This window comes from uncultured Limosilactobacillus sp. (assembly GCF_934202705.1).
GTDB lineage: Bacteria > Bacillota > Bacilli > Lactobacillales > Lactobacillaceae > Limosilactobacillus.
In genome coordinates this window covers 1-115,343 of record NZ_CAKPYE010000006.1, presented here as the reverse complement: position 1 = coordinate 115,343, position 115,343 = coordinate 1, and the positions used below count along the sequence as shown (strand labels likewise).

General features: G+C 41.5%; 126 protein-coding genes, 6 pseudogenes and 1 other annotated feature (1 of these 133 running past the window's edge). Of the genes and pseudogenes, 57 read left to right on the top strand and 75 right to left on the bottom strand.

Features of this window, described 5'->3' with window-relative positions:
- The 26 genes and pseudogenes from Q0C76_RS05510 to Q0C76_RS05385 form a co-directional block, all read left to right on the top strand.
- Positions 1-570, top strand: the 3' portion of a protein-coding gene (locus tag Q0C76_RS05510) for a DUF4355 domain-containing protein (RefSeq protein ID WP_295730722.1). Its footprint begins 108 nt before the window's first position; only the last 570 of its 678 coding nucleotides appear in the window; the start codon falls outside the window, past its left edge; it ends in the stop codon at positions 568-570.
- 19 nt (positions 571-589) lie between these two features.
- Positions 590-1,690 carry a phage capsid protein gene (locus tag Q0C76_RS05505; RefSeq protein ID WP_295730719.1) on the top strand — a complete coding sequence of 367 codons (1,101 nt, stop codon included), beginning with the start codon at positions 590-592 and terminating at the stop codon, positions 1,688-1,690.
- 12 nt (positions 1,691-1,702) lie between these two features.
- Positions 1,703-2,071: a phage head-tail connector protein gene (locus Q0C76_RS05500; protein WP_295730716.1), complete on the top strand. Its 369-nt coding sequence runs from the start codon at positions 1,703-1,705 to the stop codon at positions 2,069-2,071.
- A 4-nt stretch (positions 2,072-2,075) separates the two neighbouring features.
- Positions 2,076-2,390, top strand: coding sequence for a hypothetical protein (locus Q0C76_RS05495; protein WP_295730713.1), 315 nt, complete (start codon positions 2,076-2,078; stop codon positions 2,388-2,390).
- On the top strand, positions 2,383-2,940 hold the full coding sequence (locus tag Q0C76_RS05490) for a hypothetical protein (RefSeq protein WP_295730710.1): 558 nt from the start codon (positions 2,383-2,385) through the stop codon (positions 2,938-2,940). The genes Q0C76_RS05495 and Q0C76_RS05490 overlap by 8 nt, the downstream gene beginning before the upstream one ends.
- Positions 2,941-2,949: 9 nt before the next feature.
- Positions 2,950-3,357, top strand: coding sequence for a hypothetical protein (locus tag Q0C76_RS05485; protein WP_295730707.1), 408 nt, complete (start codon positions 2,950-2,952; stop codon positions 3,355-3,357).
- Positions 3,357-3,989, top strand: coding sequence for a phage tail protein (locus Q0C76_RS05480; RefSeq protein ID WP_295730704.1), 633 nt, complete (start codon positions 3,357-3,359; stop codon positions 3,987-3,989). Before Q0C76_RS05485 ends, Q0C76_RS05480 begins: the two co-directional genes overlap by 1 nt.
- An 82-nt stretch (positions 3,990-4,071) precedes the next feature.
- Positions 4,072-4,578, top strand: a complete 507-nt coding sequence (locus tag Q0C76_RS05475) for a tail assembly chaperone (RefSeq protein ID WP_295730701.1) — start codon at positions 4,072-4,074, stop codon at positions 4,576-4,578.
- 2 nt (positions 4,579-4,580) lie between these two features.
- Positions 4,581-4,880 carry a hypothetical protein gene (locus Q0C76_RS05470; protein WP_295730698.1) on the top strand — a complete coding sequence of 100 codons (300 nt, stop codon included), beginning with the start codon at positions 4,581-4,583 and terminating at the stop codon, positions 4,878-4,880.
- Between the two features lie 5 nt (positions 4,881-4,885).
- Positions 4,886-8,557 carry a tape measure protein gene (locus tag Q0C76_RS05465; protein ID WP_295730695.1) on the top strand — a complete coding sequence of 1,224 codons (3,672 nt, stop codon included), beginning with the start codon at positions 4,886-4,888 and terminating at the stop codon, positions 8,555-8,557.
- Between the two features lie 8 nt (positions 8,558-8,565).
- Positions 8,566-9,498, top strand: coding sequence for a phage tail domain-containing protein (locus tag Q0C76_RS05460; RefSeq protein WP_295730692.1), 933 nt, complete (start codon positions 8,566-8,568; stop codon positions 9,496-9,498).
- A complete protein-coding gene (locus Q0C76_RS05455) occupies positions 9,495-11,792 on the top strand; it encodes a phage tail protein (protein WP_295730689.1) in 2,298 nt (765 codons plus the stop codon). Before Q0C76_RS05460 ends, Q0C76_RS05455 begins: the two co-directional genes overlap by 4 nt.
- Entirely contained in the window at positions 11,776-13,137 is a 1,362-nt protein-coding gene (locus Q0C76_RS05450) for a GH25 family lysozyme (RefSeq protein ID WP_295730686.1), read from the top strand. Before Q0C76_RS05455 ends, Q0C76_RS05450 begins: the two co-directional genes overlap by 17 nt.
- Complete coding sequence (locus tag Q0C76_RS05445) at positions 13,134-14,174, top strand: SGNH/GDSL hydrolase family protein (RefSeq protein ID WP_295730683.1); 1,041 nt, start codon at positions 13,134-13,136, stop codon at positions 14,172-14,174. Before Q0C76_RS05450 ends, Q0C76_RS05445 begins: the two co-directional genes overlap by 4 nt.
- 11 nt (positions 14,175-14,185) lie before the next feature.
- Positions 14,186-15,259, top strand: a complete 1,074-nt coding sequence (locus Q0C76_RS05440; protein WP_295730680.1) for a BppU family phage baseplate upper protein — start codon at positions 14,186-14,188, stop codon at positions 15,257-15,259.
- Between the two features lie 11 nt (positions 15,260-15,270).
- Entirely contained in the window at positions 15,271-15,678 is a 408-nt protein-coding gene (locus Q0C76_RS05435; protein ID WP_295730678.1) for a hypothetical protein, read from the top strand.
- A 2-nt stretch (positions 15,679-15,680) separates the two neighbouring features.
- The gene (locus tag Q0C76_RS05430; RefSeq protein WP_295730675.1) at positions 15,681-15,815 is read left to right on the top strand and encodes an XkdX family protein; all 135 of its coding nucleotides are present in this window, start codon (positions 15,681-15,683) and stop codon (positions 15,813-15,815) included.
- A 124-nt stretch (positions 15,816-15,939) separates the two neighbouring features.
- Entirely contained in the window at positions 15,940-16,782 is an 843-nt protein-coding gene (locus Q0C76_RS05425) for a pyocin knob domain-containing protein (protein WP_295730672.1), read from the top strand.
- Positions 16,783-16,791: 9 nt separating this feature from the next.
- Positions 16,792-17,175, top strand: coding sequence for a hypothetical protein (locus Q0C76_RS05420; RefSeq protein ID WP_295730670.1), 384 nt, complete (start codon positions 16,792-16,794; stop codon positions 17,173-17,175).
- Positions 17,172-17,504: a hypothetical protein gene (locus Q0C76_RS05415; protein ID WP_295730668.1), complete on the top strand. Its 333-nt coding sequence runs from the start codon at positions 17,172-17,174 to the stop codon at positions 17,502-17,504. The genes Q0C76_RS05420 and Q0C76_RS05415 overlap by 4 nt, the downstream gene beginning before the upstream one ends.
- A complete protein-coding gene (locus Q0C76_RS05410) occupies positions 17,501-17,902 on the top strand; it encodes a phage holin, LLH family (protein WP_295730666.1) in 402 nt (133 codons plus the stop codon). Before Q0C76_RS05415 ends, Q0C76_RS05410 begins: the two co-directional genes overlap by 4 nt.
- 2 nt (positions 17,903-17,904) lie before the next feature.
- On the top strand, positions 17,905-19,011 hold the full coding sequence (locus Q0C76_RS05405) for a LysM peptidoglycan-binding domain-containing protein (RefSeq protein WP_295730663.1): 1,107 nt from the start codon (positions 17,905-17,907) through the stop codon (positions 19,009-19,011).
- A 267-nt stretch (positions 19,012-19,278) separates the two neighbouring features.
- Positions 19,279-19,530: pseudogene (locus tag Q0C76_RS05400) on the top strand (DNA-processing protein DprA); the annotation flags it as partial.
- A gap of 106 nt (positions 19,531-19,636) precedes the next feature.
- A complete protein-coding gene (gene topA, locus Q0C76_RS05395) occupies positions 19,637-21,766 on the top strand; it encodes a type I DNA topoisomerase (RefSeq protein WP_295730660.1) in 2,130 nt (709 codons plus the stop codon).
- Between the two features lie 246 nt (positions 21,767-22,012).
- A complete protein-coding gene (gene xerC, locus Q0C76_RS05390) occupies positions 22,013-22,993 on the top strand; it encodes a tyrosine recombinase XerC (protein WP_295730756.1) in 981 nt (326 codons plus the stop codon).
- The gene (locus Q0C76_RS05385; RefSeq protein WP_295730658.1) at positions 22,990-23,868 is read left to right on the top strand and encodes an aldose 1-epimerase family protein; all 879 of its coding nucleotides are present in this window, start codon (positions 22,990-22,992) and stop codon (positions 23,866-23,868) included. Before xerC ends, Q0C76_RS05385 begins: the two co-directional genes overlap by 4 nt.
- A gap of 34 nt (positions 23,869-23,902) precedes the next feature.
- On the opposite strand, the gene plsY is transcribed toward Q0C76_RS05385, so the two are convergent.
- Positions 23,903-24,520 carry a glycerol-3-phosphate 1-O-acyltransferase PlsY gene (gene plsY / locus Q0C76_RS05380; protein WP_295730656.1) on the bottom strand — a complete coding sequence of 206 codons (618 nt, stop codon included), beginning with the start codon at positions 24,518-24,520 and terminating at the stop codon, positions 23,903-23,905.
- 142 nt (positions 24,521-24,662) lie between these two features.
- Between plsY and parE the strand changes: the two genes are divergently transcribed.
- The 10 genes from parE to Q0C76_RS05330 all read left to right on the top strand — a co-directional run bounded on the left by parE (position 24,663) and on the right by Q0C76_RS05330 (position 34,696).
- Complete coding sequence (parE, locus tag Q0C76_RS05375) at positions 24,663-26,669, top strand: DNA topoisomerase IV subunit B (RefSeq protein ID WP_295730654.1); 2,007 nt, start codon at positions 24,663-24,665, stop codon at positions 26,667-26,669.
- Positions 26,670-26,689: 20 nt separating this feature from the next.
- A complete protein-coding gene (parC, locus tag Q0C76_RS05370; protein ID WP_295730652.1) occupies positions 26,690-29,203 on the top strand; it encodes a DNA topoisomerase IV subunit A in 2,514 nt (837 codons plus the stop codon).
- Positions 29,204-29,316: 113 nt separating this feature from the next.
- The gene (locus tag Q0C76_RS05365) at positions 29,317-30,249 is read left to right on the top strand and encodes a manganese-dependent inorganic pyrophosphatase (protein WP_295730650.1); all 933 of its coding nucleotides are present in this window, start codon (positions 29,317-29,319) and stop codon (positions 30,247-30,249) included.
- 113 nt (positions 30,250-30,362) lie between these two features.
- A complete protein-coding gene (locus Q0C76_RS05360) occupies positions 30,363-30,755 on the top strand; it encodes an iron-sulfur cluster biosynthesis family protein (RefSeq protein WP_295730648.1) in 393 nt (130 codons plus the stop codon).
- Positions 30,756-30,772: 17 nt separating this feature from the next.
- Positions 30,773-31,198 (top strand): peptide-methionine (R)-S-oxide reductase MsrB, encoded by a 426-nt coding sequence (gene msrB, locus Q0C76_RS05355; RefSeq protein ID WP_295730645.1) that lies wholly within the window; start codon positions 30,773-30,775, stop codon positions 31,196-31,198.
- A gap of 76 nt (positions 31,199-31,274) precedes the next feature.
- On the top strand, positions 31,275-32,123 hold the full coding sequence (locus Q0C76_RS05350) for a sulfite exporter TauE/SafE family protein (protein WP_295730643.1): 849 nt from the start codon (positions 31,275-31,277) through the stop codon (positions 32,121-32,123).
- Positions 32,123-32,506: a DUF1634 domain-containing protein gene (locus tag Q0C76_RS05345; RefSeq protein WP_295730641.1), complete on the top strand. Its 384-nt coding sequence runs from the start codon at positions 32,123-32,125 to the stop codon at positions 32,504-32,506. Before Q0C76_RS05350 ends, Q0C76_RS05345 begins: the two co-directional genes overlap by 1 nt.
- Before the next feature lie 121 nt (positions 32,507-32,627).
- Positions 32,628-33,491 (top strand): PfkB family carbohydrate kinase, encoded by an 864-nt coding sequence (locus Q0C76_RS05340; protein ID WP_295730639.1) that lies wholly within the window; start codon positions 32,628-32,630, stop codon positions 33,489-33,491.
- Positions 33,488-33,982, top strand: a complete 495-nt coding sequence (locus Q0C76_RS05335; RefSeq protein WP_295730637.1) for an ECF transporter S component — start codon at positions 33,488-33,490, stop codon at positions 33,980-33,982. Before Q0C76_RS05340 ends, Q0C76_RS05335 begins: the two co-directional genes overlap by 4 nt.
- Before the next feature lie 171 nt (positions 33,983-34,153).
- Positions 34,154-34,696, top strand: coding sequence for an N-acetyltransferase (locus Q0C76_RS05330; protein ID WP_295730634.1), 543 nt, complete (start codon positions 34,154-34,156; stop codon positions 34,694-34,696).
- A 60-nt stretch (positions 34,697-34,756) separates the two neighbouring features.
- Here Q0C76_RS05330 and pepI read toward each other — a convergent pair whose 3' ends face one another.
- The 5 genes and pseudogenes from pepI to pnuC all read right to left on the bottom strand — a co-directional run bounded on the left by pepI (position 34,757) and on the right by pnuC (position 38,843).
- Positions 34,757-35,644, bottom strand: coding sequence for a proline iminopeptidase (gene pepI, locus Q0C76_RS05325; protein ID WP_295730632.1), 888 nt, complete (start codon positions 35,642-35,644; stop codon positions 34,757-34,759).
- A gap of 97 nt (positions 35,645-35,741) precedes the next feature.
- Positions 35,742-37,149, bottom strand: a pseudogene (locus Q0C76_RS05320) (C69 family dipeptidase).
- A gap of 149 nt (positions 37,150-37,298) precedes the next feature.
- Positions 37,299-37,493: pseudogene (locus Q0C76_RS08930) on the bottom strand (phosphoribosyltransferase family protein); the annotation flags it as partial.
- A 267-nt stretch (positions 37,494-37,760) separates the two neighbouring features.
- Positions 37,761-37,886, bottom strand: a pseudogene (locus tag Q0C76_RS05310) (NCS2 family permease); the annotation flags it as partial.
- Between the two features lie 219 nt (positions 37,887-38,105).
- Entirely contained in the window at positions 38,106-38,843 is a 738-nt protein-coding gene (gene pnuC, locus Q0C76_RS05305) for a nicotinamide riboside transporter PnuC (protein ID WP_295730629.1), read from the bottom strand.
- Between the two features lie 359 nt (positions 38,844-39,202).
- Here pnuC and Q0C76_RS05300 point away from each other — a divergent pair, with 359 nt between their 5' ends.
- Both Q0C76_RS05300 and Q0C76_RS05295 read left to right on the top strand, forming a co-directional pair.
- A complete protein-coding gene (locus tag Q0C76_RS05300; RefSeq protein WP_295730626.1) occupies positions 39,203-40,060 on the top strand; it encodes a patatin family protein in 858 nt (285 codons plus the stop codon).
- A 10-nt stretch (positions 40,061-40,070) separates the two neighbouring features.
- Positions 40,071-41,246: an acetyl-CoA C-acetyltransferase gene (locus Q0C76_RS05295; protein ID WP_295730623.1), complete on the top strand. Its 1,176-nt coding sequence runs from the start codon at positions 40,071-40,073 to the stop codon at positions 41,244-41,246.
- Between the two features lie 64 nt (positions 41,247-41,310).
- Here Q0C76_RS05295 and Q0C76_RS05290 read toward each other — a convergent pair whose 3' ends face one another.
- From Q0C76_RS05290 to Q0C76_RS05235, 12 genes are all read right to left on the bottom strand, one after another.
- Positions 41,311-42,648, bottom strand: a complete 1,338-nt coding sequence (locus Q0C76_RS05290; RefSeq protein ID WP_295730620.1) for a M20/M25/M40 family metallo-hydrolase — start codon at positions 42,646-42,648, stop codon at positions 41,311-41,313.
- A gap of 11 nt (positions 42,649-42,659) precedes the next feature.
- Complete coding sequence (locus Q0C76_RS05285; protein ID WP_295730617.1) at positions 42,660-43,865, bottom strand: amidohydrolase family protein; 1,206 nt, start codon at positions 43,863-43,865, stop codon at positions 42,660-42,662.
- Between the two features lies 1 nt (position 43,866).
- Positions 43,867-45,783 carry a S9 family peptidase gene (locus Q0C76_RS05280; RefSeq protein ID WP_295730614.1) on the bottom strand — a complete coding sequence of 639 codons (1,917 nt, stop codon included), beginning with the start codon at positions 45,781-45,783 and terminating at the stop codon, positions 43,867-43,869.
- Positions 45,764-46,978 carry an amidohydrolase family protein gene (locus Q0C76_RS05275; RefSeq protein WP_295730611.1) on the bottom strand — a complete coding sequence of 405 codons (1,215 nt, stop codon included), beginning with the start codon at positions 46,976-46,978 and terminating at the stop codon, positions 45,764-45,766. The genes Q0C76_RS05280 and Q0C76_RS05275 overlap by 20 nt, the downstream gene beginning before the upstream one ends.
- 16 nt (positions 46,979-46,994) lie before the next feature.
- Positions 46,995-47,876 (bottom strand): ABC transporter ATP-binding protein, encoded by an 882-nt coding sequence (locus Q0C76_RS05270; protein WP_295730608.1) that lies wholly within the window; start codon positions 47,874-47,876, stop codon positions 46,995-46,997.
- A complete protein-coding gene (locus Q0C76_RS05265; RefSeq protein ID WP_295730605.1) occupies positions 47,866-48,927 on the bottom strand; it encodes an ABC transporter ATP-binding protein in 1,062 nt (353 codons plus the stop codon). The genes Q0C76_RS05270 and Q0C76_RS05265 overlap by 11 nt, the downstream gene beginning before the upstream one ends.
- Before the next feature lie 6 nt (positions 48,928-48,933).
- Positions 48,934-49,866 carry an ABC transporter permease gene (locus Q0C76_RS05260; RefSeq protein WP_295730603.1) on the bottom strand — a complete coding sequence of 311 codons (933 nt, stop codon included), beginning with the start codon at positions 49,864-49,866 and terminating at the stop codon, positions 48,934-48,936.
- A gap of 1 nt (position 49,867) precedes the next feature.
- Positions 49,868-50,800, bottom strand: a complete 933-nt coding sequence (locus tag Q0C76_RS05255; RefSeq protein ID WP_295730600.1) for an ABC transporter permease — start codon at positions 50,798-50,800, stop codon at positions 49,868-49,870.
- Positions 50,801-50,874: 74 nt separating this feature from the next.
- Positions 50,875-52,503, bottom strand: a complete 1,629-nt coding sequence (locus tag Q0C76_RS05250) for a peptide ABC transporter substrate-binding protein (protein WP_295730597.1) — start codon at positions 52,501-52,503, stop codon at positions 50,875-50,877.
- Between the two features lie 139 nt (positions 52,504-52,642).
- Positions 52,643-52,885: a binding site (T-box leader), on the bottom strand.
- Between the two features lie 170 nt (positions 52,886-53,055).
- Positions 53,056-53,553, bottom strand: coding sequence for a phosphatidylglycerophosphatase A (locus Q0C76_RS05245; protein WP_295730594.1), 498 nt, complete (start codon positions 53,551-53,553; stop codon positions 53,056-53,058).
- Between the two features lie 12 nt (positions 53,554-53,565).
- On the bottom strand, positions 53,566-54,411 hold the full coding sequence (locus Q0C76_RS05240; protein WP_295730592.1) for an alpha/beta hydrolase: 846 nt from the start codon (positions 54,409-54,411) through the stop codon (positions 53,566-53,568).
- A gap of 11 nt (positions 54,412-54,422) precedes the next feature.
- Entirely contained in the window at positions 54,423-56,738 is a 2,316-nt protein-coding gene (locus tag Q0C76_RS05235) for an ATP-binding protein (protein WP_295730589.1), read from the bottom strand.
- A gap of 207 nt (positions 56,739-56,945) precedes the next feature.
- Between Q0C76_RS05235 and Q0C76_RS05230 the strand changes: the two genes are divergently transcribed.
- From Q0C76_RS05230 to Q0C76_RS05210, 5 genes are read left to right on the top strand one after another with little or no spacing between them, the layout of a single operon-like run.
- Positions 56,946-57,857 (top strand): metal ABC transporter solute-binding protein, Zn/Mn family, encoded by a 912-nt coding sequence (locus Q0C76_RS05230; RefSeq protein ID WP_295730587.1) that lies wholly within the window; start codon positions 56,946-56,948, stop codon positions 57,855-57,857.
- An 11-nt stretch (positions 57,858-57,868) separates the two neighbouring features.
- Positions 57,869-58,537: a metal ABC transporter ATP-binding protein gene (locus Q0C76_RS05225; RefSeq protein ID WP_295730584.1), complete on the top strand. Its 669-nt coding sequence runs from the start codon at positions 57,869-57,871 to the stop codon at positions 58,535-58,537.
- Positions 58,537-59,349, top strand: a complete 813-nt coding sequence (locus tag Q0C76_RS05220; RefSeq protein WP_295730755.1) for a metal ABC transporter permease — start codon at positions 58,537-58,539, stop codon at positions 59,347-59,349. The genes Q0C76_RS05225 and Q0C76_RS05220 overlap by 1 nt, the downstream gene beginning before the upstream one ends.
- A 17-nt stretch (positions 59,350-59,366) precedes the next feature.
- A complete protein-coding gene (locus Q0C76_RS05215; RefSeq protein ID WP_295730582.1) occupies positions 59,367-60,485 on the top strand; it encodes a YibE/F family protein in 1,119 nt (372 codons plus the stop codon).
- Entirely contained in the window at positions 60,485-61,261 is a 777-nt protein-coding gene (locus Q0C76_RS05210; protein ID WP_295730580.1) for a YibE/F family protein, read from the top strand. Before Q0C76_RS05215 ends, Q0C76_RS05210 begins: the two co-directional genes overlap by 1 nt.
- Positions 61,262-61,390: 129 nt before the next feature.
- On the opposite strand, the gene Q0C76_RS05205 is transcribed toward Q0C76_RS05210, so the two are convergent.
- From Q0C76_RS05205 to Q0C76_RS05180, 6 genes are all read right to left on the bottom strand, one after another.
- Positions 61,391-62,368, bottom strand: coding sequence for an alpha/beta hydrolase (locus tag Q0C76_RS05205; protein ID WP_295730577.1), 978 nt, complete (start codon positions 62,366-62,368; stop codon positions 61,391-61,393).
- Between the two features lies 1 nt (position 62,369).
- Positions 62,370-62,900, bottom strand: a complete 531-nt coding sequence (locus Q0C76_RS05200) for a DapH/DapD/GlmU-related protein (RefSeq protein ID WP_295730574.1) — start codon at positions 62,898-62,900, stop codon at positions 62,370-62,372.
- A 151-nt stretch (positions 62,901-63,051) separates the two neighbouring features.
- Complete coding sequence (locus Q0C76_RS05195) at positions 63,052-63,537, bottom strand: flavodoxin (RefSeq protein WP_295730571.1); 486 nt, start codon at positions 63,535-63,537, stop codon at positions 63,052-63,054.
- Positions 63,538-63,647: 110 nt separating this feature from the next.
- Positions 63,648-64,076 carry a MerR family transcriptional regulator gene (locus Q0C76_RS05190; RefSeq protein ID WP_295730568.1) on the bottom strand — a complete coding sequence of 143 codons (429 nt, stop codon included), beginning with the start codon at positions 64,074-64,076 and terminating at the stop codon, positions 63,648-63,650.
- A 61-nt stretch (positions 64,077-64,137) separates the two neighbouring features.
- Entirely contained in the window at positions 64,138-65,001 is an 864-nt protein-coding gene (locus Q0C76_RS05185) for an aldo/keto reductase (protein ID WP_295730565.1), read from the bottom strand.
- A 17-nt stretch (positions 65,002-65,018) separates the two neighbouring features.
- Positions 65,019-65,897: an aldo/keto reductase gene (locus tag Q0C76_RS05180; protein WP_295730752.1), complete on the bottom strand. Its 879-nt coding sequence runs from the start codon at positions 65,895-65,897 to the stop codon at positions 65,019-65,021.
- A gap of 181 nt (positions 65,898-66,078) precedes the next feature.
- Between Q0C76_RS05180 and Q0C76_RS05175 the strand changes: the two genes are divergently transcribed.
- Complete coding sequence (locus Q0C76_RS05175; protein WP_295730750.1) at positions 66,079-66,939, top strand: LysR family transcriptional regulator; 861 nt, start codon at positions 66,079-66,081, stop codon at positions 66,937-66,939.
- Between the two features lie 68 nt (positions 66,940-67,007).
- Here Q0C76_RS05175 and Q0C76_RS05170 read toward each other — a convergent pair whose 3' ends face one another.
- Entirely contained in the window at positions 67,008-67,982 is a 975-nt protein-coding gene (locus tag Q0C76_RS05170; protein WP_295730562.1) for an NAD-dependent protein deacetylase, read from the bottom strand.
- The gene (locus tag Q0C76_RS05165) at positions 67,975-68,664 is read right to left on the bottom strand and encodes a hypothetical protein (RefSeq protein ID WP_295730559.1); all 690 of its coding nucleotides are present in this window, start codon (positions 68,662-68,664) and stop codon (positions 67,975-67,977) included. Before Q0C76_RS05165 ends, Q0C76_RS05170 begins: the two co-directional genes overlap by 8 nt.
- Positions 68,665-68,814: 150 nt before the next feature.
- Here Q0C76_RS05165 and Q0C76_RS05160 point away from each other — a divergent pair, with 150 nt between their 5' ends.
- Positions 68,815-69,402 carry a TetR/AcrR family transcriptional regulator gene (locus Q0C76_RS05160; protein WP_295730556.1) on the top strand — a complete coding sequence of 196 codons (588 nt, stop codon included), beginning with the start codon at positions 68,815-68,817 and terminating at the stop codon, positions 69,400-69,402.
- Positions 69,403-69,477: 75 nt separating this feature from the next.
- On the opposite strand, the gene Q0C76_RS05155 is transcribed toward Q0C76_RS05160, so the two are convergent.
- Positions 69,478-69,657: a hypothetical protein gene (locus Q0C76_RS05155; RefSeq protein ID WP_295730553.1), complete on the bottom strand. Its 180-nt coding sequence runs from the start codon at positions 69,655-69,657 to the stop codon at positions 69,478-69,480.
- Between the two features lie 239 nt (positions 69,658-69,896).
- Between Q0C76_RS05155 and Q0C76_RS05150 the strand changes: the two genes are divergently transcribed.
- Both Q0C76_RS05150 and Q0C76_RS05145 read left to right on the top strand, forming a co-directional pair.
- Entirely contained in the window at positions 69,897-71,303 is a 1,407-nt protein-coding gene (locus Q0C76_RS05150) for a DHA2 family efflux MFS transporter permease subunit (protein WP_295730551.1), read from the top strand.
- A gap of 237 nt (positions 71,304-71,540) precedes the next feature.
- Positions 71,541-72,293, top strand: a complete 753-nt coding sequence (locus Q0C76_RS05145; protein WP_295730548.1) for a sulfite exporter TauE/SafE family protein — start codon at positions 71,541-71,543, stop codon at positions 72,291-72,293.
- 111 nt (positions 72,294-72,404) lie between these two features.
- Here the strand turns inward: Q0C76_RS05145 and Q0C76_RS05140 are convergent, their stop codons facing one another.
- The 3 genes from Q0C76_RS05140 to Q0C76_RS05130 form a co-directional block, all read right to left on the bottom strand.
- Positions 72,405-72,740 carry an MFS transporter gene (locus Q0C76_RS05140; protein WP_295730545.1) on the bottom strand — a complete coding sequence of 112 codons (336 nt, stop codon included), beginning with the start codon at positions 72,738-72,740 and terminating at the stop codon, positions 72,405-72,407.
- 24 nt (positions 72,741-72,764) lie between these two features.
- Entirely contained in the window at positions 72,765-73,328 is a 564-nt protein-coding gene (locus tag Q0C76_RS05135) for an MFS transporter (RefSeq protein WP_295730542.1), read from the bottom strand.
- A gap of 164 nt (positions 73,329-73,492) precedes the next feature.
- The gene (locus tag Q0C76_RS05130) at positions 73,493-74,023 is read right to left on the bottom strand and encodes a methylated-DNA--[protein]-cysteine S-methyltransferase (protein WP_295730539.1); all 531 of its coding nucleotides are present in this window, start codon (positions 74,021-74,023) and stop codon (positions 73,493-73,495) included.
- Positions 74,024-74,129: 106 nt separating this feature from the next.
- Between Q0C76_RS05130 and Q0C76_RS05125 the strand changes: the two genes are divergently transcribed.
- Positions 74,130-74,996: an AraC family transcriptional regulator gene (locus tag Q0C76_RS05125; protein WP_295730537.1), complete on the top strand. Its 867-nt coding sequence runs from the start codon at positions 74,130-74,132 to the stop codon at positions 74,994-74,996.
- A gap of 29 nt (positions 74,997-75,025) precedes the next feature.
- Here the strand turns inward: Q0C76_RS05125 and Q0C76_RS05120 are convergent, their stop codons facing one another.
- The 5 genes from Q0C76_RS05120 to Q0C76_RS05100 all read right to left on the bottom strand — a co-directional run bounded on the left by Q0C76_RS05120 (position 75,026) and on the right by Q0C76_RS05100 (position 78,437).
- Complete coding sequence (locus Q0C76_RS05120; protein WP_295730534.1) at positions 75,026-75,601, bottom strand: TMEM175 family protein; 576 nt, start codon at positions 75,599-75,601, stop codon at positions 75,026-75,028.
- 120 nt (positions 75,602-75,721) lie between these two features.
- Positions 75,722-76,201 (bottom strand): flavodoxin, encoded by a 480-nt coding sequence (locus Q0C76_RS05115; protein ID WP_295730532.1) that lies wholly within the window; start codon positions 76,199-76,201, stop codon positions 75,722-75,724.
- 121 nt (positions 76,202-76,322) lie between these two features.
- On the bottom strand, positions 76,323-76,691 hold the full coding sequence (locus Q0C76_RS05110; protein WP_295730530.1) for a GTP-binding protein: 369 nt from the start codon (positions 76,689-76,691) through the stop codon (positions 76,323-76,325).
- A 124-nt stretch (positions 76,692-76,815) separates the two neighbouring features.
- A complete protein-coding gene (locus Q0C76_RS05105; RefSeq protein ID WP_295730527.1) occupies positions 76,816-77,556 on the bottom strand; it encodes an SDR family oxidoreductase in 741 nt (246 codons plus the stop codon).
- A 158-nt stretch (positions 77,557-77,714) separates the two neighbouring features.
- The gene (locus Q0C76_RS05100; RefSeq protein ID WP_295730524.1) at positions 77,715-78,437 is read right to left on the bottom strand and encodes an SDR family NAD(P)-dependent oxidoreductase; all 723 of its coding nucleotides are present in this window, start codon (positions 78,435-78,437) and stop codon (positions 77,715-77,717) included.
- A gap of 92 nt (positions 78,438-78,529) precedes the next feature.
- On the opposite strand from Q0C76_RS05100, the gene Q0C76_RS05095 reads away from it, so the two are divergent.
- From Q0C76_RS05095 to hpt, 3 genes are all read left to right on the top strand, one after another.
- Entirely contained in the window at positions 78,530-79,399 is an 870-nt protein-coding gene (locus tag Q0C76_RS05095) for a LysR family transcriptional regulator (protein WP_295730522.1), read from the top strand.
- Between the two features lie 112 nt (positions 79,400-79,511).
- On the top strand, positions 79,512-79,832 hold the full coding sequence (locus tag Q0C76_RS05090) for a carboxymuconolactone decarboxylase family protein (protein WP_295730519.1): 321 nt from the start codon (positions 79,512-79,514) through the stop codon (positions 79,830-79,832).
- 160 nt (positions 79,833-79,992) lie between these two features.
- Positions 79,993-80,532 (top strand): hypoxanthine phosphoribosyltransferase, encoded by a 540-nt coding sequence (hpt, locus tag Q0C76_RS05085; RefSeq protein WP_295730516.1) that lies wholly within the window; start codon positions 79,993-79,995, stop codon positions 80,530-80,532.
- A gap of 60 nt (positions 80,533-80,592) precedes the next feature.
- On the opposite strand, the gene Q0C76_RS05080 is transcribed toward hpt, so the two are convergent.
- The 6 genes from Q0C76_RS05080 to Q0C76_RS05055 all read right to left on the bottom strand — a co-directional run bounded on the left by Q0C76_RS05080 (position 80,593) and on the right by Q0C76_RS05055 (position 84,393).
- Positions 80,593-80,844 (bottom strand): NAD(P)H-binding protein, encoded by a 252-nt coding sequence (locus Q0C76_RS05080; RefSeq protein WP_295730514.1) that lies wholly within the window; start codon positions 80,842-80,844, stop codon positions 80,593-80,595.
- A complete protein-coding gene (locus Q0C76_RS05075) occupies positions 80,775-81,254 on the bottom strand; it encodes an alcohol dehydrogenase catalytic domain-containing protein (RefSeq protein WP_295730511.1) in 480 nt (159 codons plus the stop codon). Before Q0C76_RS05075 ends, Q0C76_RS05080 begins: the two co-directional genes overlap by 70 nt.
- 22 nt (positions 81,255-81,276) lie before the next feature.
- Entirely contained in the window at positions 81,277-82,176 is a 900-nt protein-coding gene (locus Q0C76_RS05070; protein WP_295730509.1) for an alpha/beta hydrolase, read from the bottom strand.
- Between the two features lie 72 nt (positions 82,177-82,248).
- Positions 82,249-83,274 carry an alpha/beta hydrolase gene (locus tag Q0C76_RS05065; RefSeq protein WP_295730507.1) on the bottom strand — a complete coding sequence of 342 codons (1,026 nt, stop codon included), beginning with the start codon at positions 83,272-83,274 and terminating at the stop codon, positions 82,249-82,251.
- Between the two features lie 16 nt (positions 83,275-83,290).
- Positions 83,291-84,022 (bottom strand): SDR family oxidoreductase, encoded by a 732-nt coding sequence (locus tag Q0C76_RS05060; RefSeq protein WP_295730505.1) that lies wholly within the window; start codon positions 84,020-84,022, stop codon positions 83,291-83,293.
- Positions 84,019-84,393 (bottom strand): DapH/DapD/GlmU-related protein, encoded by a 375-nt coding sequence (locus Q0C76_RS05055; RefSeq protein ID WP_295730503.1) that lies wholly within the window; start codon positions 84,391-84,393, stop codon positions 84,019-84,021. Before Q0C76_RS05055 ends, Q0C76_RS05060 begins: the two co-directional genes overlap by 4 nt.
- A gap of 217 nt (positions 84,394-84,610) precedes the next feature.
- Between Q0C76_RS05055 and Q0C76_RS05050 the strand changes: the two genes are divergently transcribed.
- Positions 84,611-85,486, top strand: a complete 876-nt coding sequence (locus tag Q0C76_RS05050) for a LysR family transcriptional regulator (RefSeq protein WP_295730500.1) — start codon at positions 84,611-84,613, stop codon at positions 85,484-85,486.
- A gap of 193 nt (positions 85,487-85,679) precedes the next feature.
- On the opposite strand, the gene Q0C76_RS05045 is transcribed toward Q0C76_RS05050, so the two are convergent.
- The 9 genes from Q0C76_RS05045 to Q0C76_RS05005 all read right to left on the bottom strand — a co-directional run bounded on the left by Q0C76_RS05045 (position 85,680) and on the right by Q0C76_RS05005 (position 91,797).
- Entirely contained in the window at positions 85,680-85,832 is a 153-nt protein-coding gene (locus Q0C76_RS05045; RefSeq protein ID WP_295730498.1) for a zinc ribbon domain-containing protein, read from the bottom strand.
- A 9-nt stretch (positions 85,833-85,841) separates the two neighbouring features.
- Positions 85,842-86,708: a DUF1749 domain-containing protein gene (locus Q0C76_RS05040; protein ID WP_295730495.1), complete on the bottom strand. Its 867-nt coding sequence runs from the start codon at positions 86,706-86,708 to the stop codon at positions 85,842-85,844.
- Positions 86,709-86,726: 18 nt separating this feature from the next.
- Positions 86,727-87,851 carry an NADH-dependent flavin oxidoreductase gene (locus tag Q0C76_RS05035; protein ID WP_295730492.1) on the bottom strand — a complete coding sequence of 375 codons (1,125 nt, stop codon included), beginning with the start codon at positions 87,849-87,851 and terminating at the stop codon, positions 86,727-86,729.
- Positions 87,841-88,437: a TMEM175 family protein gene (locus Q0C76_RS05030; RefSeq protein ID WP_295730489.1), complete on the bottom strand. Its 597-nt coding sequence runs from the start codon at positions 88,435-88,437 to the stop codon at positions 87,841-87,843. The genes Q0C76_RS05035 and Q0C76_RS05030 overlap by 11 nt, the downstream gene beginning before the upstream one ends.
- 22 nt (positions 88,438-88,459) lie before the next feature.
- Positions 88,460-89,320, bottom strand: a complete 861-nt coding sequence (locus Q0C76_RS05025; RefSeq protein ID WP_295730486.1) for an alpha/beta fold hydrolase — start codon at positions 89,318-89,320, stop codon at positions 88,460-88,462.
- Complete coding sequence (locus tag Q0C76_RS05020) at positions 89,317-89,862, bottom strand: DsbA family protein (protein ID WP_295730484.1); 546 nt, start codon at positions 89,860-89,862, stop codon at positions 89,317-89,319. The genes Q0C76_RS05025 and Q0C76_RS05020 overlap by 4 nt, the downstream gene beginning before the upstream one ends.
- 18 nt (positions 89,863-89,880) lie before the next feature.
- Entirely contained in the window at positions 89,881-90,192 is a 312-nt protein-coding gene (locus Q0C76_RS05015; RefSeq protein ID WP_295730481.1) for a hypothetical protein, read from the bottom strand.
- 16 nt (positions 90,193-90,208) lie between these two features.
- Positions 90,209-91,324, bottom strand: a complete 1,116-nt coding sequence (locus Q0C76_RS05010) for an NADH-dependent flavin oxidoreductase (protein WP_295730478.1) — start codon at positions 91,322-91,324, stop codon at positions 90,209-90,211.
- Positions 91,325-91,434: 110 nt separating this feature from the next.
- The gene (locus Q0C76_RS05005; RefSeq protein ID WP_295730476.1) at positions 91,435-91,797 is read right to left on the bottom strand and encodes a phenylpyruvate tautomerase MIF-related protein; all 363 of its coding nucleotides are present in this window, start codon (positions 91,795-91,797) and stop codon (positions 91,435-91,437) included.
- 111 nt (positions 91,798-91,908) lie between these two features.
- Here Q0C76_RS05005 and Q0C76_RS05000 point away from each other — a divergent pair, with 111 nt between their 5' ends.
- The gene (locus Q0C76_RS05000) at positions 91,909-92,301 is read left to right on the top strand and encodes a helix-turn-helix domain-containing protein (protein ID WP_295730475.1); all 393 of its coding nucleotides are present in this window, start codon (positions 91,909-91,911) and stop codon (positions 92,299-92,301) included.
- A gap of 746 nt (positions 92,302-93,047) precedes the next feature.
- Here the strand turns inward: Q0C76_RS05000 and Q0C76_RS04995 are convergent.
- The 4 genes and pseudogenes from Q0C76_RS04995 to Q0C76_RS04980 all read right to left on the bottom strand — a co-directional run bounded on the left by Q0C76_RS04995 (position 93,048) and on the right by Q0C76_RS04980 (position 95,781).
- Complete coding sequence (locus Q0C76_RS04995) at positions 93,048-93,935, bottom strand: LysR family transcriptional regulator (protein WP_295730472.1); 888 nt, start codon at positions 93,933-93,935, stop codon at positions 93,048-93,050.
- Positions 93,936-94,126: 191 nt separating this feature from the next.
- Positions 94,127-94,354 (bottom strand): annotated as a pseudogene (locus Q0C76_RS04990) (putative quinol monooxygenase); the annotation flags it as partial.
- Positions 94,318-94,685, bottom strand: a pseudogene (locus tag Q0C76_RS04985) (aldo/keto reductase). The pseudogenes Q0C76_RS04990 and Q0C76_RS04985, both read right to left, overlap by 37 nt.
- Positions 94,686-94,776: 91 nt before the next feature.
- Positions 94,777-95,781: an aldo/keto reductase gene (locus Q0C76_RS04980; RefSeq protein WP_295730469.1), complete on the bottom strand. Its 1,005-nt coding sequence runs from the start codon at positions 95,779-95,781 to the stop codon at positions 94,777-94,779.
- A 587-nt stretch (positions 95,782-96,368) separates the two neighbouring features.
- Between Q0C76_RS04980 and Q0C76_RS04975 the strand changes: the two genes are divergently transcribed.
- The gene (locus tag Q0C76_RS04975) at positions 96,369-96,656 is read left to right on the top strand and encodes a hypothetical protein (protein ID WP_295730466.1); all 288 of its coding nucleotides are present in this window, start codon (positions 96,369-96,371) and stop codon (positions 96,654-96,656) included.
- 260 nt (positions 96,657-96,916) lie between these two features.
- Positions 96,917-97,255 (top strand): hypothetical protein, encoded by a 339-nt coding sequence (locus Q0C76_RS04970; protein ID WP_295730464.1) that lies wholly within the window; start codon positions 96,917-96,919, stop codon positions 97,253-97,255.
- A 413-nt stretch (positions 97,256-97,668) separates the two neighbouring features.
- On the opposite strand, the gene Q0C76_RS04965 is transcribed toward Q0C76_RS04970, so the two are convergent.
- The 13 genes from Q0C76_RS04965 to Q0C76_RS04905 all read right to left on the bottom strand — a co-directional run bounded on the left by Q0C76_RS04965 (position 97,669) and on the right by Q0C76_RS04905 (position 107,351).
- Positions 97,669-98,073, bottom strand: coding sequence for a hypothetical protein (locus Q0C76_RS04965; protein WP_295730461.1), 405 nt, complete (start codon positions 98,071-98,073; stop codon positions 97,669-97,671).
- Positions 98,074-98,478: 405 nt separating this feature from the next.
- The gene (locus tag Q0C76_RS04960; protein ID WP_295730459.1) at positions 98,479-98,763 is read right to left on the bottom strand and encodes a hypothetical protein; all 285 of its coding nucleotides are present in this window, start codon (positions 98,761-98,763) and stop codon (positions 98,479-98,481) included.
- Positions 98,764-98,774: 11 nt separating this feature from the next.
- Positions 98,775-99,056, bottom strand: coding sequence for a hypothetical protein (locus Q0C76_RS04955; protein WP_295730457.1), 282 nt, complete (start codon positions 99,054-99,056; stop codon positions 98,775-98,777).
- Complete coding sequence (locus Q0C76_RS04950) at positions 99,056-99,742, bottom strand: hypothetical protein (RefSeq protein ID WP_295730455.1); 687 nt, start codon at positions 99,740-99,742, stop codon at positions 99,056-99,058. The genes Q0C76_RS04955 and Q0C76_RS04950 overlap by 1 nt, the downstream gene beginning before the upstream one ends.
- Entirely contained in the window at positions 99,690-100,898 is a 1,209-nt protein-coding gene (locus Q0C76_RS04945; protein WP_295730452.1) for a relaxase/mobilization nuclease domain-containing protein, read from the bottom strand. Before Q0C76_RS04945 ends, Q0C76_RS04950 begins: the two co-directional genes overlap by 53 nt.
- Entirely contained in the window at positions 100,870-101,424 is a 555-nt protein-coding gene (locus tag Q0C76_RS04940) for a hypothetical protein (protein WP_295730449.1), read from the bottom strand. Before Q0C76_RS04940 ends, Q0C76_RS04945 begins: the two co-directional genes overlap by 29 nt.
- 1,099 nt (positions 101,425-102,523) lie before the next feature.
- Complete coding sequence (locus Q0C76_RS04935; RefSeq protein ID WP_295730447.1) at positions 102,524-103,162, bottom strand: NAD(P)H-binding protein; 639 nt, start codon at positions 103,160-103,162, stop codon at positions 102,524-102,526.
- Positions 103,163-103,176: 14 nt separating this feature from the next.
- On the bottom strand, positions 103,177-103,875 hold the full coding sequence (locus Q0C76_RS04930) for a dihydrofolate reductase family protein (protein ID WP_295730443.1): 699 nt from the start codon (positions 103,873-103,875) through the stop codon (positions 103,177-103,179).
- Between the two features lie 97 nt (positions 103,876-103,972).
- A complete protein-coding gene (locus Q0C76_RS04925; RefSeq protein WP_295730441.1) occupies positions 103,973-104,098 on the bottom strand; it encodes a hypothetical protein in 126 nt (41 codons plus the stop codon).
- Positions 104,099-104,174: 76 nt separating this feature from the next.
- Complete coding sequence (locus Q0C76_RS04920) at positions 104,175-105,074, bottom strand: alpha/beta hydrolase (RefSeq protein WP_295730439.1); 900 nt, start codon at positions 105,072-105,074, stop codon at positions 104,175-104,177.
- A 56-nt stretch (positions 105,075-105,130) separates the two neighbouring features.
- Positions 105,131-106,162 (bottom strand): alpha/beta hydrolase, encoded by a 1,032-nt coding sequence (locus Q0C76_RS04915; protein ID WP_295730437.1) that lies wholly within the window; start codon positions 106,160-106,162, stop codon positions 105,131-105,133.
- A gap of 14 nt (positions 106,163-106,176) precedes the next feature.
- Complete coding sequence (locus Q0C76_RS04910; protein WP_295730435.1) at positions 106,177-106,908, bottom strand: SDR family oxidoreductase; 732 nt, start codon at positions 106,906-106,908, stop codon at positions 106,177-106,179.
- On the bottom strand, positions 106,905-107,351 hold the full coding sequence (locus Q0C76_RS04905) for a DapH/DapD/GlmU-related protein (protein WP_295730433.1): 447 nt from the start codon (positions 107,349-107,351) through the stop codon (positions 106,905-106,907). The genes Q0C76_RS04910 and Q0C76_RS04905 overlap by 4 nt, the downstream gene beginning before the upstream one ends.
- A 132-nt stretch (positions 107,352-107,483) precedes the next feature.
- On the opposite strand from Q0C76_RS04905, the gene Q0C76_RS04900 reads away from it, so the two are divergent.
- Positions 107,484-108,362: a LysR family transcriptional regulator gene (locus Q0C76_RS04900; protein ID WP_295730431.1), complete on the top strand. Its 879-nt coding sequence runs from the start codon at positions 107,484-107,486 to the stop codon at positions 108,360-108,362.
- Between the two features lie 333 nt (positions 108,363-108,695).
- On the opposite strand, the gene Q0C76_RS04895 is transcribed toward Q0C76_RS04900, so the two are convergent.
- The 8 genes from Q0C76_RS04895 to Q0C76_RS04860 form a co-directional block, all read right to left on the bottom strand.
- Positions 108,696-109,562, bottom strand: a complete 867-nt coding sequence (locus tag Q0C76_RS04895) for an alpha/beta hydrolase (RefSeq protein ID WP_295730429.1) — start codon at positions 109,560-109,562, stop codon at positions 108,696-108,698.
- A 15-nt stretch (positions 109,563-109,577) separates the two neighbouring features.
- Entirely contained in the window at positions 109,578-110,702 is a 1,125-nt protein-coding gene (locus Q0C76_RS04890) for an NADH-dependent flavin oxidoreductase (protein WP_295730427.1), read from the bottom strand.
- A gap of 36 nt (positions 110,703-110,738) precedes the next feature.
- The gene (locus tag Q0C76_RS04885) at positions 110,739-110,936 is read right to left on the bottom strand and encodes a hypothetical protein (protein WP_295730424.1); all 198 of its coding nucleotides are present in this window, start codon (positions 110,934-110,936) and stop codon (positions 110,739-110,741) included.
- Positions 110,937-110,947: 11 nt separating this feature from the next.
- A complete protein-coding gene (locus Q0C76_RS04880) occupies positions 110,948-111,295 on the bottom strand; it encodes a TMEM175 family protein (protein WP_295730422.1) in 348 nt (115 codons plus the stop codon).
- Positions 111,296-111,333: 38 nt separating this feature from the next.
- On the bottom strand, positions 111,334-112,191 hold the full coding sequence (locus Q0C76_RS04875; protein WP_295730420.1) for an alpha/beta fold hydrolase: 858 nt from the start codon (positions 112,189-112,191) through the stop codon (positions 111,334-111,336).
- Positions 112,191-113,060 (bottom strand): DsbA family protein, encoded by an 870-nt coding sequence (locus Q0C76_RS04870; protein ID WP_295730417.1) that lies wholly within the window; start codon positions 113,058-113,060, stop codon positions 112,191-112,193. The genes Q0C76_RS04875 and Q0C76_RS04870 overlap by 1 nt, the downstream gene beginning before the upstream one ends.
- A gap of 26 nt (positions 113,061-113,086) precedes the next feature.
- Positions 113,087-114,202: an NADH-dependent flavin oxidoreductase gene (locus Q0C76_RS04865; protein ID WP_295730414.1), complete on the bottom strand. Its 1,116-nt coding sequence runs from the start codon at positions 114,200-114,202 to the stop codon at positions 113,087-113,089.
- 91 nt (positions 114,203-114,293) lie between these two features.
- Positions 114,294-114,659 carry a phenylpyruvate tautomerase MIF-related protein gene (locus Q0C76_RS04860; protein ID WP_295730411.1) on the bottom strand — a complete coding sequence of 122 codons (366 nt, stop codon included), beginning with the start codon at positions 114,657-114,659 and terminating at the stop codon, positions 114,294-114,296.
- 127 nt (positions 114,660-114,786) lie between these two features.
- Between Q0C76_RS04860 and Q0C76_RS04855 the strand changes: the two genes are divergently transcribed.
- Positions 114,787-115,155: a helix-turn-helix domain-containing protein gene (locus tag Q0C76_RS04855; protein WP_295730408.1), complete on the top strand. Its 369-nt coding sequence runs from the start codon at positions 114,787-114,789 to the stop codon at positions 115,153-115,155.
- Positions 115,156-115,343: the final 188 nt, after the last annotated feature.

Sequence of the window (115,343 nt, the reverse complement as noted above, 5' to 3'; positions counted from 1 at the left end):
GATGATCAACAACGCTTATTTGATCAAAAGCTATCAGAAACGATTGCAAAAGAGCGTGATCGTGCTGATCGGCTATTGAAAGATGCTCAAAAGCAAGCGGAACAGGATAAGCAAGACGCTATCCAAAAGGCGCAAGAGCGTGCCAAAATGACCGCTGAAGAACGGGCAAAGGCTGAACAGCAAGACCGTGAAAAAGCATATCAAGACAAGCAAAGCCGACTCAATCAGCAATTACGGGAAGTCGAAACTAAGAACATGCTGATTGATAAAGGCATTTCACTTGATATGTTGCCTTTACTGATGGGTGCTGACGATGATGCGACCCAATCAAATATTGACCGATTAAACAAATATGTTGATCAGAAAGTTCAAGCTGCAACTGAAAAATTGTTACAAGGCAAGTCGAACCCAACAAATGGTAACGGCAGTGTAACAACGTCCATTGGTAATAATCCATGGAGCAAGGACGGCTGGAACCTGACTAAGCAACAACAAATTGTAAATAGTAATCCTGAACAAGCCCGGCAATTGATTGCTCAAGCACAACCAACGGGCTACTTCATTCAATAATCAAGGAGAGTGAATAATAATGGCAGAAATTCAAACAGCAACTAAACTTGAAAATATGCAAATCCCGGAATCGTGGGCAGCATATACCGCTCAACGTTCCGTCGAACAAGATCAATTCTTCCAATCTGGCGTCATTTCAGCGGTGCCTAACTTAGCTAATCAATTAGCTGGCGGTGGTTTCTTGGTAAACATGCCTTACTTCAAACCACTAGCTGACGTTGACCCACAAATTCCAAACGATAACAACGATATTCAACTGAACACTATCGAAACAGGAATTTCACAAGCTCGTGAATATGGGATGGACCAAGGTTGGTCAGCAACCGACTTAGCAGCCGAATTAGCGGGGGCAGACCCACTAACGGCGATGAGTAATTCAATCTCTGATTACTGGCGTCACATTAACGAAAAGATTTTGCTTGGTACTTTGGACGGGGTATACAGTTCTAACTCCATGAAGAATAAGAACCAATTTGAAGCCACCGCTGACGGTCAAACTGATAACACGTTCTCGCTGGCTAACTTTAATAACGCTCGGTTCCAATTAGGTGATCGTTATCGTGACTTGGCTATTGTGGCTGTTCATTCAGATATTTTGAAGCAACTGCAAAACGCCAACATTGTTGACCCTAAGACTGGTAATGTAATCATGGTCAACGGTAATCAGTTGCCTACTCAAATTTCAGCACCTAATCCCGGTGACTCGATCAAGGGCGTTAAGATTGTTGTTGATGATACGTTACCAGTGAAGAATGGTGTCTACACTAGTTACTTATTCTCTACTGGTGCTTTTGGCTGGTCAGAATTACCAGCAGAGCATGCCGTTGAAACTGGTCGTGACGGCTTGCGTTTCCACGGTACTGATTACCTGATTAATCGTCGGCGCTTTATCTTGGCTCCGGCTGGTATGTCATGGAATGAATCCACATTCCAAGCTGACGCTATGAAGAACAACAATAACAAGCCGGTTGCATTCCCAAGCCTGGCTGATATGGCTAATGGTAAGTATTGGACTCGTGTTGCTGACGAAAAGTTGATTCCGTTCGTTAAGTTCACAACTACTGACGAACCAATTAAGAAGACAACTACTACTGATACTCCTGCAGCACCAAAAGCCTAATGAGGTGGTCTCATGACTGAGAACATGGATGCCGGCAAAGACTTGCAACGTATTCAAACGTTAATTGGACTTGACTTAGACGCTACAGATCAAGAACGGGTTAAGTATTACATAGAGCAGGCTAAGCAGGCGATTATGGTTTATATTCGCCCTTACCTGGATGATGATACATTCCCGTTAGGTTTGAATTACTTAGTTGACCAGCTCACGCTAGCAAAGTACAACAAATTCCATAACGAAGGAATGAACAGTATTTCCGAAGAAGGCTTATCGATGACCTTTAATTCCAATGACTTAAAGGACTATTTACCAGATATTCAAGCGTGGATTGATAACTCTGGTAAAGATAACGGCTTACAAGGGAAAGCCATAAGCTGGTGATGATATGCGATATGATCAAACAGTTTATCTAATTAAGGAAACCGCCCCGGACGATGACAGTATGAATTACCGTCCAAAAGTTGAAACAATGGCAGTTAAAGCTAACGTTAAACGGACCAACTTAATGTTTGGTAATGGCAACATGTACGATGTGACGATCGTTCGAGTGTTTGGTGAAGCGGAAGCTGACAAAATTGGGCTTAGTGACTACGATCCCAAAGATCGGTCAACCATTCATCAAATCCAAAAAGTCGGTCGTCACTTTCAGCGTACCGATTTCTATATTGTCAACAGTGAGGTGGTATTCAATCATGGCTAATAACTACGACAAGTTGCCTCGTGTTGAATTCAGTGTTGATATGGGAAACTTTGAACAGGCAAAAATGGCGGCGCAAGCCTTAGAAGAAGCTGGAATGACAGGCGCTATGGCTGAGTTTGAACGTGAATATCAACGAGCACTAGCTGGCAGTAAAGCATTTATTCGTAAAGCGGCGGCTGACGAGATCAAAAAGGCGGCGGAAAAAGAACGTCAACAAGTTGGTCAAAGTAAGAGCGGTTACGTTCCTACTGGGACACTTGAAGGCAGTATTACTGCTCAATTCAGTAATCAAGACTTGAAAGCGAGTGTTGTTCCGCTAGCAACCACGGCAGACGCCGAAAAGAATCGTCAGCGAATTAAGCAGGGCAAAAAGATTAGGAATGTTCACAAGCCTAAAAAGGGTGATGAGGACGTTCATTATTATGGCGCTGACGTTGAATTTGGCTATGGTAACAATCCAAAAGAACCGTTTATGCAGCCAAGCGGTGAAGAAATGATCCGTGAACTAGATGGGCGCTTTGAAAAGTTAATGCGCCATGCTATTCGTTAGGGGGATTAGATGGGACCAGAAAACGACTTGTTGAATCAAGTTAAACAGGCGCTAAAGGGATTATCCATCCCCGTATTTTATGACGGCCACCCCCACGAAGCAGTATATCCGCAAGTGATTATTGATTTTCAAAACAATCAAGAGCGACCGGAAATATTGCGAGGCGTGGAAGTAATTAAGTCAACAATTAGCGTCGATGTATATACGTACCCGGAAGATTTAGCCGATTTATTAGATTTTGGGCGACAAGCCACGAGCTTGGTCAAGCAGGTTCAATGCCAATACTGGGAATCTAATTTTGATAGCTATTCCGGAAGAATTTTAGATGATGAATCAAACGAAGGACGTCCGTTAAAACGTGACGCCCTTTTATTTAACTTCTTTGTTTACTCAATCAGAAAGGAAAGTGATAAATAATGGCTCAAACACCAGTTATCAATGAGACAGATATGCGTAAAGCTGATCTGATTATGTATGGGATTAAATTTCCTTGGGACAAGCCGGATGCACTGATCGCAATGTTAGGTCAGCAAGCGGCAACGTCCACAACCAACACGCCATCAAACACAAAGATCAATTTAAAGAAGGGTACGATTTCTTCACCCGGAGCAACAGCCGAAACGTTTGTTGTGGACTCTTACTGGCAAAAGAACGATAAGAAGATTTACTACGGCCTTAAACGTGCAGTAAAGGAACAAGTCAAAATTCATATTTGGCGTTTGGACTTTAACGAAAAGATGGACGATCCGGCTAATCCTGGTCAATTCATTGTTCCATCGACTTACGCTCAAGCATACCCGAATGGTGTACCTGACACCGAAGCCGTAAACAACTTGTTGCACTCAAATATCACGTACAACATCGAAGGGGACTCAAAAGAAGGGGTTACTCTTCAAAAAGAACTCGATCCTGATATTTACAAGATTGGGCTTCAAATGTACGACTTTGCTCATAATACTGATGTCGGTGGTGTTGAAGATGATCAACCATTACCAATGGATGAATATTTAAAGCAACACAGCACTTCAACAATTACACCAAGTAAGTAATCATTAAAATTTCCCGCCTCCCACAAATACACAATACGTTAGTTAATGAGAGCTAACGGGCGGGCGTTATGGAGGAAATAATATGCAAGTATTAAACATTAATAATTTAGCTATGGAACCCAAGTTAAACTTTGCTTTTTATCGTCAAACACGAGACGACAAAGAACTGCAAGACGAAAACACCGACGGCTTTACTAATTTAATTCAAGGCTTAGTTGACGGCAATGTTGATATGATTGTCGCTACTTACTACCACTCATTAGCTCATTACAAGCGAACGCAACCGGCAGAAGCTGACGTTGAAAAAGCTCTCGAAGACACAATTTTTAAGTCTGACGAAGCAACGGACGCCGCCTTTGAAGATATTATCAAGTGCTTAAACGCTAATGATTTTTTAGCCCGGAAGTTATCAGAATTTATCAAGAACGCCAACAAGAACGCCGATGTGGTTCAAGATCAGATCGAACAGACGGACGACAAGGAACGCCGGCAGACATTGACTATCGGTCTGAAGTCCCTGCAAGCCAACATCGACAAACTCAAAGAGTGGATGACGTCGACCGAATCCTCGTCCAAGCCCGCAGAATAGGCTTGTCGTTATCGGAGTTAGAAGAGCTAACCCCGAAGGACTTTAAGGCTTTTAATAAGGGCTACCAGTTGAATCTTGCTGATCAGCGTCAGCAAATTTTATATGGTCATGCAGTACCACAACTCACAGTATCAAGTATAGAAGCTAATCAAGATGCGTTATCAGAGGCTTTTCAAAAGTTATCTGATCGTGACAAAGAGCAAATGGAACGGATGCTTAATGATGGTAATGCTGATCAGTCAAAACTAACGGCTGGTAATCGTTTATTTATTGAGGCAATGAAGCGAATAGGGAAGGGGTGAATTAATTGAGTGATGCAGTTGCTGAAAAAACGTTCGTGTGGCGTTTCATTGATAAGGTAACGGCTGGTGTCCGTGAAGCTAAATCAGCAATGGTACAAGCAGAGAACGAAGTTAAATCTGCTGGTGGTGGGATTACGGAAGCTAGCGACAAGTGGAAGTCATACGGTACTCACGCCAAAGAAGCAACCGAAAAGATAACAAATGCCGTTAAAAAAAATCAGGAAGATTTTTCAAATTTTAGGCGTAAAGCTATTGAAGATATGCAGGGAGTCACTAATCACCTCGACCTTTATGAAAACAAACTTAAAGGCATACCAAAACAGCAATTTACACATTTCAAAGTTGAAATTGAAGACGCTAAATTAAAGAAATTAAATCGCCAAATACACGACGTCCCTCCCGAGAAAGATAGTGTTGTAAAGGTCACTGTAAAAGATAATTTTTCTAGTCCGCTACAAAAAGCTCAACAACAGGCGAATAAAGTTAAAGAATCATTCTCCATTTTAAAAGGAACTATGGCCGGTACGTTTGTCGGTGGTGCTGTTCTAAATGGTGTCTATGCAATTGGTAACGGTTTGAGAAATGCCGCTGCCGCTGGTATGGAATTCGATACCGAACAGCAAAAAATGCAGGCTACTTGGAAAACCTTAACAGGCAGTGCTAAAGCCGGTGATGCGATGGTTGACACCATCAATAATCTTTCTGTTAAGACTGGGCAAGCAACCCAAGTTGTCGATGAATTGGAACAAGGTTTTTACCACTTGCATTCAAGTAAGTCAGAAGCCGACGACATGACAAAAGCCATGCTTAACATGGGCGATGCCGTTGGTCTTACAGGGGAACAAATGACTCAAGTTTCCCAAGATATGGTTCACGGACTGGCAACTGGTAAGGTTACCCAAGGCGAACTAAATCAGATTGGTATGTATTTTCCAATGATTGACGAGCGAATGGCTGAGCATTATCACACAACCGTTCGTGGTATGCGTCAAATGGCTAAGCAAGGGAAGATCAGCGGGAAAGCCCTCGAAGAAGTTTTTGAAAAAATGGGCAACGGTAACGGGAAACATGATTATAAAAAAGCCGTTGAAAATATGATGGAAACCGGTTGGGGTTCCATGCGGACCATTCAATCAATGGCACCCCGTCTAGTTGGTCAATTGGAAAATGGTTTGTTTAAAGCCCGTAACCCGTTACTTGGTGCAGTTGCTAAGTGGGTTCAAGATCCAGCAACCGCAAAAAGCTTCAATAACTTTGGAAAGAGTATTACCAAAGGAATAAATAACTCGATTTCCTTTGTAGCTAATTTAGTAAAGCCCTTTGAAGCGCTTAACAAAGTAATTGGACTAGTTTTGAAATCATTAGGTAGCGGAATTTTCAAAGGATTTGCTATTACCATTGGTTTAATTTCAACAACCGTTGGTACATTGTGGAAGGCGTTTGAAAAACTAGTAGAGCCGATTAATAAAGCATCTCGTGGTATGAAAGGATATTCGAGTGCCACTAACTTAATCAAAGGATTAGGTGTAGTAATTGGGGGCGCTACTGCTATTCTCACAACCTATAAGTCTGCTCAATTAGCTGTACTTGCCGTCACTAAAACATGGGGTGTTGCTACAAAAGCTATGACTGCTGCACAAACAGCGTTAAATTTTGTTTTAGATGCTAACCCGATTGGATTAATTGTGATTGCTATTGCAGCACTAGTTGGTGGATTTATTCTAGCTTACAAGAACATTAAGCCCTTCCGTGATGCTGTTAATAAGCTAGGTAAAGCGCTTAAAGATACCTTTACTGGTAACGCTAAGTGGGAAAAGGACTTAGGAAAAACTTTTAACAACATCAGCAAAGATTTTGCGAAGTTTTCTAAAAGTGTTGGTAAAGAAGCTCATAAGATTGGTAAATCCATTGGTGATACCTTTACTGGCAAAGCCGGCTGGGAGAAGGAATTATCAAAGAACTTCAAGAATATTCAGAAGGAATATCAAAAGAACGCTAAGAATTACCAAAAGGAACAGGAGCGTCAGCAAAAGGAACAAAAGAAGGCTTGGGATAATTATTGGAAAGATGTTACTAAGAAGTCACAAGACGCTTGGAACTCGATTAAAAAACACGCTTCTAATGGTATGAATAATGCTAAAAAGACCATTGCTGACCGTTTCAAGACGATTTCTAAGAGTTGGCGGAATGGCTGGAAAGTCATGCAAGACTATACTCGTAATGCGTGGTCTGCAATTAAACGCCATTCTTCAAACGGAATTAACAATGTTCACAATGGTATTTCTTCCGGACTGAATACGATCAATCGGATTTGGCAAGCCGGTTGGAACGCGTTTGCTAATTTCTTTAAAGGTATCTGGGACGGTATCAAGCAGGCGGCTGCTGACGGAATTAATGCCGTTATTAGCATTATTAATGCTGGTATTAGTGGTATTGATAAGGTCTGGAGCTTCTTTACTGGTCACGGTACTGGAATTAGCAAGCTGGGTAAAGTTCACTTTGCCCAAGGTGGTATTGTTCATCGACACTTATCAGTCATCAATGATGGTGATGGTCCAGACTGGAAAGAACTTGTTCAAATGCCGGACGGTGGCTTATTTATGAGTCAAGAACGGAACTGGACGGGTTACTTACCCGAAGGCGCTCGTGTTTACAGTGGTCCTGAAACCAAGGCTATTATGGGAATGGCTGGTATTGATCATTATGCAACCGGTGGTTTAGTTGGTGTTCAACATTTCGCCGATGGTGGAATTGTTGGTGATGCGATCGACTGGGCTAAAGGTTCATTAGAAAACATCGGCAGTTGGATTGGTGACAAGATTGACGCTTTAATGAAGTTTCTGGAACACCCTGTTGAAGAGGTCAAAAAAGTTGTCAATAAGGCCGTCAGCGGAATGTACAGCGGTGCTGGGCATTTCGGCGACTTAGCTAAAGGCAACTGGGATAAATTGACCGACAAGATGGGTGACTGGATTACTAAGCACCTTGAACCAGTCCTTGATAAATTGCTTGAAAGTAACCCGGGTGGTGCTGGTGTCGCTCGCTGGCGCCCTTACATTCTTCGTGCTGCTAAACAGTTAGGCGTTCAATTGTCGGCTGGGCAAATGAAGAAGATGTTGACACAGATCAACACTGAATCACACGGTAATCCAAACGCAATTGGTGGAACCGATGGTTTGGCTGACGGTCATGCTACGGGTCTTCTACAATTTAAGCCACGGACTTTCGCTCACTGGGCTGTTGGTGGTCACACTAACATCATGAGTGGTTATGATCAGATTTTAGCGGCGATTAATTGTTTGAACCATGGTGGCGAAGGCGGCTGGGGGTCCTTTGGTATTCCTGGTCGAGGCTGGGCTACTGGCGGCGAAATCTTGTCGCAACAGTTCGGCTGGGTTGGCGACAATCCACAACACCATGAGTTCGTGTTAAATCCTTATGCTGTTTCAGCAGAGCCATTACTAGATAAAGCCTTTGAAGCTACTGCACAAGCACAACCAGCAAACACTGGCAATGCGCAAGGTGGAACTTCAAAGTTAGATCGAATGATTACTTTACTTGAAAAGCTACTTGATGTTGTTGGTGATATTGACCCGAACGTCTATGTTGACAACGACAAGCTGACCGACAAGATCAGCAAGGAGCAAGCTAAGCGAATTTCATTACTGAAAGGATAGTGTAAACATTGCAAGTATTTTCGTTGAGAAAGGATAAGCCTCGAGCTTATCCTTTTTTACATGCTAGAGATGTGGGGATTGGGGCTAAAACCTACCTTGCATTTGATCCTGTGGAATTTTCAATTGCTGCTGATGGAAAAGGCGAAAACTGGCACAGCATTTTTGATGTACCAGACCTCGACGGTGTTTATTGCTACCGTGCTCCGGACGTACAACCGGCAACGATTACTAATAACACCAAGAAAGTTGGCTTAGCTGACGGGTCAATGCTGGTCTCGACAACGTACGATAGCCGTGATTTTACTGTTGAATTTCTGTTTGAAGGCTTGAATGAAGATGACGCTATGTTAGCTTGGGACGCTTTACAACGTTTTATCGTCGCTCGTGATCCTTATTGGATTTGTTTTGCTAACTGGCCCCAAAGAATGTATTTTGTTAAAGCTAAGTTGGCTAAACCGGCCTTCAGTAATGACCGGGCATGGACGTGTGAAGTGACTTTTACTGACTTGATTGGTTTAAGCCGAAGCGTGGGTACAACCGCTGACTGGGACAATGCAGTGATTGGCTTTGGCAATAACGAACCAACGACTAAACCACAATACAGTTTTACTGGAAGTTCGTTTACTGTTGTGAATTCGTCGGACATTCTAGTTGATCCAGAAAGGCGACACCACCCGTTCAAAATGACAATGAAGGGTTCGTCTAACGGTGAAATGAAGATTACTAATCAGACTACTGGAGAAGTATTCCATAAAAAGTCAGCTTTTAACGGTATTGAGGAGCTGAACCTTGTTAATGTGACTTTTAATGGTAAAAATGACTTTTTGGATATCTACGATGATCAAAACGCTATTTCACTGCAAAAAGGCGAAAACAAGTTCACCGTTGAAAACTTTAGTGGAACGATTAGCTTCGACTTTGCGATGTGGTGGTTATCATGAGCAAGAATTATGTTTATATCAACATTAATGAAGAAGATGCTAAAAAGAACGGTGGTCAAGGCTGGCGAGTTGATTTTTCGGACTTGCATGATTCTTTTAAGTTCAACTGGCAAGTCAACAGTAATTATGAAATATCATTTACTTTGACTTACTCCGAAGACTACAAAGAAGTTTTTAATTGTGCCAAAGAGAAAGTTGGAGTCTGGTATGACGGAATAAGATACCGAGTTCAACAGCGAGAGGCAAAAACTGATGAACAAGGTATGCAAACTGCACAAATCACCGCCACAGTTGAAGTTATTGACTACATGAAAAATATTCGTCTTGATAAGCAGGAACCAACGGAACAAGACCCTGACACTGGCGATAGTTCTTCAAGTTCCGCCGATGATTCAAGCTCGGATGATCAAAAACAGCCTGGCGTTGTTACAAAACAAACAGCGGTACAGCAAACATACAGTTTGAAAGATTGTATGGATAAGTTTGTTAATAATAATGATCAAGGCTTTGAGTATGAGTTGCATGGCAACTTTATTCAAGCGGCGGTTGACTGCACAGGTTCATTATATGAATGGCTGAATTCAAATTTGAAACTTTTTGGTGGTTACTGGCTTCCAAGACAGGGTCATAAAACTATTGACATTTACGACTTGGCAAGTTTGCAAAAGAAGACTGGCAAACAGTTCCGTTATATGTACAACATGACGAATGCTGACGTACAAATTGACGTTACGGACTTAGTTAATGATTGCGAAGTCTACGGCGGAAAGATGGAGAAAGACATCACTTCCGGAGGCGGTGGCGGTGGCAATCTTGATAGCGTTGAAGGCTTTTGTAAGTCTGGGATTAACGCCGATTTTGGTGTTAATAAAGGTGCTATGTTAAACGATTTTGCTAATCGTTCGCAACGGGTTCGAGCATGGGGTGTTGACGTTAATCGACTCTTCGATACAGTCAAAGGCGCCGGAGTTAGTCCTGAGTGGTTCTTTGCTTATGAGTTACAAGAGCAGGGCACCTATTACGGATGGCTTAATCACACCTACCGGAACGGCGACCCTTACCAAGACGCTACGTCCGTATGTAATTGGATTAAGGAATGTGCTAACAGTGATAGCATTAATCCAGCGTGGAGCGCTCCAGAAGGATCGATGGCACCTAATCCCGGCTTACAAGCTAAGTGGAATCAAGAGTTTGGCAAAGGCTCGATTGGTCGTTGCTATCTGCAAGGGACAGCAGCGGCAGTCTGGGATCTGGCAGGGGTAACACCTAATCCAGCAATTGGAAAGCCGATTACAGGATGTGTCAATACGATCAAAGGCTGGGGCGGTCACACCGTCGCTGGCGGTGGCTCACAGATTAGGGCATTTCTCGAACCGTTTGTTGGGCACACCCCTTACGTCTGGGGTGGAACCAGCACTAGTGGTTGGGACTGTTCCGGCATGATTGACGTATTATTACAGCACTTAGGCATTCCTTGGCCAAATTCACGGCCGAATACAGTAGCACTGGAAGGTATGGGCCAAGTTGTTGGCCCGCCTTATCAAGCCGGCGATTTACTGTTTTGGGGTGCTCGGGGCAACAGTTTTCACGTTTCAATTGCGATTGATGCAAATACACGAATTGGAGCTGATAACTCACAAGATGGTACGGTGGAACGCCCAATCAGTAATTGGCCGCCATCGTTTGGGGTACGAGTACCAGCATTACAAAAGATTGCTGGTGGCGGTTCTAGTGACGGGTCAAATGATTTAAACACGACTTCCGAAACTTATTACGCCCTGCATTTCCACTATACTGATCAAGATAGTGTTAAGAAGTACGGCTTACACCGTGGGGCGCCTGTTGTCGTTGATAGCATTTATGATATGGACGCTTTGAAGAAGTATGTTGATCAGAATGTTCAGCATACGCCACAAACTTCATTAACCGTTGGTAACGTTAGTGAAGTCCCTAATATCGGTGATGTTTGGCGGCTGATTATTCCGGAATTCGATAACATGAATGTTGATGTAACCGTAATGGGAATATCTGGTAACACGCCTGAATTTAATGGTGATCCGCAGATTACGGTTACATTGAATAACACAGCGTTGGCAATGAAAGATATTAATGCGGCAATGTTAGGAATTATCCGAAGCATTAACAAGCCGTCAAATATCATTCAACAACATAATCTATCTTCAACATCGAGTCGAACCGAAGATCACTTTGCCAATATGGTAATCAATAGTAAGGCTGATATGGCTAATACCAAGGCTTTCACGGAAGGAGGTTCTCATGACAGCAGTAATTAATACCGTTGATATATCTGAGTTTCAATCCCTAAGTGAAGACGATTGGCAAGCGATGAAAAAAGCTGGTATTGAAACCGTCATTATTCGTGCCACCTCTAGTTTACGATTAGATAAACTAGTTAAAATTCATATTGCTAATGCTAAAAAGTATGGTTTTAATTGGCACTTGTATCATGACTGGGAAGGTCAATCTGGCGAAGCGGAGTTCGCTATTCAGTCAGCACAAGCACTCGGTTTATCAAATAAACAAGTGCTGTTCTTTGATATGGAGGGCAATCACACTGGCGATTGGTCAGCAATCTTTGAGGACTTTCGACAGAAAGCAAGTAGTCATTTTAAAGTCGGATTATATATTTCAGACAGCCCTTATCAAAGTCGATTTAATGACAGTCAATTGCGATCAGAGCACGTCATTCGGTGGATTGCTAATTACAGCAAAGAGCCAAAGAACTATGACGTCTGGCAAAAGTCCGGGCACGGTTCCGGAGGCTTTGGCAACTATACCAAGGATATTGATAGAGACGTTGACCCTAGCGGTATCTTAAAAGTTGTTGCTGACGATCCGGTCAAGGAATATCAACCAACGGCCGAAGATATTATGATTCGTCAGATTATTCTTCAAGCGGGGTTTGATTCCGAAACGGGTATTTATGGTCTCGGTTGTTCATACGACAACGGAAAAACCTTTAAGGTATATTGGACAATTTATGGTCAGAAATACTATCAAGAAGACGCTGATCGCTTGTGGCCATTCCTTAAAAATAAGATTACGAATGCCATGTCGATTGACTGGGATAGCATTCAAAATAAGCCTAAATTTGTCACGTCTGATGAGTTGGAAGCACGGCTTAATAAATTGTCCGTACCTACAATTAAATGGGCTGACATCGAAGATAAACCAGTAATTCCAAGCACTAATGGATTAGCAAAAGAATCGGAATTAGCTGATTATGCTAAAAAATCTGAGGTTCTACGCCCACAAATTTCTGGATGGTCGACTATTGGAGTTTCACTATTAAATGGAACCACGCAGGACAACAATAATCCGGTGAAATACCGGGTAATAACCTTAGGAAAGTTGCACCGAGTGGAGGTCACGGGCTGGATTACAACGACAATATTAGCAGGACGATTTAACTTGAACGTTAAGCTGCCGCAGTTTGGCTTTGAAGACATTGAAAGAATGTCGTTCTCAGGAAATTCGACATTAACTAGTGGTGGTGACGTAGTGGCTTTACTAGCTGGTAAACCGGGGGAAATCAATTTGTTTTCCGGCGGAAAAACTTTAAATAACGCGAACTTCAATTTAAGTTGTTCCTGGGTCTATGAGGAAGTGAAGAAATGAAAAAGATGGCAATTATTGGCGATTCCATTACCGCTGGGTACGATGGCCATAAAAATGGGCCACCCGTGATTGCGCAGACGTTGGCGAGGTTAGCTAATCTGGAATATACCAATCTTTCAGTTGGCGGCGTGAGTTTTGGTGATAGTAACGGCATTAGCGGACAAGTTAAGCAGGTCAATTTCAAAGACTATGCTTATGTATTGATTAGCATGGGCATTAACGATTATCGGTTTCCGCATGAAACCATTGGTAATATGCAAATGGTTTTACAATCAGGAATTAATAAGGTCAAAGGCGATAACCCCAATATCCAAATCTTTTTGGCGACGCCGCTGCAAAGTTGGGAAAATGGTAACGGATCCCTGAATCAGAAAAATTCCATGGGCGTTAGTCAGAATGATATTGATGACATGATCGGCCGCGTTGCCCGACTGAATGGCCTTAAATATTTAGATTGGCGTGATGATCCCATTGTGACGGCACAAAATCATACACAAACCCTTGGTGATGGTACTGTCCACCCGACAGCGGAAACGCAGAAAAAAATGGGTGAACGCTTTTTCCAAGTGTTTTTTGATGGGCAGATAGTCAGTGATCAGCCATCAAACCAGCCTAATAACCCGCTTCAACCAGTTCAACCGGTTAAGCCAACTCTTGATATTAAATTAGAGTTGATTGACACCGATAGTCAGATTTTGCCAACGTCAAACCGTAATTTTACGAGGATCTTTCGAGCCTTACAACAGATTACGGAAGCTGGATCAGAGAACAGTTGGTCGAACGACTGGCAAGCTCAAGATTTTGCCTACTATAATCGGGCTTGTTATGACTACCTAGTTAATACGGTCAGATTGCTAAAACGGCAGCTTGACAATTATCTGAGTGATAATGAAGTGGTTGATGATGATTTCAACCAACTTGAGAATGCTGGTTTAGTAGTACCAGTGACTTTGGACTTAGCAAGTTTCAAATCGATTATGAATGAAGATTTTAAAAAACTAGAACAAGTCCTAGCAAACATTGAACAAAGTATTTAAGGAGGGAAAACATGGCAGAAACAGATACCGTGGAAACGCAAACGAAGTCCTATCGGAACGAGAAATACGTCATTATTGACACCGTCATTCCGTCTGATAGTTCTTATTGGGTACCGCAAATTAACGGTCGCCAAGGTGATAATATGCGCCCGGTGAACATTTGCTTACAACATGATGGGGTTGATTGGAATTTAGGCAATTATACCGTCGACCTCGTTGGTCGTGACAGTAAGGGCGTGCTGAAAGAAACTAATACGGTGCAAACCATCGTGGCCGAAAAGGGTTTAATTTGTGTCGCCGTACCACAACAGTTTTATCAAGCCGTGGGGCCATATCAAGAAAGTTTCTTAGAAATCAAAGACGATGCCGGAACCGTGGTAAGTTCCGTACGGGTGGCATTCACAGTCTGGGCGAATAATACGTTGGTTAGTCGGATTGAAAGTGAAACCTATTTACAAACCATTGACCAGTTCATGAAGAATTGCGAAGCCATGATTAACACCATTCAAGATAACGCTCAGTCAGCTAAACAGCAGATTGACGCTTTGAATGATTTACTCAAGACATATCAAGATTTAGTGAAGGCCAACGCCGTGGCCTTACTCAATAAAGAACAAACTTTTGGGGCTAAACAAACCTTTACGGATATGGATGTGACGGGAACCTTAACTGCTCATCATATTACCGGACAAGCGATGGACGATATTTTGGGTGCGATTAATGCCGTTCCAAAGGTCACAACGACGAAGGGCACTACCGGTCTCGTGTTTGGCAACGGAATTGCCAAGTCAAATGATGGTAATAGTCTCATTGTTTCCAAAACGGATTTTGGTAATGGACAATGGTTAATTGTCGGTACGGGTACAGTTAAATTAGACCTCGCCGCTGCTGTAGCGGGAACCATTCAATTGCCGTGGAATATTGGGAAGGGGAATGCGATTGTGGCGGATTCCTTTGACTACTCTAATAATATCAAGTGGCAGTTAGCTGGACCCGGAAACGGGACAATTGAAATGAAAGCCCCACAAGCCGTTAAGCAAGATAGCTATTGGCTTAATTTTATGATCGGCTCTATTGCCTACTAGGAGGTGATAATATGCGTGCAGTTTACGTTTATGATCCAACAACGAAGCAATATCTGTATCCTCGGGTGTTTGAGGATGATGATAATACTGTAATTCCAAATTCGACGTCCGTTCCCGTTCCTGATGATATTTGGGGTAATAAAACATGGGACGGTCAGCAATGGCGTGGGATGACGAAAGCAGAATACCTGAAAACTAATCCGCCGAAGCCGACCCCAACGCCAACTCAAGAAATGTTAAATGCCTTGGGTAGCCAAGTAGCAAGGGGCAATCAAAACCTAACGGCTTCACAACAAATGATCAACGTATTAGGCCAACAGGTCGCAGCGGTGACTCAAGAGAACTCGAGAATGAAGAGCATGATTAATACCTTGGGTCAGCAGGTAGCCGAATTAACGAATAAGAAAGGAAGTGATTAATCATGGGAATTGGATATGATTTTGTTAAACAAATTTTTGATTGGGGCATGGATATTTCCAACTACGTTAAGTATGGTTCCATTACCGCTGATCAGTATAAACAAATTACTGGCAAGGACTACGTCCCTGCTGCTTAATTAAGAAAGGGGGAAACCCCCGAGAAGTTAACATCCTCGCCAACGAAAGATAACAATACACAAAAAGAAGCTCGCCAAATGCGGGCTTTTTCTTATGGGCGGGTTTGTAGGAGGAGATGAAACTATGAAAACGATGGATCTAGTCCCTAAAGACGATAATCAATTCAAAATTGACGATACTAACACTTTGCTTCATTTCCAACCATTGCTAGATAACAAGGACGTAGCGCTTAATAATGGTCTTTGGTACTTTGTAATTAAGCAAAAGGATGCTGGTTTCATTCAAACTGCTAAGGCAGTAATTGACGGCAATATGGCAATACTGAATTCAAACGAATTAAATGGCTTGCCCGTTGGTACGTATGAACTGGAACTCTGGCACCAGAACGAAGACAAATCAACTGATATTTACCCAAATCATGATTGGCTTGATTTCAAAGTGAACGAAAATGCTTATGGTGATGTACACCAAGCGATTAATCAGCCAACAGTGCAACAATTGTATGAAGATGTTACGAATAAGGTTCAAGCCTTTATTGATAACGCCAAGCAGCAGATTGCTAATCTAAAACCTAAAGATGGTGAACCAGGCAGCGATGGAGTTAATGCAACCATTAAACTGATGCCGGTAGTTCAAGAAGACCCTAACACAGCACCTAGTGTTAAGAACCTTGGTACTGATACCAACGCTATGTTGGAGTTTCACATTCCAAAGGCTAGTTCGGTTCGTTCGTTTATTACTGAAGATAATGCTGACCTTGACAACTACAAGACCGAAGCTCACTTATTTGGCAACGCAATGCGAATCCAAAACTGTGCTAGTTCTGGTTTCTTCACACTAGATGTTAAAGAGGGGCAAAATGCTACCGTTCAAGATTACTTTGACGTTGCTAATAATCATGAGTACACCCGAACGTTCATTAATGGTAAATGGTCTGAATGGCAATGGGTAACCGCTTGGAACTGAGGTGATAATATGCGACGACACATTTTTTTAGCATATTGTGGCTTTGAAACGGCAATAATCGGCTTGTTTCTATTCTTAGAACGTCAATGGTTTATGGACGATCAGCATGATAAGTTTATCCACATGGCTCATCACTTGGGCGATATTGATTGGGCTTTAATGCTAGTCTGTATTGGTTTAGTTGCAATGGTCATTGGTGTATTTGATGTAGTGAAATTTCATTCGCAATCAGTCATTTTGATTATCTTAGGCGCCCTTTGGTTTGCTTATTTCGTGGTGTTTTTACTACAAGATATTCACTTCCACCAGCCGATTAGGCTCGCAACCATCATGACGGGGATTAACTTTATGTTTATCCTAGTTGAAGCACGTTATGGGGGTGGCTGGAATTGAAAGATATCGTTATCTCATTAATCAGCGCCCTAATTGGCGGATTTGGGACAGCTTGGTTGAATCTGAAAGGAAAACAGATTGACGATACGGCCCACACCATTGCTGAAACCGAAGGAATATACGGCAAGCACATTAAGGAAACTCTAGAGCGGATGGATAACATCACTAAAGAGCGTGATGGATTGAGGGAACAGAACATCGAATTAATGGCGCAAGTTCGAGAATTAAAAAGACAAACTACCTTGTTAAAAGAACAAGTACACAATTTAACGGGACAAGTTCAAAAACTAACCCGAGTTATTGAACAACGAGAGGAGAAACGGCAATGAATACAATTATTAATGCAATTCCGGAATATATTATTACGGCGGTCGTATCAACTGCTATTTATTATGCAATTAAGATGACCCACAACTTTATTCACGTTAAGGCGTTACATGCTAAAGCAGCGCAAGCTAAGGAATTATGGAACTTCTTAGATCAAGTATCTTTAACGGCGGTTAATTCGTTGATTAGCTCAAACTTAACTGGAAATGAAAAGTTTAACCAAGCTACGGAATTAGTTCAAAGTGCCTTGTCTAAGCAAGGATTTAACAATGTAGACGTTAAGGCAATCGAAGCGGCCGTTCAAAATGCGTATGAACAATCACCGTTTACTGTGAAGGCAAACTATGATTTTTCAGCAAAAGGCGACACTAAAGCGATTGACCCAACGAAGGAGGCTTAATTATGGCTTTACGAAATTTATTTATTGATGTTTCTTCATATAATCCTGATAGCTTAGCTTTCTTCCAAGCTGCCAAAGCTAAGGGTGCGATGGGGGCTGTCGTTAAACTAACCGAAGGATCAGAAGATGGGTCAGCTTATATTAATCCACGGGCACAAAATCAAATTAACAACGCCCGTGCTGCTGGATTGAAAGTGTCAGCTTATCACTTTGCCCGATACGTTAATGATGCAGACGCTCAAAATGAAGCTCGGTTCTTCGTTAAAGTTGCCAAGCAAATGGGGTTACCGTCCGACACCTTAATGATTGATGATGCGGAAGTACATTCTGCTGCTAACTATCAAAGTGCCTCACTATCATTCCTAAAGGAAGTTGAAGCCTTAGGATATGGTAAGACTGGTATTTACTCCATGAAGTCATTCTTTATGGGTGGTATTCTCGATAGTCACGGCTTCGGTAATCGTAAAGTTTGGGAAGCCGGTTATGGAATTACGTCCCTCGGCATTGATAATGCGGCCGCATGGCAATTTACTGATAATGGTATTTTGGGGGTTGATAATAGTTACGACTTTGACGGCGCCTTTACGGTTGGGCCAGTTAATGGCAACGTGCCATCAGCGCCAACACCAGCACCGAACAACGTACCGTTACCAGTTCACAAGGCAAGTGGAATCTATACTGTACAATCTGGCGATACCTTGTCGGGGATTGCAAGTAAGTTTGGTACGACTTACCAGAATTTAGCGGCTATCAATGGTATTGGTGACCCGAACCGAATTTATCCGGGACAAGTACTCAAGGTACAAGGTAATGCTTCACCAGAAAATACTTACTATGTACAGGCTGGTGATACCTTGTCAGGAATTGCCGCTAAATTCGGGACGACCGTTTCAGCACTGGTTTCTCGTAATAACATTGCTAATCCTAACATCATTATCGTAGGTCAAAAGATTTACGTTGGTGGCAATTCTAATGCTTACACCGTCAAGAGCGGCGACACACTTTCCGGGATTGCATCGGCTCATGGCACTACTTGGCAAGCACTAGCAGCCAAGAACCATATTGCCGATCCTAACGTCATTTATGTTGGTCAAACTATTCAAATTTAGATAAACCAAATACCCTAGTGGTCGTTGCAAATTATGCAATAGCCACTAGGGCTTTTTTTGTTGTATAATACTAATTGAAATAAGCGTAACAATCATTTCACGGCACTCTACTAAGGGTGTCGATTTTGATTTTAAGGGGTAAAAAAGGGGAATATTATTAACAGTTTTTAATTGTAGTTTACTTTAAAAACGAATCTAAATATTATTCTACCTATTATATACAACGGTTTTAGTATCAAATGATATTAAAACAATATCACGGTGGACTTTGTCGAGCGAAACCGCATTATTGCTGGATTGGCGGATGCTTGTTTAATTGTTGAAGCTCGCAAAAGAAGCGGTAGTTTAATCACGGCTAATTTAGCTTTAAAAGAAAATCGCAATGTACTAGCAGTACCAGGACCAATTACTAGTGATCAATCATTAGGCTGTAATGAGTTAATTGTTAGTGGTGCTCGACCGATTTTACAGGCGCAAGATATTTTAGAAGAATTAGGAAATCGCTTCTATAAGTTATGACATAGTATCATTTTCCTTCATTTAATAATTTTTAATTTGACACTGAGGTGCTTATGCCTTAATAATGAATGTTGAATTAAAAATATCAAAGATAGGAGCCACCATTTTGGCAACTAAAACAACACAAACTAAAAAAACAACTACTAAGCGTCGAAAGCGCACAACAACTCGCAATAAAAAGAAATTAGTGATTGTTGAATCACCATCAAAAGCGAAAACCATCGGTAAGTATCTCGGTCGGACATACAAGGTCGTTGCTAGTCTCGGCCATGTTCGGGATCTGCCAAAGAGTCGGATGGGCGTGGAAATCGATAATAACTATCAACCTGATTACATTTCCATTCGTGGTAAAGGGGACGTTATTAAAGAATTACGTCGGGATGCCAAAAATGCTAAGGCGGTTTATCTGGCATCTGACCCAGACCGTGAAGGTGAGGCGATTGCTTGGCACGTTTCTAATTTATTAAAAATGGACGATACAGCCAAAAATCGGGTTACATTTAATGAAATCACCAAGGATGCTGTTAAAGAAGCATTTAAAGAGCCTCGCTCTATTAATATGGACTTAGTCGACGCCCAACAGGCACGGCGAGTCTTAGATCGGTTAGTTGGTTATTCAATTAGCCCGATTTTGTGGAAAAAGGTGAAAAAAGGGTTAAGTGCTGGTCGGGTGCAATCGGTAGCGTTGAATCTGATTATTCAAAGAGAAAAGGAAATTCGTAATTTTAAACCAGAAGAGTACTGGACGATTGATGCTGAATTTGCTAAAGGTAAGGAACATTTTCAAGCATCCTTCTATGGTGAAAATGGTAAGAAAATGGCGCTTGCGAACAACCAAGCTGTCCAAGCAGTACTTAGAAAATTAGATCGTCAAAAGACATTTAACATTGATAATGTCGATCGAAAAGAGCGACGACGCCAGCCACAACCGCCATTTACCACGTCAACGATGCAACAAGATGCCAACCGCCGTTTAAAATTCCGAACACGAAAAACAATGATGGCAGCTCAACAATTATATGAGGGAATTAACATTGGTGAAGGGGCCGCTGTTGGGTTAATTACGTATATGCGGACAGACTCCACTCGGATTGCCGGCATCGCTAAACATGAAGCATCGCAGTTTATTCATGAAGAATATGGGGCTGAGTATGCTGCAACAAAGCCCATTAAAGGTAAACTTCCCGAAGGAGCTCAGGATGCTCACGAAGCCATTCGACCAACATCGGTCTATCGGACACCTGCTAAAATGAAAAAGTATCTCACCCCGGACCAATATAAACTTTATAATTTAATTTGGTGTCGGTTCGTTGCTAGCCAGATGACTGCAGAAGTGATCGATACGATGACGGTTACCATCACTCAGAATAATGTTAACTTCCGAGCGAATGGTTCTAAAGTGAAGTTCAAAGGGTTCACAAAAGTCTATAAACGTGGAACCGAAAAAGATAATCTCCTACCAAATCTTGAAGTGGGTGATCAAGTTAAAATGGTTAACGATGATCCCGCTCAACACTTTACTCAACCACCGGCAAGATTTACTGAAGCGGCACTGGTTAAGACACTAGAAGAAAATGGTGTTGGCCGACCATCAACATATGCACCAACACTTGATACTATTCAACGCCGTTATTATGTCAGATTAGTTTCTCGACACTTTGAACCGACTGAACTTGGTGAAATTGTCAACGACTTGATCGAAAAGAACTTCCCAGAAATCGTGAATGTTCAGTTTACGGCCGATGTTGAAGGCGATCTGGATAAGATCGAAGAAGGCAAGAAGAGGTGGGTAAAAGTTGTAGACGATTTTTACCGACCATTTGCAAAAGAAGTGGCAACAGCTGAAGAAAAGGTTCAAAAGATTGAGATGAAGGATGAGTTAGCCGACACTAACTGTGATGTTTGTGGAGCGCCAATGGTGATTAGAATGGGACATTATGGTAAATTTATTGCCTGCTCGCGGTTCCCTGAATGTCGAAACACCAAAGCAATTGTCAAGGATACCGGGATTCAGTGTCCGAAATGTGGTCAAGGAACGGTCGTTGAACGGAAATCAAAGCGTAATCGGGTCTTTTATGGTTGCTCACGTTATCCAGAATGTGACTTTGTTTCATGGGATAAGCCAGTTGGTCGAAACTGTCCAAAGGATGGCCATTTCTTAGTGGAAAAGAAGGTTAAGGGTGGCAAGCAAGTAATTTGTCCAAACGGTGATTATCAAGAAGAAGTGCAAAAATAATCAGAAGGCGGGAAGTTGATGGACCTTAATTTAAAAGCCAAATTAAATCAGCAATACCAGCTTACTTCATCATTGAGTCCCTTTGATGAACTATTACAATGTGGTGAGCAGTTTGAAAAGTTCCTCGCATCTGCTGGTGGTTTCCCTGGTTGGCCCAATGTCACAGCCAATGATTTTGCAGCCTACTTAAGTGTATTGAATCAGCAGCAATCGGTTAGCGGGGAACCAAAAATAGGTCAAAAAATGATGGACTTAGATCAATTGGGCAGTTTACTTCAGGACTGCCAAGTTGTCGTAAAAAATCCGTTTGATTTGGCAAATGTTTTTGCTATTTATTTAATAAGTGAACGTCAGTTAGCAGAAACAACGGTTCATGGTTATGAAAATGATTTACGAATGTTTCGTAAATTTTTAATTACTAAAGGACATTGGCAAGCTTGGTTAAAAATCAGTAATCAAGATATTCAAGCATATTTAACGCACCTAAATGATCTTCAAAGACAGTGGACGACTATTAATCGTGAATTGGCGAGTTTACGAACTTTCTATAACTTTTTGTTAACTAATGGACTGGTCTCGAGTAACCCGTTTGAAGAAATCCGAATGAAACATCATTCACGAACTTTACCCCGTTATTTCTACGAGCCAGAAATGAATGCGTTATTTAAAGCCGCCAGTGGGAATGGCAAACCGCTTGATTTTCGTAATCGTGCTATCATCGAACTACTCTATGCGACCGGAATGCGGGTGAGTGAATGTGCAAATTTGCAGCTTTCGCAGATTGACTGGAGTGTTCAAATGATCCTCGTCTATGGGAAAGGTGATAAAGAACGTTATGTTCCGTTTGGAAATTATGCTAGAGATGCTTTACAGAAGTATTTAGAAAAATGTCGTGGACCATTAATGAGCCAGTATCATGAAAAACATGAACGAGTTTTTGTTAATCATTATGGTAAACCAATTACCAGTGAGGGAATTGAGTACGTTTTAAACCAAGTGGTGAAAAAAAGTTCTTTGAATATTCACATTCATCCGCACATGCTTCGTCATAGTTTTGCTACTGCAATGTTAAATAATGGTGCTGATATTCGCTCGGTTCAGGAACTATTAGGTCATTCAAGTCTCTCCACAACGCAAATTTATACGCATGTTACTAGAGAAAACCTGCAAAAAACCTATATGAAGCTATTTCCCCGTGCAAAATTAACAAAGGAAGATCAAAAATGATTACGATTAAAGATTCAAAACTCAAGGTTCAAATTGATCCAATCGGTGCCCAACTGCATAGTCTACAATATGATGGCTTAGAATATTTATGGCAGGGAGATCCAAAGTCATGGAAACGTCAGGCACCCATTCTATTCCCGTTTGTTGGTCGCTTAAAAAATGATCAATATGAATATCAAGGGGCTATTTACCACCAAACGCAGCACGGGTTTGCTCGTGATGAAAAGTTCGCAGTTATTAGCCATGATTTAACTCAAGCCACATTTCAATTGACGGATAATGAACGGACTCGTCAGGCATATCCATTTACTTTTCGACTAGCAGTTACTTATCAAATTGTTGCTGGTCAATTGTCAGTAACCTATAAAGTGACGAATCCAAGTACTGATCAAATTTTGATCTATGCCTTAGGTGCCCATCCGGGATTCAACGTTCCGCTAACTAATAATCACCGCTTTGAAGAAATGGTGGTAACGGTTGATCCAGCTAAAAAGTATCCGCAAATTAAACTAGTAGCTCCGGGACCTTTGAATGATTTAGAACATCCAGCGACACTAGATTTCCAAAAGCCTCTTCAGTTACATCATGACTTATTTAGTGAAGATGCTTTAATTCTTCAAACAGCTGGTAAACCAGCAACGATCACCGTTAGTGATCCAGCCAGGCAGCATGGGGTTCATGTAATCACCAATAATAATAAACTGATTGGGGTCTGGTCACCATTCCCAGCTAAGGCCAACCTACTTTGCATTGAACCATGGTGGGGAATTGCTGACGGTATCAATAGTGATGGTCAATTAACCCACAAGCAATTGATGGATCGACTTGAGCCAGGCAAATATCAGCAATATCGTTTTGCAATTCAGCCATTTTAGTACAAAAAGACCGCCATTAAATGGGCGGTCTAATTTATTTTGATTGATGATGATTTCGCAAATAATTTCCCAGGCCAAATGAGACCATGGACTCATTGCCATGAATAATTCTATGAATATTACTTTTATGGCGCCAGATAATTAAAATGGTGATAATTCCTGAAATGATTGATAAAATGTGATCATGAATGGTTAAGGCAATCAAAAAAACCGTTGTTACGGTGATAATACTAGCGCAACTTACCATACTGGTGAGGAGAATAACGCTAATAAAAAGGATTGCCGCAATCGAAAATAGAAGGGGATTGTAGGCCAATAAAATTCCGGCACTTGTAGCAACTGCTTTACCACCATGAAAGTTATCAAAAATGGAACATGTATGTCCGATCGATGCAACTAACCCAATCAAAAGTGGGTTAACGGAAGAATGGAAGAAGTAAGGCTGACTGGCTGCTAGCGTCCCCTTTAAAACATCCATCAGTAAAACTACTACTCCCGCACGTGGTCCCAATACTCGAAACGTGTTAGTAGTGCCAATATTACCGCTACCTTCTTGGCGAATGTCCTGATGATAAAAATACTTACCAATCCATAACCCGGACGGAATTGAACCGAGTAGGTAGGCGACGATAATCATTATAATGATAGTCATTGTAAAACTCCTTAATACATTAACGTTGTTATCATAGCATGGTTTGTCAATCAATAGCTACTGAAAAATACCGTTTGCACCGATGTATTAATTCGAGTAGACTAGTTAATGTTACATTCATAAAAGTGAGGAGGCCCCATCAGTGGCAAAAAAAGAATATCAATATGATTCATCCTCGATTAAAATTCTAAAGGGATTGGAAGCAGTTCGTAAACGACCTGGTATGTATATTGGGTCAACTGACACCTACGGACTCCATCATCTTGTATACGAAATTGTGGACAACTCAGTAGATGAAGCCCTATCAGGATACGGGAATGAAATTAACGTCACAATCGGTGCTGACAATTCTATCACAGTTCAAGACCATGGTCGTGGAATGCCAGTGGGGATGCACGCTAGTGGGAAACCAACTCCAGAAGTTATTATGACGGTTCTCCATGCCGGCGGGAAATTCGGCCAGGCTGATGGCTATAAAACTTCAGGTGGTTTGCATGGGGTTGGTGCTTCGGTGGTAAATGCCTTATCCACAAATCTAACTTTGACAATTGTCAGGGATCATATCCGCTATCAGGAAAAATTTAAGGATGGTGGGCAGCCGGTTGGCACTCTTAAAAGGTTGAGCAAAACTAATGCGTCAAATGGGACAACGGTTGCTTTTAAGCCTGATCCAGCAATCTTTTCGACGACTGTTTATGATTACAACACTTTAGCAAGACGGCTACGAGAATCGGCCTTTTTATTAAAGAATCTCAAGATTACTTTAACCGATGAGCGTTCTGGTCAAGAGCAAAGTCAAACGTTCCAGTATGAAAATGGCATTCGCGATTTTGTTGAGTATCTGAATGAAGATAAGGACACGCTTGGGAATATTTTGTCGTTTACAGGCAAACAGGATGGTGTAGAAGTAGATGTGGCTGCTCAATATAATGATGGCTACTCGGAAAATGTCTTGTCGTTCGTTAATAATGTTCGAACGCCTGATGGCGGGACACATGAAGCAGGGTTCCGTAGTGCGTGGACTAAAAGTTTTAACGATTATGCTCGGAAGGTTGGCATCCTTAAAGAACGGGATAAAAACTTAGAAGGTAGCGACGTTCGTGAAGGGCTAACTGCAGTTGTCTCGGTTCGGATACCAGAACGAATTCTTCAATTTGAGGGCCAAACCAAGGATAAACTTGGGACTCCGGAAGCACGTAAAATTGTCGATAACATTGTGAGTGACCAACTAAATTACACTCTATTAGAGAATAGTGATTTTGCTCAGATGCTAATTCGTAAAGCAGTAAAGGCTCGACAGGCGCGTGAGGCCGCAAGAAAAGCACGGGATCTATCTAGGAATGGCAAAAAGCGAAGTCGGAAAGAACGTAACCTATCCGGTAAATTAACTCCGGCCCAGTCTAAAAATGCGCAAAAAAATGAGCTGTTCTTGGTCGAAGGTGATTCAGCTGGGGGATCGGCTAAGCAGGGACGGGATCGTAAATTTCAAGCGATTCTGCCACTACGGGGAAAAGTTCTCAACACTGAAAAAGCAAAGCTTGATGATGTCTTAAAAAATGAAGAATTAAACACCATTATCTATACTGTTGGTGCTGGGGTTGGTTCCGAATTCAACGTAGCGGACTCAAATTACGATAAAATTATCATTATGACAGATGCGGATGATGACGGAGCTCATATTCAGATCTTACTACTGACCTTCTTCTACAAATATATGCGTCCAATGATTGAGGCGGGGAAAGTTTATATTGCTTTACCACCGTTATACCGTTTGCAACAAGGACGTGGGGCAAAAACGAAAATTACTTATGCATGGACGAATGAGGAATTAACCAAGTTAACGCAAAAAATGGGGAAGACAGCTTCGTTGCAACGGTTTAAAGGACTGGGTGAAATGAACGCTGATCAGTTATGGGAAACTACAATGAATCCGGAAACACGAACACTGATTAGGGTTCAAATCAAAGATGCTCAGTTAGCAGAAAAACGAGTTACTACCTTGATGGGAAACAAAGTTGAACCGCGTCGGGAATGGATTGAACAAAATGTTCAATTCACGATGACCGATGATAAGGTATCCGATGAATTAGTTGAACACAAGGGACAAGTAGCTCCTGATCCACAAGTTAAAACCTGGAATAATCAATAAGTGAGAAAGGACTGTGCCAAGTGAGTGACGATAAAATTGAAGAACTAACGCTGGAACAGTTGATGGGAGAACGGTTTGGCCGTTATTCAAAATCTATTATTCAAGAACGTGCGCTTCCTGATATCCGTGATGGATTGAAGCCAGTTCAACGACGAATCCTCTTCGCAATGAACAAGGATGGCAATACTTATGATAAAGGATTCCGAAAGTCTGCCAAATCGGTCGGAAATGTGATGGGTAACTTCCACCCCCATGGTGATAGTTCAATCTATGAAGCGCTAGTCCGCTTAAGTCAGGATTGGAAACTGCGTGAACCATTAATTGAAATGCACGGGAATAATGGGTCGATGGATGGAGATCCGGCTGCTGCAATGCGGTATACCGAAGCCAGATTAAGTAAGATCGCTGGCTTAATGTTAAAGGATATCGAAAAAGATACTGTCGAAATGACGCTGAATTTTGATGATACAGAAAAAGAGCCGACCGTCCTACCAGCGCGAATTCCTAACCTTTTTGTGAATGGCTCTACAGGAATCTCAGCCGGATATGCCACCGAAATTCCACCTCACAACTTACGGGAATTAATTCAAGCGTTAATTTATTTACTTAAGCATCCTGATGCTTCATTAGATGAATTAATGAAATACGTTCCAGGACCTGACTTTCCAACAGGAGGAATCATCCAAGGGGTTGATGGGATTCGTAAAGCATATGAATCGGGTCGCGGCAGAGTGATTCTCCGAGCCAAAACCGCCATCGAGGACCTTCGTGGTGGCCGACAACAAATTATCGTGACCGAAATTCCTTATGAAGTTAATAAGGCGCAATTAGTTAAACGGATTAACGATCTTCGCTTAAATAAAAAGGTCGAGGGAATTTCTGAAGCACGTGATGAAACCGACCGGAGCGGGTTAAGAATTGCGATTGAGTTGAAACGTAACGCAGATGCCAATGGTATATTAAATTATTTGCTGAAGAACACTGATTTACAAATCAACTATAACTTTAATATGGTGGCAATTGATAACCAGCGACCGATGCGCGTGGGGCTGAAGCATTACTTAAAGTCTTACCTAGCTTTCCAACAGGAAATTATCACCCGACGAACGCAGTTTGACCTTCACAAGGCGTCCACTCGTTTACATATTGTCGAGGGGCTAATCAAGGCACTGTCAATTCTTGACCAAGTCATTAAAACCATTCGAGCAAGTAAAAACCGTAAGGATGCTACACAAAACTTAATTCGCGAGTATCAATTTACTCAACCACAAGCTGAAGCAATTGTTGCTTTACAGCTTTATCGGTTAACGAATACTGATGTGACGGATCTGCAGGATGAACAAAAGCGTTTGAACGATTCAATTGCTGAATATCATAAGATATTAAATGATCGGAACGAGTTAAATCGAGTTTTGGTTAAAGAATTTAAGGAAATTGATAGACAGTTTGGTTCAGGTCGCAAAACCCAAATTGAAAAACATATCCAGAAGTTAACAGTTGATACGAAGGTCACAGTCCCCGATGAAGAAGTGATTGTGCTAGTTTCTCATGCAGGCTATATTAAACGAACAAGTCTGCGGAGTTTTAAAGCTTCAGATTTAAATGATAATGGCTTGCGTGAAGATGATTATCCTTTGCTAATTCAACACGCATCAACGCTTGATCACCTCTTTATGTTCACTAATCAAGGCCATGTGATCTACCGTCCAGTGCATGAACTAGCGGATACAAAGTGGAAAGAAACTGGTGAACATATTTCACAATCCATTGGACTAGCGGATAATGAAGAAATTATCAAGGTACTAATTTTCGATAAGCTTGATCTTCCAGGAACAATTATCTTTTCAACCAGTGACGGGCAAGTTAAACAAACGACGCTTCAAGACCTCAAGCCAGGATCACGTTATAAGAGTCGGGCCAGTGTTGCTATGAAGCTAAAGGGAGCAGACGTCCGGATGATTAACGCTGAGTATTATGAGCCAAAAGATCAGAACACCAGCTTAACTGCTATCAGCAAGCAGGGATATGGGCTCCGTTTTGATGTTGCCGAAGTGCCCACGCAAGGGACGCGAACTGCTGGAGTACGAGCAATTAATCTGAAAGATGATGATGAACTCGTCAACTTGGTTCAGACTCACGATGATGACTGTCTGGCAATGATTACTCAGCGAGGTGCTTTCAAAGAAATGCGGGCAAACGAATTAGAAGTTGGTAGTCGGGCGCGACGTGGTGTTCTAGTTCTCCATAAGCTAAAGAAACATCCGCATGAAATTGTGGACTTTTTAGCTTATCCAGCTAACTTCCATGGTGCTTTAGAAGTAATTACGAGCCGGCCTGAATTTCAGGATGTTTTGGTTGATGATCATCACTTGGGAACTGCTAAGTCAAATGGGACGTTTGTTATTGATACTGATACACAAGGCATTCCGGTAATACTGTGCCATAAAATTATGACAATGGATGAACCAAGTAACGACCATCCATCTGCTAAACAGAATCACGAAGTGCAACAAGAAAGTTTGGACATTCATTAATTGATCGTTTTCATGATTCTGTCAAAAAAAGTTATGGAGAATTGACCAAGTCGTGATATGATTATAGATGTGAGATGTGTTATCATCACTAGTTTGAGGAGGAACCCAAAATTATGAGTAAAGAATTAGTTTTTGGACACCAAAATCCTGATACAGACGCCATTACGGCAGCAATGGCCTTTTCATATTTCCAAAACCAATTAGGATATGAAACAGAAGCCGTAGCACTTGGTGAACCAAATGATGAAACCAAGTTTGCTTTAAACCATTTTAAGATGGAAGCTCCACGAGTTGTTAAGACTGTGGCGAACGAAGTTGATCAAGTAATGTTAGTTGATCATAACGAACCACAACAAAGTGTTTCTGACATCGATAAAGTGCAAGTTACACACTTGGTTGACCACCACCGAATTGCTAACTTTAATACTTCACAACCTATGTGGGCAACTGTGCGTCCATACGGTTGTGTTAGCACCGTAATTTATGAATTATTTGAAAGCAAACATATCGATATTCCGGCGAACTTAGCTGGAATGATGCTTTCAGCGATTATCTCTGATACCCTGCTCTTAAAGTCACCAACGACAACTGATCATGATCGTGAAGCAGTAAAAGCCTTAGCTAAAATTGCGGACGTTGATTATGAAGACTATGGTATTAAAATGCTAAAAGCAGGTACTAACCTGGATGCTAAGTCTGACAATGATATTGTGGATGGTGATGCTAAGTCCTTTGAACTGAATGGTTCCACTGTTCGAATTGGTCAAGTCAACACGGTTGACTTAGATGATGTTTTTGCACGTCAAGCTGATTTGGAAAGCGAAATGAAGTCATTAATGGACCAAAATGGTTATGACACGTTCATTTTGATTGCAACAAATATTTTGAATAGTGATTCTGACTTACTAGTGGTCGGTGCTAATTCTGATAAAGTTGAAAAGGCCTTTGGTAAGAAGCTAAATGATGCTCATCGGATGAACCTACCTGGTGTTGTTTCACGAAAGAAGCAAGTGGTTCCGCCATTGACAGAAGCCTTTGAAGGCTAATTAATTAAAACCTCAGTTGTAACTGAGGTTTTTTAATACGCTTAAACTTACTTATTGTAAGTGAAAATGACTTGAGCTATAATAATAGTCATCAAGACGAGGAGGGGATTCAAATGTTTTTAACATTTACTGAGGAAGCTAAGCAACGACTTAGTCACTACTTAAACGATTCCAAAAAAATGTTGCTTGATTATGATGATGGCGTGGGGCCGTTTTCAGCCTTAGGTAACTGTTCACTTGATGATAATTTCAAATTAATTTTTGTTAATCGAAATCAATCTTTCAAAGATTTTAACGCTAGTTTTGACTCTAATCTTGGCAAAATTTATTACAAGGGATATACTAAGCCCCAATTTGCAGATCAAATGACTGTGAGTTTTAACTCGCATGTGTTTACAATGCCTTTGAAGTCGCCACAAGGGGTGTTGACTGATGATATTGAAGTATTAGACGTTAGTAATGCTGATCTGCAACAAACAAAAATGACCCATGCTCATGATTGCTAATCAGAGCGGTGAGGTAAATGGATAAGAGTAATTTGAAGCAACGGTTAACCCCGTTGGAATATGATGTTACCCAAAATGCATCAACAGAGCTCCCTTTCACGGGGGAATATGATCATTTTGATCGACCCGGAATTTATGTTGATGTTGTTAGTGGTGAACCGCTCTTTTCTTCTTTAGACAAATATGATGCTGGTTGTGGATGGCCATCATTTACAAAACCACTTGGCAAATTAACAATGCGTCGGGACCAGTCATTGGGAATGGAACGGACTGAAGTTCGGAGTCCACAATCTAATTCTCATTTGGGCCATGTTTTTACTGATGGGCCATTGGATCGCGGAGGCCTTCGTTATTGTATTAATTCGGCCGCGTTGCGTTTTATTCCTGTCGATCAACTGCGTGCATCCGGCTATGGTGAGTATGAATTCCTGTTTAAAAACTAACATAAATATTTAGTTAAATAAAAAAATTGTAGTAAAATAAGAACCCGTAACAACGTTAAATAAGGAGGCATTAGTCTTGGTTACACAAGCAGCCATATTATTATTGATTGGCGTTTTTGCGGGTTCTTTAGGTGCTTTACTGGGGATCGGTGGTGGAATGATCATTATCCCAATTTTAAGTATTCTGATGGGATTGCCAATGCGCTATGCAATTGGAGCCAGTGTTATTGCTGTCATTGCTACCAGTTCAGGAGCTACGATTGCGTATTTAAAGGATGATCTGTTAAACCTCCGGGTTGCCATGTTTTTAGAGATTGCGACAACGATTGGTGCGATTACTGGAGCCATTCTTACTGGGATTATTGATGGTAAATGGCTTGAAGTTCTTTTTGGTATTTTTTTGGTTTATTCTACTTACAACATGATCCAAAAACTACGTGGCAAAGTTAAGCAGGATGCGATCCATGTTGATGATGACAAGTGGGCGAAGAAGTTAAAACTTCAGGGTTCATATTATGATCAACTGGCAATGAAAGAACAATACTATCAGGTTACTCATGTCCCAGGTGGCTTTGCAATGATGTATGCAGCAGGATTGGCGAGTGGTCTGTTAGGAATTGGTAGCGGGGTATTCAAAGTAATTGCGATGGACACCATTATGAAGATGCCTCTGAAGCCATCCAGCGCGACTAGTAATTTAATGATGGGAGTTACGGCAGCAGCAAGCGCGACAGTTTATTTCTTTAATGGGTCGATTCATCCGCACATCGCAGCACCATTAGCAATTGGTATTTTAATTGGCGCTGCAATTGGAACGCGGTTAATGCAACGGATTCAACCACGACTCTTAAGAATGATTTTTGTACCGATCCTACTAATTATGGGAATCCAAATGATTTTAAAAGGATTTGGGGTGATTAACTAATGGCAAATCAAGAAAGCAAGGCCACCCAAGCAGAAATGAATAAAGTGGAAAACGTAATTGGCGTGATTATGCAAATTGGCGTGATCGTTTCGGCAATTGTAATTGTAATTGGTTTGCTAATGTTCTTTATCAGTGGTCAATCTGGTTATCAAGGTAATAGTTTTCCCCATTCCTTTTATGCAATTGGTCATGGCCTACTGTTGTTGAAGCCTTATGCAGTCATCATGTTGGGGCTGTTTTTACTAATTTTGACTCCAGCTCTGCGGGTGTTAGTTTCTATCTATGCCTTTGTGGTAATGAAAGATCGCTTGTACGTTTGGATTACCACAATTGTGATGATTATTCTGGTGATCGCCATGGTTATTGGAATGTTCGGAATTTAAAAATTAATTCAATCTAATTAGTTCAATCTGAAGGTGGAACAATTGTCGTTCCACTTTTTTTGTGTTGGAGCAGGGGAGAAGTTGCTGTATACTAAAAGCAGTGTTATAGACGGGATTGAGGGTGACAACAATTAAAGAAGCAGCGTTATTAATTGAAGATTTTTCGGCACTTGGTCAAATTTCGCTAGTAAGTGCATTATCCATTTTACAATCAATGGATTTTACAACAGCGGCATTACCGACTGCAATCTTGTCTACTCAAACAGAATGCTTTGGTACCCCTCAACGCCTAGCTACTAATGAATGGGTGCAGTCAACTACAAATCACTGGCAGTTAATTCCTGATTTGGATTTTAATGGTGCTTTAATAGGTTATCTTGGGCAACCCGATTTGGTGGCAAGTGTCCAAAAGATTCTTGCTAACAAGTTAGGTAACCGCCCAGTAATTGTTGATCCCGTAATGGGGGATGAGGGAAAACTTTACCCTGGTTTAAACAAAGAATACATTAAGGCAATTCAAAAGTTATGTGAATCGGCGACTGTTATTACGCCTAACTGGACTGAATTATGTCTGTTAACTGGTGAATCACCTCAACTGCCAGCCACTAATCAGAATCTTAAACAGCTAATGAATCTTCTCCAACAACGCCAAATTAATGCTAAAGTGATCATTACGGGAGTGATTCACCACTCAGCAATTGGTTGTGTCTTCCAATCACGGGAAGAAGGATTTGAATTTGTTGGGAATCCGCAGGTTCAAGGACATTTTTATGGCACCGGCGATACATTTGCGGCCCTAATTTTGGGATTTTTATTGAAGGATCATTCGCTGACGACCGCGGTTAAGTTAGCAACGCGAATGCTTAAAGTGGCGATTACAGAGACAGCTCAAGAAGAACCCGTGGCTAATCGCAAATATGGACTAAGATTAGGAAACTTAATCCGACAATTAGTTAATTTGAAGCAAAAAGGAGAAATATTATGAGTAAGTCAAGTCAGCAATTAAAACGGCTCATTCTAGGTGGCTTATTACTTGCCATTACAGTAGTCTTTGGGAGGATCTTTATTATTCCCATCCCGTGGACACATGGTAATATTAACCTCTGTGATGCCGGAATTTTTATTGCTGCCATGTTATTAGGTCCGGCCTATGGAACAGTTGTTGGCGGACTTGGTGGAATGTTATTGGACTTGATCTCTGGCTTTACTCAATATTCTATTTTTTCGTTGATCGCCCACGGCTTAGAAGGCTTAGTCGCTGGATTAATTTATCAACACTTTGGCAACCGTAAGCTCGGACAATGGCTTGCACTTATTATTGGAACGTTAGTAATGGTCGCGGGCTATTTTATTGCTGATTCCGTTCTTTATACTTATGTAGCAGGATTATTAGGGATTGGTACTAATCTGTTACAAGGTATTGTTGGTGCAATTGTCGCAATGCTTGTTGTACCAGCCATTAAGAAACGAATTTAACAATCCACGGACATGTAACCTTAATTTACATGCACCATGAAAGTGGGTGAGCCTTGATTTAATTTGTCATTACTTTGTTTAATATATATTATGTAAAGTAAATAAGAATTTTAACAAGAGGGACCTAAAATTAAGCTAATTTAAACAATTAATTGGAGGAATTAATATATCATGGCAATTAACGATCTTAATGATCCGCATTTACAGTTAGTGACATTGGATCCACAGGATCTAGATCGTCTTCAGGAAGTTGCTCAAACAACCTTTACTGAAACTTTTGGTGCAGATAATGATCCTAAAGATTTACAGAAGTTTTTAAACGAAACATATTCGCCTAAGCAGCTAGCCAAAGAATTATCATCGACAACTAGTCGAACCTATTTCTATAACGTCAATGGTCAAATCACTGGTTACCTGAAAGTTAATTGGGAAGCTGCGCAAACAGAGAAGCTTTACCCGGATGCTCTAGAAATTCAACGAATTTATGTCTTAAGACGCTTCCAAAAGTTGCACATTGGTGGTCGTTTAATGAACAAGGCCCTTAGCATTGCTAAGGATTTAGGAAAATCTTCAGTCTGGTTAGGTGTTTGGGAGAATAATGGCAAAGCCCAAGGCTTTTACAAACACTATGGATTTGAGCGTGTTGGCGAACATACCTTCACAGTTGGTAATGATCAGCAAACTGACTATTTATTATTAAAAAAGCTGCAATAGTTTAACTGTTATCAATATCAAAAGCCCAGTTGCCAAATGAATTGGTACTGGGCTTTGGGTTTACGAATCATGCTGGTTTAGCCATGACTTCAATAATTGTTTATATTCAAATGTTTTTTCGACAAATGACATATGTCGAGTGTTTTCAAAGAGTTGCCAAGTTGCATTTGGCAACTGGTCAGCCATCGTTTTTGCTACTATGGGTGTACATAGATCATTAGTTCCGCTAGTAATTAAAGCCGGAATCGTTATTTGAGGTAATTTCTTTGTGTAATCATAATTCCTTAAATTCCCTAGCGGTGTATATTCATTTGGCCCCCAAGCAGTTTGATAAGCGACAGTTCCGACGTTTTTTGTGCGTCGCAAACACTCAGGACTATTAGCAGTCGGCTCATCAGCACAATGGAGTCGCATGTAATGAGCATTGGCATTGAGGTATCCTGGATCCTGATAGTTTCCCGCTTGCTCAGCATTTGCAATCGCTGCCTGCTCATTTTGCGGTAGTAATTTGATCATCCGATGCTGTTCTGTGCTCCAGAGTTGAGCTGATGAGAGCGTGCTAGCCAGAATTACACTTTGAATCCCCGTTGGCTGATAATCGCAGAGGTAGATAATTGCTAACATCCCACCCCATGACTGACCAAGGAGATGAATGTGGTCTAAGTGAAGCTGTTGACGAAGTTCGATGAGTTCACGAACCCAGGTAGTTGGATTATAAACTGCTGGCGTTTCATCCGGGATCGATGATAAACCACAACCTAACTGATCATACATGATTAATTGCCGTTGGTCATCCTGAGCAAGCTGATCTAAAATTTCAAAATAATTATGGGTTGAACCTGGTCCGCCATGGAGTAAAACAAGTGGTGGTTTGGGAGATGGTTCACCAACAATTCGATAATAAGTGTGGTATTTGCCGAATGATAAATAGCCAGTTTTAATTTTCACGTATTTCACCCCTCTTTTTAATAATAAAAGTCTTCAACCAGTTTGATTGAAGACTTTAACATATTTTGATTGAAGACTTTAACATATTCTGAGTAAATTATTCATTACCGTAGTTTAAATGTAGCTTTAAAGCGCCATTTTCAACCATCCCGCCGAGGCATTTCATTGCTAAGTCATAAGCGCGCTTTGCGGTTTCATTATTAGCAGTTTGAAGTTGCTTTTGCAGTTCTGCTCCAGAAAGCTTAGCTGCTTGCGGATCAGTTTTCATTAAAACATTTCGACCAGCAGCCATGGTGTTTTGACGGAGGTTTTCCAGACTCATTTGATAACGCTTTGGGTGATCATCAGCAATCGTGGCGATTAATTGAGTCATCCAGTACATATTATGAATATCAAAGTGTTCTTTAGTGTTCTTATAAGTTGCTGGAGTATCTAAGACGTTTGTGTAGAATGGAACGACTGAATTAAAGGCATTTGGTCCAAATGATAACCAACAAATACCCGCTTCACCCTTTGGGACATCATTTCGTAATTGAATAATGTGGCTTTCGGCATTTCGTTGGAAACCAATTGGACGAAATGCTGTCCGCGTTGCATCTGAACCCTTACTGTCGTATGGGTCATATGGTGTATGTTGATAGCGTGAACTGAGCGCATATTTAACGTCTTCCACGGTTATTAAGCGTTCCGGTTTGCGAATAAATGGTAAATCTGGATTATCTGGTGATTCAACAATACTTGGATTAAAGAGTTTTTGAACGTACCATTGCCGTGGAATATTGTAACGATAATCAGAATCTTTATGACTTCCAAAAATGTGGCGAAGGTTATACTTACCATCTGAATCAATGTTTAAGTGGTATTGATCGATTAATTTTTGTAAATCAGCAGACGCCATCGTATCGTCAGAATCAAAATCAAAGTCTGTAATACTAAACCAGTTTGGAGCAACCACATAACAGTCATCTGGAATTCGCTGAGCTGCCCAGTGGTGACCACCGATTGTTTCCATATACCAAACTTCATCATGATCGGCAAACGCGATCCCATTCGATTCATACGTACCGTACTTTTCAAGGTAATCCCCTAGCAACTGGACCCCTTCACGCGCAGAATGAATATATGGTAAGACGATGGTGACAATATCTTCTTCACCAATTCCCTTATCAACTAATGGGTCAATTCCTAGGATCCGTGAATTGGTGGTACTGGTTTCGGTAGCAGACATTGCAGTATTAGCATCATTAATACCAGCTTCCCCCCCAAATACCCATTTTACGCTGTTGGGATGTAATACCTGGAATGGAAGTATATCGCATTGGATTGCTTGGTAAATCAACCTTAATTTTCGAAGTAACCGACTTATAGTTCTTTGGTTGCTTATCAGGTGTCACAACGACGAAGTGCTTTTGATTAAACGTATAACCACAGTCTTCATTCCGTGAGATTAAGGTTGAACCGTCTGCAGTAGCATTTTTTCCAGCTAGAATTGTTGTACAAGGCATATCTATGATCCCCTTTTTTGTTTAAAATACCTATTCAACATCTAACCCTATTTTAATGCAAACCCTTTGATTTCTCAAACTAATGGTTTTAAAACGTCTTATTATCACATAATATCATTCAATTAACCATGAGTAACTGACCGATTCAACTACCTTTTAATCGAGCCGTCTGGGTTAAATAATGGAAGTGATTTTAAGTAAGTTAGATCAGTGCGGTTTTGGGCCGCCCCTTCTGCTAAAATCGCGACTTTAGCAACTACTTTGGCGCCAACTTGATTGAGCAGGTCTTCGGCAGCCCGCATTGAGTTGCCAGTGCTAACGACATCATCTACTAATATTACTCGCTGATTTTTTAATCGTTACTCATCATCACCGTTTAGAACTAGTTCTTGCTGATGCTTGGTTGTGATCGAGTTAACACTAGTTGTAACAGGATGTTGCATGTAGCCCTTAATCGATTTACGTAACACAATTGAATGTGGATGATTCGTTAGTAGTCCTAAATCATGGGTTAGTGGAATTCCCTTACTTTCCATCGTGACTAGATAGTCAAAGTCTTTGGGCAATTTTGATAATAGTTCTTTGGCGGCTGCGTATGAGAGTTCATCGTCGCCTAATAAAACAAATGAAAACGTGGTTGGAAAGACAGCAAATCCTAGCCCCATTGCCATGATCCCTTGGGGGATCCCGTTCAAGGCAACGCCAATTGCTGCCATTAAATCAGCTAACCAATGCATAACTACCTCCAAATGCGAACATATAATGTGAATTTATATTAATAATTAACAATTAAGTTATTGCACGTCTACATTTTCATGGACATAGTTCGTGATGTCAATAACTTAAAACCGATTTTTAAATTTAATGTTCGTGTTTAAAGGGAGTATAAAAAACGCTCGCCAAAGAGGTCGATAAAAACCTCATTTTGCGAGCGTTAAGCTTTTCGTTGAGATCAATTAATTAATGGTTTTCAAGCCTTGCTTTTTTCGTCCATGATTAAACCAAGGACTCACGGTAAATGCCAGAATATCATTGATAACATAAATTGAACTATTGACTGCCATCGCCAGCGTTGCATCACCTTGAGCAAAGGTAATTCCCCAGAGAATTAATTGGAAAATCCCGGATGCTAACCACCAGAAGTATTGGTTATTATAACGCATGAAACACATAATGCCGGCAGTTAAGCTAATGGAAAAACTAATTGCATCAATCCACGGACGAGGATCGTCAGTAAATTGACCAATTAAATAACCGGAAATTAGGTAAACCAGTAAGGTACCAATAATGGCTACCAGCCATTCCTTACCACCAAACTTTCGCAGGTGGTTCTTGGTGTCATCATTCCAAGAATTAATTGCTAAAATGACGGGTAAATCCAGTGTCGCAATGTAAGCAATTTGTTCAAAAATTGAGAGATAATTTTTGGCAGCTAGTCCTGCATAAATAAAACATGCGGCACTAATTAGCCCTAGCCATCCGTTGATGGCCTTGGTAGCGTTAATCGCCAGGACACAAAGAGTCCCAAGTAGTGTCCCGATAAAAGTAATTATCGTGACTGTAGTAACCTTTGCTTCGATCAAAAGTGCTAGTTGAAAACCAAAAGCAAAAAACCAGAGGCAATAGTTTTGTACCGGCCACCCCTTTAACTGTCTAAACAACCATACGAAATAGTTTTCATGAGAATTTCCCATTGATAACCAAACTCCTTTAAATTTTAGGTTCATGACGAAAGCTCATCATGCCTTATCCGCCTGACGGCATCTTTGACATTTATTGTCACTGATTGAAAAGTATAGCATGAATAAATTTAAAAGAGAATCGCCAGCCGAAATACTTATCGGTATTTAACCGCACAGCTATTGGAATCACTCTTGTAAAAAATTATTTTCTGTTGCTTATCGATAATTAGTAATTCATGGTTTGATAAATCAAGTCTAAACTTTACATAAAATAAATATTGGTAAATTAGTGTTAAAAACTATTTTGTTCTCCCCTACTGAATAATGGTAAAATATGATCATTCATTTGATGAAAACGGAGGAACTTTCGCATGTTGTATGATGCAGCTTTGGTTTTAGAGGGTGGCGCAATGCGTGGCCAATATTCCACTGGGATTACGGATACTTTTTTGGCCCACCACATTGAATTTAAAAGCGTGATTGGCGTTTCTGCGGGTGCCTTATGCGGTGCGCAATACGTTTCAAAGCAATATGGACGGATGCTCCATGTGAATACTCATTATCGAAAGGATAAGGAATATATTTCCTTATTACACATGTTTAGACATCAAGATATTTTAAATTTAGACTTTCTTTTTGAAGATCATGGCTGGGACTGGAATAACTTTGATGAACGGGCATATGAGCGGTCATCAACCAATTTTACAATTGTTGCAACCCAATTATCTTCAGGATGGATGGTGTCATTTACCAACCCGACTGGCTCTGAATTAGTAAATGATCTCAAAGCCTCATGCTCGATGCCCTTTTTAATGGATCCGCAAATGACAACGAAGGGAAAGTGTTTAGACGGTGGCGTTGCCGACTCCATTCCGTACGACATCGCTGAACAACAAGGTTTTAAAAAGATCGTCGTTGTCCGTACTCGTCCGCGGGCTTACCAAAAGAAACCAACTTCTAAATTGTTGCAACAAATGTACCGACGAGTTTTTAAAGACAATTCTGCGTTTGCGGAAACTGGTATTCAACGACCAGAAGGATACAATTATCAAGTTGAGGTTGTTAATCAAAAAGCGGCCAATGGTGACTGGTTTTGTTTTTCACCAGAAAACATGGTAAAAGTCAGCCGACTGGAAAAGAATATTGATAAGTTACAAGAGCTTTATCACCAGGGACAACGACAAGCTGAACACTTGTTGCCTGAGTTAACGGCCTATTTGACAAAGTGAGGAGATTTTTGTGGAGAAAGTAGTATTTGTCAGTGCTAAACGCACGCCAATCGGAAAATTAGGCGGTGCCTTGGCTAGTCAATCAGCTGTTGATTTAGGATCGCTGGTGATTGGTAATGTCCTAGCTGATGTTTCAATTAACATTCATGACGTTAATGAAGTGTTTATGGGCAATGTTCTGGCTGCTGGTCAAGGACAAAATCCGGCGCGTCAAGCAGCTCTCGCCGCCGGTCTACCAGAACAAATTCCTGCAACGACGATTAATGACGTCTGTGGTTCGGGAATGCAGGCTATCCGATTGGCTGCTCAACAAATTCTGCTCGGAGTTGCCAACGTGGTCATTGCCGGTGGAATGGAAAGTATGTCAAATGCCCCTTACCTAATTCCTAAAGGACGGTTTGGTTATCGCTACGGGAATGCAGAATTGGTTGATAGTCTTTACCAAGATGGATTAAAAGATGCCTATGGGAATTATCCGATGGGAATGACAGCAGAAAATCTGTTGGCAAAATACCCAGAAAGTCGTCAAACCATTGATCAGCTTGCATTAGCTAGCCAGCAAAAAGCAGCGACTGCGCAACAAGCTGGACGGTTCGCTGACGAAATTGTTCCAGTAACGGTTAATGGTCGTCATGGACAGACAAGGATTGTTAAAGATGACGAAGCAATTCGTCATACGTCAATGGATCAACTGGCTAAATTAAAACCCGTTTTTAAGGAAGATGGGCAGGTTACTGCTGGTAATTCGTCTGGAATTAATGACGGTGCCGCTGCTGTTCTACTAACCTCGGAGCGTTATGCTAAAGATCATGGACTACCGATTCTTGGGTATTGGTCGGCTAGCAGCTTGGTTGGTGTTGATCCGGCCATTATGGGGATTGGTCCCTATTATGCTATTCAAAAATTGTTACAGACTACTAACCATACTCAGGATGAGATTGACTTGTTTGAGATCAATGAGGCGTTTGCTAACCAAGCGCTAACGGTAATTCACAAGTTGGGCATTGATCCGCAAGTGGTGAACGTTAATGGTGGCGCCATCGCATTAGGTCACCCGCTTGGTGCTACTGGTGCGCGAATTATTGTGACGCTCTTACATGAAATGCAACGTCGCAATGTTCATTCAGGGGTTGCAAGCCTTTGTATTGGCGGAGGCATGGGTGCGGCAACGTTAATTAATCACTAATAATCTATAATAGATAAAACAGCTCTCGCAGAAGACGGTAATGAAGTGCAAGAGCTGTTTAATTTTATCCTAATTCTGTTAATAACTTTACTAAATAGTAGCTTCCTTCAGCATAATCGCTTAGTCGCAGATGTTCATTTGGAGCATGCGGCCCGCTCTTTGCGTAATGAACTCCAACCATAACTACTGGCAATCCCAGAAGCTCGCCAAATGGGCGAACCGGTCCGCCTCCTGCAGTATTCGGTACGTATTTAGTGGTTGGACCATAAACAACACGCGCCGTCTGCAGGGCTGCCTGCACAAAGGGATCATCCATTGGTGTCCGCCACGCATCTTCAGCAACGTTTAATTTGACTTCGAAGTCACCATAACCATTCGCTTTCAATTGTTGCTTTAATTTATCCATAATGTCTTTGGGAGCTTGATTCGGTGCTAATCGGCAATCTAATTTAGCACGGGCCTCACGAGGGACAATTGTTTTGACGCCTTTACCTTCGTAGCCGGATGAAAGACCATTAATCGTTAATGTAGTTCCGTTGACAATTTCTTCACGTGGATGATTTGTAATCAATGGTTGCTTTAAACCATACGCTTCTTTGACGGTTGATTGAGCAAAATCCATCTGCTTAACAGCAGCTTTTTCGCCAGTGGTTAGTGGAGAAATGTCATCATAAAAACCACCCACAGTAATCCGGCCGTTTTTGGGATCTCTTAATGACCCGAGTCCTTCTACTAAACGCCAAGCCGCATTGGGTACATAGTTAGCTAATGATGAATGGATATCTGCATCCGCAGTCTTAACTTTAATATCAAAACTAACAATTCCACGAACACCGGCGATGACTTCAAAATGATCGGCGGAGTTCTTGCCGCCACCTTCCCAAATACAGGCGTCTGCATTTAGCTGATTCTTGTGTGCTTTAACGTATTGTTCTACATGTTGACTGCCGGTTTCTTCTTCACCTTCAACGAAGAATTTCAGGTTAACTGGTAAGCCATCATGTTCTTGAAAATATTTCACAACCCCAAGGCGAGCCATTAATTCACCTTTATCATCACAAACACCCCGTGCCACGAGGTGATTACCGTTGACAGTTGGTTTAAACGGGTCAGATCGCCATTCGGTCAATGGTTCTGGTGGTTGAACATCATAGTGATTGTAAAAGAGAACTGTTCGATCAGCAGTCCCTTTAAATTCAGCGAAAACGACCGGATTGCCGCCTTGGTCTTTCCACTTTTCAACGTTAGTTGCCCCCAGATCCTTGAACGTCTGAACTAGATAGTCACTCGTTTCTTGAATTCCAGTGTTTTGTGCTGAAATACTGGGATGTTCCAAGTACTCTTTAAAATCGGTCCAATGGTCAAGAGCGTATTGCTCAACCGCTCTTCGTTCTTCTGTCATAAACATCCCTCCTAAAACTTGCGCTGACCATGCTGATAAACTTCTTTGTCAGTTTGTTGAACCGCGCCAACATCTTCAAGCGGATTTTGGTCTAAGACCAAGAAATCAGCATATTTTCCAGCTTCCAAACTTCCATACTCATCCGCAATTCCCAATAATGACGCAGACCCTAATCCAGCGGCTTGTAATGCTTGGTAGTTAGTAGCGCCGGCCTTAACCATTAAACTAAGCTCAAGCGGAGCATCTTTAAAGGCGTTAAACGGGGTCCCTGAATCGGTCCCGAAAGCTAGTTTCACACCTGATTTAATTGCGTCACCAACATGGAGGAAGAAGTCGTCTAAGAAGGCGCCTGCTTTGTCCAACATATATTGAGGCAGTTTTCCTTGCCCGTACTTTGGAATGGTGTAGCCAGCAATCAAGGTTGGCGTTAAATAAGTTCCCTGCTTTTTCATTAATTCAACGTCTTCATGACGAACGTAACACCCATGTTCTACGGAATCGACTCTTGCAACGACTGCATTATGAATTCCGGTTGCCCCTTCTGCATGAGCTGCAACGGTCATGTGCTTAGAGTGGGCCTCTTGGACCGCCATCGTGAGTTCTTCAAGACTCAGTTCCGTATCGTCAACTTGATCAGTGGCTGACATGACACCACCAGTTGCCATTACCTTAATGTTTTTGGCGCCCTCTTTGAAGGCCAGACGCACCGCATGTCGCATCTGCTCTGGTGAATCAACAAGGTAGCCCCACGTGGTTTCACCATGCTCGCCTTCAGTAAAATCGCCATGACCACCGGTCATTGACATTGGTCGCCCGGAAGGCATAATTTGGGGTCCAGTAAATGGGTGTTCCTGACGGTACTTTTGCAGTTTAACATCAACGTCAAAGGCGGCACCGCAATCACGGACATAAGTGAGCCCAGCTTTTAATCCTTCACGCAGATTTTCCAGTGCTTGAAGAGTGCCTTCGGTTTCAGTTAAATAGTACAGCTTATTCGTTAATGGATTCATAAACATGTGGGTATGAGCATCAACTAATCCTGACATGACGTAGCGATTCTTTAAGTCTACCTTGGTAGTTGCATTCCCATCATAGTGACCATTGCCAACCTGCGTTAATTTGCCAGTCTGATTATCAACTTCAAACCAAGCATTTTGAGTTACTTGATCTGCGGTTCCCTGGAATAAATTACAATTGAAATATGCAGTTGTCGTCATATTACTCGCCTTCTTTATGATTGTTTAAGTACTGATTAAACCATGTTAAAACTTCTCTGAGTCGTTGCATTCTTTGATCTGGTCGTCCATTTCTTGATAAATTGTGGTTGGAACCGTGAAAGACCAACATTTTAGTTGGTTGGTGTTGCAATTTCACCGCTTGAAACATTTGATAACCTTCAACAACTGGGCAGCGAAAATCATGATCTGAGTGTAAAAATAGCGTTGGTGTCTGTACTCGGTTGACATAGCGTAACGGTGAATGCCACCAATACTTGTCCATCCCTTGTTGGCCCAACAAATCCATTCCCATTTGATCAGGAACAAATTCAGGTCCAATATCTGAAATCATCATTGATGACCAACTTGCAATACTGCGTTCACTGACCGCTGCATTAAAACGATTGGTATGTCCGACAATCCAGTTAGTCATAAAGCCCCCATAACTGCCACCTGTCACACCCAAACGTTGTGGATCGATTGCTGGTGTTTGATTTAATACGGCGTCAGTAAATGCCATCAAGTCATCATAATCAACTTGTCCATATTTTCCACGAAGATCCGCATATTTATTTCCTTGACCTGCTGATCCATGGATATTGGTAAAGAATACAAAGTAACCATGATTTGCTAACACCTGCATTTCATGAAAGAAACTGTGTCCATAGGCTGCCCGCGGTCCGCCATGAATTTCTAATACGGCGGGATATTTCTTATCAGACTGGTAGTTAGTCGGTTTCAATAACCAGCCAACTGCGCTTTTTCCAGTGGAATCCAAATAATGTAATTCATGAAAATGGGCAACCTGCCGTTGCTTTAGAAAGCTGTTAAAGTGACTTAATTTTTCAAATTTGTCCGCTTGGTATCGATAAAGTTGTTGTGGTTGTTCAGCGGTAGTTGCAGTAAAAAGGATGCTTGTTTTAGTAATTGCAAATGAGTTTATAGCACCATTCCACTTAAACAATTTCGTTACAGTGTGACCGTCGAATTTAAAAAATTCGTTGTGATCGGTAACAGTCGCATAGAAGAAAAGCTGATCATGACTGACGCTAGCTGAATTACCGCCCACTACTGTCATGTCATTAACAACAATATTACCAAATTCACGATCCCAATTAGCTACTAACATTAGCGCATGATCTTGATAGGCATAAAACTTTGGGTTCTCGCCCATGCCAAACCGCTTACCATCACTGGCCACAGCAAACAGTCGATGATTCAATACAGCAACATCATCAAAGCGGTACTGTCCTGGACTAATCAGGTCTAATAACTGTTGTCGATCAAAATTATATTCATATAAACCATCTTTAAATGGTCGACTTTTACGATAAGACACACCACTTATTAGGAGCCGATGATCTTGATACCAAAAATTAGCGACATCAAAATTAGTGGGTACTAAATCCTGCAAGGTTTTGGTAATCAGGTTAAATTTCCATAGATGGTGACGGGTATTGTTCACCGCGCCTTCGCCATTGGACCAATATGGCACTTCACTAACTTCATGCCATGGCTCGGTCACCGGTTGATTTACGTGGTAGGTGCCAGACATAATTAACTCATGCTTATTCAATTCAAATTCAACTTTTAATTGACGATCCTTTAACTTGAAAGTTTGTTCTTCACTCATTGTCAACAAATTAAATTGATGCAGCCTAGTAGCTTTTTTATGGTTATCCATTGTGGAATAATAAAGATAATTAGTAGGATGATTGCTTAATGTTAAGCCCGGATGCTGATCGACAGAAAATAATAATTGTTGATGGTCACCAAGTTGATGATAAACACTCCATTGGTACTGTTTTAATTGGTTTGCATCTGGCTGAGCAGTCACGAAAACAGTATGCTGACCATTCGTTTTTAAATCACCAACGTTCACCAAATTAACTAAATCGTTAATAGTTAAACCATTCATTTTCATCACCCACTTTCGTTAGTCGATTAACAACACACTTTCCCTTCCGAAAGACAGCCATCGCTTGTTCAAAAGACGCAAAATCATCCAGTGGATTCTTTTTAAGTACAACAAAATTTGCTTCAAAATTATTAGCTACCTGACCAATTTGATCATTAATCCGCAGGAGTTTAGCGGCAACAGAGGTTGCAGAATTTAATACCTGGACTGGTGACATTCCTGCCGTTAGGTACATTTTCAGTTCATTAACCACCCAATGGTCAAATGTGTTATAAGGAGTTCCTGCATCAGTGCCCATTGCCACCGGAATTCCTGCTTCAACCACTCGTCTAATACTCTTTAAATGATCTTTAGCAACTAACTTTGCTTTATTAACCATAAACTCAGGTAGTTCAGTTGGATTTTCATAAATTGCCAGTGGCGCAACTAATGTCGGTACAACAAATGTGCCGTGAGCTTTCATTAATTCCAATGTCTCATCGTCAACGTAAATGGCATGTTCAATTGAGTCGATCCCAGCTAAAACTGCATTTTTAATTCCAGTGGTTCCTTGCGCATGAGCAGCTGTTGAAAAGCCTTTATGGTGAGCTTCTTCCACTGCAGCCCGTAATTCTTGTTGAGAGAACTGCACATCAAACGGGGTCTCTCCTGGACAAGCTACTCCTCCAGTAGCCATTAACTTAACATTTCTAGCACCAGCACGTAGAACAGCGCGAGCAGCCTTTCTCACTTCAGCTTCGCCATCACACTCTAATGTTCCTTCCTCGGGATGGCCGTCTTTATTAGCACCATGTCCGCCAGTCATCGACAGAGCACGACCACTGCCCACAATTCCAGGCAAATTTGGTAAGCCTAACTTCATTAAGTTTAGATCAACATTTGCGGTTGAACCGACATCACGGACGTATGTGACGCCGACACTTAATGCTTCTTGAAGATTGTGTAATGCCAGAACAGTTTTGGTAACCGTATTTTTGGGCTTATCATCCCAATAATGGGGATCAGAAGATAGTGTCATGTGGGTATGGGCATTTACCAATCCCGGAGTAACATAGTATCCTTTGAGATTAACTACTTGGTCAGCTAAGTCCAGATTACGGCCAACTGCTTGAAACCGGCCGTGATCGACTAAAAAGTCTGTTGGGGTAAACTCACTACCGTTAAAGACTAGACCATTTTTATATAAAGTTGTCATTTTATAACCTCCTTCTTCATTCTGCCAGCGCCACATAATGACCAGCAGTCATTTCGCGCAATGGCATCTTGGCTGAATCATCATGATAAGTGAATGGTTGACGGATCCGTTCATAATTTGGATCAGGAACTGGAACGGCTGACAATAAGCTCTTGGTATATGGGTGAAGAGGATGATTCACAATATCATCTGCGGTCCCTAATTCAACTAATTTTCCGTGGTACATTACACCAATCCGATCTGAAATGTATTTAACCATCGAAATATCATGGGCAATAAACAGGTACGTAAGTTGACGAGTTGCCCTTAAGTGTTCCATTAATTGAACAATTTGCGCTTGAATTGAAACATCGAGGGCAGATAGTGGTTCATCAGCAACCACAAATTCTGGTTCGGTTGCAAGTGAGCGAGCAATACCAATTCGTTGCCGCTGCCCTCCAGAAAATTCATATGGATAGCGGTTCATAACATCTGGGGATAAACCAACCAGTTCCATTGTGTCAGCAACTCTTTGGTCCAATTCGCTACGATTATTAGTCTGTTGATGGACCCTTAAACCTTCTGCAATAATATCCCGAACCGACATCCGCGGGTCCAGCGATGAATATGGATCCTGAAAAATCATAGAAGTTTTACGATGAAAGTCTTTTAAGACCCGTTCTTTTTTGAGTGAAGTAATATTGTGGCCACCGTACACTACTTGGCCGTTAGTCGGCTGATACAAGTTAAGAATGCATCTCCCAGTCGTTGTTTTACCTGAACCGGATTCACCAACTAATCCAAATACCTCGCCACGATGAATATTGAAACTAATATCATCCACTGCATGGACTTCATCGGGATGTCCCTGGTGAAAGTATTTCTTTAAATGATGAACTTCGATAAGATTATTGCTCATCTGCGGATGCCTCCTTTTCTAAACGGGCTGCATAATGATGACGCCGCTGTTCAAGCTTGGTAGTTAGGTGTACTTTGGGTGCCTGTTTAGCTAAAAGCCAAGTGGCTGCATAGTGTGTATCATTAACCTTAAAAAATGGTGGAAGTTTTTGAAAATCAATCCCAAGAGCATGTTGGTTTCGGTTGGCAAACGGATCTCCTGCTGGTGGGTTAATCAAGTTTGGTGGATTTCCTGGGATTGATTCCAACTCCCCGTCACTCATGTCCAAAGTGGGGGTTGATTTCAATAAACCTACTGTATAAGGATGCTTTGGATCGTAAAAAATATCCTGGACAGTTCCAAATTCTAAAATGCGTCCAGCGTACATCACAGCTACTCGATCTGCGATACCAGCAACAACTCCTAAATCGTGAGTGATGAAAATAACTGCAGTTTGTAGTTCATCACGGAGTTGTTTAATTAATGCCAAAATTTGGGACTGAATTGTTACGTCCAATGCGGTTGTCGGTTCATCCGCGATTAATACCTTGGGATGACAAATTAATGCCATTGCAATCACAATTCTTTGGCGCATTCCACCAGAAAACTGGTATGGAAAATTGTTAAAACGTTGTTTAGCGTTGACGATCCCTACTTTTCCCATAATTGCTAATGCACGTTGCCGCGCCGTCGCTTTATCCAGTTTCTGATGCTTTAAAAGAGGTTCCATAATTTGTTGGCCCACGCGCATTGTTGGGTCTAACGCCGTCATCGGGTCTTGAAAAATTTCTGCTAATTCATTACCACGAAGGGTTTGTAAATCTTTTTCTGACATTTTGAGAAGGTCATGACCTTCATATTCAATCGATCCACTGATAATTTTGGCGTTATTTGGCAATAACTGCATTACTGCCTTTGTCGTCACAGATTTACCCGAACCGGATTCACCAACAAGCGCAAGTATTTCTCCAGGATGTAGTTTAAGTGTCACATCACGGATTGCGTGGACATCTCCTTCCAAAGTTTGGAAATTGATGGAGAGATGTTTAATTTTTAAAACGTCTTTAGTCAATTTAATTCACCTCTTTGTGTTTGGATCAAATGCATCACGAAGCCCATCACCAAGTAAGTTAAAGGCAATCATCATTAATGAAAGGATGATCACTGGTTCCCAAAGCTGGTATTGATAGAACTGAAAACCTTTTTCACCAGCGTTTAGCAAAGTTCCTAATGATGCATTGGGCGCTTTGACACCGATGCCAATAAATGATAATAAAGCTTCAAGAAAGATTGCAGCGGGAATGGTAAACATCGTTCGTGTAATAATTACACCCATGGTATTAGGAAGAATATGATGCCAAGCAATTTTAAGGGGACTTTCACCCATTGATCGGGCAGCCAAAACAAAATCAGCATTTTTAAGTTGCATTGCGGAGGCACGTACTAATCTTGCCATTAGAACCCAAGAGCCAAGTGCAATGGCAAATACAATGGATATTAATCCTGGTTTAAAAATGATCAGCAATAACATAATTAAGACTAATTCTGGAATTGAACTAATAATTTCAATCATCCGTTGCATGATATTATCTACCCGACCGCCGCACCAACCTGAAACGAGGCCGTATGGAACCCCGATTACAATGTCAACCACTGTCGCAAAGATCGCAATCATCAATGAAATCCGTGTTCCATAAAGTAGTCTTGAAAACATGTCCCGTCCAAGATTGTCGGTTCCCAGTAAATAACTAGTATTTTGGAACGGATGAAGATTAGCCAGACTAACGTTTTGAGTGTTCGGGTTATGGGGCATCCAAACGAACGACATTAGTGAAACCGCGGCCACCAAGCTTAGAAAAGCCAACGAAATCATTGCTGTCTTATTTTTTCTTAATTCACACCAAGCCTTAGCTCGAAATGATAGTGATTGTTCTGCTAATTCTCCAGAATGATTGTTGAGAATATCCGCATTCACAAATTCAAATGGTGAGACCGTTTGAGATTGTTTCATATTAATGTTCCCCCTTTTCTTCCGAAAGAATTCGTGGATCAACCAGTCCATAAACAATGTCAGTTAATAAAATAATGCTACATAGTAGTAAACAGTAAAACATCGTTAAGCCCATGATTACCGGGTAGTCATTTGCTAAAACTGAGTTGATAAATAACTCGCCAATTCCTGGGACTGAAAAGATGTTTTCGACCACCATGGAACCGGTAATTAATGTCACCGCTAATGGACCAATTAAAGTCAAAGCGGGAATAATACTGTTTTTTAAAGCATGATGCCAAACAACTTCATGTGCGGAAAGGCCCTTTGCCTTCGCAAGAAGGATATAGTCAGAGTTCAAAACCTCCACCATTTCGGTTCGGACAAACCGTGAAACTTGTGCCATTGGTACAGCTGACAAGGCAATCGTTGGCAAAATTGTCGATGGGAATCCATCCCAACTTGCTACTGGAAATAGTCCTAATTTAAAGCCTAGGTAGTATTGCAAAAGAATTGCTAAAATGAAGCTGGGAAATGAGATTCCGATGACGGCCAACGTACTGCTGCTGGTATCAACCCATGTTCCCTTTTTCAATGCACCGAGACTACCAAGTACTATCCCGACGACAACCCCTAACACCAGTGCCTGAAAACTAATTAGGATTGAAGGACCAACTCTTCGCCCAATTAATTCAGCAACTGAAGTACCTGTGTACTGATATGACATTCCGAAGCTACCGTGCAACAATCCCCCCATATACGCTAGGTATTGTTGCCACACAGGACGATTTAATCCATACTGTTTTTCCACTGCTAATTGTTGTGCTTTAGTTAATTTCATGATGTTGCCTAATGGTGACCCCGGAATCATTTTCATCAAAAAGAACGTCAGGGTTGCCACAATGAACAGGGTCATTACCATCATTAGGAAACGTTTTAATAGATACTTTTTCATAGTTGCCTCCTGTTGTTATAAATAAAGAAGGTCAGACAGAGGAGCAAGTCGACCTTCCTTATTGATCACGTTAATTACTTTTTCCATTGCGCGTATTGGTATTGAGCAACTGTGTTAAACGGCCCGTAGTTCAAACCAGTGACGTGTTTTGAAACTAAGTGGGCTTGGGCGGCGGTGTAAAGTGGAACCCCATCGGCATTGGTGTGAACTTGCTTATTAGCTTCTTGAAGAAGTTGATAACGTTCGTGTGCAGATTTCGTTCCGTCATTTGCTTCATTCAGTAAGTTATCTAATTTCTGATCAGTATTGTTAGTGAAATTAACCTTATTGCCAGTTTTAAGAAGTGATAAGAAATCAGAAGCATCAGGAACATTGGAGTTCCAATCAGTCAGATTTAATTCAAATTTTCCTGCAAAATCACGACTAACGTGTTGAGCATGCGGTAAAGTTGTAACTTCCACTTTTAAGCCTTTGAATTGCTTTTGAAGTGTCGATTGAAGATATTCTGCCACTTGTTTTTGATCGTCAGTATTATCAGCTAATAAGTTTAGCGTTAACTTCTTTTTGCCAAGATCTTTTTGGGCTGCTTTCCAGTAGTTCTGAGCCTTTTGTTTATTTTGTTTTTGAAGATCGCCCGCTTGTTTAGCAAAGTCTTCACCAGTCTTTGGATTTTTCATGTCACCCTTTGGCACCCATCCAGTGGCCCCAACGGAACCATCTTGCAGGACCTTCTTGGCTAATTGATTATTATCAAATGCGTAATTAACGGCTTGACGGAAGTTTCCATTTTTTGTCAATTCATTCTTACCATTGAAATACAGGTAGTACTGGGTGGCCATTAAGCTCGTGTGGAGTTCTTTGTTACCCTTATTACCTTTGACGTAATCAGCTGTAACAGCAGTTTCTTGAACCTTACCAGACTTAAAAAGGTTTTGGGCTGTATTGTTGTCTTTAGTAACTTGAACATTGACCTTTTTCATGTTGACCTGCTTTTGGTTGTAGTAACGTTCGTTCTTAACATAACTCCATTCGTCATCGCTTCCACCAGTCCAATTTGCAACTTTGAAAGGACCGTTGTAGACAGCTTTAGAAGACGAAGAACCGTATTTATTACCTTCTTTAGCGAGAACCCGATGATTAACCGGTTTGAGATTAGCAGCAAAATTATTACGAACATTAACGGTTGGTTCTTTCTTAGCAAGGTCAAATTGAACTTTATACTTACCAAGGGCTTTTACACCCAAGGAAGACGTTGGCATACTCCCTTTAGCAACCTGATCATAGTTTGCTAAGTTAGCGACCTTATCTGCTGCTTGGGACTTGGTCTTAGGATCAGCCCAGTGACGCATCGAGGCAACATAGTCTTGGGCTGTCACCTCATCACCGTTGCTCCACTTAAGACCCTTTTTTAAAGTGAAGGTCCAAGTTTTTCCATCATTGGTAACTTTAGGCTGGGTAGCTGCTTCACCGAGAACAACATTGTTATTCTTATCAAATTTCAGTAGTCCTTCAAATGATTGAACTTGCATCGAAGTACTTGGGGTTTCGATTGTCTTTGCTGGATCTAAAGTTACTGGATTCGCCTTGAGGGTGACATTTAAATCACCACTAGCTTTATTCTTGCCACTGTTACCACACGCTGCTAACGACATTGCTGTTAAAGCGACTCCAGCTAAAGTCATCATTTTTTTGTTCATCTTCATAATGATTCCTCCTGTAAGGTGTTGGTTTAACCGAAATTTTAATCTCACTAATGTCTGTAATGTCTGATTCCATCTTCCTCACCTCACTAAAAATTATTTTGATTGAACAAAAAAAGTCCTAAGTAGCTAATTCATAGCTACTTAGGACGATCCATTTACCGTGTTACCACCTAATTTTATCTAGTCATTGCTGGCTAGACCTCGCGCGTACGTGTTCATACGCCGGCATGATAAAGGATGCGTTCCTGGTGACTCTACTCAAGATGTTCAAGTCACATTGCTCGAGGATGATCTTCAACCTTCCTATGGTCTTCCCCTCTCACCACAACGGGGACTCTCTGATCACCAAGAAAACATTTACTGTTCCTCTCATCGCAAAATGCTTTGTTCAATTAATTATTGGGTAAGATAATAATTAGAAATTTCTAATTTGTCAATACGTTTTCTCACATTTTTGTAATATGACGATTAAATGTAATCGTTTTATTTACTGGTATGAAGGATTACGCACAAATTAAAAAATCCGCGAAAAATTTTTCGCAGATTCATTAATTATGCTTCTTGATGAGCTAATTTACCACAAGCTGCGGCCACAATTGCTCCTAATAAATCATCAATAAAGGTGTTAACATGTTGGCCATCAGTATCAAACTTTTTAATAATGCCTGACTTAACACGATCTAAATACCCAAAATTAGTGATTCCAATAGTTCCATATAATTCCGCAATTTGTAAAGCAAGAGCTTCATCAACACCAAAAACGCCGGCATCATTGGCAATAATGGAAGCAAGTGGTTCTGCCACTTGATGATTTTCGGTCAGCCGATCTAATTCCAAACCTACCATCGCATTATTTAAAAACTCTCGTTTGTGCATCACATCAATAACGGCATTCTCACATTCTTCATGCGTTAAGTTGGGAATAAATTCCGCTTGTAAGTTATAGGTGAGGTCGACAAGGTCGTTAATAGTAACTCCCCGTGCTTTCAACCGGTCAACTACAAAATTAAAAGCTTTCGTGTCTGGATATTTAAAATTCGTGTTTTGCATACTTCCTCCTGATTAACGGAACCAAAGTGTCTTAAAAAGGTCGTTTAAGACTATTGTTTTTTGATGAAGTTGAATATGATTAGTTCGCGGATAAACGTGTTCTGAATAATGAATCCGTTTATTTTGAATTAACGAACGGAGCATTTCAGACTGAATATGTGGCACTTCTCCATCTGTCCGACCACCTTTAGCACCCATCCAATTGTAAATATGACCGATCCTTACGAATGAGGTGTGACGAATTTGGCGTTCCATCAACTTAAAATTATCGTCTTTCGATTTTTTAAAGAGCCATTTTGTAAACTTAGTGCGTTCACCGAAAGTTTCATCGACCGGGGTTCCCAAGAGAATGACTTTGGGAAAACGAATATTTTTCTGAAGATCAGGTGAACCAATGTAGGCATGGAGCCACTCCGTACCGCCATAAGAATGGGCAATGATATTCATTTTTTGAACATGATAGTTGCGATGAAGAATCTTCATCACGCGCATTAACTGACGAGTTTGCGCTTGATAGCCTGGTGTATAGTTCCAATCATACAATAACTGAATCATCGGGTTAGAATGGTTTAGATTTCCTTTGATTCGCACATGGCCGTTCGGTGCGACCCAAATAGTCATCGCCTTTTGTGCAATGTTTTTTTGCTGCGCGGTTTGGATCAACTTTTGATACGTCCATGAATTGCCACCCCATCCAGGAATTAATAGGGTCGGCGTTGAACGATATTCGACCCGCGGGTTGGTCTGTTCAATTGGCGACGATCGACTGCCACGGAGAAGATACAGTTGCACCGCTCCGCCAATTAAAATAATTATTATAATGATGCGGAGCAAACTCCGACCAATTTTGGCGAGCATTTTGCCACCTTCTATCCAAATAACCGTGCCCAAAAGCCCTTCTTCTTTGGCTTCTCTTCAACTGGCTCGGTAACCGTTTCTTGGTTTTCTTCAACAGCTTTTTCAGGCTGCAACTGGGGGTTAGCAACCCCAATCCAATCATAAAAAGCAGGCGCCTTTAATTCGACGAATTTTCCATTTTTACCGTTAATTCCGTCAACACAAATTTCAACAGGTAAGGCGTTGCGATATTCTTCGATGGAATCCTTTTCGAAACCATTGAAAGTGGTTAAACGAGTGATATCAAATAGCAAACTGTTCTTTTCTTCATGATAAATGAAGTCATCTTTTTGAGTCAGATATAACTTTGACCACTTGCTCCGGGCATTTTCTCCAAAGTCATCGCTTAAACCATCTGAAAAGTATTCTGGAACTGGTTCATCAATTAATTTGTAATAGTCACGGAAAATTTTTCTTGTATTAGCCAGAAAATCCAACTGACCAGTAGTATGATCAAATAATCGCCATGGCGTACTGTCATCTTCGAGATAATTAGCCATTCGAACAACAAAATCTTTAAAAAGGGTATTATTGAGATCTTTCCGGACACCGTAAATATATTTTGAAGCAACCCCTTTTTTCTCACTATCAATGACTTTATCGAGCTGCAAATAATAAGTGCGTCGAGCAGTTTCACGACGCATTGTAAAACCGGAATTGTAGTTAGTTGTTCCAATCAATGGAGCATATGGTTTCGGACTATTGACCAGCTGGTTCATCGTATCCACAATTAACCGTCGGCTATACTGTGGTTGTTGGAAGAAGTATGGTTCAATTTCATCCACCAATACCGGATAGGAACTCCCCTGCTTCATATACGATTCTAAAGCTTGCATGGTTTTAGCTTTTCGTTGATTTGTATCTGTAGGATAAATTGTTCCGAAATCAATCAACGATTTATCGGTGTTCCAAGTTAGTTGATTAATGATCCGCAAAAGGGTGGTTTTCCCAGAGCCGGCACTAGCACCTAAAATCAAGAAGTTAGGAATATCATTGCCATCTTCAGGATTAAGACTCGCTCGTTGACGGATTTCCCACAAAAATGGAGCTGTAAAAGCATACATAATCGCTTCATAATACCGTTTTCCATATTCGGGCGTGAAATCAACTACAAACTGCTGGTAACCCTTAATTACATTTTCAATTTGGTGAATACCATCACGAATTTGATTAATTGTTGCTAACTTACCAAAAGCAATTGGAAATGTTCCAGCATCATTTGGTGTATATAATCCGGTTTTGTTATGAGCGATATTTCGTTCTAAGGGTCGATCATAAAGGAAGGTTGTGTATTTCTTTTCGACAGCTAAATCTTGTGGTGAAACTGCCGCAGCCATTGCATTTTTGACGTTTTCTGCTACGACTTCTCGCTTTTTGATCTTAGGGCGCGCTGCTCGTGGGGACACTGCTTCTTTTTCAAGCATCAAGACAGTATCTCGCTGTTTAATTGCGCGCTCTTCGCGGTCTTGATCTTGCGTCCGGTTATCAGTAACGTTCCGCATTGCCAAGGTCACACCAGCGCTAAGGTGTTGTTTGTCGATCTGGTGTTGAACGTCGTCGACAATTAAATTAGTCATTTCGCGCCGTGAAATTTCATCCGTCGTATCGTTGGATAAAATAATGATGTTGTCATTATCACCCTTAGCTGCCTTAAGTGCTTTTAGTTGTTTTTCTGCAACTCTTAATAGTTCATTAGTAAAATAAGGCTGTAATACTGGCCGTAAATCTTCTTTAAAGTGTTTAAGCAGACTATTGTAGAGCGGTGAATTATCAAAAATCATGATTTCTTCAAAGCGATTTGCGTTGGCATCAAATGACGGTTCCGTTAAGTCTGCTGAACCTAAGATAACGCGAGTCTCTTTAGTAGCTGGGTTGCCTAAAAGATAAAACCGAGAATGAATCACTTGGGTTGGTGCGACTTCTAATTTTAGAACTCCGGCTAATGCAGCTAATTGAAGTTGAGAACTCAGACTTTGGAAAAGCTTAATTGATGCTTTATTAGCAGTATTTAAAAGTGCACTGGCTAACGCATCTTTAGTGACATTTTCCATTGAAGTATAGTGATGACGAGTTGGTAAGCTCCCCATCGCCACTTCAACCTGAACAAATTTTGCAAGGTAGCGATTAAGAAATTCTGGACTAATTTGTCCAGTAATCCCCATAAATTGCGGATACTTTTCTGCATCAAAAATTTGTGCTAACGTCATGCGTTTAGCTTGGTTGTTATAAATAATGTTGATTCGATTGGTATTGATGTCATTACCAGTCGTTTTAATTTCATTTGACATTCTTGTTTCTCCAATAATTATTCATGGAATACAGGTCTATTTTCGGCTATTCTGGCCCTTTTTTCAAGCAATTATTCATGATGAAATTCATAAATATTAATCTGAAATTAAGAATTTCCTAAATTCCTCTTGCAAAAATAAAATTAGGTGATTATACTCTTTATTCGTAAATAGTAATAATTACGAATAAAGGAAGGAGTTATTCCAATGAAACATGTTTTCCGTTATTTAGGACTAATAATTATGGCAATCACCCTTTTTGTGGTGACCGGTAGGAACCAAGTGTTTGCTTCAAGTAGTAGCGATCATCCAATCCAAGTCGTAACTGGATTAGACTTTTATGGTGAAGCAGCCAGCCAAGTTGCCGGACGCTATGGACACGTTACGTCGATTATTAATAGCACTTCAATCGATCCCCATGACTATCACCCTGGCACCAAACAAGCTAAGCAAGTTAGCAAGGCCAATGTGGTCATTGAAAATGGTCTAGACTATGATCCATGGTTAAATAAATTAGTTAAGAATAATCATCACAAAAATCTTCAAGTAGTCAATGTTGGGAAATCCGTTGCCGGCAAGAAGTCTGGTGATAATGAACACGTTTGGTATCGACCAGCCACGATGAAAGATTTAGCCTATCAATTAGCTGATAAATACAGTAAGCTTGATCCAAACCACGCCAAGTATTACCAAGCTAATGCTAAAAAGTATGCTCAATCCTTACAACCGGTTAATGATAAAATTAATAAAATTAAAAATAACGTTAACCCTCAACGCAACAAGGTCGCCGTCAGTGAACCAGTTTTTGATTACGCGCTCAAGGCCACTGGTTATCAAGTTTCTGATCGTCATTTTGAAAAAGCAATTGAAGACGAAACTGATCCTTCACCAAAGGATATTCGGTCAATTAAAAATGATATGAAAAATCATCAATTAGCTTTCTTTGTTGAAAATTCGCAAACAAGTGATAAAGTGGTTAATAATCTTGTCAAATATGCAAAAAAGCATGACACTCCAGTACTGAAGGTAACAGAATCAAAGCCTAAAGGAAAAACCTACAAGCAATGGATGATGAGCCAATATCAACAGTTGGCTAAAATTCAAAAACAAGAACAATAGGAGGATTAGCTATGAAGCCACTTGTCACGATTGACAATCTAACAGTGGCGTTTGGTAATCACACCATCATAAAGTCTCTGAACTGCAAAGTAATGCAGGGAGACTTTTTTATTATTTGTGGTGATAATGGGGTCGGTAAAACAACCTTGATTCGAACGCTGCTAGGATCGGTGCATCCGCAAACGGGGACCATTAACTTGCCAGAAGAACGATCCATTGGCTATGTTCCACAATTCAGAAACTTAGATCAAGAATACCCGCTTTCCATCCGTGAATTCGTTGGGCTAAATTACCAAACTGCCCTGCTACCGTGGACTACTCGCCAAGAACGACTTGCCCGGCAGAATATTTTGCAAAAGACGAATCTCACTCAATTACAAAATCAACCACTAGGTTTAGCTTCCGGTGGTGAAAAACAACGTGCCTACTTAGCCCAAGCATTGATCAATCAACCACAGTTATTGATATTAGACGAAGCTACTGCTAGTTTAGATAATTCCATGAAATTTGAACTGTTAAATCTAGTAACAAAATTTCGGCAAAAAGGACTCACTGTCATTTTGGTTACTCATGATTTACCTCTTGCTCGGCAGTATGGGAACCGTTTCCTATATATGACTAAGGATGGCTATCAGGAAGGACCGATTAATGACCTGCCCAATTGGAAGGGAGAAAAATGATGTTTGATTTAGATTTTATGCGGTATGCCTTCATTGCCAGTACTTTTATTGCGATTACCAGTGGTGTCATGGGCGTTTTTATCGTCGCTCGGAAAATGTCTTTTTTAACGCATACCCTTTCAGAAATTGGCTTTGCTGGTGGATCCTTTGCTGTTTTTGCAGGCTGGCCATTATTAAATGGAATGCTATTATTTACCCTATTAAGTTCAATTCTCGTTGGTCAGCTTAGTACCGATAGCAATCGACGTGAGTCGGTAACCACAGCGGTATCTGGGCTCTGCTTTGGAATGGGAATTTTGTTCTTATCGTTAAGTAATAAAATGTCAAATTCTGCTACCAGCATTTTATTTGGTAGTATTGTCGGGATTAGCAGTCATGAGGTTACTCAATTAATTATCCTATCAATTTTGGTGGTCATTATGATTGGGATGATTTTTAAGCCTTTAAAATTTGATTCTTTTGATCACATTGGGGCATCGGCTGCCGGTATTAAAATTAACTTAGTATCGACCATCTTTCTACTCCTGCTTGCCATTAGCGTTAGTGTTGCGGCTCAGATTGTTGGTTCCTTATTGATCTTTATTTTATTAACGCTTCCTGCAGCTAGTGCCCAATACTTTACCCATCGAATTGATTGCATTATTATTTTATCAACAATGTTCTGCTTAGTTGGGACTTATTTGGGATTGGTATCCGCTTACATCACTAATTGGCCGGTTAGCTTCTTCGTGGCTTCTTTTGAAGTCGGTATTTACTTTCTAGCTTTATTGTTCCACAAGTTAGGAACAGTTGTTCAGCCCAGCTCTAAGTAACATGAGGAGATTTTAAGATGTTTGACGCGACCAAAAGGTTTCATTCCCACATTACGTTTAAAATAATGATTGCATTATTGATTGGTGGCTTTGTGATGTTCTTTGTTCATCATGATCAGGTACTCTATCACCAACCAATTGCTAAAATTACCAAGGTAACTAACGGTCAACCGAAAAAACAAGTGGATGAATTCAAAAATCATGATCAGCTTACTCACCAAAAAATAACGGCGACCATCCTCAATGGTCGTTATCGCGGACAGACTGTCCATTTAAATAATGCTTTCACGAATACTCATGCTACAGATCAGCAATTTCACGTAGGCAACCAAGTCTTTGTCAATCATCTTAACCACCACCAGCATCGGTTAACAGGCAACATCAATAGTATTAAGCGAGATGCGGTTGTTGCTTTTCTAGCTTGGTTAGTAGCTGCGTTATTAATTCTGCTCATGGGTTATGATGGCTTGAAAACTTTGTGCAGCGTGATTCTAAATACAGGATTATTTATATTAGCAATTTGGCTGGAACGAAAAATATCAGGAAACGCGGTTTTAATTGTTTTTGGTTTGTTAACTGTTGGCTTTGCAACCGCTAGTTTGCTAATTGTTTTAGGTCCCAACAAAAAAATGCTTGCCACCTTAGCAGCAACAATTCTTGGAACATTTGCTTCCCTTTTATTAGGCATCTTGATTTTAGGAATCACCCATAGCCGAGGAGTGATTTATGAATCCATGCAATATGTGACTCAAGTGCCACAAACACTCTTTTTAGCTGAATTAATGTTAGGCTCCCTTGGCGCAGTTATGGATGAATGCAGCGATATCATTGCAACACTCTTTGAGTTGCATCAACTCAATCCAATGATCAGTCGTAAACAACTATTTTCTGCTGGACAAAGTGTTGGGAGCGAAATTATGGGTCCCCTCATTAATGTGCTTTTTCTAGTGTTCATGACGGGGACATTTGCTTCTAGTATCTTATACCTGAAAAATGGGAACGGCTGGGGATACACGTTTAGTATGAATATGAGCCTTGGAATGACGCAGAGCTTAGTTAGCGGTATTGGTATCGCCATTGTAGTTCCAATCGTTAGTGCTTTTGGTGCTCTTCTATTGGGCAGAAAGGAATCATAATGAGTAGTATTGTTGCACTTAGCTTAGCATTATTGGTGATTATGATTAGTGTTGGTCGTCAGCAGGGGTGGACAGCATTTGTAAGTATCTGGTTGAATTTCGGTGCCATGGTATTATTAATTACTTTAATGGCATGGCACCTACCGCCATTGCCATTAACGATTGCCTTTAGTGTTATTATTCTAGCAATTACCATCTTCATGGGTGCGGATAACATTCAGGCAACATTACCTGCCTTTTATGCATCATTGATGACTGTGGCATTCACCATTATCTTAGTCATCATTACAACTCATTTAGGAATGGCTTATGGTTTCGGGTTTGAAGATAGTGACGATTTGCAAGGCATGTCAGTTGCATTTGGCATTAATTACATTCAAATTTCGATTGCCATCACGACCTTAGCAACCTTAGGGGCGATTGCAGAAGCAGCCATCGCCATTAGTAGCGGTATGCAGGAAGTGCTTGAAAAGCACCAAGATTTAGGCTTTGCTCCATTATTTAATTCTGGAATGCACATTGGTCATCAAATTATTGGGACAGCTTTGAATACTTTGTTTTTCGGCTTCTTTGGTGGGCTGCTATCCCTCTTTACTTGGTTTGCTGGTCTTCACTATTCACCAGGGATGATTATTAATAATCAAATTATGGTCGGTGAACTACTTGAAATTTTACTATCTTTCGTTGGTGTTTTAATTACGGTGCCTTTTACTGCTTTAATTACAGTCTTTATTCATGAACGGCAGTTAAAAAATAATCAAGGTCAAAATAATTGAATATTTCTAAACAATAAGAAAGTGATCCTCAGTTCAGGCTAGTTGAACTGAGGATCGCTTTTTTTATCAATGAAGCAAGATGTTGGTTTCAAAATAAGCCAAGCTGACCGATGGACATTCGGATAGAAACTAGTTCTTATTTGAGTTTTCCTTTTCAAAAGCATCATTGAAAAATTGTTGAATTTTAGCAAACGGAATCTTATCTACTCGGTCATAAAGATCAATGTGTTCACAATCATCTACGACGTACATTTCTTTAGGTTCTTTTGCCAGCTTATAAGCACGATCAGAAAAGCTCCGTGAATGAGCATGATCCCCAACAATAAATAGAATTGGCCGTGGGGAAATTTCATCAATATAAGCTAAGGCTGGGAACTGCATCATGGCAAGGTTTGAGGTCGTCGTAAAATTTCCACGGGCATGAATATGGAATCCCCATTTAACGGCATAAAACCGATTCCACTCATTACTAATTGGATCGGTTTCCGGCAAATCATCAACACTTGGATATGGTTTTGTTGGAAAAGCCGGCTTATATTCCGGTACCCCGTTAGCGTAATCTTCCCACCGTTGCTGTGCTAATTCTTCTTTCATCTTCGCTAGCTGGTCAGCCGTTGGATTCATCATTCCACGAATATCAGTAATATCGTACATTGAAGCCGTTACTACCGCCTTAATCCGCGGATCATTCGCTGCTGCTGCAAGTGAGAAACCACCTGAACCACAAATACCAATTACACCAAGCTGATTGCGATCAACAAATGGTACTTCAACCCCAAGAAAATCAACCGCAGCGCTAAAAGATTCGGTAAACAATTCTGGAGACGATAACCGTCGTGGCTCACCAGCTGAATCTCCCATGTTAACCTGATCAAAGGTTAAAACGACAAAGCCACGTTGAGCAAGTTCATTAGCATAAACAGCTGGTCCCTGTTCTTTGACACCACCATAAGGGGCTCCAATAATCAAAGCTGGATGTGCCTTAGTCAGATCTAAGTCCTTAGCATAGTAGAGATCACCAGCTAATTTTGTCTTAAAGCGATTATTAAAACTAACACTCTTCCGTTCAACACTTGTCGCTAATTTAGTAATATATCCAAATGACATGTTATTCCCCTCCAATTTTCTTAATTACTTTTGCAGGAACACCGGACACAACGGTATTCGCTGGCACATCTTTCGTTACTACGGCACCAGCTGCTACTACCGCATTTTCACCAATAGTTACCCCTGGCAAAATAACCGCAGTTGCACCAATCCAAGCATTCTTATCAATAAGTACCGGTGCAGTTTCAACTTGACGACGTTTATGCGGATCTAATGGGTGGTTAACAGAAATAATCGTTGCTTTAGGGCCGATTAAAACATTATCTGCTAGTTCAATCCTGCCTAAATCAGTAAACATTACACCGCTATTAATGAAGACACCTTTACCAATCTTTAAGTTAGCACCATAGTCACTATAAATTGGTAATCGAATTTCAACTGAATCGTCAACAAGATGTCCGGTTATTTTTGTAAATACATTGCGGATTGTTGTTTGAGAAGCAGCACTACTATTTAATTTTTGCAGTTGATTTTGTGTTTTAAGTGCGGTCTGGGTAATCATTGCTATTTCATCACGAGTCATTTCTTTCATTGTCAACTGCCTTTCATATTTTCTTTAATCATAATTTTAAAGGAGAAAGCCAGTAATGTGAAATATTTATAATTAATAGTTAACTATAATCAAAAAGAATAGATTGCGGATATAAGAAAAGGCTAGGTTATCCCCCGGCCTTTTTACTAGTCTAATTAAAATTGAGATTATTTATCCATGTATCAATCTGGTTTGGACTATTTAGTACTGCCCCAGAATTGACTTTGGTATCATAACCATTCTCTTTTACTGCTCGTTCAATGAAGCTTTGCGAACGATCATAATTAGTACCGCCAGAAGTAGCAAATAAGCCCAGATTTTTACCATTAAGATCCAACTTATCAATCAAATCAGCAATCATCCGTGGCGGAATCGCCCACCAAATCGGATGGCCAATTACAATATTGTCATAATTCTGAACATCCGGTAAATCATCCTTAACTGCAACGCGACTATTGTGTTGATGTTGCTCAATGGACGTCCGACTACTTGGATCATGCCAATTTAAGTCTGACGTGGTATACGGTTGAGCTGCCTGAATTTCAGTTATATCAGCATTAAATTTTTGTGCGATTTGTTCTGCAATCTCTTTAGTTGTATTAGTAGCAGAATAGTATAAAATAAGGGTCTTTGCCATTTTTATCACTCCCCCGTTGGTTTTTATTCTTCAGTACGAGGTCAGTATAGTGGTTAAAGTATACTTTAAGTCAAGAGGATCAAAAAAATAATTTATCATTCACTGATAAATTATTTTTCCAGCTGTGACAGTGACATTTCTGCCAGCACATTTTTCTCTGTTCCTTCTTTAAGCGCTCGATCGTAGTACTGACATTTAAAATCTAAGACTTTTAAAGTTGCTTGCAGTTCATCCATTTTATTAAGCAATCGCTGTCGTGTTCGATAAAATATTTCTCGTCGTTCTTTAAGTGAGTGATCGCCTTGCGCAATTAATTTCGTATAATTTTGAATTTCTTTTAATGTTAAACCTGACCGCTTCAAACATTCGATGACCTGAATGGTATCAATATCTTTTTGCGTAAATTGACGGACCCCCTGCGAATTTTTTTGTAGATATGGTAGAAACTCTAAACTATCATAATAACGAATTGTTGAACTTGGCAGCCCGGTAATTTGCGACACTTCACCAATCGAATAAGTTTGAATAGTATCTGGCATAATCATCACTGCTCCTTCAAGTTAACTTGAATGATGATTATATTATACCCCACTATTTTTATTAATCATTAGCATGTACATCCAAAGCTCCACGAAGCATCTCTTCAATTCCTGGTGCATCAGGGTTGTGAATTCCTTTCCCCTTATCCAATGCTCGGATTTGATCCATTTCGGCTGAATTTAGTTCAAAGTCAAAGATATTTTGATTGCTCTTAATTCGCGCTTCGTGTACTGACTTCGGAAAGACGATCACGCCCTCTTGATGTTCAAAGCGAAGAATAATTTGTCCGGCATCCTTGCCATATTTTTCGGCCATCTTGGTAATTACCGGCTCCTTAAATAAGTCCGCATTTCCCTGACCAAGCGGTGCCCAGGCTTCTAAAGCCACGTTATTCTTTGCCATAATTTGCCGAAGTTCTTTTTGCTGGAAGTAAGGGTTAAATTCAACCTGATTAACTGCTGGCATTACCTTAAAGTTTGGCACAAACTTTTGCCAAATCTTTGGCGTCATATTAGAAACCCCAATTGAGCGAATCTTACCAGCCTTTTGTGCTTCTTCCATTGCCCGCCAAGCTTCATCAACTTTTCCGTATGGCTGGTGAATTAAGTAAAGATCAACATAGTCTAAGCCGAGCTTTTGCAATGATAAGTCAATTGCCTTTTTCGCATCTTCATAAGCAAAATCTTGTAGCCATAGCTTAGATGTTACCCAAATCTGGTCCCGCGGAATCCCGCTATCTTTAATTGCTTGACCAACTTCTTGTTCATTGAAGTAAGCAACTGCTGTGTCAATGTGCCGATAACCAGCAGCTAATGCTTCTTTAACTGCTTGGTAAGTTGAGCCGTCCGCAAGAATTTCGAAGGTACCGAAACCGAAGGAAGGAATTTCGTTACCATCGTTAAGTTTAAATGTTGGAATTGTCATTATAGATTGCCTCCTAATTACTTTTCACTGTCTTGGACTTGCTTCAAACTAGAGCCAAAAATTTGCTCAATTGTTACTGGATCACGATGATCAAAGAACTGGCTTTCTCCTTTATCCAGACTAGCCATCTTCTTCATATCGTCATCCGACAATTCAAAGTCAAAAACATCAATGTTTTCGGCCATCCGCTGTTGGTGAACCGACTTTGGAATGACAGTAATTCCACGTTGAAGTAACCAGCGAAGAATTACTTGGCCAGTTGTCTTACCATATTTAGCCGCGATTTCAGCAATAGTGTCATTCTTAAAAATGTTGTGCTTGCCTTCTGCAAATGGTGCCCAAGCTTCGACGCGAACACCTTGGCTTTGGGCAAACTTAACTTCTGCATCTTGCTGGTACCATGGATTAACTTCAATCTGGTTGATAACCGGTTTAACTGGCATCGTTAGCATCAAGTCTTGTAATTGGTCTGCATAGAAATTAGAAACACCAATCGCCCGAATTTTACCTTCCTTTTGGGCTTCTTCTAGTGCCCGCCAAGCGCCCATTGTATCGCCATATGGTTGATGCAACAGGTATAAGTCCATGTAATCAAGCCCGAGCTTTTGTAGTGAAGCATCAATACCCTTCTTAGCCCGTTCATAACTAAAATCAGATACCCAGAGCTTAGAAGTTACAAAGATATCGTCACGGTTAACGGAACTATTTTTAATTGCTTTACCAACTGCTTCTTCATTTTGGTAGGCAGTTGCGGTATCAATTAAGCGATAGCCTGTTTCGATTGCCTCGGTTACTGCCTTTTCCGCCTCTGTAAGGTCTGGTACTTGAAAAACCCCAAAGCCAAGCGTTGGCATTTCAACGCCATCATTTAATTTAATCGTTGGTACATTCGCCATCATTATTAACTTCCTTTCGTTTTATCTTAGTGATTGTCTATAGCATAATCGCATATTAACTAATTGAAAATTACTTGATGGGCATAACAGTATACGAATGGTGTATACTAGTGCTGAGTATAAAATTAATGAGCGATTAAATAGTTCCATGAATGGATAGTTGAACAGAGAGGGAATAATGATGATTGATAATTACCTACTAAAAGAACTCGTTACCTTTGCCAAAACCGGCACTCTTGCGAAAACGGCTGGTGAGTTAAATGTAACCCAGCCAACCGTCACGCGGGGGATGCAAAAATTAGAAGATAAATTAGAAGTTAAATTATTTGATCGTCAGCCAAATAAACTTGATTTAACTAAGACTGGTAAGCTTGCTGCTAAAAAAGCTGAGATTCTCTTACAAGCTAATCACCAATTTATTGATGAGATTCGTGATTTTGATCAGTCCCAAAAAGTGTTAAAGATTGCCAGTGTTGCACCAGGACCACAAATTATCCTTCGGCGAGAAACTGAGCACCTCCCAAAGAAAATCAATCTTAACCATCACCTATTAGCTACCGATCAGGTTATCACTTCCCTAATGGATCACCATTATTCGATGATCATTACTAATCAAGAAATTCAAACTGATTTAATTGAATCACGTCATCTCGGACAGGAACGTCTCTATGTTAACCTCGATCAATTTATGTATTTGGCTAATCAACAGCGAGTTAGTTTTAATGAATTAACTGGCCTTAGTTTTGTTGTTCTTAACAAAATTGGTCCGTGGAAACAAGTTATTCAAGAGCACATTCCTAACGCAAAATTTCTTTATCAAGCCGAATATGATGCACTCAATGAGCTAACTAAATACACCAACTTTCCGTTCTTTACAACTAATATCACTAACCCCGAAGGTCCGTACGATACATCAGATACAGTCACCATCCCCATCACCGACGATGCCGCCACCATGACCTTTTATGCAGCCTATTTAAAAAGCCAACGAAAGATCATCTCTCCGTTGGCAAAAAAGCTAGTTAAAGTTTGGCCTAAATAATAATTTCAGTTAGACCCGTTAACTGGTTCTTCATAAGCTGATTAGTGGACCATTATTATATGTCTTTTTTACAATGCTGCTTTCACATCATCTAATACTTTAGCAATGTCGCCTTTAATAGCAACTCCTTTATCTTCAATCTGTTCTGGCAAGAATTGATATTCGTTATTAACCATCACATCAAATGAATTTGGTAAGTTGTTAGTTAACGCCCAGAACGGTTCTTGGATAAACATTGGGGTCATTCGACCAACACCTAATTCAACAAACAGAATTTTATCATGAGCTTGGATGTGTTTCTCAAGGTCGTCAGAAATTTTTTGGTACTCTTGCTGGTAGCGGGTTCCTTCAAGGAAGTTACCATAACCACGAACCCAGGGAAATGCTTCGGCACCACAGTGGGGACACCGTGGAATCATTTCAGTTGGGACTTTGGTACTATCCCCCATTGCTTTGACCATCTCTTCGACCGGCTTAACGGCATCCCACACTTCATCAGTACATTGTTGAGAACATTGAAAGAAACGGTGATCGCCTTGAATTTGAGCCACCTTTTCTTCAGGAAAGGCCTTGATTGCTTGGGTGTCTTGATTGGTCGTCACGATAAAGTAATCACGCTCCTTTAAGATTGCCCGTAAGTCCTTATATGGTCTGCGAATTTCAGCGTGCTGAGTAGTGTACAAAAAGGTGGCTAAATAGCCCCAAAATTCTTCACGACTTTCCCAACGATGCTGCATCCCAGCAAAAGCACCCTTAAAGCTATATTTTTCATAAAACTTAGCAAAGCGCTTTTTGTATGATGGCGAATCGGTGTAATAAAAGTCGCCACCACCAGCAGCTGATAAGCCCGAGGCACCACCAATCACAATATGATCTGCTTCCTTGATTTTATCCACAAAAATTTTAATTTGTTCATCATAGGATGGCTGTGGCTTTTCCGTTAACTTAACTGGCGTTCTCCCGCTAGCGTACACTCCATAATACTGCGAATAATTCATCTGGGTCTGGATAACTAACTGCTCATACATTGTTCGCTTATTCATGTTCAACGGCCTCCCTTAATTGTTGTAATGTCGTCCTTAAATCACCAGTCAGAGCAATTGAGCGATCTTCAATAACTGGCATGATATTAATTTGATTAGCCAGATTCATCGTGATATATGACCAATCCGTATTCATTGCGACCATTTTCATCAATGGCGCTTTGATTAATTGATTGGCCGCTCCAATACCTAACTCTAATTGAACTAACTTCTTCCCCCGATACTTCTCAACAAAGTCTTGAAATCTAGTCTTCTGTTCTTGCCATAAAGGTGATCGTATTGACATATCAAAGAAATTACCCTCAATTTCCCAGATTTTCTCCGTATCAAAACCGTTCGCTTGAAAATGCTGATCGGCATTGGAGGTCAAAATAAAATAATCCTTGCCACGAACAAGCTGCTTTAGATTATTAAACGATGGCGAACCCTGGTAATCATCAAGCAGATACTTCTTTAGTTGAGCAATAAACGCAGCTCGCTCATCAGGGGGAAAGTTAAAACTTGCTCCCTGCAAAATACTTTGAATCCCGTACTTAGTTTGAAAATTACCAAAGTATTTTTGAAAATCCTGATTATTTGCAAAAATATTAAAGTCTTCACTAATTGAAAGACCATTACTGGCACTAATCAAAACCGCATCAGCATCGTTGATTGTTCGTGCCGCTTGAATGATTTCATCCATTGCTAACTCCTTTACTATTTGTATTATTATGGACATGGTGTCGTTAACTTCTTAAAATAGGATATATGAATTTCCAATTAAACTTAAATACAGATTTTAGCTTTAGGTTGTTTTATTGACACCTTTTTAAAGTCGTAAAGGAGTTTTATCATGCCTACTAGAAAAATTGATCGCCGGACCAAATACACCATTAATGTCATTAAGGAATCATTTATGGAATTAATCAATGAGCATCCGTACTCACAAATCACGGTTGCTCAAGTTTGTCGCCAAGCTGAAATTACCCGCTCCACTTTTTATCTTCATTTCAATAATCTCACTGACGTTTTAAATGTTGTCATTGATGACGCCTTAATGATCTCCAATGATTCAACAGGAACCTTTCCTAATATTAGTAAGCTTTCGATTGACTATTTAAAGCAAAATGAATCATTGCTCCCGACTTGTCAACGAATTGCTAGCGAAACCAAATATCGTGCTTTATTGATGGACCCTGATTTAAGCGAATATATTATTGGTCGAATCGTCATTCACGAACGTGATAAAATGATTCCATTAATTCAACACCGGACCAGTTTAGATCAGCATGATGCGGAAACACTGTTTTTATACATATTGCATGGGTCATTTGCCATTAATAAGCGCCACCACTTTGTTAAGGATGATGAATGGTATCACGAAGTTGAACTCTTGAACCGGTTTATTAACGCTGGCTACCAATCATTTAAGAAAAAATAAATTAAAAGACATGGCCCAAAGGAGTGCCTCCTCAAGTCATGTCTTTTTCTCCGAGTTAGTTATTGTGTTTAAAATTTAATCCCAACCATACCTCCCAAAGCGTTTTTTCATATCTTCTTCGGTAAGTAGAGCATCATGGTCAAACGACTCTTCAATCATTTTATAATCATGCTTAATATTAGCATCACTAATAACAGGAACTGTTAAGGCCATTGATGTTCCCTGTTGCTGCGCTTTAACTATTTTATATTTCATTACGTTCACCTCGTATATAATTATACACGTGAAACATTGTGTATTAGTCTGGATACAAACGTTCGTACCATTCGCATTATTCCTCATTTTAAATAGTAAGATTGTCTTGATTTTCTAAAAGAACCTTGATAGACTACCAATAGTTTAATATCAGGCGCTCAAGAACAGCGGGCGAAAAAATAAGAGCTGGATAAGGATTGATTCCTGTCCAGCTCTTTTTCTTTGAAAGGAGTACCAAAATGCAAATATCAATTTCAAAAACAAATAAATTCCTGATGGTCCTAACCCTTCTCTGTGGTAGTTTTATTACCGCCTTTTCTGAAACCTTATTAAATAACGGCCTGCCAACAATTATGCGTGAAGTCCACGTTAACGAGATGACGGTGCAGTGGTTAAGTACTGGTTACATGCTCGCCGCTGGAATCACGATGCCACTAGCTGCTTACTTCACTAATTCAATTAAGCTTAAAACGCTGTTTACAACAACAATGTCAATCTTCTTAGCAGGAACGATTCTTTCAGCTGTTGCTACTAATTTTCCACTTTTACTGATTGGACGCTTGATTGAAGGAATTGCTGTTGGGATTAATATGCCACTAATTCCCAATGTCCTTAGCTTAGTATTTTCTCCCCAACACCGTGGAACAGTGATGGGTGTTACTGGCATCATTATTAACTTTGGTCCGGCAATTGGTCCAATTATTTCGGGGATTATCGTTGACCATTACAGCTGGCGAATGCTTTTTATTATTCTAATTCCAATCAGTATTTTGGTAATTATTGCTAGCCAAATTTTTGTTAAAAACATCATCCCAACTCAACAACTAAAATTAGATCTTCTCTCGGTTATGTCTTCATTTATTGGCCTGGGATTGCTTCTCTACGGACTTGGTCGAATCGGCCAAACGGGACATTTAGATGTTTTTACTATTACTATCTTGGCCATAGGAATTGGACTAACTACATACTTTGTGAAGCGACAATTCAAGCTTACTACCCCCTTACTTGAAATGAGAGTATTCAAGGCGCCTTCGTACCGACTTGGTGTCATCTTAGCCTTAGTAAGCACCGCATCAGTGATGTCTGCTGAGCTAATGCTGCCGCTTTTTAACCAAAATGTCCTTAAGGTTTCTCCAACCACTTCCGCTTTAATTATGCTACCAAGTGCTATCGCAATGATTATTATTTCTCCAATTGCCGGACGCTTGTATGATCAAATTGGAATCAGGCTAGTAGGCTTTGTTGGTCTTGGACTTGGCTTAGTCACCTCAATTCCAATGACTGGCTACACCACTGCTACCAGTTTCTTTATAATTTCTATTCTTTATGCCATCCGTTGTGGGGGGCTTAATCTCGCTTACCCGCCAATTAGTGTTTACGCATTAAATGCCCTGCCACAACGATATGTCGTTTTTGGTAACACAATTATGGTAACGCTTAGTCAGGTTGCCAGCGCCTTTGCAAATGCCATGGCTGCTACCGCACAAGCACTGGGACAAAAACAAGGAATTACTCATCATTTACCATTAGACGTTGCTAGATTACAAGGCTTTCACTGGTCATTTTGGGCAATTACTGCCCTTAATATTATTGCGTTTGTCTTTCTGTTACGGGTAAAGAATCGTTCTTCAGTTGAAATCAAGTAACTTGTACTTTTAAATTTCAGTTTTAGAAAAAAATATCAAAAACTTCAGCAATTCTTATAAAACGCAATGATAGCTCATCATCTCATAATTCCATAAACTAAATGCCAATCATGAATACTTCTACTTCATTGCGAAAGAATAATGATAACATTTTGCTAATTTCTGATTGATTAATCATACCTCAATCCCTCTTATGAAACTAAGATGATAATTAGTAATCATAAGGGGGAATTTCTAATGACTATTAGTCTCGGATTATTAATATTTATAGGGGGAATCATTGGCGGAATTATTTCCTCAATTGCCGGTGGTGCCTCAATTATTTCCTATCCGGTATTATTACTCTCCGGAGTTCAACCAATTTTTGCTAATATTACTAATCACGGAGCTTTGATTTTTGATTATGCTGGAGCAATTGCGTCTTCCAAGCGAGAACTAAAAGGCCACTGGGGTCAAGCTGGTTTTTACGCCACTTGTTCAACTATTGGTGCCATACTGGGCACTTACCTTTTATTAGCCTTTCCTGCTAAGGTATTCGAACGGGTTGTCCCAATTCTCTTATTAGTCTCTGGTTTGTTATTTATTTTCGGTAATAAAAAGCCAGCACACCAACCAGCCACAAGAAAAGAGCTACCAAAGACTTTAGTAGCAATTATTATGCTCTTAATGGGTTGTTATACGGGTTACTTTGGTGGCGCTAATGGCGTTATCGTCTTAGCCGCCTTTCAATACATGACCAACAATGACTTCTTAGTCAATAATGCTATTAAGAACGTTATTTGTGGCTGCGGTAACCTAGTCGCCTTTATCATCTTTGTTTTTCGCTCAAAAGTATATTGGACTCAAGGAATTATCCTAGCGATTGGGATGCTTATCGGTGGTTACCTTGGTCCCATGTTACTGCGCCATGTCTCAGTCAAAGCAGTGCGACTAATCGTTAGTTCACTGGCTTTTATCCAGGCAACTTACTTCTTTATTACCGCTTATTAAGCAAAAAGGCTCGCATCAAAGCGGGCTTTTTTAATTATTTTGGCTCACGAATAAGAAACGAGAAAACAAGCGGAATCAAACCGATCCCTGCTAATATTTGGAAAACCGTGACTAGGCTTGTGGCATCCCCAATGTAACCAAAAACGGCGTGGCAATTCCCCTAATACTAATGGCTAGTCCTAACGTTGCTCCTGAGGCAAAGCCCATATTATTTGGCAAATAACACTGGCCCAAAATAACAATGGCACTATACGGTAAAAAGATTAGAAAACCAATCGGCAACAGAAGCAAAGTCCCGATTAAAACATTTCTGGTTAAAGAAAGAGCTAAAATCAGGAATGGCAAGATACAAAAAGTAAGCCGGATTACTTTAATCGAACCAATATTGTCGGCTAAGTGACCACCAAGTAACGTCCCTAAAGAACCAATGACAAAGAGAACGCTCAATGCAATACAACCGTTCGTGTTGCTTTACTTTAGAATGTGCATCCAATACAGGACCAAAAAGGTATTTAATCTATAGAAAATAATTGAACGTCCAAATAATACCATTGAAAGCAGCGAAAAATGCAACCAATCATTGTGACCATGTAAAGCTATTTTGGAATTGCGGTCCTTTCTTGAACTTGACCAAAAGGCGACCGATTGACGATGCGTGATTGGGTAAAGTTTCAACAAAATTAACATGATAATAATCACAATTATCAAGAAAATACCAATTCCATGAATGCCTAAATGATTAACAACCAAAGTCAACGTAATCGACCTAATGGCAAAACCGATATTTCCACCAAATGAAAAGATACTCATCCCTTGTCCAGGGTTATATCCAGCAAGGCCATTAACCAATTTAGCTGCATCGGGGTCATAGGCCGCAATTCCGATCCCGCAAACTAAGCAACCCATAACTAATAGTGCATAAGTTGGTACATAGTCCAATGAGCTAAAACCAACCCCCGTAATTAAAACTGCTAGAATAATAATCCAACCGGTATTGTACTTATCTGAAAGAAAGCCAAATAAGGGGCTGAACAACAGAAGATACCAGATTCATCGCAAAAACTAAGGTTGCCGCGACAGCATAATTGTAATGGTGTTGTGCAATCAGGGTTGGCAATAAAGCCGCTAATGCTCCCTGGCTGAAATCAACAAATAGGTGTCCCAGGGATAAGCTACAAATATACTTCGATACTTTCAAACTAATTCTCACTTTCTTTGGGGATTTTAAATTTACTTACATCAATTTTTTCTAGTTGTAATAATTTCTTCTTAATTGGCAACCCCGCAGCGTAACCAGTTAAGCTCCCATTAGATCCAACCACCCGGTGACACGGGATAATAATTTCAATATGATTATGACCAATCGCTCCGCCAACTGCCTGCGCCGACATATGCTCTTTATGAAGTCTAGCAGCAGCGATGTCGGCAATTTCGCGGTAAGTCATTACTTGCCCGTATGGGATAGTTAGCAAAATCTGCCAAATCATTTTTTGGAAATCGGTCCCCATTAAATGAGGGGGTGGCATGAATGAAGGCTGACGTTGCGAAAAGTAATCATCTAACCATTGTCTGGTTTGCTTTAGAATTGTTGTTTCCATTGATACGTTCTGCGGTTCAAGACTGTCCGCATAATATTTATCATTTTCAAACCATAATCCAGTTAATCCCTGATGATCACTCGCCAGTAATAGTTTCCCTAAAGGTGATTGATAGCTAGTAGTATACTGCATAATTCAACGTTCCTTTCCTGCACTATTATGATTATATCTTCACTAAAAGCTCTATATTATGTTAATATGTCCATAAATTATCTAAATATTATCAAAAGGAATAATTATGAATAAGTATATTAATTCCAAAAATATTAACGCCCAGTCAGATTTTCCGTATTTAGTATTAAATGTCATTAACCACCATGCGAACCCGATTAATCCAGGATTCAACGTTATGCATTGGCATAGAGATCTACAATTTATTTACGTATTAAAAGGAACGGTTCAAATTAAAACGTTGGAAAAGACTGAAAAAATCTCAGCTGGGATGGGAATCTTTATTAATCAAAATGTTGTTCACCAGGTAAACCATCAAAATAACTCTCATTATCGCTCCTTTATTTTTCCAGCATATTTCTTAGAGTTTTACTTTGGTGGACCAACTCAGCGACTAGTTGAAGAACTAACGTTAAATTCTAACTTGGAACTAATCAAATTTGAGCCAACCGGCAAGTGGTCAATCATATGCCAAAAATTAGATAAATTATCCCAATTATTTGAAAATAACCGACAGCAACGTCTGTATTCTTACGAGGTCCTAACAACTTTAGTTAATATTTTCTTGGAACTACAAAAAAGAGTCTCGCTCCCCCAACAGGAACAAGACTCTAATGCAAAGATCAGAATGAAAGCAATGCTAAACTACATCCAGCAAAATTACCTACAAAAAATTACTCTAGCGGAATTAGCCAAAAGCGCCAATATTAGTAAAGCAGAGTGTAACCGATGTTTTCACCATGTTTTTCAAACCTCGCCTTATAATTATTTGTTGGAATACAGGTTATCAAAAGCAGCCGAATTATTAAAAAAGACAAAATTGCCGATAACCGTAATTGCTAATCAAGTTGGCTTTGGTCAAGCTAGTCAATTTGGTAAGTATTTTAAGGCTAAGACTAACCTAACCCCTTTTCAGTTTCGGAAAAGTAAATAGAAAGTTTATCCATATTTTCTTTAAGAAGCTCAGCTTTCAAACCTATCTGAATCCTTAGGAGTATTAATTGACCAAATAATCCCATCAAGTAACGATAGTAGTAATCCTGCAAAGGGGAAGAGGCTGATCGCCACCACTGCTAAAATGATGATTCCAAATTCAAGGATCCCAAATGGCCCTTTTAGCATTAGGCGAATTTGATGCGCATTGCTAGGATTATCCTGAGCTAAGCTAGCGGTTAAGAAGTAAAAGGCAATCCCCCAAAATGCATAGACAAAAATATAAAAATATTCTGGTGCGGTTGCCTGTGGGAACCTGCCAACCCAATTGGTTGCAACAGGGAAAAACGACATTGCAAAGAGCCATAAACAATTTAACCAAAAGGAACGTTTTGAAATCCATTTGGCCTGATTAATTAAGTAATGATGGTTATACCATGTCGTGCAAATCAAAAAGAAAGTTACGGCATAAGCAAAAAAGGTGTGCCATTCGGTAAAAAGGTTTTTAAGTTGACCACCAGCTGGCGCCTTAATTTCCAGTACCATGATCGTCACAATAATTGCGATAATTGCATCCGTAAATGCTTCTAATCGTGATTTCTTCATTTTACCCATCCTTTAGTCAAAATTTCTTATTGATTTATCATAACAGAGCGTTCTTTCAGTTACCACCTAAATGCTAATAACAAAAATCCGGGACTTGAAAATCCCGGATTAAATTAGCTATTAATTAATCTTTGCTAACCAGTGATCAATAGTTTTGCTAAGTTGTTGGTCGTTATTGAGTGTTCCCATTGTTAATTCCAGCAAATCATGCACCTGCCCGTTATGCAGCTGCGCTTTTAAATCACTTAAGTACTTTTCATCGTGATCATAAAAGGTTACCCATGGATAGACTGGTTTCCCAGCAAAATCAGCATTCTTCAAAAATGTTTGCAATGGGTTGGCAATAGTGTACCCCCATGCTGGACCGCCAAAGAGGATGCGTCGATATTTCGTCATATCAGGATATCCCGTCTTTAACGCTGGCAACTTCCCCTCATCACGTTCTTTTTTGGCAACATCCCAAGCAGCCCACATATCCTGGTCATATGCCTTAACCGGCTCCACCTTAAATAAATCAGCATCTATCTTGCTAGCGACTTGTTTAGCAACACGGTCATTATAACCCGTGCTTGAATAATAAATGATTAGAGTATCTGCCATAATTATGAATGCTCCTTTGTTAGTTATTATTAAATTATCTTTAGTATAGTCTGCTTAAGAACCTTTGTGAAATAGTTATTTTGAATCAATGACAATGTCTAAAAGTCATCATCTAGATGCTTTAACCGATATATTTTTCATGTTCGATCATTTCTGGAACTTGATAGTGTCTTAAAAGACGCCACAGTATTAAATCAGTACCTTGAATGCCTGAATTCGCGGTTAACACAAAAATTGCATAATCTAATACTTTAATAACATTCTCGGTTTGAGTAATCAGGTCTGGTTGTCCAGCTGTGTCAATTAGGGTTATCTGCAAATCTTTATTTGTCAAAATATGTGGTTCGGCAGTTAACGTCATCGGTAACCGTGTCACATGATTTTGGCAGTCGTCTACCCTTTGTTGTAAATTATTGATTAAAGTGGTCTTTCCAGAATTAGAATTGCCAATGACACCAACCACCATTTTGTGCAAATCGTCCACCTCCATTATGACGTCATCCTCAAATGTAATCATGAATAGAGCGTTCAGTAAAAATGATTACTGAACGCCCAATTAGTACAAAACTACTTACTCTTAATTTAACTTTGTATATGACATTGCTGATGATTAATTACATTGATTGTAAGGTTGGTCGCACAATCATTTCAGAAACTGACATATTCTCCTTCGTCGCAATCGCAAATTCAACTGCTTGCGCAATTTGGTCAGCCGTTAAACCATCAACGGTGTCCCAGTAATCAGTATTTGCCTTACGAGTTTCAGGATCACTAATGTGGCTGGTTAATTCACTCTTGGTTGCTCCTGGAGTAATAATCGTGGTCTTAATGTGGTTTTGTGCTTCTTCCATTCGTAAACCATCCATAATAATCCGTATAGCATACTTCGTACCAGAGTAAACTGCCATATCAGGAGCAACCACATGACCGGCAACCGAATCAGTGGTAATAATATGACCTTGGCCTTGCTTTTTCATTATTGGTAAAGCTGCTGCAATTCCATTTAGCGGACCCATAATATTAATGTTCACCATGTTTTGCCATTCATTACGGTGACCCTCACTCAATGGTGATAGTGGCATGATGCCGGCATTATTATAGAGGACGTCAAGGCGACCAAATACTGCGACCGCCTTATCAACTACGGCTTTAACTTCTTTAAAGTTAGTAACGTCTGCTTTCACTGGGACTACTTGGCCTTCAGCAAATTCACTAGCAATTTCATTCAACCGATCTAAGCGACGCGCTGAAATAACTAATTTAGCACCATCCTTAGCTAGCCGCCGTGCCGTAGCTGCTCCGATTCCTGAAGAAGCTCCCATAATTACAATAACCTTGCTTGATAAATCTGTCATTTAAATCACCTTTCTTTGTCCGTATTTTCTTTTCAACAATTCTTATTATAGTTATCCGCCCTTTAGATGTACAACAGTTATGCTCGATGCTAAATCATGACTAAAAAGCATGGATAAAATTAAAATAAAATGGTTAGTGTCTTAGACAAAAACCATTCTTATAAGGCTATCCCTGTCAGTTGACTCAGCTTAGCTACTAGCTGAGCTTGTAAATGTTCTTGGTCAGCCCGTTTATCATAATCCTCTAGTTTTAAGTGGTAATAACAATTACCGCTAGTCTGTGCTAACCGATCGTTACTAGTTGCCAGCCAAACTTGTGAGGAGTAACCACCGTGTAAATCATCATTTGCTGCTGGTCCACCCATCCGTGTTGGTACCCAACCAGGGTCAACCGCATTAACGATTACATCTGGCCATTTTTTAGCAATATATTCAGTAAAAATCATTAAGGCAAGTTTTGAACTTGAATATGATAACTTAGTTTCTAAACTATTAATATCCAATGGTGCCCCAATATGCATTCCCGAATCAACGTAGATTAGTCGTTTGGGTCTATTAATCAGGGCCGTTAAGATATAGGGAGCTTCAACATTGACTCGGGCTGTTAATTTACTGTCGTTAGAATCTACTCCTGCATTATGAATAACGACGTCAAATTGTCCCCAAGCATTTACTTGAGTTGCTATCTGCCGAACAGCATCCAGGTCTGCCAAATCACCAATTGCGACGCCTTTCGCGTGGGGATTTACTCGCAATGCTGCTTGCGCTCGTTGCTTATTACGGGCATGAAGATAAACATCATTGCCCATAGCAATTAATTCTTTCGCCGCAAGTGCTCCTAAGCCAGTAGACGAACCGGTAATAAATATTTTTGCCATCATTAACACCTCCGCTTTTACAATTATTCTAAGTCTGATTTTTGAAATGTAAAATAGTTATATAATATGGTTATCCATTACGAGGAGTGATTTAGATGGAATTAAGAGTTTTAAATTATTTTGTTGAAATCGTTAATCAACACGGAATTACCCGAGCTGCTAATCATCTTCATATCTCGCAATCAACCCTTTCGCGGCAAATTCAAGATTTGGAAGAAGAATTAGGAACCCAATTATTAATTCGTGGTCCTCGGCAGATTTCATTAACCGAAGATGGTTATTTTCTCTATAATCGAGCTCAAGAAATTTTATCCTTGTCAAAAAATACTGAAAATTATTTACTGCAAGGTAAGACCTTAGCCGGTGAATTAAATATTGGAGCAGGAGAAAATGAAGCTAATCAATATCTACTCCCGAGTTTTAAACGGCTAATTGATGCTGGGGATAACATCCGTATTAACTATGAAAGCCTAAATGGCGACCAAATTATCGAAGGGATCGACCGCGGAAGTCTTGACTTTGGCGTTGTCTCTACTAACGAACCCCTTGGTGACTATAATACAATCACCCTCCCCTTCGAGGACCACTGGGGCGTTGCTTTCCCTGCTAATCATGCTTTTGACAAGAAGAACGAAATCATTGCGGCTGATTTAAAAAAGCAAAATTTAATTATTCCCCGCCAATTAGATTCCAGCTCCCAATTACTGTCATATCTTGATGAATATGTTGATGACTACCATGTCGTTGCCACTTATGATATGCACTACAATATGCGTGAAATGGTTAATGCTGGGATCGGTCTAGCCCTGACATTTGATAAGCCAATCTACCAACAAGGTAATATTCATTTCCGACGGCTCCAATTCTTACAACCGATTCGCTCAACTCTGATCTGGCGGAAGAACCACCAATTGACCCGATTAGGTAACGCTTTTTTGGAAGACGTTAAGCAAAATCTGAGCTGACTTTACATTCACTTTTCGCATCGATAATTACTTAATATGAGTATTTTTAATTTTCTTTGTTTCAGCTTATAGTAAAAGTAACAATTCAAGTTTTTTGAAGGGAGTTTTATCAATGGTGAAAAAACAAACAGCTGGTCGTGATCAATTAGGCGACTTTGCACCTAAATTTGCCGAACTAAACGATGATGTATTATTCGGTCAAGTTTGGTCGCGGGAAAAGGAATTAAGTCCTCGTGACCGAAGTTTTCTAACTGTAACTGCATTAATCACAAAAGGTGCCTTTGAACAATTGCCATACCATATGCAGACAGCAAAAAAGAATGGGATTACAAAGGAAGAAATTGCAGAAATGATTACCCAATTAGCCTTCTATGTCGGCTGGCCAAATGCCTGGAGTGCTTTCAACGTTGCGAAGAAGGTCTGGGTTGATTAAAATAATTTAACGGCCTCCATCAATAGGAGGCTTTTTTATTAACTTTCTATATAAATTCCCTTTAAATTAATTTGCTATATGGTAAAATTCTTACGTTAATAACCAATTACACTTATTAATGTTCGTGATTACCGAATATTGAGTCAGAGGGAGAATCATAATGAACAACGATATCGAAAAAGTCTTATATACGCAAGAACAAATCGATCAGCGAATAGATGAACTCGCCGCTACTTTAACTTCAAAATACCATGATGAGTTTCCGGTTATTGTCCCCGTTATGACCGGTGCAATGGTGTTCGCATCAGAATTGATGAAACGTCTTAATTTTAAGCTGAATATCGATTACGTGGATGTATCTAGCTATGAAGACAGTTCTAAGTCATCAGGCAAAGTACGTTTATTACGTGATCTTTCTCATGATATTAGTGGTCGTCCGGTTCTAATGATTGAAGATATTATTGATACCGGTCATACTTTAGCATTTTTGAATAAACTATTTGCTAGTCGTGGTGCCAGAAGCGTTGAAATTTGTTCATTGCTAGATAAACCCGCTCGACGCGAAGTTCCAGTAAAGATCGACTACCTTGGTTTTAAGGTTCCAAATGATTTTATTGTCGGTTATGGTCTCGATTACGACGGCCTTTATCGGAATCTCCCCTATGTCGGAATTTTGAAACGATCTGTTTATGAAAAATAATCTAAAAAAGTGAAGTTGAACATCAATCAGCTTCACCTTTTTTATTTAACTATCTGTTAATTAAAAAGCGCCATTAATTGCTTCATTAACCGGTGTATCACCATCTTCAACATCAAAGGCCTTTTGAATTGTATTGCCATTTTCTAATGCAGCAATAATTGTTGCCGCAACGTTAGAACGGCTAGTATAGGTATGTGGTAAGTAATCACCAATTATTACCTTACCAGTCCCCGTTTCGTTCGTTAAATTCTCCGGACGAACAATTGTGTAGTCAAGATTAGACTGACGTAATAATAAAACAGCATAATACATGGCTGCACTGTATTCTTCCCATTGACCCATCCAATCCATTTTCTTCTCATCATGGAATGCTGAATAGCACCAGCACTGACAAGCACAACACGCTTAATTCCCGCTTGTTCTGCCGCTTGATATAACTTTACCTTACCATCAAGGTCGATCATCCAGCCACCACCAATTGACATTCCCGTTACATTAGCACCCACTTTAGTAATCACACCAGCACCAGCCTTCCCTGGTATTAGTGGCGGTTGTGGTGCATCAAGTTGGCCGGTTCGCCAATAGATATCCGTATAATCAACGCTAATATATTGGTTATGAATCATAACTTCGTTTACAGATGGTTCGGGTATCTCATGACTTTCAACCTTTAGTACATCAGGAGATCCATATTCATGAACTATTATTTGTTTTGTTTGCATATCATCACCTGAAAAAACCAACTTAATTTTGACCTTTACCCCACAAGAAATTAATTAAATATTGATCAACCTGCTTATTTTCGTGTAAATTACTGTGTTTAGCACCTTTGCCGGTAATTTCGTGTTCAACATATGACTTAGCCCGTTTACCTACTAAATACTTGTATGACTTAGCAGAATTAACTGGCACTTGACTATCTGAATGGCTACCATCTTTGATGTCACCGTAGATGTTCATTACTCTTGCTGTCCGTGGGTAAGTTTGTCTCAAACTCAAAATTCCCTTATATTCAGGCAACATTATACTTGGCTTGCCGGTTTTGCGATTGACTTTAGCTTGCTTGGAACGAGGGTCTTCCATCATTAAGCCATTAAAGTGACCAGCGATGACTACTTGATGTGCCAATTTAGGCAGTCGTTGATTATTGGCATTATCAGCTAAGTAATAGGCAATGAGTAAATTTCCCATTGAATGACCAACAAAGTTAACCTTGTGAATGTGGTACCGTTTCTGCAACGCTAAAACTACATTCTTAATATAGATGCCGCTTTGATGGTACTCTTCAACATATTTTGGATCATTTGGTTTCTTATAATTGGCACTCTTGTTATTAACTAAGTTAACCTCAACAATGGGATTTTTAGCATTTTTAGCGATGGTACCAATCAGTTTAACTTGACCACCCTTGCTAACATTGGCTCGAATAATTGAGTTGGAAGCACCAGCCTTTTTGGCAGCATTTACCATTTGTGTTTCAGCTCGGTAACTACTCCCCCATCCATGAACAAAGATCGTTGGTGTAGAGCTATTAATATAATGCTTGGCATTCACTTGGCGTGTATAACGATGGTAGCCTGCCAAGCCTATGCCAATTAGCAATAATATAATTATGAAGCCCCAAATTTTTTTATGCTGTTTCATCTTTTACCCCTTTTTTATTACGGAAAATCGTTGTTACATTGCAGGTACAACCACTCTTCTGCATAACTATTATTACTTTAAGTTTTCCTTAAAGAAATGTTCGAACTTATCAAATGGAATCTTATCCATTTGGTCGTAAAGATCAGTATGAGTAGCGTTTGGTACTAATACTAATTCCTTAGGATCGGTCAAGCGCTGATAGGCAGCTTCCGCCATGTAACGTGAGTGAGCATTAGCTCCAGTAACAATTAGCTTTGGTGCTGCAATCTTTTCAATCCGTTGTTGAAGTGGGAAGTTGTAGTAGCCCCATGGACTTGTTGCGTCCCAGATAGCAGCTGAATTGATTGCCCGTGGATGGAAAGCCCGCTTGACATAGTAATTAAAGAATTCAGTTGTGACCGGATCTGCATCAGCTGGTAATTCGTCAGGGAAGAGTTTCTTGGCGCGAACCGGTTGATTGTTTTCATCAAATGGTAATTCATGGAACCCACCAACATGAGTATCATTATCAACATTTTCCCACCGCATCTGTGCTAAGTACTGCTTTTCAAGGTTCCGCTGTTCTTCGGTCTTGGAATTATTAAGACCAGCCCACATGGATTCAGCCATATCGTACATAACAGATGTTGCGACTGCTTTGATCCGCACATCAATTGAAGCAGCGGTTAAGACATGCGAACCTAAGCCACAAATCCCAATGGCCCCAATTTTATCGCGATCAACATATTTTTGCGTTCCTAAGAAATCAACAGCAGCTGAGAAGTCTTCAACAAAGATATCTGGTGAAGCGACATTGCGAATATCACCAGAACTTTCGCCAGTCGTTGATTGATCAAAAGCAACTGTTACAAAGCCCCGTTCAGCTAATGTTTGAGCATATAACCCACTGGCTTGTTCCTTGACGGCCCCAAATGGTCCTGAAATGACAATTGCCGCATATTTCTTGCTAGCATCAAAGTTACCCGGTAAGTAGAGGTGTCCAGCCACCATGAAACCGTAACGATTTTGGAAACGAACGTCCTTTACTTTAATAGCGGGATTAACATCAAATACCCGGGTATCATTAACGGCAGTTAGTGGATTAATACTGTAATTCATAATTTCTGAGTCTCCTTTAAATATCTTGCTTGATTGGACGAATGATTACTTCATTAATATCGGCATTTTCAGGCATATCAATGGCAAATTCCACTGACCGTGCCACATTATCAGCCTTTAATCCGACTTCTTTTTCAAATTCAATCTCAGCTTGCTTGTTTTCCGGATTGTTAATTGAGTTATATAATTCCGTCGCGACTGAGCCTGGTGAAACAATCGTGGTCCGAATTCCATTTTGGTGTTGTTCCTGACGTAATCCTTCAAAGATGGCCCGCACAGCAAACTTAGAGCCATTGTAAACCGCCAAGTTAGGAACTACCACGTGCCCCGCAACAGAATCCGTGGCAATAATCTGACCGCTCTTTTGTTTAACCATCACTGGCAAAACGGCGGCAATTCCATTCAACACGCCCATAATATTGACGTTGAGAATTTGTTGCCATTCATCATATGCGCGGTTAATTAATGCATTGACTGGCATGACACCAGCATTGTTATATAAAACATCAACCCGGCCAAATTTTTTAACCGCAGCGTCAATTAATGCTTGAACTTCATCTTTCTTAGTTACATCAACTTGCTTAACGAGAATTTCTTCATTGGGAAATTCATCCTTTAATGCTGTTAACCGGTCCAACCGTCGTGCGCCAATTACTAGCTTGGCATGTTGCTTTGCTAAGCGTTTAACGGTTGCGGCGCCAATTCCACTCGAAGCTCCGGTAATAACAACGACTTTTCCTTTAATCATCTTTGAATTCCTCCTTGTTGATAAGAAACATGTTCCCCTGTTGGAAGATCGTGAGTAATAATTACTCCAGCACCAACAACCGCATTCGCACCGATATGAACACCCGGCAAGATTGTGGCATTCCCGCCGATCCTTGCGCCTTCATCAATTACAATTGGTTTAGTAATATCTCCATCAACAGTTTGTAACGATACGCCTGCACCAATTTTGACATTATCATTAATCTCAATTCCACCTTTGTCTGCCATCATGACATTACAGCTAATCGAAACATTTTTTCCGATCTTGATGTTCCGACCATAATCACTGTAAAACGGCAATAGGATCTCAGTACTATCAGCTAATTGATAACCTAAAATCTCACTTAGCAATTGTCTTCGTTGCCGAAGAGTAATCCAACAAGTGTTGAGACGTTGCAAGAGACGTTGATTTTGTTCTAATAATTGCTGGTTAACTTTCTTTTGCTTAAGAATTATTACCCACCTCCATTCGTTTAACTGTTTTTATTATATTTTGGATTGCTTACAATGTGAAATACTTATATAATATTGGTGATAATAGTTTTTCGTTATAGTAAAGGAGACGAAAATGGAACTTCGTGTATTACGCTACTTTTTAGCCGTCGCTCAATATCATAATTTTACAAAAGCTGCTCGGGAGTTACTGGTCTCCCAACCGACCCTCTCAAAACAGCTTGGTGATTTAGAAAACGAACTAGGGGCCCAACTATTTATCCGCGGTCATCGCCAAGTTACCCTTACGGAAGAAGGCGAATATCTTCAAACACGAGCAAAAGAAATCATTCAGCTTGCGGATCAAACCACTGCCAACATCCAGGCAGAGCAGGTGGTTACTGGCACGATTTCAATTGGAGCTGGTGAAAGTGTCGGAATGCAACGAATCATGAACGTTCTTAGTGAAATCATTCAGGATTATCCCGAAGTGAAAATTCGCCTTATTAGCGGCAATGCCGATGAAATGGAGACAGCCTTAAAACATGGAGTAATTGACTTTGCTATTTTGATGTCTCATCGTAGTTTGACTAACTATAATCACATACAATTACCGGAAACCGATCGGTGGGGATTGGTTTTATTAAAAAATGATCCGCTTGCTCAAAAAGAATCTATTACCCCAGCGGATTTACTCGGGATCCCCCTCTTAGTATCTGAACAAGCAGTGGATGAACATCGTTTTCAAGATTGGTGGGGAAACATTGGTCACAAAATGAATATTATTGGTACTTATACGTTAGTTTTCAATGCTATGTTAATGGTTAAGCAAGGGAGTGCCGATATGATTACGTTTGATCACCTAGTTGATACGGCGGACGATAGTCCACTTACCTTCCGACCACTATCGCCAACTCTAACTGAATCAACCAACCTAATTTGGAAAAAGAACGTTACTCAATCAAAAGCAGCAAAATTATTTACTCAACGTTTATTAGCATCGTTAAATTAAAAATAATGACGCCATAATAAATAGGATCCAGTGTCTAGACTACCAAGCACTGGATCCTATTTATACTTACTTATGTTTTTCTCTCAAATTAACCATACATATAAAAGCCATTAGTTGCCCCTGGATCGATGTCTAATGATTGAAAGGAGCAATTTCTAGAAAGAGTTAACAGCTGGCAGTTCGGCAATGAAAACTATTTGCCGAGCCCTGGCGACAATCCCTGTTTCTTCTTCGATTCATCGTTACTCCACAGAACATAGTGACAACGGGGACAAACCTGCCGCTGGCGACCTTTACATTCTTGCCAGCGTAACGGCGATCCACATTGCGGACAATAGTTAAACATTTGAGCCACCTACTTTCCCAGCAGTGACCATTGCTGTAATAAGTTTTCAATCACCTGGGCTACCTTATCTTCCTGGTGACGATAAATATGTCCAGCATTTTGGATATAGATTAATTTATTGTCGGTGGAATACGGTAAATGATCATTAATATTTTCTAAATAATTTTTAGGTGAATTACCCGCAAAACGGTCATATGTCCCAATAAGGAGCACCCCCGTGTAATTAACGTTAGCTAGTTGGGTATAATCGCCATTTTGGTCAGAATGAACATTATTAAGCGTATCATCGGTCAGCCAACGCTGAGCATTGCCTGCCGTACTTGTTAACCAACGAAATAGGCGAAACGGTAAAATTTGTTTTTCCTTACCACTAGCCAATTGCTCATTAATTAGCTGGCGTTGTCGGTTAGTAACACATTTTCTTAATACTTTTAAATCAACCGGGCTCATTAGCAAAAAGCGATCAACCGCGGATTCCTGATGATTAGCAAGATAATGAATCACCTTATTAGCGCCAAAAGATTGGCCGCCTAACACAATATGTTGATAACCCATCTTTCGTGCATAGTCCAGGTAGGCGGCAACATCCTCATCACTTCGCCGGAAGTCTTCATCGTATGCTCCGTATACTTCTTTTGCCCCGGTCCGCTTATTAAAGGCGGTAACCTTATTAAAGGCATCGCGTGTATGGGCAACGATAAAATCAACATTTTGCTGCGCTAAACGCTTACCAATAATCGTATAAAAGGGATTATTATGGATATTTCCTTCCACTCCAGTAATTACAATTACCACCGTTTTAGCCCCTGGGGATTTAAAGATGTTTCCCTTTAAGGTCGTCCCTGCTGAAGTAACAACATCCAATGCCCTTAACATTATTTACCCCTTCTTTCACTAATTTCGTCTAACTGGCCGTGGGTTATGAATCGCCATGTCTAAATGATCCCGCTCTGCCTGCAGCATTGCTGGCGTATAACGATAATGAGCCGCGTGTTGCCAATTAAAACTGGTTTCAATTTGATCTTCGTGATCGTGTTTAATTAAGTCAATCAAGTCCGGATTTAGCATGACCGCCCGACCAACTGCTATTAAGTCGGCCCAGCCAGCATTATAGGCATCTAAAATCTGGTCAGCTGTCTTCAGGGAACCTACCCCGATCAACGGCAACTTACCATTAATACGATCGTGATAAACCTGCATTCGAGTTAACTTCTGATCAGCACCACGCCGGGGATGCGAATAAAAGCCAAGTAATGAGACATGGAGATATTGCAGTGGCTTCTTCACTAACTCATCGACCAGCGCTAGCGTATCTTCCATCGTAAATCCTTGTCGAGGACGTTCGGGAGAAAAGCGGTAACCAATAATAAAATCAGGCCGCTGGTATTTTTGTCGTACCGCGTCGATCGCATCGATAATCGCTAGCGGAAACTTCAACCGGTTGGCAAAGCTACCGCCCCATTCGTCGGTCCGGCGATTAATATTACCGGCAAAAAATTGTTCGATTAGCCAGCCGTTTGATCCTTGAATTTCAACGCCATCCATTCCTGCACGAAGTCCCAATTCTGCCGCACGAGCAAAATTGGCTACCATTTGCTTAACCTCGGCCCCCGTCATTGTCCGTGACCGACCACGACGATCGCCAGTTGGTGCAACAACCGGATGCCCCTTCGTCATCCACTTTTTTGCCTTATATCCGGAATGAGCAAGTTGCATTACAATCTTAGCTCCTTGGTGATGGGCAATTTTAACGTACTCTTGAAGAGTAGCAAAATTTGACTCGTCAAAGGCATTAGGCGATTCAAAGCCAATCCCGCTTGGGAAAACATTAGTAAACGGCATTATGTACATACCGAATCCTCGAAAACGATCATGCCAGAAGTTGCGGGCAGTCGATGTTAATTCACCATTTTTACCCGAATCATAGATTGTCAGTGGTGCAACGACAAGGCGATTCTTAAGCCGGACACCATTATTAAGTGTATATGGTTGAAATAAAGGTTGATATTTACTTTTCATCGTTATCCCTCGATCCTGTGATTTGATCTGAACCTTTTGGTGGAAATACAATCCAAAAAATAATATTAATTGCGACGATTAGTAGAGAAGCGATTGGCAGCCAAGCTATTAGCACTAACCCGGTTACCAATGAAAGCAACTCAAATAGCCAGCGCTGGGGACGCAGCATCAACATAATTTGCGGTGAACGCTGGGGATTATCATTAGCCAGCATTGCGACCATGATGTAAAAGGTGATTCCCCAAATTGCAAAAATCAAAAAGTAGAAGTAAGCTGCCGCTTTAGAGAAAGGATCCGCACTAATCCAACCGGTGGCTACCGGGAAGAGTGACATAAAGAACAGCCACACGACATTAGCCCAGAATACCTTCCGAGAAATCCATTGTGCAGACGTAAACAGAAAATGATGGTTATACCAGGTTGCTGCAATCCGAAAAAAACTAATTAAATAAGCTAAAAAGTAGGCTTTTTCACTCCATAGCGCACTAAAGTGACTTCCGGATGGGATTTTGATCTCCAATACCATAATCGTCATTACGATTGCGACAATTGCATCGGTAAATGCTTCTACTCGTGCCTTATTCATGTGCTCTCCCTCCTCTAATTAATTACTGCCAGCTTTGAACTAGTTTTAGAATTTCATCTGCTAATACCTGCTCCTTTTGTTGGTAGGTATGACCGGTCTTAGGAATAACAATTAGTCGATTTTGTTTGGCGGTTTGCATATGGTCATTAATATTCTCCAGAAACTTTTGCGGCTCGCCATAAGTAAAGCGATCGTAACTACCAATGATCAACGCACCGGTTTGGGTTATCGCTGCCACCTGAGAAAAGTCTTTTTCCGGTTCAACATGAACATTATTTAAAATGTTATCGAATACCCACTGATAATCAGTATCAGCGGTCCCAGGAATCCAGCCTAGTAAGTTAAAGGGCATCCGCTTTTCTCCAGCTCCTTGCTGGCGTTGATTAAGGATCGCCTGCTTCTCTTCTTCAGTAACAACACTTGTTAAATGCTCTAAGTTAGCTGGGCTCAAGAAAATGAAATGCTTAATTCGCGTATCACGGTGCCGTGATAAGTAATAAATTACCTTATTAGCACCGAGAGAATGACCAGCCAAAATAATATTGGTATATCCTTGCCGGTAAACATAGTTTAGATAAGCCTCAATATCTTCATCAGTGTTATTAAAATCCTCATTCCATGACCCGATGAGTTCTTGCTTGCCGGTTTTTACATTTAGTGTCGGCATTTCACCAAAGGCGTCTGCCGTCTGGGCATAGATAAAGTCAATTCCTGCATCCGATAGCGTCTTGCCAAGATTCACGTAAAAAGGATTAGAATAAAAGTTGCCATGGATCCCCGTAATGGCGATCACTACTGTGGATGGTTGAACATTCCGCGGTGCGTCAAATAAAACCCCAGTTAATAGACTTCCCCGTTTAGTTGGTAACGATAACCTCTTCATTTGCCATTCCCTTCTTTACGATTCTTTTCGATAGAAAATTGTTGACTTAATTTTTCCTTTGTTAGCGAACTATCCTTTAGTTGGTTAATTACTGCTGCTTCCTTAACATCAAACGCTTCCTTTAATTCCAAACTTGAGATGTGGGGATGATGAGCAATCAAAGCGGCAAGATTCTCCGCATTAAATTCAACTGGTCGGGCATATACCTCGTCATTTGTGACCTGCTTAATTAACTTTTGCCATTCTTCATACTTTGGAATTCCCTTAAGAACATAGGTTTTTCCATTGTAGGTAAGAAGATAAGCTGGCAACTGATTGATTTTCATTTGCTGCATGATCTGCTGTTCCTGAGCCAATTGTCCCTTAACGCCCGTTGAGTGATAGCGGCGGTTAAATTCAACTTGATCTAAGTTAAATTTTGTCGCTAGCGTAGTTAAATATTTAAGGTCATTTGTTTGCCGATTAGCCACAACAGTGTCATATTGCATTTCGTAAAGGACTTGCATTTCGGTGTCTTGATCGTTTCCACCGATTGCCCGCAACCCCTGATTAAGGGGTACTTATGACAGATGGGATTGATCAAATAACTGAGCACCACCGCCCATGTAAATTGGCATCCCCGCAAGCCGTTCTTCCTGGAGGTACACCTGCATTAACCGTGTCCAGTATTGGTTTAGGGCTACCCGTTGGCCATACATTTTTTCAACATTGGGGTCAACTAAGTCATAAACATTCTTGACCAGCTGTCCCATCATTAATTTAAATTCAAGCTGTCCCCCATAGTGAGTTTCAAGCTTGCGCATCGTGGGCCAAGTCTCCCACAGCATTCCCATCATGGGATCCGCAACTATTGTAATTGTTAATCTAGCCATATTTTTCTCCTCATTATTAGCGTTGTTTTATCTTTGGGAACATCGCATTCCCTGCTAAGGTTCCATAAAGCATGGCGGGAGTGAACCGATAAGAAGGCATCTTATTCCAATCAAATTCACTTTGGATTTCGTCTTCCTTACCTTCTTTAATCATCTGGACAAGGTGGGGATTAAGTTCAACCGCGCCCCCGACAGCTAAGAAGTCAGCCCAGCCAGTATTAAAGGCCTTTAGCCCATTTTCTTCTGCAAATAAGTCGCCAACCCCAATGAATGGCACCCGACCATTAATTCGCTTATGTGCTGCTTCCATCCGGGTAATATGCTGGTCGCCACCCCGACGAATCTTCTTATAGAAATTCCACAATGAAATATGAATGTACTGCAGTGGCTTTTCAACCAACCGATCAACCAGGGCCATTGTCTCTTTCATCGTGAGACCATCTGTACCAGGCTCTTCTGGTGAGAACCGGTAACCAACGATAAAGTCAGGCCGATGATACTTTTGCCGAACCTCATCAACCGCATCAATGATTGCTAATGGGAAATTGAAGCGCTTCTCCATTGTCCCACCCCAATGGTCTGTTCGGTGGTTATAGGTTGCTGAAACGAATTGTTGAATCAGCCACCCGTTGGCTCCGTGAATTTCCACCCCATCTAATCCGGCCCGAATAGCTAGCTCAGTGGCGTACGCAAACGAATGAATAATCTCCCGTACTTCTTCATCAGTCATCTCCCGTGCACCAAAGTAGCTCATCTCACTTGGCCCCCAAACGCCGTTTCCACGAGTCATTGACTTATCAGCATGCACTCCAGCATGGGCAAGTTGGATGACTGCTTTGGCACCTTGCTCATGAGAAATTTGCGCATATTCTTTTAAATTATCAAGGTGTTCTTCACTAAAAGCGTTCGGCGATTCAAACCCAATCCCACTTGGGTGAACATTGGTAAACGGAATGATCCACATTCCAAATCCGTTAAAACGGTCATGCCAAAACTTCCGTGAAGCAGGGGTTAGTTCACCATCAGGACCGGCATCATAAACGGTTAACGGGGCAACAACTAAACGATTCTTAATTTCAACACCGTTATTGAATGTGTATGGTTGAAATAGTGGTTCATATTTTTTATTCATAATCTTTATGCTCCTTCATCTTTATCGTTGTGTTCATTTTATCCAATAGATAATTTTTAACAAGTACGCACTTTTTTCTTCCTTAAAATGCAAAAAAATTTAATGACTTATCAGAGATAGTCACGACGATCAATAAACTGTCCTTGGACGCCCCAGCTACTAATATCATCATATTTAATGTAGAGGTGATCTGGCTGAATTCCTAAAACCTCATCGAAAGCCTTGGTAATATCAGCATTTAATCCTTCGTAGCCAATATGGCTTTCCGTACCGAAAATACTGACTTCAATATACGCTAATGGTTCATCACCCTTTCCCCGTAAATAGAGCGGATAATTGTCCTGAAAACCAACCATTAGGACATCTTCACTTTTCCCTGGAACATTAGCGATTGCTAATCCCAACTTCTTTTTTAAACTCAATTCTTTTCCCTTGGGGATTTTAATATTTACCCGTGACATAATAAATGGCATCTTGGTCACTCCTTTGTTTCTTGACTTATTATGCAAGTAATTGTATCTTGGTGAAAAGAGAAGAACAAGTACGCACTTTTTTCTTCCTTTAAATTTTTTGGAGGGACTATTATGGATCAAAATGAATTCGACCAAAAGATTAAATATTTTCATGATAATATGCCTAAGCAATGCCCCATTCTTTATTCAATGAAAATTATCGGTTCAAAGTGGAAAATTCCGGTCATGTGGTATTTAATGCTTAACGATGGTCAACACTATAATGAGTTGAAACGAAGCATTGGCTCCATTACTAACACGATGCTTACCAAAAGCCTTCGTGAGCTAGAAGAGGACGGCCTCCTCAAAAGGGTTTCCAAAGGAACTGTTCCCCCATCAGTTACTTACCACCTAACTGATACGGGAAAGAGCCTTATTTATACCATGGGTGACCTATTTGAGTGGGGAAAAGACCATATGGAAATGGAAAAAGACAATCGCAAGCCACAGCAAGCTAATAAGTAAAATTAAGATAAAGGTAAATAATTACTAAATATAATTTTTATACATAAAAGCAGGACTCAATACACTTTGAAGTGCCATACAATTGTTAGACAAAAAACCTAATGATTGTGGGGCACTTTTTATATGGTCAAATACAAATCTGAATTAAAGGTGCAGATTGTTAATGAATATCTTTCCACTTCGCAAAGTACACTTGCTTTAAGTGAAAAATATCAAATTAGCGGGCGTCAAATAGCTGAATGGATAATGGATTCAAAGATACCGATTTGATGGCATCGATGCCTTGAAACGACGACGTCGTAAACGGATATTTACCACTAATTTTAAGTTAAATGTGATAGACTACTACCAAAACCCATGCGGATTCAATGGCTGAAGTAGCGGCTCGTTTTGATACTTTAAACGCAAAAATTTAGATCTGGCGCTCACAATTCGAACGAGACGGGATCACAGCTTTGAAGCCACACCGGAAAGGTAGACCGTACAAGGACGTTACAGAACTAACTGAACTTTCTCAAAAATACGTTCAATATTTTAACAACGTTAAAGACAAAAGGTATGACCCCGGTTGAATACCGAAATCATACCTTAGTGGTTTAATAATTTAATTTTGTCTAACTTTTGTCTTGCACTTCATTCCGAAGGATCCCTAAAAATTTAGAAGGCGAATATGGCCAAAGATATCAATTATCATTATTAGTCGCCTCCTTGACATATTCCTTTCTGCCGCCTTTTTTCCATTATTGCTATTTTTCAGCATCAATACTTTTATGGATCCACCTAATAAGGTTCTGGGCTGGCTCGGTCAATACTGTCCCCTTCCGCCAAATAAGGAATTGTTGTTGCCGACGTGCGGGGGAAAAGGGGATGAACTTTAGGCTCGTGGAAGCCGGTCGGGGAGCACCTTCAATGCAAACAACGTTACCCAAACCGGCCGCCACAAGATAGCAGACGTTGGTCAGGAGGTTTGATTCTGCGACCACGCGCAGTTGGCTCCTTTGCAAACCTAACCATTCGTTTAATTCATCATAAATCAAGGACCGATGAGGGATGATTAGCGGTAAATCACGTAGTTCGGCTGCCGTCACGGCCTGCTGACCAGCCAGCTTACTGTCCGGGCGGACTAATAATCCCCAACGATCCGTAATCGGCATTTTTAGCGTATGGTATTTGGCAGTACTAATGGGCGCTGATACCAGGCCAAGATCTAAAAGCCCCTGGTCAAGGTGTGCCTTGATATCCTCACCATCAGCATCGTAAAAATTATAGCAAACATGCGGGTAGCGATCATGGAAGGCAATAAGCTGCGGAATCAGCAATCTGGTTACTTCAGACTCAACACAACCAATACTGATTGTCCCCGTCAGATCATCGTTACTGATTGTGGCCACCATTTGGTTTGCCTGATCGAGTTCGTTTAGGATATGCTGGACCTTTGCGTCATATGCACGACCAGCCTTGGTAAGGTCCATCCGTCGCCGTTCCCGAATAAACAAGGGCACCTTCAGCTGGGCTTCGAGCTGCTGAATTTGGCGGCTGAGGGTTGGCTGGGAAATGTGGAGTTCACGGGCCGCCCCGGAGATGGTCCCCTGCTTGGCGACCGCTAAGAAATAACGCAAAATTCTGGTTTCCATACTTTTCCTCCTTGAATCGATGCCACGATACTATTCAATTCAAGTATACCAACCTGTCACCAAGGAAGGTACTAAATTTAAAAGAACGGGCGGCCTTATTAAAAGCTACGAATAAGGCCGCCCAACTTGACTTAGGATTTATTCATGATTATATCTGGTCTTCAACGCTGTCCAGTTTCTTCCACCAGTTACTACCTACGGATAAATTTGCGGTCTGCGGACAGCATCCCCTGCTTATCCATAAGGTAGCGTTCAACCTTCATATGAAGATCATGTTTCGCACGCAAAGCGGCCAATTCCTGCATCATTGGCAACGCGTGGTGGGCATCCAGCGCCGCCTGATTACGCCAGTGATCAATCAGGAGAATCGTCTCCAGATCATCTAGCGGCCGAAAGTAGACATAGCCCTCGTTACCTGGTCTGGCGAAAAAGTAGAAACCCCGATTGCCCGGAGCTTACCAGCCTGATAAGCCCTTTCCATTGCCCGCCAGGCATTAAAGACATCCCCATAGGGCATATAGATTAAATATAAGTCGATATAATCGAAGCCCAATTTTGCTAACGACCGGTCAATCGCCTGCTGTGGCCTTGCTCCCTGGTAGTTGGTACCCACATCTTAGCAGTAACAAAGAACTGGTTACGCGGAATGCCACTATCCCTAATGGCGCGTCCAACGGCCGCTTCGTTTCCGTAAGCCGCTGCCGTATCGAATAAACGGTAGCCGGCCCGGATAGCACTCGTGCAAGTCATCCATCTGGAACACCCCAAAGCCTAGTTGGGGCATCGTTATTCCATTATTAAGTTTAACCGTTCACATTGCTAGAACTACCTTCCTCTTTAATTACTTAACGTCCTTGGGCAGCATCCCCACCGGGTTCTGATTCAGGGCGCCCACAACTTCATGAGCCGTATATGGTTCATCAAGGTATTTCACCTCATCAGGGGTCAATTCAATTTCAACGGCCCTCGCCGCATCATCTAAGTATTGCGTCTTGGTGGCGCCGACAATCGGTGCCGTGATTCCCTTGGCCCATTGCCAAGCCAGGGCGATCTGGGACATCTTAACGTGATGCTGGTCCGCTAGTTCTGCTACCCGCTTAATGATTGGCATATCCTGCTTCTCGGCATGGTCATACTTGGCCCGTTCCGAAGTATCAGTTGCACTGCGCTTCGAATGACCTTCCCAGGTTGGCCGCGTTAAGTGCCCACTGGCGAGTGAACTGTACGGCATCAGCATCACCCCGTCCTGTTGGCAGATTGGAATCAATTCCCGTTCGTCTTCACGATAAAGCAGGTTATAGTGGTTTTCCATTGCTACGAACTGGTGCCAACCATTCTGTTTAGCAACGTGTTGCATGTTTTGAAATTGGTAACCATACATGGCGGAGGCGCCAATTGCCCGGACCTTGCCTGCCTTGATTAAATTATCCAGGGCCGCCATGGTCTCCTCAATCGGGTGGTCGTAGTCAAAGCGATGAATAATATATAAGTCAAGGTAGTCGGTGCCTAACCGCCGTAAGGTACCATCGATTTCTCGATTAATGGCCTCCCTTGAAAGGCGACCATCGTTGAAGTAGACCTTGCTAGCGAGGACCACCTTATCACGCGGAATTTGGTGTTTCTTCAACGAATTGCCAATGTATTCTTCACTGGTTCCCATCCCGTATACGTTGGCAGTATCAAAGAAATTAATACCGAGTCCTAGGGCGTGCTGAATCACCTTGTCAGTCTGCTCTTCATTCAGGATCCAGCGATAGGTCTTCATGGCGGGCTTGCCGAAGCTCATCCCACCAACCGCTAATTTGGAAATCTTAATATCTGTTGTTGGAATATAACTATACTTCATCTTTTATCACTTCCTTAACTTAATTATGAAGTCCCAAACTATAAATGTAAATTACCTATAGTTAATGCTTATCCACTTATTTTAGGCATGACCATCTGACAAACACATATTCACCCCCTGCTTGAACTGTGACAACTTATCTAATAACGTTATTCAGTCGATAAAGCTCAAATTAGTCGCACAGCCGCAACACAGCAATGATGATTGTGGCAGCAAAGAAACGTGATTGAGGATCAACTTAATGATTAAAATGATCGCCAGGAATAATACTGCTATAAAAACAACGACCAGAATTGATTTAAATGTGAAATGCCGCCGGATATCCTTCGTTTGTTACGAGAGAATTTGCGTTGTAATAGTTTGACCACTATACTTCGTAGCGCTATCTACAGGTATTTTAAATAATTGATGATAGAGGGGCTTATTTAACTCTACATGGATGAAGTTAGCATCGTGGTACCTCAATGTAAGGTTACTGGGCAAATTGGGACAAAAGTGATTTATATTTTAGAGTTTTAATTCTAAAATAACTTTTTACTTCAAAAATGTTACTAAAACTGGGCACTATCAAGTAAGAAAGTGAGATCATGTCTGTTTCAATTGCAAAACTCAAACCCACCAAGACGCGTGGTGTCCGCTATCGGGCCCGCTTCCGTGGTTACTACCGCGGGGATGATTTGCAGCTCCACGCCTTTGACAGCAAAAAAAGAATAACAATGCATGTCTCTACAAGACGTAAACATAACGCAAAAAAGAAAGGCCATACGGTCAAAATCCGTGTGGCTCTAGGGTTCACGTCATCGTTGTTCAACGGCACCGGTTGTATAATTTATACTGATATTGTTTTGCACATTCGGGACAAATATGGCAAGTGAACTTAGAACCCCCGCCGATAAAGGGCTGCAAACGCGTATATTATGCATCTGCCCATATTCTGCCCATAGTCGTTTATTTTCGTCAAATAACGACAAAAGGAATGCATAAACTGCACTCCTTCAATTTCGTACCACTCAATTCACATCATTATAGCACACGGCGCCAAATAAGGGGGCGCCTTTTTTGATTGGCGGTTCGGCATAGCCGACCTTAACAGTGTTATGTAACGAATCATATAACAAGAAGGGATGATAAACAGATGGAAGTTTACGACTACTTGCGTCATGAGACTGATGACATAAAAGCATATCTTAGAGAAAATTACGACTTAACAGTGCTTCTTCGCAAAAAAGGCCCGACTGACAATCTAACCGATTTCCTTTGGAATAAAGATGAAATCACCGGTAACGGTTCGGGCTCATACACCCTTAGCGCTTATCAAGCAGAGCGTAATTTGTTCGGTAACTGGGTCTTACTAAAAGACGCCGTTGATGAATTATCGCCGGGAACGTCAATTTTAGAAAAATGCCCTGAGTGGTGTGATGTAACGATAAGATGCTACCTTACTACATCAATGTGTATACAAAGCTCTATATGAACTAAGGGAGGAAATTCGCTCAGATACTCTATAAAATTGTTCGGCGGCCAATTATACGCTAAAAAGCAAATGAGATCCTCTAAATTATCGCGATAGTATAAGAGCCTGGCAAACACCGAACTTCTCAATGTCTGGACAATCAGAACATAAAGGTGACCGCCGAACAGATCTTATAGATAAGGTGATTTGGTGATATTTTGAGAGATGATAAGGACCCACTGACTGAGTATCTTTATGTCTATGACTTAAAAGATAACTGGCCCTTAATTTGATGGCCAACTGGTAAGTTATCGACTAGTGATACTTTTGTCTCCACATGATGTAGAACAATGTACTGCCGCCCACTTTCCGTTTTTTGGTAAAGAAAGACCCGATGCCGTGAATGAAGGTATCGGGTTTTAATTTAAACGTCATTAGCAGGTAACGTTGAAACGGTCCCCATCGTCTGGGTCAAAGATGGCGTCAACCAGTTCGTTGTCCGTCATGGTTTCGGTGCTGATCTTGTCATCATCATGGATTGATTGGTAATGATAAAAATCAGTAAGATCTCTTAAATCATTGTAGGGCGCAGGTGAGATCGAGATTAAGTGACACATCCCGAAAACGTCAAAAAGAGATTTATCCGCATATCCGATTGGATTCACTAAATAACGGTTTTGATTTAGTGACTTCATCGCAGTAATCACAACTGACATCACCGATGAAGTCGGTATCCACATACTCTCAGATATTCCGTCGTCTTTGTCTTCACAGAACCGCGCCGCACGGGCAACCAATTTATTTTTATGTAAATTGGTTAGTGCTTCAGTAGGTATCATCGTAACCAATCCTTTCTCAACTCTGAGTAAATATTTTGAATAGAGAACTTATAAATATCCTTTATCCATCCAATTATTTTTCAACAATTATATTTTAACATATCAGCCACCTAGACAAAGGGAAGAACAGCTATATATCAGCCATTTACACATGAGAAAATGGTCGGACACTGGTCACTTTTTGGTAACATTTTTATGGTAAAAAAACTTCCATACATTCATTATCATAAGATGTAATAAATGTGTATATTGTGTATATACAGATAATTAATTTTACAAACAGCGCATAATGAAATACTAAATATCATTTTTTAAAACTTTTCTAAACAAAATAGCACCCAATCCTGTATAATTGGATGCAAAAATGAAATATGAATTATAATGACATAGTACATTTGGCTGGATTTAGAATTCAGCAGATTTGCTAAATGACATATTTAAAGTAGCATTTATCCGCCAATCGCCTTGCTCGTGACAGTTTTTCACCCAGCGCGGTAAAATAAAAGGCTTCTCCGGCCAATATTTCAGACGATTCTCCGCAGTCCATTGCCGCCTTCCGCGGTACTTAACCCCACGATATTTGGTAAATTCTGCGGTTGGCTGGCTTGGATATGGGGCATAGCGTTGACAATACTTATGCCATTGATTTTGGTAAACCATTAATGAGTGTAATTTGCGTCGATTAGCCATTGGAAGCACCTCTACAAACCTAGCTCATCAGCCTGATTGGTTGGTGAGTTCTTTTTATGCCGACTAGTTTTCTCTTGTTCTTCTCGACGATGCCGTTCTTGCGCCTGCCGTTTTTGCTTCAGTTCCTGTTGTCGCACTTCTTCTAAATAGTTTCGGAAATCTTGGATTTGACGCAACCGTTTATGCTCCCGTTCGCTTTGCGTATTGCGCAACCGCCACTTGGGAACCCGCTTATTACTATTTAATAATTGATCAATTTCGGCATCACTCATCATTTTAATATTAAATGACATTAAGACAGACCACCTTTCTTCAGATAATAATAATCAAGGACACCGCTGACTAGAGTCATGACTAGTGCACCACCTAATTTCCACCAGCCAGGCACGGCTAGCACCACGCTAAGAGCGATGAGAAATTCTACTAGCAACCCTGCTAAACACTTCACACAATTACCCATATCTTGAGAAAGCTGATCAGCACTTTTTTGACTAGCTTTAGCCGCTAGTTTGGCCCCTAATGACGCTTCCTGGGCATCTTTTCGATCCTGCTTAAATTGCTGACTAACCACCGTTGCAATAATCTGGTCAACAGATAACCCGGTATCTTGTTGGAGTTGCTGATAGACATCGCTTGTCACCTGACTAGTATGAATGGTTAAGCCACCTTTAAAGCGGTAAATTAACTGCCTTAAGGTCGGCACAAGATTATCATTCACTGTCTTAGTGTACCGCTCTAAATAGCGGCCCACTTGGTCCAAGTCCGCCAGCTTGGCAATATACTGTTGGGTCTTGGCATCCATCTTTCGTTCACGCAAATTGATGTTGGTTTCTAAGCCATCATACTTCTGCGCGAGGGCATCCACTCGATCACCAAGGCCATCGTTAAAACCAATGTCGCGGGCATCAGAAACCGCGTCGGTTAACTTAGAGGTTTGGTCCGCCAGTCCCTGTTTGATGGCTTTGTTGTTCTGCTGCACGGCGGCGTGCAAGTTCTTGATGTCGTCTTTGTCGGCTAAGGTCTGCAAGTCGTCTTTGCTGACACTTTGCTTGGCTAGCTTGTTGAGCTTGTCGCTGAGCTCTTTGCGCGTGTTCTTCAGCTTCGGCGGCTTGGAGCTGTCGTCGATTGAGTTGATTGATGGTTTGCTTTTGCTTGGCTCGTGCGCGGGCTTCCCGGGCCATGGTTTTAAGTTTGACGAGTTGTTCATCGTTGCTTTGTTCATTAAGGTCTTCTCCCTTCTTCGTTTGACGTTGCATCCAATACTTCTCTAATTCGGCCTTGCTGTATGCTTTGCCAAGTCCCCGGGTTCGCTTCACCTGGCCGGTTTTCTTATCCACATTCTGATAAAAATCACGAACACGCAGTACTTTAGTACCTGATTGTGCTTTGACTTCCTGCATATAAGTCCAGGATTTCCCATGTTGCCGTGCTTTGACGGTTACCCCATGACTAGCTAAGTGATCCAAAAATTCTTTGGTATTCTTGACCTCCGTCTTCACTTGGTCAATCAGTTTCTTCAGATAACTAGCCCAATCAGAACGATTAGTTAGGTTATCAATATCCTGTCGTGGCTTATCCCGATTAATCGGACCAACCCACTTACGCCCAGTAAGCTTTTGATAGTTTTCTTCCATAACTTGGTCAAAGTCTTTGCGCATTCGGATAATATTGAAGCGTGAAGTCGCAATCGTCTTACCATTCTTCTTGATTGTATTAAAAATTACATGGGCATGGAGCTTACTGCCATCACCATCGGCCTGAATAGCCACCGCACATTGGGCATCGGAAAAATGCTTCGTCACGTATTTTTGCACCAACGCGAGTGCTTGCCCGGCGGACTGCTGTAAATCTTGGTCTGGGTTAAACTCGTCACGACTGAAACTGATAATCATCGTTTGGGCTTGATATAACCGTTGGGGATTATGAGCCCGTTTCAATGACTGGTGAAATTGCTTCTCTAAATAAGCCCCATTTTGCGTGGTGCTTAACATCCCGTTTTGGTCATGCAGCATGTTCAAGTTGAAGCCGTTACACGCTAACACCCGGTGATCCGTTACCTGATAACTATGGGGTGGATCATTAAAAACGTACTTCAACCGACCATAGCTATGCTGGCAGGCGTGTGTCTGAATCACTGACAAGCTGGTCACCTAGTTTCTCTTCACCGTTAAACTGGTCGACTAACACATTCAAGTGTTGGACCGTGTCGTGCATCTCGGCCAAACGATGGGTCACCCAATTCCAGGTATCAGCATCCTCAGGTTCTGCCTGGGCGGCTTCCTGCAAGATGCTCTTAATCTCCTTAATATCATTGGTAACCGATGTGGCGGACCACAGAATGCCCGCTAATTGGGCTTGGACATCTTGATACCGTGTTTGAATATCACTTAACTGTTGATTAGCCGTATGACCTTTAATACCCAGTAATACTTGGGTCATCGGTAGTCGTTTACCATTCAACAGTTTAATCATCTCTAGCATGGTATCTTGGCCCTGTTCATGCAGGTGGGTTGCCCGATCAATCAGCAACTCATCTTGCACCATTTTCCGGACAGCATCGGCACTATTTTGAGCGCCCACTAGTTGTTTAGCGTGTTCAAACTGCTCCTTTTCCTGATCGTTCAAACGAGTTTGGATCAGGTGGTTCCGTGCATTATCCATTGCTATAACCTCCTCAGTTTTGCCGTCCCGGCAAAAGATAATTTTTCAACCTTCGCTTGCGAGCGACAACGGTTGACTAAAATTATCGAAATCGTCGGGAGCCTTTTTATTCAAATTATGCATTGAAATTATATATCAATACCCTTTACGTATATTATACGTCTGACATATTCGTTTAAAAAGGCTCTTGCAAGCAATTAATTACACAATACGGCGCATTTTGTAATATTTCTTGGAGGGATTCCCCGGGGAGTCCCTTCACCCTAACGGCGAATCGTCGGCAAGCCCGTTATTACAGGGCAGGAATAATGCCATTTTTCCCAGAAGGTTTCCGACGATATTACTTATTAATTCAAAATAAGTAATACAACATTGACCAATCAGACTTGCCCGCTTGGATTCCGCAATTTACTTTTTGAGTTCATCAAAAAGTAAACAAAAAATGACTTACCTTGTCACTGACGACGAGGTGAGCCAAAAGTCACTATCTGGAATGACCCAGATAGCGGGTCAGCTCCCTTTCAGTAAAAGTAGCCAAAATGATAAAATCAGTAGCTGCTAGCTAGTCCCGCATAGCTAATTAATAGCTTTTAACTAGTATTAAACATTAATCCTCTATAATTTGACTAGCCAATGGATATTTAATCGCTCAAACACACAATTTTAAAATTAAAACGTTGATATATCAACGGTCAGAACCTCTTCTTTTTTCTAATAAACACACAGAACATCTTTTTAAATTTTGTGTGGCCAATTGTGTGTTTGAAACAGTAATTCGCACCTTTTCAGAACCATTCACTTCAATTCTAAAATATACAAAAAAGCCTACATAATAAGCTTTTACGGCTTACTCTGTAGACTTCTAATCGGTTATAAACCTAATCTAGTGCTGACTAGAGGATTCGAACCTCCCTTTCAAATCCACCATCCTACCCTTTTTCGGAACAATTAACGTAATTAAGACATAACTAATAATTAAGGTCAAAAGTAGTTGCATATTTCATTCCCTCTTTGGTATTAACATGACTAAATATGGATTGCTCTCTTAATAGTCTTTTGGTATGAAATGAAGCCGAGCGTTGCCCACTAATTGCATAAATCAGATCTTATCCACTGCTTGCTTAACCGCCGTCTGACCATCTTCAACATCGAATGCTTTACGAATCGTATTGTCGTTTTCTAGTGCAGCAACGATCACGGCCGCCACGTTAGCCCGGCTAGTCGTAGTATGCGGTAGGTAATTTCCAATATTGACCAGCCCTGTCTCGGGATCATTAGTCAGTGTTTCTGGTCGCACAATGGTGTAATCCAGATCCGTCTTGGTAAGCAATAAGTCCGCATAGTACATCGCGGCACTATATTCTTCCCATTGGCTCATCCAAACTAGTTTCTTGTCATCGTGGAAGTGTTGAATGGCCCCGGCGCTAACCAGAACCACCCGCTTAATCCCAGCCTGTTCAGCGGCCTGGTATAACTTGACCTTACCATCAAGGTCAATCATCCAGCCACCACCGATAGAAATCACGATTGCATCAATGTTATCCAGTCCTGCCTTAATAGCAGCAACTGATTGGCGAACATCAATCAATCGTGCTTCGACGCCCTGATCCGTAAATTCTTTAACTTCTGCTTGGTCACGCACACCAGCAATCGGTGTGAAATTATCATTTTCCTTTAATTGTGTAACCACCTGACGACCAGTTTGGCCATGTGCCCCAACAACTAAAATATTCTTCATTGTAAGGTTCCTCCTTATGCTTTAGCGAATAATAGGTGAACGCCACCGTCTGGTAAACGGTCAGCTGATTGAAAAATAAAGCGTTGGTTAACAAATTGTCCCCTTGTATTGAACGCCGCTTGAACCTGATTATCACCACTGACTAATGGAGCTACCACTAGCGAAATTTCATCGACCAGGCCAGCTCTTAAGAACGCTCCATTAATCGTTGCCCCACCACACAGGGCAATTGTTGACAGGTCAAATTGTTGTTTAAGCTTCACCAGTGCTTGTGCTAGGTCTAAGTCATCCTTGCCACACACTAAGTAAGGGATATCCATAGAACGAAGGAATGCCAAGTAATCATTAGATGCCTGCTCAGTTAAAACCTCAATTGTGCGACTCTTGTGCCCGCCGTAGTCAAAGTAGTTGTGTTCCCAACCTGCTTTGCCATGACGGTCGAAACAAACATCGTAAGTTTCAGAATGAGAATCAGCTGGCACCCAGTCTTCATAAGTTAGGTTACTACCATCAAATTGGCTCAGATCTAATTTTCCCTTGGCGGCGTACATATTAGTTGTTGTAATACCGTTCGCATTCGCTGGACTAAACTGAAAAAGGCGTTGGGAATAGAAGTCACCAGAGGCCTTGGCAACCGGTTGACCATCAAAGTCTCCGTCGATCTTTCCATCAATTGAGACATACATATGAACAATTACTTTTGCACGTTCCATTTACTTATCCTCCACTCGACTAATCGTGACCTTGATGTTTGGCCCCATTGCCTGCACCTTGGCCAATTTAACCGTCACAACCGACACCAGTCCGGTGTCAGCGGTGTCTTGGGGCATCTAACTGACCGGTTTGCCAATAAATATCAGTATAGTCAACACTAATATATTGATTATAGATGGTCACCTCATCGGCAGCCGGTTGGGGTAGCTCGTGATTTTCCATTTTCAAAATATCCGGAGCACCATATTCATGAACTACTACTTGCCTTGTTTTTATCCAATTACCTTCACAAATCAGCTTAGTTTTGGGCTTTACTCCATAAGAAGTTGATTAGGTATTGATCAACTTGCTTGTTCTCATGCAGATTACCGTGTTTACCGCTCTTGCCGGTAATCTCGTGTTCTACATATGAATTTGCCCGGTTACCGACTAGGTATTTGTATGACTTTGCTGAGTTAACCGGTACTTGACTATCGGAATGACTGCCGTCTTTGATGTCACCATAGATATTCATCACCTTTGCTGTTTTCGGGTAAGTCTGCCGTAAACTGAGAATGCCCTTGTATTCAGGCAGCATAATACTTGGTTTGCCAGTTTTGCTATTAACCTTGGATTTCATCGAACGCGGGTCTTCCATTGTCAAACCATTATAGTGGCCGGCAATCACTACCTGATGTTCAAGTTGAGGAAGACGCTTATTGTTAGCATTATCAGCCAGGTAATAAGCAATTAGTAAGTTTCCCATTGAATGACCGACAAAGTTAATCTTCTTAACGTGATAACGTTTTTGCAGGGCTAAAACGACATTCTTAATGTAAATGCCGCTACGGTGGTACTCAGCCACATATTCAGGATCATTGGGCTTTTTGTAGTTGGCACTCTTATTATTTTCAAGATTAACTTCGACGATCGGATTTTGGGCGTTTTTCTTGATGGTACCAATTAATTTAACTTTGCCATTTTTGCTAACGTCAGCTCGGATAATCGAATTGGAAGCTCCAGCATTTTTAGCAGCATTGGCCATTTGTGTTTCCGCTCGGTAACTGCTACCCCAACCATGGACAAAAACGGATGGCGTTGAACTATTAATGTAACGGTGAGCATTGGCATGGCGGGCATAACCACGATAACCAAAAACTCCAATTACAATCACGACTAAGGCAATTACGGTGTCCCATAACTTTTTATGCTGTTTCATTTTTCACCTCATTTTTAAAACACTAATTGCGGTTGCTGCTGATTCGTAAAAGCCCTTCATTTCAGATTTTCCTTAAAGAAGCTTTCAAACTTATCAAATGGAATGTAGTCATGACCGCCGCCATCATAAAGATCAGTATGGGTCGCGTTGGGCACTAATACTAATTCTTTGGGATCGCTGAGATGCTTGTAAGCAGCTTCTGCCATGTAGCGGGAGTGCGCCTTTTCACCAGTAACGATCAGTTTAGGAGCGGTAATCTTTTCGATCCGCTGCTGCAGCGGGAAGTTGTAGTAGCCCCATGGACTAGTAGCATCCCAAATTGTTGCCGAATTAATTGCCCGGGGGTGGAACGCCCGTTTGACATAGTAGTTAAAGAATTCCGTCGTGACTAGGTCAGCATCAGCTGGTAATTCATCAGGGAAGAGCTTATTAGCCCGGACTGGTTGATTGTTTTCGTCAAATGGCAATTCGTGGTAACCACCAACGTGAGTATCGTTATCCACGTCTTCCCACCGCATTTGGGCTAGGTATTGTTTTTCGAGTTCCCGTTGTGCTTCCGTCTTGGAATTATTCAAACCAGACCACATCGACTCAGCCATGTCATACATCACTGAAGTAGCGACGGCCTTAATCCGGACATCAATTGAAGCAGCCGTCAAGGCGTGAGAGCCTAAGCCACAGATCCCAATCGCCCCAATCTTTTCCCGGTCAACATAGGATTGAGTGCCAAGAAAGTCGACCGCGGCCGAGAAGTCTTCCACGAAGATGTCTGGTGAAGCCACGTTCCGAATGTCACCAGAACTTTCACCGGTAGTGGACTGGTCAAAGGCTACCGTAACAAAGCCACGTTCAGCTAAGGTTTGAGCGTACAGACCACTCGCCTGTTCCTTGACAGCCCCAAACGGTCCGGAGATTACAATGGCTGCGTACTTCTTACTAGAGTCGAAGTCCGTTGGCAAGTACAGATGACCAGCAACCATGAAGCCATAACGGTTTTGGAAGCGAACGTTCCTAACCGTAATGGCGGAATCAACGTCGAATACCCGGGTGTCGTTCACGGTGGTTAATGGGTTAATAGTGTATTTCATAATGCTTTTCCTCCTTAAATATCTTGCTTAATCGGCCGGATAATTACTTCATTGACGTCAGCGTTGTCTGGCATATCAATGGCAAATTCAACTGACCGCGCAACGTCATCAGCGTGCAAGCCAACTTCCTTTTCAAAGTCAATTTCTGCCTGCCGATTTTCTGGATTGTTAATGGAAGTATATAGTTCAGTTGCAACCGAGCCGGGTGAAACAATCATGGTTCGGATCCCGTTCTTGTGCTGTTCTTGCCGCAAACCCTCAAAGATGGCCCGGACAGCAAACTTAGATCCGTTGTAAACGGCTAGGTTGGGAACCACCACGTGGCCAGCAACCGAATCGGTAGCAATGATCTGCCCACTCTTTTGTTTAATCATTACCGGTAGCACCGCGGCAATCCCGTTCAGGACACCCATAATGTTGACATCCAGGATCTGCTGCCACTCGTCGTAGGCCCGGTTAGCCAGGGCATTGACGGCCATTACCCCGGCGTTGTTGTAGAGAACATCGACCCGACCGAACTGTTCCACGGCGGCATCAATCAGGGCTTGCATATCCTCCTTGCTCGTTACATCTGCCTTCTTAATCATGATCTCTTCATCAGGGAATTCGGCTTGCAACTTTTGGAGACGGTCCACCCGCCGCGCTGCCAACACTAATTTTGCGTGGTGCTTTGCCAGGCGTCGGGTGGTCGCCGCACCGATCCCGCTAGATGCACCTGTAATGATAACTACTTTGTTCTTAATCATTTTAAAGTTCCTCCTTCGCTATCGATAGAAACCACTTGCCTTTGTGAAACATCGTGAGCAACAATCGTTCCCGCACCAATGATGGCACCAGTACCGACCCGAACACCGGGCAAGATGATGACGTTGCCACCGATTTTTACATCTGAATCGATTTTAATCGGGCCGGCCTGGTTACCGTTGACCGTTAATAATGACACTCCTGAACCGATTTCAACATTGTTGCCAATCGTAATCCCGCCCCTGTCAGCCATTGTTACGTTACAACTCACCGCAACGTTCTTGCCGATCCTGATGTTTCGACCGTAGTCACTGTAAAACGGCAGCAAGAAGTGGGTACTGTCCGCCAAGCGGTAACCAAAGATTTCACTTAATAATTGATGAATTTCCTTATTGCTTAGCCGACTGGTATTCAGGTGCCGCAATAAACGCTGGTTCTGTTTCATTAAATTAACTCTTCATTAATCGTTACTCACCACGCTTTCTTAACTGTTTTCATTGTACTTTTACTATCTTTTAATGTAAAATACTTATAAATCATCAAAATCAATAGTTTCTATCTATTGGAGGAATTAACATTGGAACTACGCGTATTAAGATACTTTCTCGCTGTTGCTCAATATGAAAATATGACCAAGGCCGCCCGCGAATTACTGGTTTCCCAGCCAACCCTCTCCAAGCAGCTGGCTGACCTAGAAAACGAACTCGGCGCGCCCCTTTTCATCCGTGCCCACCGCAAAATCACCCTGACGGAGGAAGGCGAATATCTGCAGACCCGGGCGCGGGAAATTGTCGAGCTGGCTGATCAGACGGCGGCTAACATTCAGGCTAAAGAAGAGGTCACGGGCAGACTTTCCATCGGTGCTGGGGAGAGTGTCGGTATGCGCCGGATAATGAGGATCCTTAGCGACCTCGTCCAGGATTACCCCGACGTACGGATCCACCTCGTCAGCGGCAACGCAGATGAGATGGAATCTTCCCTAAAGCGGGGAACCATTGACTTCGCGGTATTGATGGGTCAGCGCTCACTAAAGGACTACCACCATCTCAGCTTACCCGAAAGAGACCGTTGGGGACTGGTCCTGCGGCGTGACGATTCCCTAGCCAAGAAGGATGTAATCACGCCCAACGACCTTCTTAACCGCCCCCTGCTGGTCTCTGCGGAGGGGCTGGAAGAGCACCGTTTTCAAGACTGGTGGGGAAACCTCGGCAAGAAAATGAACATTGTCGGCACCTATACCCTGGTCTTCAACGCCCAGCTGATGGTCAAGCAGGGTAGTGCCTACATGGTGACCTTTGACCATTTAATCGACAACTCCAACCATAGCCAACTGACCTTCCGTCCCCTCGCCCCGACACTAGAAGATGCCACCAACGTCATCTGGAAGAAGAACGTGACGCAGTCCAAGGTGGCCCAGGTCTTCATCCAGCGGCTAACGGCATCACTGGACAAATAATAAAATAGCCTGTTATAACGACTGGCAAGGCCGCTGTAACAGGCTATTTCTCGATTTTTAAAGTTAAAGTAGCAGGTTCGCACGAAAATCTAATTCAGCATTGCCGCTGCATTCCGCCGGTTCCTACCTTTATAAATAAAAGCCATTGGCATCCCCTAAGATCAATATTTGGGACGCCAACCTGGTCAATTGATACTGAAACCGTAGCAGTATCCACCGGGTCAGATACCCTAATGTTAGGTCCCGGTCAGTATGGAGCGAAAGTCCGCCGCAATTACCTCGTTGACAACGAATTGCCCTACCACGGTAACCAAGGCAAAAAAAGGTTATAGGTCATGCTTTATCCTTTACCCACTTCGTCAGCAAAGCCAAAATTTTATCAGCCACTACATTTTCCCGTTGCCGATAGATGTGGCCAGCATGTTGAATATATATTAACTTATTATCTGCCGCCGTTGGCAGGTAACTATTAATGTTGGCTAAATAATGAACCGGACTGCCCCCAGTAAAATGATCGCGTGTGCCGATCAGCAATGCTCCAGTATAGTTAATCCGTCTCAACTGGGAAAAATCACCTTGTTGACCAGGGTGAACATTGTTAAGGGTATCGTCGGTTAACCACCGATGAGCCGTTAGCGCGGTACTACTCAGCCACCGAAAGAGGTTAAACGGTAGCCGTTGGTTGGCACGCCCGTCCGCCAGCCGTTGTTTAATCACCGCCCTTTGCCGGTAACTGATATTCCTGCGTAATACATCGACGTTGACTGGACTCATCAGTAAGAATTTATCGACCGGTGCCTCTGGATGATCAGCCAAAAAATGGATTACCTTATTTGCGCCCAGGGATTGTCCACCCAAAATAATACTTTGGTAGCCGGCAGCGACCGCATAGTCGAGATAAGCACCGACGTCGCCATTTGTATCCTGAAAATCCTCATTGAATGACCCATATACCTCCCGCTGTCCGGTAAGCTGATTAAAAACATTGGTTTGATTGAAGGCATCGCGGGTATGGACCACTATTAAATCAATTCCCGATGCCGTAAGCTTCTTGCCGATTACCGTGTAGAAAGGGTTGTTTTGAATGTTGCCCTCGATGCCGGTGACCAGGATCACAACTGTCTGGGCATGCGGATGTTTAAATATCCTGCCGGTAAGCGGCGTCCCGGTCTTAGTAATTACTGTTAATGTTTTTAACATGCCTGCACTCCTCTCTCACCAATGGTGAAGCGGCTTGGGATTATGGATTGCGAGGTCCAAGTGATCGCGCTCTGCCTGCAGCATTGACGGGGTATAGCGATAGTGAGCCGCATGCTCCCAATTGAACTTGGTTTCAATCTGATCCTCATGACCACTCTTGATAAGTTCAATCAGGTCGGGGTTTAGCATTACAGCACGCCCGACTGCAATCAGCTCCGCCCAGCCGGTATTATAAGCGGCGAGCATTTGGTCAGCGGTCTTCAAGGAACCAACCCCAATCAACGGTAACCGGCCATTGATCCGGTCATGGTAGACCTGCATCCGGGTAAGTTGCCGGTCGGCTCCCCGCCGTGGATGGGAATAGAAATTAAGCAGGGAGACATGCAGGTACTGTAGTGGTTTCTGCACTAATTCATCAATCAGTGCCAGGGTATCCTGCATGGTAAAACCCTGCCGCGGCCGTTCTGGTGAAAAGCGGTAGCCGATAATGAAATCAGGCCGGTGGTGCTTTTGGCGAACTGCATTGATGGCATCGATGATGGCGAGCGGAAAACGCATTCTTTCTGCCAAACTGCCTCCCCATTCATCAGTACGGTGGTTAATGTTCCCGGCAAAGAACTGTTCAATTAACCACCCATTTGACCCCTGAATCTCAACACCATCCATTCCTGCCACAAGGCCAAACTCAGCGACGTTCGCAAAGTTCGCGATCATCTGCTGAACTTCGGCCCCTGTCATTGCACGGCCACTCCCATAGCGGTTACTACTCGCCGAAACAACCGGATGGCCCTTAGTCATCCACTTCTTGGCCTTGTATCCCGAATGGGCAATCTGCATTACAATTTTGGCTCCCTGGAGATGAGCAAGCTTTACATACTCCTTTAGAGTCGCCAAGTTGGCCTGATTAAAGGCGTTCGGCGATTCAAAACCGATTCCGCTCGGGGCAACGTTAGTGAAGGGCATGATGTACATCCCAAACCCGCGGAAACGGTCCTGCCAAAACTTCCGGGCGGTAGGGGTCAGTTCCCCATTCGGCCCCGAATCATAAACGGTAATTGGCGCAACCACTAGCCGGTTCTTGAGTTGCACCCCGTTATTAAACGTGTACGGCTGAAACAATGGTTGATACTTTGCTTTCATTGTCTTCTCCTCCTGTTCAGTAAATTCTAGCTAGTATTACAACAACCGGTCAGATTTCTTAGGTGGAAATACTAACCAGAAGATGATGTTAATTCCTAAAAATAACAGCGCGGCAATCGGAAGCCAGGTAATTACTATGAAACCAATCACAAAGGACGATAATTCAAAGAGCGACCGCTTGGGCTTTAACATTTGACGAATCTGTTCGGCCTGGTGAGGATTATCTTTGGCCAATACCGCAACCATTACCAGACTGCAAAAATGAGGAAGTAGAAGTAAGCCGCCGCTTGCGAGAAGGGCTCTTCACTAACCCAGCCGGTTGCTACCGGGAACAATGACATAAAGAAGACCCACAAGATGTTTAACCAGAAAGCCCGCCGTGAAATCCAGTGAGCGCTGGTGAAGAGGTAATGGTGATTGTACCAGGTTGTTGCAATCCGGAAAAAACTGATCAAGTAGGCCAAGAAATATGACTTTTCCGCCCATAATGCTGACCAATGGCCGCCCTGCGGAATCTTGATTTCCAAAACCATGATCGTCATTACGATCGCAACAATTGCGTCGGTAAATGCTTCAACTCGTGCCTTATTCATCCTGATCATCTCCTTTATCGAGTCGTTCTAATTTATTACTAATAACCCCAGCCCTTAAGCAGCTTCAAAAGCTCATCGGCGAGCTGTTGTTCTTTTTGCTGATAGGTGTGACCCGTCGCCGGAATAATTACCAACCGATTCTCCCCGGCATGTTCCATATGGTCATTGATTGTTTGGAGGAATTTAGCTGGATCACCATACGTAAACCGATCGTAGCCGCCAATTACAAGGGCCCCGGTTTGGGTAATGGCTGCAACCTGTGAAAAATCCTTGTCCGCTTCGACATGGACATTGTTAAGAATATTGTCAAAAACCCACCGGTAGTCCGTATTGGCAGTTCCCGGAATCCAGCCGAGCAGGTTAAAGGGCATCCTCTTATCCCCATCGCCGCGCTTGCGCTGGGCCAAGATCGCCTGCTTCTCCGCATCCGTTACCACGCTCGTTAGGTGCTCCAGGTTTGCGGGACTGAGAAAGATGAAGTGCTTGACCCGATCACTATGGTGACGAGCCAAGTAATAGATTACTTTGTTCGCACCAAGGGAGTGTCCAGCAAGAATAATGTTCTGGTAGCCCTTCTGCTCAGCATAATTGAGGTAGGCTTCAATATCTTCATCTGTATTATTAAAGTCTTCGTTCCATGAGCCAATCAACTCTTCTTTCCCGGTCTTGACATTCACCGTGGGCATTTCACCGAACGCATCCGCAGTCTGCGCATATATAAAATCAATCCCAGCCTTGGAAAGGGTGCGGCCAATGTTGACATAAAAGGGGTTTGAATAAAAATTACCGTGAATTCCCGTAATCGCAATCACAACGGTAGTCACTTTAGCGGGGGCATCGAACAACACCCCCTGTAAAACACTTCCCCGCTTGGTTGCCAATGCTAATTCTTCCATTACGCCTTCTCCTTATACCTTCTTGTAAAAAAAGTTCCCTTGACGTTTTGCTTTTCCAGTGAGGAATCTTTCAAAAGGTCAATTATCGTTTGTTCATCATCAACGTCAAACGCTTCTTTTAACTCTAAGCTTGAGATGTGGGGGTGACTGTCGATCAAGCGGTTAACTTCATCAATGTTAAATTTAGCCGCTTTTTCCTGTAATGCTCCGCCAGCAATCTGGTTGAACAGCTTAAGCCATTCGGAATACTGAGGTATCCCCTTAACAACATAGGTCTTTCCGTTATAAGCCAAAATGTAGGCTGGCAACTGGCTGACCTGCATTTGCTGCATGACTTGCTGCTCCTGTGCGAGTTGGTTTGCTACGTCGGCTGAATTATAGCGGGCGACAAATTGTGAGCGATCGACATTGAAGCGGGCGGCGAGCGCGGTCAAATATTTCAGATCATTCGTCTGTAGGTCATTTACTACCGTGTCATATTGCAGTTCATAAAGCACCTGGCCTGTCACTTCTTGATTTTGGCCGGCGATTGCCCGCAGACCCCTGCTCAGTGGGACTGACGAAGTATGGGTGGCATCAAAAAGGCGCTCATTGCCGCCCATGTAAATCGGCATCCCGGCAATCTGTTCTTCATGCAAGTAGACCTGCATCAGCCGGGTCCAATACTGGTTCAGGGCGACGGTTTTCCCGTACTTTTTGACGGTCTCCGAGTCGACTAACTCGTAAACGTCCCTTACCAACTGGCCCATCATAAACTTGAACTCAACCTGCTCGCGGAAATGGGTTTCGAGCTTCCGTATCGTCGGCCACGTTTCCCATAGAAGCCCCATCATGGGGTCCGCAACAGTAGTAATCGTTAATTTTGCCATGGTAATCCCTCCCTAATATTCATTCATTATTTTTGTTTAACCTTTGGAAACATTGCGTTACCGGCTAAGGTTCCATAAAGCATGGCCGGTGTGAACCGATAGGAATCCATCTTCTCCCAGTCAAATTCACTTTGAACTTCGTCTTCACGACCGTCCTTAATCATCTGGACCAGGTGCGGATTCAGTTCGACTGAACCACCAACCGCCAGGAAATCTGCCCAGCCGGTGTTGAAAGCCTTGAGCCCATTCTCTTCGGCAAAGAGGTCCCCGACTCCAATAAACGGAATTCGGCCATTGATTCGGTCATGAACGGCTTCCATTCGGGTCATCTTCGTGTCGCCACCCCGCCGAATCTTCTTGTAGAAGTTCCACAATGAAATATGAATATACTGCAGCGGTTTCTCAACTAGCCGGTCCACCAGTGCCAGGGTTTCCTTCATTGTCAAACCATGCTCACCTGGTTCTTCCGGTGAGAATCGGTAACCAACGATAAAATCTGGGCGGTTGAGCTTCTGCCGAACCTCATCAACAGCATCGATAATTGCCATTGGAAAATTAAAACGCTTCTCCAGCGTCCCGCCCCAGTGGTCGGTCCGGTGGTTGTAGTTTGCGGAAACGAATTGCTGAATCAGCCAGCCATTGGCCCCATGGATTTCTACTCCATCAAGCCCCGCCCTGATAGCCAGCTCAGTTGCGTAAGCATAAGCATGAATGATTTCACGAACCTCAGCATCAGTCATGGCGCGAGCGTTAAAGTAAGGCAGGTCACTTGGCCCCCAAACACCATTGCCCCGGGTCATTGATGCATCCGCGTGAACACCAGCGTGGGCTAATTGAATTACCGCCTTGGCTCCCTGTTCATGGGAAATCTTGGCATACTCTTTTAAGTTATCCAGGTGAGCCTCGCTAAAGGCATTTGGTGACTCAAAACCGATCCCGCTCGGGTGAACATTGGTGAATGGAATGATCCACATGCCAAAACCTTTGAAGCGGTCATGCCAGAACCGACGTGAGGCCGGGGTGAGCTCCCCATCGGGACCGGCGTCGTAAACTGTTAATGGGGCAACAACCAGCCGATTCTTAATTTCGACGCCATTGTTTAATGTGTAGGGTTGAAATAATGGTTCATATTTTTTATCCATGTGATGATTCTCCTTTAATTTGTATAAGCAAATAAGTATGTACTACAGGTTTTCTTTCTTAAAGGGTAAAAAATAAGTGGGGCTTCGACAATCAACTCATATAGTCACGCCGGTCAATGAACTGCCCCTGAACGCCCCAACTGGTGATGTCTTCGTACTTGATATAGAGATGGTCCGGCTGGATACCCAAAACGTCATAAAACGCCCGGGTGATATCCGCATTCAGATTTTGGTAACCGATGTGGTGCTCTGTTCCAAAAATAGCCACTTCAACGTACGCTAACGGTTCATCGCCCTTTCCGCGTAAATATAACGAGTAGTTATCCTGAAAGCCGACCATTAATGCATCCTCACTCTTCCCTGGAACGTTGGCAATTACCTGTCCCAGGCGTTTCTTCAACATTAATTCTTTGCTTTTGGGCAATTTAATATTTAAACGCGACATGATAAATGGCATTTTAGATATACCTCCTTATGTATCTACTTTCTTACTTGACGATCAACTGTGGTAATTGTATGGTTTAAGAAAAGGAAAGACAAGTACGCACCTTTTTCTGCCTTTAAATTTTTGAGGAGGAAACAAAATGAACCAGGAAGAATTCGACAAAAAAATTAAGTATTTTCACGATAATATGCCCAAGCAGTGTCCGATCCTGTACTCAATGAAGATCATTGGCTCGAAATGGAAGATTCCGGTCATGTGGTATCTAATGCTTAACGATGGTCAACATTACAACGAATTGAAACGCAGCATCGGGGCAATCACCAACACCATGCTGACCAAGAGCCTGCGCGAACTGGAAGCAGATGGCCTCCTAAAGCGGGTCTCTAAGGGTACGGTGCCCCCTTCCGTGACCTACCACTTAACCGATACGGGGAAAAATCTTATCTATACAATGGGCGACCTCTTTGAATGGGGGAAAAAGCTCATGGAAACCGAACAAAAGGAATAACGGCAACAGTTTATAAATTACTTATCAAAAAAGCATAATCACTGCATTCAATTCAGTGATTATGCTTTTTATGAATTTATTACCATTTATAATAAGCATTTTGCATAGCGGTTCAAATATTCTATCATGAAAATAACAAATGAAGGAGGATACAAGCAATGAGCAAACCGTATATTATTGTCCATATG

Excerpts from the sequence above, each read along its gene's own strand:
- Q0C76_RS05025 (WP_295730486.1), bottom strand. The coding sequence starts at position 89,320 with ATGAAGAGGTTATCGTTACCAACTAAACGGGGAAGTCTATTAACTGGG.
- Q0C76_RS05070 (WP_295730509.1), bottom strand. The coding sequence starts at position 82,176 with ATGAAACAGCATAAAAAAATTTGGGGCTTCATAATTATATTATTGCTA.
- Q0C76_RS05180 (WP_295730752.1), bottom strand. The coding sequence starts at position 65,897 with ATGGCGAATGTACCAACGATTAAATTAAATGATGGCGTTGAAATGCCA.
- Q0C76_RS05430 (WP_295730675.1), top strand. The coding sequence starts at position 15,681 with ATGGGAATTGGATATGATTTTGTTAAACAAATTTTTGATTGGGGCATG.
- Q0C76_RS05060 (WP_295730505.1), bottom strand. The coding sequence starts at position 84,022 with ATGATTAAAGGAAAAGTCGTTGTTATTACCGGAGCTTCGAGTGGAATT.
- Q0C76_RS05280 (WP_295730614.1), bottom strand. The coding sequence starts at position 45,783 with ATGAATGGTTTAACTATTAACGATTTAGTTAATTTGGTGAACGTTGGT.
- Q0C76_RS05110 (WP_295730530.1), bottom strand. The coding sequence starts at position 76,691 with ATGGAGGTGGACGATTTGCACAAAATGGTGGTTGGTGTCATTGGCAAT.
- Q0C76_RS05015 (WP_295730481.1), bottom strand. The coding sequence starts at position 90,192 with ATGGCTAGATTAACAATTACAATAGTTGCGGATCCCATGATGGGAATG.
- Q0C76_RS05290 (WP_295730620.1), bottom strand. The coding sequence starts at position 42,648 with ATGACAGAAGAACGAAGAGCGGTTGAGCAATACGCTCTTGACCATTGG.
- Q0C76_RS04980 (WP_295730469.1), bottom strand. The coding sequence starts at position 95,781 with ATGAAGTATAGTTATATTCCAACAACAGATATTAAGATTTCCAAATTA.
- Q0C76_RS05040 (WP_295730495.1), bottom strand. The coding sequence starts at position 86,708 with ATGTTAAGGGCATTGGATGTTGTTACTTCAGCAGGGACGACCTTAAAG.
- Q0C76_RS05065 (WP_295730507.1), bottom strand. The coding sequence starts at position 83,274 with ATGAATTACAGTATTAATCCACTAACTGCCGTTAATGATACCCGGGTA.
- Q0C76_RS05245 (WP_295730594.1), bottom strand. The coding sequence starts at position 53,553 with ATGCAAAACACGAATTTTAAATATCCAGACACGAAAGCTTTTAATTTT.
- Q0C76_RS05270 (WP_295730608.1), bottom strand. The coding sequence starts at position 47,876 with ATGAGCAATAATCTTATCGAAGTTCATCATTTAAAGAAATACTTTCAC.
- Q0C76_RS04865 (WP_295730414.1), bottom strand. The coding sequence starts at position 114,202 with ATGGATAAAAAATATGAACCATTATTTCAACCCTACACATTAAACAAT.
- plsY (WP_295730656.1), bottom strand. The coding sequence starts at position 24,520 with ATGACTATCATTATAATGATTATCGTCGCCTACCTACTCGGTTCAATT.
- pnuC (WP_295730629.1), bottom strand. The coding sequence starts at position 38,843 with ATGGGAAATTCTCATGAAAACTATTTCGTATGGTTGTTTAGACAGTTA.
- Q0C76_RS05155 (WP_295730553.1), bottom strand. The coding sequence starts at position 69,657 with ATGAAATATAAAATAGTTAAAGCGCAGCAACAGGGAACATCAATGGCC.
- Q0C76_RS05145 (WP_295730548.1), top strand. The coding sequence starts at position 71,541 with ATGACTATTAGTCTCGGATTATTAATATTTATAGGGGGAATCATTGGC.
- Q0C76_RS04940 (WP_295730449.1), bottom strand. The coding sequence starts at position 101,424 with ATGGATAATGCACGGAACCACCTGATCCAAACTCGTTTGAACGATCAG.
- Q0C76_RS04870 (WP_295730417.1), bottom strand. The coding sequence starts at position 113,060 with ATGGCAAAATTAACGATTACTACTGTTGCGGACCCCATGATGGGGCTT.
- Q0C76_RS05490 (WP_295730710.1), top strand. The coding sequence starts at position 2,383 with ATGGCTAATAACTACGACAAGTTGCCTCGTGTTGAATTCAGTGTTGAT.
- Q0C76_RS05240 (WP_295730592.1), bottom strand. The coding sequence starts at position 54,411 with ATGCTCGCCAAAATTGGTCGGAGTTTGCTCCGCATCATTATAATAATT.
- hpt (WP_295730516.1), top strand. The coding sequence starts at position 79,993 with ATGAACAACGATATCGAAAAAGTCTTATATACGCAAGAACAAATCGAT.
- Q0C76_RS04970 (WP_295730464.1), top strand. The coding sequence starts at position 96,917 with ATGGAAGTTTACGACTACTTGCGTCATGAGACTGATGACATAAAAGCA.
- Q0C76_RS05120 (WP_295730534.1), bottom strand. The coding sequence starts at position 75,601 with ATGAAGAAATCACGATTAGAAGCATTTACGGATGCAATTATCGCAATT.
- Q0C76_RS05225 (WP_295730584.1), top strand. The coding sequence starts at position 57,869 with ATGAAGCCACTTGTCACGATTGACAATCTAACAGTGGCGTTTGGTAAT.
- Q0C76_RS05165 (WP_295730559.1), bottom strand. The coding sequence starts at position 68,664 with ATGGATGAAATCATTCAAGCGGCACGAACAATCAACGATGCTGATGCG.
- Q0C76_RS05030 (WP_295730489.1), bottom strand. The coding sequence starts at position 88,437 with ATGAATAAGGCACGAGTAGAAGCATTTACCGATGCAATTGTCGCAATC.
- Q0C76_RS05220 (WP_295730755.1), top strand. The coding sequence starts at position 58,537 with ATGTTTGATTTAGATTTTATGCGGTATGCCTTCATTGCCAGTACTTTT.
- Q0C76_RS05435 (WP_295730678.1), top strand. The coding sequence starts at position 15,271 with ATGCGTGCAGTTTACGTTTATGATCCAACAACGAAGCAATATCTGTAT.
- Q0C76_RS05445 (WP_295730683.1), top strand. The coding sequence starts at position 13,134 with ATGAAAAAGATGGCAATTATTGGCGATTCCATTACCGCTGGGTACGAT.
- Q0C76_RS05300 (WP_295730626.1), top strand. The coding sequence starts at position 39,203 with ATGTTGTATGATGCAGCTTTGGTTTTAGAGGGTGGCGCAATGCGTGGC.
- Q0C76_RS05285 (WP_295730617.1), bottom strand. The coding sequence starts at position 43,865 with ATGACGACAACTGCATATTTCAATTGTAATTTATTCCAGGGAACCGCA.
- Q0C76_RS04925 (WP_295730441.1), bottom strand. The coding sequence starts at position 104,098 with ATGGAAAATCACGAGCTACCCCAACCGGCTGCCGATGAGGTGACCATC.
- Q0C76_RS05035 (WP_295730492.1), bottom strand. The coding sequence starts at position 87,851 with ATGAAAAGTAAATATCAACCTTTATTTCAACCATATACACTTAATAAT.
- Q0C76_RS04860 (WP_295730411.1), bottom strand. The coding sequence starts at position 114,659 with ATGCCATTTATCATGTCGCGTTTAAATATTAAATTGCCCAAAAGCAAA.
- Q0C76_RS05215 (WP_295730582.1), top strand. The coding sequence starts at position 59,367 with ATGTTTGACGCGACCAAAAGGTTTCATTCCCACATTACGTTTAAAATA.
- msrB (WP_295730645.1), top strand. The coding sequence starts at position 30,773 with ATGGATAAGAGTAATTTGAAGCAACGGTTAACCCCGTTGGAATATGAT.
- Q0C76_RS04915 (WP_295730437.1), bottom strand. The coding sequence starts at position 106,162 with ATGAAATACACTATTAACCCATTAACCACCGTGAACGACACCCGGGTA.
- Q0C76_RS05345 (WP_295730641.1), top strand. The coding sequence starts at position 32,123 with ATGGCAAATCAAGAAAGCAAGGCCACCCAAGCAGAAATGAATAAAGTG.
- Q0C76_RS05495 (WP_295730713.1), top strand. The coding sequence starts at position 2,076 with ATGCGATATGATCAAACAGTTTATCTAATTAAGGAAACCGCCCCGGAC.
- Q0C76_RS05125 (WP_295730537.1), top strand. The coding sequence starts at position 74,130 with ATGAATAAGTATATTAATTCCAAAAATATTAACGCCCAGTCAGATTTT.
- Q0C76_RS04935 (WP_295730447.1), bottom strand. The coding sequence starts at position 103,162 with ATGAAGAATATTTTAGTTGTTGGGGCACATGGCCAAACTGGTCGTCAG.
- Q0C76_RS05480 (WP_295730704.1), top strand. The coding sequence starts at position 3,357 with ATGGCTCAAACACCAGTTATCAATGAGACAGATATGCGTAAAGCTGAT.
- Q0C76_RS05360 (WP_295730648.1), top strand. The coding sequence starts at position 30,363 with ATGTTTTTAACATTTACTGAGGAAGCTAAGCAACGACTTAGTCACTAC.
- Q0C76_RS05185 (WP_295730565.1), bottom strand. The coding sequence starts at position 65,001 with ATGACAATTCCAACATTTAAACTTAACGATGGTAACGAAATTCCTTCC.
- Q0C76_RS05175 (WP_295730750.1), top strand. The coding sequence starts at position 66,079 with ATGATTGATAATTACCTACTAAAAGAACTCGTTACCTTTGCCAAAACC.
- Q0C76_RS04855 (WP_295730408.1), top strand. The coding sequence starts at position 114,787 with ATGAACCAGGAAGAATTCGACAAAAAAATTAAGTATTTTCACGATAAT.
- Q0C76_RS05440 (WP_295730680.1), top strand. The coding sequence starts at position 14,186 with ATGGCAGAAACAGATACCGTGGAAACGCAAACGAAGTCCTATCGGAAC.
- Q0C76_RS05475 (WP_295730701.1), top strand. The coding sequence starts at position 4,072 with ATGCAAGTATTAAACATTAATAATTTAGCTATGGAACCCAAGTTAAAC.
- Q0C76_RS05210 (WP_295730580.1), top strand. The coding sequence starts at position 60,485 with ATGAGTAGTATTGTTGCACTTAGCTTAGCATTATTGGTGATTATGATT.
- Q0C76_RS04955 (WP_295730457.1), bottom strand. The coding sequence starts at position 99,056 with ATGTCATTTAATATTAAAATGATGAGTGATGCCGAAATTGATCAATTA.
- Q0C76_RS05335 (WP_295730637.1), top strand. The coding sequence starts at position 33,488 with ATGAGTAAGTCAAGTCAGCAATTAAAACGGCTCATTCTAGGTGGCTTA.
- Q0C76_RS04930 (WP_295730443.1), bottom strand. The coding sequence starts at position 103,875 with ATGGAACGTGCAAAAGTAATTGTTCATATGTATGTCTCAATTGATGGA.
- Q0C76_RS05105 (WP_295730527.1), bottom strand. The coding sequence starts at position 77,556 with ATGACAGATTTATCAAGCAAGGTTATTGTAATTATGGGAGCTTCTTCA.
- Q0C76_RS05195 (WP_295730571.1), bottom strand. The coding sequence starts at position 63,537 with ATGGCAAAGACCCTTATTTTATACTATTCTGCTACTAATACAACTAAA.
- Q0C76_RS04905 (WP_295730433.1), bottom strand. The coding sequence starts at position 107,351 with ATGAAACAGAACCAGCGTTTATTGCGGCACCTGAATACCAGTCGGCTA.
- Q0C76_RS05275 (WP_295730611.1), bottom strand. The coding sequence starts at position 46,978 with ATGACAACTTTATATAAAAATGGTCTAGTCTTTAACGGTAGTGAGTTT.
- Q0C76_RS05170 (WP_295730562.1), bottom strand. The coding sequence starts at position 67,982 with ATGAATAAGCGAACAATGTATGAGCAGTTAGTTATCCAGACCCAGATG.
- Q0C76_RS05500 (WP_295730716.1), top strand. The coding sequence starts at position 1,703 with ATGACTGAGAACATGGATGCCGGCAAAGACTTGCAACGTATTCAAACG.
- Q0C76_RS05485 (WP_295730707.1), top strand. The coding sequence starts at position 2,950 with ATGGGACCAGAAAACGACTTGTTGAATCAAGTTAAACAGGCGCTAAAG.
- Q0C76_RS04895 (WP_295730429.1), bottom strand. The coding sequence starts at position 109,562 with ATGTTAAAAACATTAACAGTAATTACTAAGACCGGGACGCCGCTTACC.
- Q0C76_RS05405 (WP_295730663.1), top strand. The coding sequence starts at position 17,905 with ATGGCTTTACGAAATTTATTTATTGATGTTTCTTCATATAATCCTGAT.
- Q0C76_RS05450 (WP_295730686.1), top strand. The coding sequence starts at position 11,776 with ATGACAGCAGTAATTAATACCGTTGATATATCTGAGTTTCAATCCCTA.
- xerC (WP_295730756.1), top strand. The coding sequence starts at position 22,013 with ATGGACTTAGATCAATTGGGCAGTTTACTTCAGGACTGCCAAGTTGTC.
- Q0C76_RS04960 (WP_295730459.1), bottom strand. The coding sequence starts at position 98,763 with ATGGCTAATCGACGCAAATTACACTCATTAATGGTTTACCAAAATCAA.
- Q0C76_RS04910 (WP_295730435.1), bottom strand. The coding sequence starts at position 106,908 with ATGATTAAGAACAAAGTAGTTATCATTACAGGTGCATCTAGCGGGATC.
- Q0C76_RS04875 (WP_295730420.1), bottom strand. The coding sequence starts at position 112,191 with ATGGAAGAATTAGCATTGGCAACCAAGCGGGGAAGTGTTTTACAGGGG.
- Q0C76_RS05190 (WP_295730568.1), bottom strand. The coding sequence starts at position 64,076 with ATGCCAGATACTATTCAAACTTATTCGATTGGTGAAGTGTCGCAAATT.
- Q0C76_RS05330 (WP_295730634.1), top strand. The coding sequence starts at position 34,154 with ATGGCAATTAACGATCTTAATGATCCGCATTTACAGTTAGTGACATTG.
- Q0C76_RS05100 (WP_295730524.1), bottom strand. The coding sequence starts at position 78,437 with ATGATGGCAAAAATATTTATTACCGGTTCGTCTACTGGCTTAGGAGCA.
- Q0C76_RS05410 (WP_295730666.1), top strand. The coding sequence starts at position 17,501 with ATGAATACAATTATTAATGCAATTCCGGAATATATTATTACGGCGGTC.
- Q0C76_RS05385 (WP_295730658.1), top strand. The coding sequence starts at position 22,990 with ATGATTACGATTAAAGATTCAAAACTCAAGGTTCAAATTGATCCAATC.
- Q0C76_RS05010 (WP_295730478.1), bottom strand. The coding sequence starts at position 91,324 with ATGAATAAAAAATATGAACCACTATTTCAACCATACACATTCAATAAC.
- Q0C76_RS05000 (WP_295730475.1), top strand. The coding sequence starts at position 91,909 with ATGGATCAAAATGAATTCGACCAAAAGATTAAATATTTTCATGATAAT.
- Q0C76_RS05095 (WP_295730522.1), top strand. The coding sequence starts at position 78,530 with ATGGAATTAAGAGTTTTAAATTATTTTGTTGAAATCGTTAATCAACAC.
- Q0C76_RS05075 (WP_295730511.1), bottom strand. The coding sequence starts at position 81,254 with ATGCAAACAAAACAAATAATAGTTCATGAATATGGATCTCCTGATGTA.
- Q0C76_RS05505 (WP_295730719.1), top strand. The coding sequence starts at position 590 with ATGGCAGAAATTCAAACAGCAACTAAACTTGAAAATATGCAAATCCCG.
- Q0C76_RS05420 (WP_295730670.1), top strand. The coding sequence starts at position 16,792 with ATGCGACGACACATTTTTTTAGCATATTGTGGCTTTGAAACGGCAATA.
- Q0C76_RS05365 (WP_295730650.1), top strand. The coding sequence starts at position 29,317 with ATGAGTAAAGAATTAGTTTTTGGACACCAAAATCCTGATACAGACGCC.
- Q0C76_RS05160 (WP_295730556.1), top strand. The coding sequence starts at position 68,815 with ATGCCTACTAGAAAAATTGATCGCCGGACCAAATACACCATTAATGTC.
- Q0C76_RS05090 (WP_295730519.1), top strand. The coding sequence starts at position 79,512 with ATGGTGAAAAAACAAACAGCTGGTCGTGATCAATTAGGCGACTTTGCA.
- Q0C76_RS04920 (WP_295730439.1), bottom strand. The coding sequence starts at position 105,074 with ATGAAACAGCATAAAAAGTTATGGGACACCGTAATTGCCTTAGTCGTG.
- Q0C76_RS04890 (WP_295730427.1), bottom strand. The coding sequence starts at position 110,702 with ATGAAAGCAAAGTATCAACCATTGTTTCAGCCGTACACGTTTAATAAC.
- Q0C76_RS05005 (WP_295730476.1), bottom strand. The coding sequence starts at position 91,797 with ATGCCATTTATTATGTCACGGGTAAATATTAAAATCCCCAAGGGAAAA.
- Q0C76_RS05050 (WP_295730500.1), top strand. The coding sequence starts at position 84,611 with ATGGAACTTCGTGTATTACGCTACTTTTTAGCCGTCGCTCAATATCAT.
- Q0C76_RS05230 (WP_295730587.1), top strand. The coding sequence starts at position 56,946 with ATGAAACATGTTTTCCGTTATTTAGGACTAATAATTATGGCAATCACC.
- Q0C76_RS05200 (WP_295730574.1), bottom strand. The coding sequence starts at position 62,900 with ATGAAAGAAATGACTCGTGATGAAATAGCAATGATTACCCAGACCGCA.
- Q0C76_RS04995 (WP_295730472.1), bottom strand. The coding sequence starts at position 93,935 with ATGGAAACCAGAATTTTGCGTTATTTCTTAGCGGTCGCCAAGCAGGGG.
- Q0C76_RS04975 (WP_295730466.1), top strand. The coding sequence starts at position 96,369 with ATGTCTGTTTCAATTGCAAAACTCAAACCCACCAAGACGCGTGGTGTC.
- Q0C76_RS05115 (WP_295730532.1), bottom strand. The coding sequence starts at position 76,201 with ATGGCAGATACTCTAATCATTTATTATTCAAGCACGGGTTATAATGAC.
- Q0C76_RS05150 (WP_295730551.1), top strand. The coding sequence starts at position 69,897 with ATGCAAATATCAATTTCAAAAACAAATAAATTCCTGATGGTCCTAACC.
- Q0C76_RS04965 (WP_295730461.1), bottom strand. The coding sequence starts at position 98,073 with ATGATACCTACTGAAGCACTAACCAATTTACATAAAAATAAATTGGTT.
- Q0C76_RS05130 (WP_295730539.1), bottom strand. The coding sequence starts at position 74,023 with ATGCAGTATACTACTAGCTATCAATCACCTTTAGGGAAACTATTACTG.
- Q0C76_RS05250 (WP_295730597.1), bottom strand. The coding sequence starts at position 52,503 with ATGAAGATGAACAAAAAAATGATGACTTTAGCTGGAGTCGCTTTAACA.
- Q0C76_RS04880 (WP_295730422.1), bottom strand. The coding sequence starts at position 111,295 with ATGAATAAGGCACGAGTTGAAGCATTTACCGACGCAATTGTTGCGATC.
- Q0C76_RS05235 (WP_295730589.1), bottom strand. The coding sequence starts at position 56,738 with ATGTCAAATGAAATTAAAACGACTGGTAATGACATCAATACCAATCGA.
- Q0C76_RS05205 (WP_295730577.1), bottom strand. The coding sequence starts at position 62,368 with ATGTCATTTGGATATATTACTAAATTAGCGACAAGTGTTGAACGGAAG.
- Q0C76_RS05080 (WP_295730514.1), bottom strand. The coding sequence starts at position 80,844 with ATGTATTATGCTGTTTTATTATTACGTCAGTCTAATCTTGACTACACA.
- Q0C76_RS05260 (WP_295730603.1), bottom strand. The coding sequence starts at position 49,866 with ATGAAACAATCTCAAACGGTCTCACCATTTGAATTTGTGAATGCGGAT.
- Q0C76_RS05455 (WP_295730689.1), top strand. The coding sequence starts at position 9,495 with ATGAGCAAGAATTATGTTTATATCAACATTAATGAAGAAGATGCTAAA.
- Q0C76_RS05425 (WP_295730672.1), top strand. The coding sequence starts at position 15,940 with ATGAAAACGATGGATCTAGTCCCTAAAGACGATAATCAATTCAAAATT.
- Q0C76_RS05255 (WP_295730600.1), bottom strand. The coding sequence starts at position 50,800 with ATGAAAAAGTATCTATTAAAACGTTTCCTAATGATGGTAATGACCCTG.
- Q0C76_RS05045 (WP_295730498.1), bottom strand. The coding sequence starts at position 85,832 with ATGTTTAACTATTGTCCGCAATGTGGATCGCCGTTACGCTGGCAAGAA.